Annotated in this window: 102 protein-coding genes, 1 tRNA gene, 3 pseudogenes and 1 riboswitch (2 of these 107 only partly in view); of the genes and pseudogenes, 55 read left to right on the forward strand and 51 right to left on the reverse strand. The window is 70.6% G+C overall.

The features are described from left to right. The 7 genes from ACWY4P_RS31150 to ACWY4P_RS31180 all read left to right on the forward strand — a co-directional run. Positions 1-1,016 carry the 3' portion of an amidohydrolase gene (locus ACWY4P_RS31150; RefSeq protein ID WP_456213118.1) on the forward strand. Its footprint begins 265 nt before the window's first position, so only the last 1,016 of its 1,281 coding nucleotides appear in the window; its start codon lies off the left edge, out of view; the stop codon is at positions 1,014-1,016. A 143-nt stretch (positions 1,017-1,159) separates the two neighbouring features. Next, positions 1,160-2,197 (forward strand): BMP family lipoprotein, encoded by a 1,038-nt coding sequence (locus ACWY4P_RS31155; RefSeq protein ID WP_456203792.1) that lies wholly within the window; start codon positions 1,160-1,162, stop codon positions 2,195-2,197. A 24-nt stretch (positions 2,198-2,221) separates the two neighbouring features. Then, entirely contained in the window at positions 2,222-3,916 is a 1,695-nt protein-coding gene (locus ACWY4P_RS31160) for an ABC transporter ATP-binding protein (protein WP_456203793.1), read from the forward strand. Then, entirely contained in the window at positions 3,913-5,076 is a 1,164-nt protein-coding gene (locus tag ACWY4P_RS31165) for an ABC transporter permease (RefSeq protein ID WP_456203795.1), read from the forward strand. The genes ACWY4P_RS31160 and ACWY4P_RS31165 overlap by 4 nt, the downstream gene beginning before the upstream one ends. After that, on the forward strand, positions 5,073-6,323 hold the full coding sequence (locus ACWY4P_RS31170; RefSeq protein WP_456203797.1) for an ABC transporter permease: 1,251 nt from the start codon (positions 5,073-5,075) through the stop codon (positions 6,321-6,323). Before ACWY4P_RS31165 ends, ACWY4P_RS31170 begins: the two co-directional genes overlap by 4 nt. Continuing rightward, positions 6,323-6,742 (forward strand): cytidine deaminase, encoded by a 420-nt coding sequence (locus ACWY4P_RS31175; protein WP_456213119.1) that lies wholly within the window; start codon positions 6,323-6,325, stop codon positions 6,740-6,742. The genes ACWY4P_RS31170 and ACWY4P_RS31175 overlap by 1 nt, the downstream gene beginning before the upstream one ends. A gap of 60 nt (positions 6,743-6,802) precedes the next feature. Further along, positions 6,803-8,083 (forward strand): thymidine phosphorylase, encoded by a 1,281-nt coding sequence (locus tag ACWY4P_RS31180; protein ID WP_456203799.1) that lies wholly within the window; start codon positions 6,803-6,805, stop codon positions 8,081-8,083. A 99-nt stretch (positions 8,084-8,182) separates the two neighbouring features. Here ACWY4P_RS31180 and ACWY4P_RS31185 read toward each other — a convergent pair whose 3' ends face one another. After that, positions 8,183-9,559, reverse strand: a complete 1,377-nt coding sequence (locus tag ACWY4P_RS31185; RefSeq protein ID WP_456203800.1) for an MFS transporter — start codon at positions 9,557-9,559, stop codon at positions 8,183-8,185. A 159-nt stretch (positions 9,560-9,718) separates the two neighbouring features. Here ACWY4P_RS31185 and ACWY4P_RS31190 point away from each other — a divergent pair, with 159 nt between their 5' ends. Continuing rightward, the gene (locus tag ACWY4P_RS31190) at positions 9,719-10,639 is read left to right on the forward strand and encodes a LysR family transcriptional regulator (protein ID WP_456213120.1); all 921 of its coding nucleotides are present in this window, start codon (positions 9,719-9,721) and stop codon (positions 10,637-10,639) included. 33 nt (positions 10,640-10,672) lie between these two features. On the opposite strand, the gene ACWY4P_RS31195 is transcribed toward ACWY4P_RS31190, so the two are convergent. Then, entirely contained in the window at positions 10,673-11,437 is a 765-nt protein-coding gene (locus tag ACWY4P_RS31195) for an alpha/beta hydrolase (protein ID WP_456203802.1), read from the reverse strand. Between the two features lie 102 nt (positions 11,438-11,539). On the opposite strand from ACWY4P_RS31195, the gene ACWY4P_RS31200 reads away from it, so the two are divergent. Beyond that, positions 11,540-12,706 (forward strand): adenosine deaminase, encoded by a 1,167-nt coding sequence (locus ACWY4P_RS31200; RefSeq protein WP_456203803.1) that lies wholly within the window; start codon positions 11,540-11,542, stop codon positions 12,704-12,706. Between the two features lie 137 nt (positions 12,707-12,843). Next, a complete protein-coding gene (locus ACWY4P_RS31205; RefSeq protein ID WP_456203804.1) occupies positions 12,844-13,131 on the forward strand; it encodes an ATP-binding protein in 288 nt (95 codons plus the stop codon). A gap of 110 nt (positions 13,132-13,241) precedes the next feature. Here ACWY4P_RS31205 and ACWY4P_RS31210 read toward each other — a convergent pair whose 3' ends face one another. The 4 genes from ACWY4P_RS31210 to afsQ1 form a co-directional block, all read right to left on the reverse strand. Next, complete coding sequence (locus ACWY4P_RS31210) at positions 13,242-13,835, reverse strand: VanZ family protein (protein WP_456203805.1); 594 nt, start codon at positions 13,833-13,835, stop codon at positions 13,242-13,244. Positions 13,836-13,962: 127 nt separating this feature from the next. Next, positions 13,963-14,565, reverse strand: a complete 603-nt coding sequence (locus ACWY4P_RS31215; RefSeq protein ID WP_456203806.1) for a hypothetical protein — start codon at positions 14,563-14,565, stop codon at positions 13,963-13,965. Beyond that, positions 14,562-16,151, reverse strand: a complete 1,590-nt coding sequence (locus tag ACWY4P_RS31220; RefSeq protein ID WP_456203807.1) for an ATP-binding protein — start codon at positions 16,149-16,151, stop codon at positions 14,562-14,564. The genes ACWY4P_RS31215 and ACWY4P_RS31220 overlap by 4 nt, the downstream gene beginning before the upstream one ends. Continuing rightward, positions 16,148-16,825, reverse strand: a complete 678-nt coding sequence (afsQ1, locus tag ACWY4P_RS31225; RefSeq protein WP_014177233.1) for a two-component system response regulator AfsQ1 — start codon at positions 16,823-16,825, stop codon at positions 16,148-16,150. The genes ACWY4P_RS31220 and afsQ1 overlap by 4 nt, the downstream gene beginning before the upstream one ends. Positions 16,826-17,029: 204 nt before the next feature. Here afsQ1 and ACWY4P_RS31230 point away from each other — a divergent pair, with 204 nt between their 5' ends. Continuing rightward, entirely contained in the window at positions 17,030-17,806 is a 777-nt protein-coding gene (locus ACWY4P_RS31230) for a SigE family RNA polymerase sigma factor (protein ID WP_456203809.1), read from the forward strand. 242 nt (positions 17,807-18,048) lie between these two features. On the opposite strand, the gene ACWY4P_RS31235 is transcribed toward ACWY4P_RS31230, so the two are convergent. The 4 genes from ACWY4P_RS31235 to deoC form a co-directional block, all read right to left on the reverse strand. Beyond that, a complete protein-coding gene (locus tag ACWY4P_RS31235; RefSeq protein WP_456203810.1) occupies positions 18,049-18,711 on the reverse strand; it encodes an ATP-binding protein in 663 nt (220 codons plus the stop codon). 90 nt (positions 18,712-18,801) lie between these two features. Next, the gene (locus tag ACWY4P_RS31240; protein WP_456203811.1) at positions 18,802-19,674 is read right to left on the reverse strand and encodes an aldehyde dehydrogenase family protein; all 873 of its coding nucleotides are present in this window, start codon (positions 19,672-19,674) and stop codon (positions 18,802-18,804) included. Then, positions 19,667-21,103: an aldehyde dehydrogenase family protein gene (locus ACWY4P_RS31245; protein WP_456203812.1), complete on the reverse strand. Its 1,437-nt coding sequence runs from the start codon at positions 21,101-21,103 to the stop codon at positions 19,667-19,669. Before ACWY4P_RS31245 ends, ACWY4P_RS31240 begins: the two co-directional genes overlap by 8 nt. A gap of 36 nt (positions 21,104-21,139) precedes the next feature. Further along, positions 21,140-22,150, reverse strand: a complete 1,011-nt coding sequence (gene deoC / locus ACWY4P_RS31250) for a deoxyribose-phosphate aldolase (protein ID WP_456203813.1) — start codon at positions 22,148-22,150, stop codon at positions 21,140-21,142. Between the two features lie 171 nt (positions 22,151-22,321). Between deoC and ACWY4P_RS31255 the strand changes: the two genes are divergently transcribed. After that, positions 22,322-23,002, forward strand: a complete 681-nt coding sequence (locus ACWY4P_RS31255) for a PH domain-containing protein (RefSeq protein ID WP_456203814.1) — start codon at positions 22,322-22,324, stop codon at positions 23,000-23,002. 384 nt (positions 23,003-23,386) lie between these two features. On the opposite strand, the gene ACWY4P_RS31260 is transcribed toward ACWY4P_RS31255, so the two are convergent. Next, positions 23,387-23,812: a DUF4267 domain-containing protein gene (locus ACWY4P_RS31260; protein WP_456203815.1), complete on the reverse strand. Its 426-nt coding sequence runs from the start codon at positions 23,810-23,812 to the stop codon at positions 23,387-23,389. 325 nt (positions 23,813-24,137) lie between these two features. Next, entirely contained in the window at positions 24,138-24,584 is a 447-nt protein-coding gene (locus ACWY4P_RS31265; protein WP_456203816.1) for an anthrone oxygenase family protein, read from the reverse strand. A 91-nt stretch (positions 24,585-24,675) separates the two neighbouring features. Between ACWY4P_RS31265 and ACWY4P_RS31270 the strand changes: the two genes are divergently transcribed. Further along, a complete protein-coding gene (locus ACWY4P_RS31270) occupies positions 24,676-25,254 on the forward strand; it encodes a TetR/AcrR family transcriptional regulator (protein WP_456203817.1) in 579 nt (192 codons plus the stop codon). A gap of 71 nt (positions 25,255-25,325) precedes the next feature. Here the strand turns inward: ACWY4P_RS31270 and ACWY4P_RS31275 are convergent. Beyond that, positions 25,326-28,214: pseudogene (locus tag ACWY4P_RS31275) on the reverse strand (Tn3 family transposase); the annotation flags it as partial. 113 nt (positions 28,215-28,327) lie between these two features. Between ACWY4P_RS31275 and ACWY4P_RS31280 the strand changes: the two are divergent. After that, complete coding sequence (locus ACWY4P_RS31280) at positions 28,328-28,918, forward strand: signal peptidase II (protein ID WP_456213121.1); 591 nt, start codon at positions 28,328-28,330, stop codon at positions 28,916-28,918. Between the two features lie 33 nt (positions 28,919-28,951). On the opposite strand, the gene ACWY4P_RS31285 is transcribed toward ACWY4P_RS31280, so the two are convergent. Continuing rightward, positions 28,952-31,075, reverse strand: a complete 2,124-nt coding sequence (locus ACWY4P_RS31285) for a tetratricopeptide repeat protein (RefSeq protein WP_456203818.1) — start codon at positions 31,073-31,075, stop codon at positions 28,952-28,954. A 323-nt stretch (positions 31,076-31,398) separates the two neighbouring features. Between ACWY4P_RS31285 and ACWY4P_RS31290 the strand changes: the two genes are divergently transcribed. Genes ACWY4P_RS31290 through ACWY4P_RS31300 form a run of 3 tightly spaced genes read left to right on the forward strand, consistent with a single transcriptional unit; the run spans position 31,399 to position 32,838 of the window. Then, positions 31,399-31,668, forward strand: coding sequence for a hypothetical protein (locus ACWY4P_RS31290; protein ID WP_078610493.1), 270 nt, complete (start codon positions 31,399-31,401; stop codon positions 31,666-31,668). Next, positions 31,661-32,269, forward strand: a complete 609-nt coding sequence (locus tag ACWY4P_RS31295) for a DUF6879 family protein (RefSeq protein ID WP_456203819.1) — start codon at positions 31,661-31,663, stop codon at positions 32,267-32,269. Before ACWY4P_RS31290 ends, ACWY4P_RS31295 begins: the two co-directional genes overlap by 8 nt. A 38-nt stretch (positions 32,270-32,307) precedes the next feature. Beyond that, positions 32,308-32,838, forward strand: coding sequence for an SUKH-4 family immunity protein (locus ACWY4P_RS31300; RefSeq protein ID WP_456213122.1), 531 nt, complete (start codon positions 32,308-32,310; stop codon positions 32,836-32,838). Between the two features lie 172 nt (positions 32,839-33,010). Here ACWY4P_RS31300 and ACWY4P_RS31305 read toward each other — a convergent pair whose 3' ends face one another. Both ACWY4P_RS31305 and ACWY4P_RS31310 read right to left on the reverse strand, forming a co-directional pair. Next, positions 33,011-33,556 carry a hypothetical protein gene (locus ACWY4P_RS31305; protein ID WP_456203820.1) on the reverse strand — a complete coding sequence of 182 codons (546 nt, stop codon included), beginning with the start codon at positions 33,554-33,556 and terminating at the stop codon, positions 33,011-33,013. Then, positions 33,553-33,870 carry a hypothetical protein gene (locus ACWY4P_RS31310; RefSeq protein ID WP_456203821.1) on the reverse strand — a complete coding sequence of 106 codons (318 nt, stop codon included), beginning with the start codon at positions 33,868-33,870 and terminating at the stop codon, positions 33,553-33,555. The genes ACWY4P_RS31305 and ACWY4P_RS31310 overlap by 4 nt, the downstream gene beginning before the upstream one ends. Positions 33,871-34,112: 242 nt before the next feature. Between ACWY4P_RS31310 and ACWY4P_RS31315 the strand changes: the two genes are divergently transcribed. From ACWY4P_RS31315 to ACWY4P_RS31330, 4 genes are all read left to right on the forward strand, one after another. Continuing rightward, positions 34,113-34,943, forward strand: a complete 831-nt coding sequence (locus ACWY4P_RS31315) for a helix-turn-helix domain-containing protein (protein WP_456203823.1) — start codon at positions 34,113-34,115, stop codon at positions 34,941-34,943. Next, the gene (locus ACWY4P_RS31320; protein ID WP_456203824.1) at positions 34,940-35,161 is read left to right on the forward strand and encodes a DUF397 domain-containing protein; all 222 of its coding nucleotides are present in this window, start codon (positions 34,940-34,942) and stop codon (positions 35,159-35,161) included. Before ACWY4P_RS31315 ends, ACWY4P_RS31320 begins: the two co-directional genes overlap by 4 nt. 105 nt (positions 35,162-35,266) lie before the next feature. Then, complete coding sequence (locus tag ACWY4P_RS31325; protein ID WP_456203825.1) at positions 35,267-36,949, forward strand: protein kinase domain-containing protein; 1,683 nt, start codon at positions 35,267-35,269, stop codon at positions 36,947-36,949. A gap of 77 nt (positions 36,950-37,026) precedes the next feature. After that, a complete protein-coding gene (locus tag ACWY4P_RS31330; RefSeq protein WP_456203826.1) occupies positions 37,027-38,895 on the forward strand; it encodes a HEAT repeat domain-containing protein in 1,869 nt (622 codons plus the stop codon). A gap of 113 nt (positions 38,896-39,008) precedes the next feature. Here ACWY4P_RS31330 and ACWY4P_RS31335 read toward each other — a convergent pair whose 3' ends face one another. Further along, the gene (locus ACWY4P_RS31335) at positions 39,009-40,340 is read right to left on the reverse strand and encodes an ankyrin repeat domain-containing protein (protein WP_456203827.1); all 1,332 of its coding nucleotides are present in this window, start codon (positions 40,338-40,340) and stop codon (positions 39,009-39,011) included. A gap of 21 nt (positions 40,341-40,361) precedes the next feature. Next, entirely contained in the window at positions 40,362-41,078 is a 717-nt protein-coding gene (locus ACWY4P_RS31340) for a TetR/AcrR family transcriptional regulator (RefSeq protein ID WP_456203828.1), read from the reverse strand. Positions 41,079-41,196: 118 nt separating this feature from the next. Between ACWY4P_RS31340 and ACWY4P_RS31345 the strand changes: the two genes are divergently transcribed. Further along, complete coding sequence (locus ACWY4P_RS31345) at positions 41,197-42,402, forward strand: FAD-dependent monooxygenase (RefSeq protein ID WP_456203829.1); 1,206 nt, start codon at positions 41,197-41,199, stop codon at positions 42,400-42,402. Here the strand turns inward: ACWY4P_RS31345 and ACWY4P_RS31350 are convergent. Beyond that, a complete protein-coding gene (locus ACWY4P_RS31350; protein ID WP_456203830.1) occupies positions 42,396-43,427 on the reverse strand; it encodes a saccharopine dehydrogenase family protein in 1,032 nt (343 codons plus the stop codon). The two genes, ACWY4P_RS31345 and ACWY4P_RS31350, sit on opposite strands and share 7 nt — an antisense overlap. 110 nt (positions 43,428-43,537) lie before the next feature. Between ACWY4P_RS31350 and ACWY4P_RS31355 the strand changes: the two genes are divergently transcribed. Further along, a complete protein-coding gene (locus ACWY4P_RS31355; protein ID WP_456203831.1) occupies positions 43,538-44,488 on the forward strand; it encodes a helix-turn-helix domain-containing protein in 951 nt (316 codons plus the stop codon). A gap of 80 nt (positions 44,489-44,568) precedes the next feature. Here ACWY4P_RS31355 and ACWY4P_RS31360 read toward each other — a convergent pair whose 3' ends face one another. From ACWY4P_RS31360 to ACWY4P_RS31370, 3 genes are all read right to left on the reverse strand, one after another. Next, the gene (locus ACWY4P_RS31360) at positions 44,569-46,320 is read right to left on the reverse strand and encodes a phospho-sugar mutase (RefSeq protein WP_456203832.1); all 1,752 of its coding nucleotides are present in this window, start codon (positions 46,318-46,320) and stop codon (positions 44,569-44,571) included. Positions 46,321-46,807: 487 nt separating this feature from the next. Next, the gene (locus tag ACWY4P_RS31365) at positions 46,808-47,629 is read right to left on the reverse strand and encodes a purine-nucleoside phosphorylase (RefSeq protein WP_456203833.1); all 822 of its coding nucleotides are present in this window, start codon (positions 47,627-47,629) and stop codon (positions 46,808-46,810) included. 216 nt (positions 47,630-47,845) lie between these two features. After that, positions 47,846-48,283 carry a gamma-glutamylcyclotransferase gene (locus ACWY4P_RS31370; protein WP_353588174.1) on the reverse strand — a complete coding sequence of 146 codons (438 nt, stop codon included), beginning with the start codon at positions 48,281-48,283 and terminating at the stop codon, positions 47,846-47,848. A gap of 85 nt (positions 48,284-48,368) precedes the next feature. On the opposite strand from ACWY4P_RS31370, the gene ACWY4P_RS31375 reads away from it, so the two are divergent. Further along, a complete protein-coding gene (locus tag ACWY4P_RS31375; protein WP_456203835.1) occupies positions 48,369-49,817 on the forward strand; it encodes an NAD(P)H-quinone dehydrogenase in 1,449 nt (482 codons plus the stop codon). Between the two features lie 147 nt (positions 49,818-49,964). Continuing rightward, on the forward strand, positions 49,965-50,945 hold the full coding sequence (locus tag ACWY4P_RS31380; protein WP_456203836.1) for a DeoR/GlpR family DNA-binding transcription regulator: 981 nt from the start codon (positions 49,965-49,967) through the stop codon (positions 50,943-50,945). A 40-nt stretch (positions 50,946-50,985) separates the two neighbouring features. Here the strand turns inward: ACWY4P_RS31380 and ACWY4P_RS31385 are convergent, their stop codons facing one another. The 4 genes from ACWY4P_RS31385 to ACWY4P_RS31400 all read right to left on the reverse strand — a co-directional run bounded on the left by ACWY4P_RS31385 (position 50,986) and on the right by ACWY4P_RS31400 (position 55,051). Continuing rightward, entirely contained in the window at positions 50,986-51,579 is a 594-nt protein-coding gene (locus ACWY4P_RS31385) for a TetR/AcrR family transcriptional regulator (RefSeq protein WP_456203837.1), read from the reverse strand. Positions 51,580-51,640: 61 nt separating this feature from the next. Then, positions 51,641-52,714 carry a hypothetical protein gene (locus ACWY4P_RS31390; protein ID WP_456203838.1) on the reverse strand — a complete coding sequence of 358 codons (1,074 nt, stop codon included), beginning with the start codon at positions 52,712-52,714 and terminating at the stop codon, positions 51,641-51,643. Between the two features lie 39 nt (positions 52,715-52,753). Beyond that, positions 52,754-53,170 (reverse strand): hypothetical protein, encoded by a 417-nt coding sequence (locus ACWY4P_RS31395; protein ID WP_456203839.1) that lies wholly within the window; start codon positions 53,168-53,170, stop codon positions 52,754-52,756. Between the two features lie 123 nt (positions 53,171-53,293). After that, on the reverse strand, positions 53,294-55,051 hold the full coding sequence (locus ACWY4P_RS31400) for an acetyl/propionyl/methylcrotonyl-CoA carboxylase subunit alpha (protein WP_456203840.1): 1,758 nt from the start codon (positions 55,049-55,051) through the stop codon (positions 53,294-53,296). Positions 55,052-55,437: 386 nt separating this feature from the next. Between ACWY4P_RS31400 and ACWY4P_RS31405 the strand changes: the two genes are divergently transcribed. Beyond that, on the forward strand, positions 55,438-55,920 hold the full coding sequence (locus ACWY4P_RS31405; protein ID WP_456203842.1) for a hypothetical protein: 483 nt from the start codon (positions 55,438-55,440) through the stop codon (positions 55,918-55,920). Positions 55,921-55,990: 70 nt separating this feature from the next. Here ACWY4P_RS31405 and ACWY4P_RS31410 read toward each other — a convergent pair whose 3' ends face one another. The 4 genes from ACWY4P_RS31410 to ACWY4P_RS31425 form a co-directional block, all read right to left on the reverse strand. Beyond that, complete coding sequence (locus tag ACWY4P_RS31410; RefSeq protein WP_456203843.1) at positions 55,991-56,608, reverse strand: Maf family protein; 618 nt, start codon at positions 56,606-56,608, stop codon at positions 55,991-55,993. Between the two features lie 324 nt (positions 56,609-56,932). Continuing rightward, positions 56,933-57,064: a morphogenic membrane protein MmpB gene (gene mmpB / locus ACWY4P_RS31415; RefSeq protein ID WP_456213123.1), complete on the reverse strand. Its 132-nt coding sequence runs from the start codon at positions 57,062-57,064 to the stop codon at positions 56,933-56,935. 139 nt (positions 57,065-57,203) lie between these two features. Next, positions 57,204-57,410: an acyl-CoA carboxylase epsilon subunit gene (locus ACWY4P_RS31420; protein ID WP_456203844.1), complete on the reverse strand. Its 207-nt coding sequence runs from the start codon at positions 57,408-57,410 to the stop codon at positions 57,204-57,206. A 39-nt stretch (positions 57,411-57,449) separates the two neighbouring features. Further along, entirely contained in the window at positions 57,450-59,045 is a 1,596-nt protein-coding gene (locus ACWY4P_RS31425; protein WP_456203845.1) for an acyl-CoA carboxylase subunit beta, read from the reverse strand. Positions 59,046-59,219: 174 nt separating this feature from the next. Here ACWY4P_RS31425 and ACWY4P_RS31430 point away from each other — a divergent pair, with 174 nt between their 5' ends. The 6 genes from ACWY4P_RS31430 to hutH all read left to right on the forward strand — a co-directional run bounded on the left by ACWY4P_RS31430 (position 59,220) and on the right by hutH (position 67,154). Beyond that, on the forward strand, positions 59,220-60,107 hold the full coding sequence (locus ACWY4P_RS31430) for a biotin--[acetyl-CoA-carboxylase] ligase (protein WP_456203846.1): 888 nt from the start codon (positions 59,220-59,222) through the stop codon (positions 60,105-60,107). Positions 60,108-60,454: 347 nt separating this feature from the next. Further along, positions 60,455-61,543, forward strand: coding sequence for an adenylate/guanylate cyclase domain-containing protein (locus ACWY4P_RS31435; protein ID WP_456213124.1), 1,089 nt, complete (start codon positions 60,455-60,457; stop codon positions 61,541-61,543). A gap of 270 nt (positions 61,544-61,813) precedes the next feature. Continuing rightward, positions 61,814-63,322, forward strand: a complete 1,509-nt coding sequence (locus ACWY4P_RS31440) for a cytochrome P450 (protein WP_456203847.1) — start codon at positions 61,814-61,816, stop codon at positions 63,320-63,322. A 109-nt stretch (positions 63,323-63,431) separates the two neighbouring features. Next, positions 63,432-64,226 carry an enoyl-CoA hydratase/isomerase family protein gene (locus ACWY4P_RS31445; RefSeq protein ID WP_456203848.1) on the forward strand — a complete coding sequence of 265 codons (795 nt, stop codon included), beginning with the start codon at positions 63,432-63,434 and terminating at the stop codon, positions 64,224-64,226. Positions 64,227-64,296: 70 nt separating this feature from the next. Continuing rightward, positions 64,297-65,520, forward strand: coding sequence for a diguanylate cyclase domain-containing protein (locus tag ACWY4P_RS31450; protein WP_456213125.1), 1,224 nt, complete (start codon positions 64,297-64,299; stop codon positions 65,518-65,520). 89 nt (positions 65,521-65,609) lie between these two features. After that, positions 65,610-67,154 carry a histidine ammonia-lyase gene (hutH, locus tag ACWY4P_RS31455; protein ID WP_456203849.1) on the forward strand — a complete coding sequence of 515 codons (1,545 nt, stop codon included), beginning with the start codon at positions 65,610-65,612 and terminating at the stop codon, positions 67,152-67,154. Between the two features lie 79 nt (positions 67,155-67,233). Here hutH and ACWY4P_RS31460 read toward each other — a convergent pair whose 3' ends face one another. Next, entirely contained in the window at positions 67,234-67,503 is a 270-nt protein-coding gene (locus ACWY4P_RS31460; RefSeq protein ID WP_456203850.1) for a hypothetical protein, read from the reverse strand. 404 nt (positions 67,504-67,907) lie between these two features. Between ACWY4P_RS31460 and ACWY4P_RS31465 the strand changes: the two genes are divergently transcribed. The 3 genes from ACWY4P_RS31465 (at position 67,908) to ACWY4P_RS31475 (ending at position 71,551) form a co-directional block, all read left to right on the forward strand. Next, complete coding sequence (locus ACWY4P_RS31465; RefSeq protein ID WP_456203851.1) at positions 67,908-69,194, forward strand: L,D-transpeptidase; 1,287 nt, start codon at positions 67,908-67,910, stop codon at positions 69,192-69,194. 130 nt (positions 69,195-69,324) lie between these two features. After that, the gene (locus ACWY4P_RS31470) at positions 69,325-70,812 is read left to right on the forward strand and encodes an ABC transporter permease (RefSeq protein ID WP_456203852.1); all 1,488 of its coding nucleotides are present in this window, start codon (positions 69,325-69,327) and stop codon (positions 70,810-70,812) included. A 58-nt stretch (positions 70,813-70,870) separates the two neighbouring features. After that, positions 70,871-71,551 carry an ABC transporter ATP-binding protein gene (locus tag ACWY4P_RS31475; protein ID WP_456203853.1) on the forward strand — a complete coding sequence of 227 codons (681 nt, stop codon included), beginning with the start codon at positions 70,871-70,873 and terminating at the stop codon, positions 71,549-71,551. A gap of 36 nt (positions 71,552-71,587) precedes the next feature. Here ACWY4P_RS31475 and ACWY4P_RS31480 read toward each other — a convergent pair whose 3' ends face one another. Next, entirely contained in the window at positions 71,588-72,115 is a 528-nt protein-coding gene (locus ACWY4P_RS31480; RefSeq protein ID WP_456203854.1) for an RDD family protein, read from the reverse strand. Between the two features lie 201 nt (positions 72,116-72,316). On the opposite strand from ACWY4P_RS31480, the gene ACWY4P_RS31485 reads away from it, so the two are divergent. Next, positions 72,317-73,114: a VOC family protein gene (locus tag ACWY4P_RS31485; RefSeq protein WP_456203855.1), complete on the forward strand. Its 798-nt coding sequence runs from the start codon at positions 72,317-72,319 to the stop codon at positions 73,112-73,114. A gap of 27 nt (positions 73,115-73,141) precedes the next feature. Here ACWY4P_RS31485 and ACWY4P_RS31490 read toward each other — a convergent pair whose 3' ends face one another. Next, positions 73,142-74,608, reverse strand: coding sequence for a DUF2079 domain-containing protein (locus ACWY4P_RS31490; protein ID WP_456203856.1), 1,467 nt, complete (start codon positions 74,606-74,608; stop codon positions 73,142-73,144). Positions 74,609-74,667: 59 nt separating this feature from the next. Here ACWY4P_RS31490 and ACWY4P_RS31495 point away from each other — a divergent pair, with 59 nt between their 5' ends. Both ACWY4P_RS31495 and ACWY4P_RS31500 read left to right on the forward strand, forming a co-directional pair. Further along, on the forward strand, positions 74,668-75,120 hold the full coding sequence (locus ACWY4P_RS31495) for a hypothetical protein (RefSeq protein WP_456203857.1): 453 nt from the start codon (positions 74,668-74,670) through the stop codon (positions 75,118-75,120). A 49-nt stretch (positions 75,121-75,169) separates the two neighbouring features. After that, positions 75,170-75,901, forward strand: coding sequence for an HNH endonuclease family protein (locus ACWY4P_RS31500; protein ID WP_456213126.1), 732 nt, complete (start codon positions 75,170-75,172; stop codon positions 75,899-75,901). A 14-nt stretch (positions 75,902-75,915) separates the two neighbouring features. Here ACWY4P_RS31500 and ACWY4P_RS31505 read toward each other — a convergent pair whose 3' ends face one another. The 6 genes and pseudogenes from ACWY4P_RS31505 to ACWY4P_RS31530 form a co-directional block, all read right to left on the reverse strand. Continuing rightward, positions 75,916-76,713: an alpha/beta fold hydrolase gene (locus ACWY4P_RS31505; RefSeq protein WP_456203859.1), complete on the reverse strand. Its 798-nt coding sequence runs from the start codon at positions 76,711-76,713 to the stop codon at positions 75,916-75,918. Between the two features lie 74 nt (positions 76,714-76,787). Then, entirely contained in the window at positions 76,788-77,426 is a 639-nt protein-coding gene (locus ACWY4P_RS31510; protein ID WP_456203860.1) for a DUF6262 family protein, read from the reverse strand. 241 nt (positions 77,427-77,667) lie between these two features. Continuing rightward, the gene (locus ACWY4P_RS31515) at positions 77,668-77,868 is read right to left on the reverse strand and encodes a hypothetical protein (protein ID WP_456203861.1); all 201 of its coding nucleotides are present in this window, start codon (positions 77,866-77,868) and stop codon (positions 77,668-77,670) included. A gap of 90 nt (positions 77,869-77,958) precedes the next feature. Beyond that, a pseudogene (locus ACWY4P_RS31520) lies at positions 77,959-78,692 on the reverse strand (Scr1 family TA system antitoxin-like transcriptional regulator). Beyond that, positions 78,682-79,203, reverse strand: a complete 522-nt coding sequence (locus tag ACWY4P_RS31525) for a DUF6879 family protein (protein ID WP_456203862.1) — start codon at positions 79,201-79,203, stop codon at positions 78,682-78,684. Before ACWY4P_RS31525 ends, ACWY4P_RS31520 begins: the two are co-directional and overlap by 11 nt. Then, positions 79,187-79,396: a hypothetical protein gene (locus tag ACWY4P_RS31530; protein ID WP_456203863.1), complete on the reverse strand. Its 210-nt coding sequence runs from the start codon at positions 79,394-79,396 to the stop codon at positions 79,187-79,189. The genes ACWY4P_RS31525 and ACWY4P_RS31530 overlap by 17 nt, the downstream gene beginning before the upstream one ends. Before the next feature lie 107 nt (positions 79,397-79,503). On the opposite strand from ACWY4P_RS31530, the gene ACWY4P_RS31535 reads away from it, so the two are divergent. Beyond that, positions 79,504-79,812: a hypothetical protein gene (locus ACWY4P_RS31535; protein ID WP_456203864.1), complete on the forward strand. Its 309-nt coding sequence runs from the start codon at positions 79,504-79,506 to the stop codon at positions 79,810-79,812. A gap of 393 nt (positions 79,813-80,205) precedes the next feature. Here ACWY4P_RS31535 and ACWY4P_RS31540 read toward each other — a convergent pair. From ACWY4P_RS31540 to ACWY4P_RS31550, 3 genes and pseudogenes are all read right to left on the reverse strand, one after another. Continuing rightward, positions 80,206-80,292 (reverse strand): annotated as a pseudogene (locus tag ACWY4P_RS31540) (DNA mismatch repair protein MutT); the annotation flags it as partial. 1,359 nt (positions 80,293-81,651) lie between these two features. Further along, positions 81,652-82,434: a hypothetical protein gene (locus tag ACWY4P_RS31545; RefSeq protein WP_456203865.1), complete on the reverse strand. Its 783-nt coding sequence runs from the start codon at positions 82,432-82,434 to the stop codon at positions 81,652-81,654. Continuing rightward, positions 82,434-83,159, reverse strand: coding sequence for a hypothetical protein (locus tag ACWY4P_RS31550; protein ID WP_456203866.1), 726 nt, complete (start codon positions 83,157-83,159; stop codon positions 82,434-82,436). Before ACWY4P_RS31550 ends, ACWY4P_RS31545 begins: the two co-directional genes overlap by 1 nt. Before the next feature lie 156 nt (positions 83,160-83,315). On the opposite strand from ACWY4P_RS31550, the gene ACWY4P_RS31555 reads away from it, so the two are divergent. The 5 genes from ACWY4P_RS31555 to ACWY4P_RS31575 all read left to right on the forward strand — a co-directional run bounded on the left by ACWY4P_RS31555 (position 83,316) and on the right by ACWY4P_RS31575 (position 89,863). Then, the gene (locus ACWY4P_RS31555; RefSeq protein WP_456203867.1) at positions 83,316-85,697 is read left to right on the forward strand and encodes an HsdM family class I SAM-dependent methyltransferase; all 2,382 of its coding nucleotides are present in this window, start codon (positions 83,316-83,318) and stop codon (positions 85,695-85,697) included. A gap of 132 nt (positions 85,698-85,829) precedes the next feature. After that, positions 85,830-86,450, forward strand: a complete 621-nt coding sequence (locus ACWY4P_RS31560; RefSeq protein WP_456203868.1) for a hypothetical protein — start codon at positions 85,830-85,832, stop codon at positions 86,448-86,450. A 56-nt stretch (positions 86,451-86,506) separates the two neighbouring features. Continuing rightward, positions 86,507-87,997: a protein kinase domain-containing protein gene (locus ACWY4P_RS31565; protein ID WP_456213127.1), complete on the forward strand. Its 1,491-nt coding sequence runs from the start codon at positions 86,507-86,509 to the stop codon at positions 87,995-87,997. A 103-nt stretch (positions 87,998-88,100) separates the two neighbouring features. After that, a complete protein-coding gene (locus ACWY4P_RS31570) occupies positions 88,101-88,838 on the forward strand; it encodes a SurA N-terminal domain-containing protein (RefSeq protein ID WP_456203869.1) in 738 nt (245 codons plus the stop codon). Positions 88,839-88,852: 14 nt separating this feature from the next. Then, complete coding sequence (locus ACWY4P_RS31575; protein WP_456203870.1) at positions 88,853-89,863, forward strand: nucleoside triphosphate pyrophosphohydrolase; 1,011 nt, start codon at positions 88,853-88,855, stop codon at positions 89,861-89,863. 189 nt (positions 89,864-90,052) lie between these two features. Here ACWY4P_RS31575 and ACWY4P_RS31580 read toward each other — a convergent pair whose 3' ends face one another. The 7 genes from ACWY4P_RS31580 to ACWY4P_RS31610 all read right to left on the reverse strand — a co-directional run bounded on the left by ACWY4P_RS31580 (position 90,053) and on the right by ACWY4P_RS31610 (position 96,074). Next, positions 90,053-90,847, reverse strand: coding sequence for an enoyl-CoA hydratase/isomerase family protein (locus tag ACWY4P_RS31580; RefSeq protein ID WP_456203871.1), 795 nt, complete (start codon positions 90,845-90,847; stop codon positions 90,053-90,055). Beyond that, complete coding sequence (locus tag ACWY4P_RS31585) at positions 90,831-91,967, reverse strand: cytochrome P450 (protein ID WP_456203872.1); 1,137 nt, start codon at positions 91,965-91,967, stop codon at positions 90,831-90,833. Before ACWY4P_RS31585 ends, ACWY4P_RS31580 begins: the two co-directional genes overlap by 17 nt. A gap of 269 nt (positions 91,968-92,236) precedes the next feature. Continuing rightward, positions 92,237-93,616, reverse strand: a complete 1,380-nt coding sequence (locus ACWY4P_RS31590) for a cytochrome P450 (RefSeq protein ID WP_456203873.1) — start codon at positions 93,614-93,616, stop codon at positions 92,237-92,239. 8 nt (positions 93,617-93,624) lie between these two features. After that, positions 93,625-94,215 carry a GTP-binding protein gene (locus tag ACWY4P_RS31595; protein WP_456203874.1) on the reverse strand — a complete coding sequence of 197 codons (591 nt, stop codon included), beginning with the start codon at positions 94,213-94,215 and terminating at the stop codon, positions 93,625-93,627. Then, on the reverse strand, positions 94,190-94,561 hold the full coding sequence (locus ACWY4P_RS31600) for a DUF742 domain-containing protein (RefSeq protein WP_319695934.1): 372 nt from the start codon (positions 94,559-94,561) through the stop codon (positions 94,190-94,192). Before ACWY4P_RS31600 ends, ACWY4P_RS31595 begins: the two co-directional genes overlap by 26 nt. Next, positions 94,558-94,959 carry a roadblock/LC7 domain-containing protein gene (locus tag ACWY4P_RS31605; protein WP_456203875.1) on the reverse strand — a complete coding sequence of 134 codons (402 nt, stop codon included), beginning with the start codon at positions 94,957-94,959 and terminating at the stop codon, positions 94,558-94,560. Before ACWY4P_RS31605 ends, ACWY4P_RS31600 begins: the two co-directional genes overlap by 4 nt. Next, positions 94,956-96,074, reverse strand: a complete 1,119-nt coding sequence (locus tag ACWY4P_RS31610; protein WP_456203877.1) for a sensor histidine kinase — start codon at positions 96,072-96,074, stop codon at positions 94,956-94,958. Before ACWY4P_RS31610 ends, ACWY4P_RS31605 begins: the two co-directional genes overlap by 4 nt. 585 nt (positions 96,075-96,659) lie before the next feature. Between ACWY4P_RS31610 and ACWY4P_RS31615 the strand changes: the two genes are divergently transcribed. The 9 genes from ACWY4P_RS31615 (at position 96,660) to ACWY4P_RS31655 (ending at position 107,226) form a co-directional block, all read left to right on the forward strand. After that, entirely contained in the window at positions 96,660-97,955 is a 1,296-nt protein-coding gene (locus tag ACWY4P_RS31615; RefSeq protein ID WP_456203878.1) for a cytochrome P450 family protein, read from the forward strand. A 192-nt stretch (positions 97,956-98,147) separates the two neighbouring features. Beyond that, complete coding sequence (locus ACWY4P_RS31620; protein ID WP_456203879.1) at positions 98,148-99,113, forward strand: transglycosylase family protein; 966 nt, start codon at positions 98,148-98,150, stop codon at positions 99,111-99,113. A 261-nt stretch (positions 99,114-99,374) separates the two neighbouring features. Continuing rightward, positions 99,375-99,547, forward strand: a riboswitch (cyclic di-AMP (ydaO/yuaA leader). A 1-nt stretch (position 99,548) separates the two neighbouring features. After that, positions 99,549-100,235 (forward strand): transglycosylase family protein, encoded by a 687-nt coding sequence (locus tag ACWY4P_RS31625; RefSeq protein ID WP_456203880.1) that lies wholly within the window; start codon positions 99,549-99,551, stop codon positions 100,233-100,235. Positions 100,236-100,417: 182 nt separating this feature from the next. After that, positions 100,418-101,698: a phosphopyruvate hydratase gene (gene eno / locus ACWY4P_RS31630; RefSeq protein ID WP_456203881.1), complete on the forward strand. Its 1,281-nt coding sequence runs from the start codon at positions 100,418-100,420 to the stop codon at positions 101,696-101,698. Positions 101,699-101,835: 137 nt separating this feature from the next. After that, on the forward strand, positions 101,836-102,330 hold the full coding sequence (locus ACWY4P_RS31635; protein WP_456203882.1) for an FtsB family cell division protein: 495 nt from the start codon (positions 101,836-101,838) through the stop codon (positions 102,328-102,330). A 60-nt stretch (positions 102,331-102,390) separates the two neighbouring features. Next, the gene (locus ACWY4P_RS31640) at positions 102,391-102,984 is read left to right on the forward strand and encodes a DUF501 domain-containing protein (RefSeq protein ID WP_456203883.1); all 594 of its coding nucleotides are present in this window, start codon (positions 102,391-102,393) and stop codon (positions 102,982-102,984) included. Beyond that, positions 102,981-103,922 carry a Ppx/GppA phosphatase family protein gene (locus ACWY4P_RS31645; RefSeq protein ID WP_456203884.1) on the forward strand — a complete coding sequence of 314 codons (942 nt, stop codon included), beginning with the start codon at positions 102,981-102,983 and terminating at the stop codon, positions 103,920-103,922. The genes ACWY4P_RS31640 and ACWY4P_RS31645 overlap by 4 nt, the downstream gene beginning before the upstream one ends. Before the next feature lie 397 nt (positions 103,923-104,319). After that, the gene (locus ACWY4P_RS31650) at positions 104,320-105,690 is read left to right on the forward strand and encodes an NAD(P)/FAD-dependent oxidoreductase (protein ID WP_456203885.1); all 1,371 of its coding nucleotides are present in this window, start codon (positions 104,320-104,322) and stop codon (positions 105,688-105,690) included. 207 nt (positions 105,691-105,897) lie between these two features. Next, on the forward strand, positions 105,898-107,226 hold the full coding sequence (locus ACWY4P_RS31655) for a class I SAM-dependent methyltransferase (protein WP_456213128.1): 1,329 nt from the start codon (positions 105,898-105,900) through the stop codon (positions 107,224-107,226). Positions 107,227-107,304: 78 nt separating this feature from the next. On the opposite strand, the gene ACWY4P_RS31660 is transcribed toward ACWY4P_RS31655, so the two are convergent. Further along, on the reverse strand, positions 107,305-109,848 hold the full coding sequence (locus ACWY4P_RS31660; protein WP_456203886.1) for an ABC transporter permease: 2,544 nt from the start codon (positions 109,846-109,848) through the stop codon (positions 107,305-107,307). An 82-nt stretch (positions 109,849-109,930) separates the two neighbouring features. Next, entirely contained in the window at positions 109,931-110,710 is a 780-nt protein-coding gene (locus tag ACWY4P_RS31665) for an ABC transporter ATP-binding protein (protein WP_456203887.1), read from the reverse strand. A gap of 397 nt (positions 110,711-111,107) precedes the next feature. Here ACWY4P_RS31665 and ACWY4P_RS31670 point away from each other — a divergent pair. Both ACWY4P_RS31670 and ACWY4P_RS31675 read left to right on the forward strand, forming a co-directional pair. Continuing rightward, positions 111,108-111,190 (forward strand) — tRNA-Leu (locus ACWY4P_RS31670). A gap of 186 nt (positions 111,191-111,376) precedes the next feature. Next, positions 111,377-111,587, forward strand: partial view of a Bax inhibitor-1/YccA family protein gene (locus tag ACWY4P_RS31675; protein WP_456203888.1) — the start only. It continues 686 nt past the right edge of the window; only the first 211 of its 897 coding nucleotides appear in the window; the start codon lies at positions 111,377-111,379; its stop codon lies beyond the right edge, outside the window.

Genomic DNA, 111,587 nt, shown 5'->3' on the forward strand with positions numbered 1-111,587 from the left:
ACATCGGTCCGGGAGGTGGTACGGGCGCCGGCGCGGGCGACGCCGTGACCCTGCCCATGCTGGCGCTGCGCGCCGACATCGACGCGCTGCCCATCCCGGACACCAAGTCCGTGCCCTACCGCTCGACCGTCCCCGACCGCGCCCACGCCTGCGGCCACGATGTGCACACCACCGTCGTCCTCGGCGCCGGTCTGGTGCTGGCGGAGCTGGCCCGCGAGGGTCGGCTGCCGCGCCCCGTACGGCTGCTGTTCCAGCCCGCGGAAGAGGTGCTGCCGGGCGGCGCGCCCGACGCCGTCGAGGCGGGGGTGCTGGACGGGGTCGGCCGGATCCTGGCGCTGCACTGCGACCCCAGGGTCGACGTGGGCCGCATCGGGCTGCGCACCGGCGCGATCACCTCCGCCTGCGACCGCCTGGAGGTCTCCCTCGACGGCGCGGGCGGCCACACCGCGCGCCCCCACCTCACCACCGACCTGGTGACGGCCGCCGCGAAGGTGATCACGGAGGTGCCCGCGCTGCTGTCCCGCCGGGTCGACACGCGCTCGGGCCTGGCCGTCACCTGGGGCCGGGTGGAGTCGGGCCACGCCTGCAACGTGATCCCGCAGCACGCCGAGCTGTCGGGTACGGTCCGCTGCCTGGACCTGCCCGCCTGGCAGGAAGCGCCCGACCTGGTGCACGCCGCGGTCGACGAGATCGCGACCCTGCACGGCGCCAAGTCGGAGATCAACTACGTCCGCGGGGTGCCGCCCGTGGTGAACGAGGGCAGCTCGGTCGAGCTGCTGCGCCGCGCGATGGAAACCCGCCGCGGATCGTATGCGGTGGAGGGTACGGAGCAGAGCCTAGGCGGCGAGGACTTCTCCTGGTATCTGGAGCGCGTGCCCGGCGCGATGGCGCGGCTGGGCGTCCGCAGGGTCGGTGACACGGCCCGGCGTGATCTGCATTGTGGTGATTTCGACGTGGATGAAGGGGCGATCGAGGTTGGCGTGGAGCTGTTCACCGCCGCGGCTTTGCTTGATTGACATGTTCCGGAGGCGCCCGGGACAAGTCAGATTCGCGACGATCCGATAACGGCTTCCGGGTGCCCCTTTATCTGCCATCTACGCGCGTTACGATGCGGCGAAACCAGCGCCGAAGGAGGCGCTCAAGCCGAAGGGGAACCCTTGTGCGCCGGGTATCCAGCATCGCCGTCGCGGGCATAGGCATCGCGGCCCTCGCGTTCACCACCACGGCCTGTGGTGGCAGCTCATCCGACTCCAAGAAGGACAAGGGCGTCGCGATCGCCTATGACGTGGGCGGCCGTGGCGACCAGTCCTTCAACGACGCCGCGTATGCCGGCTACGCCAGGGCCAAGAAGGAACTGGGCGTCAAGGGCGACGACATCGAGCCGTCCGAGGGCGAGTCCGACGCCGACAAGGTGCAGCGCCTGACCGAGCTGGCCCGCGAGGGGCACAACCCGGTCATCGCCGTCGGGTTCGTCTACGCCGGGGCGGTGAAGGAGGTGGCCAAGAAGTACCCGAAGGTCACCTTCGGTCTCATCGACGACGACACCGTCCACGCCAAGAACGTGGTGAACATGGTGTTCAACGAGGAGCAGGGCTCCTACCTGGCGGGCGTGGCGGCCGCCCTGACCACCAAGTCCAAGACGGTGGGCTTCGTCGGCGGCGTGGAGAACCCGCTGATCAAGAAGTTCGAGGCGGGTTACGTCCAGGGCGTGCACGACACTGACAAGTCGGTCAAGGTGAAGGTCCAGTACCTGACCCAGCCGCCGGACTACAGCGGCTTCAAGAAGCCCGACTCCGGCAAGGACACCGCCAACGGCCAGCTGGACGCGGGCGCGGACGTCATCTACCAGGCCGCGGGCGACTCGGGCAGCGGCGTCATCGAGGCCGCTGCCACGCGCGGCAAGTGGGCCATCGGCGTCGACAGCGACCAGTACCAGCAGAAGGGCCTGGCCAAGTTCAAGGCCAAGATCCTGGCCTCGGCGACCAAGGGCGTCGACGACGCCGTCTTCAACCTGGTCAAGTCCGTCAAGGACGGCAAGCCGGAGGCCGGTACGGTGCGCTACGGCCTCAAGACGGGCGGCGTCGGCCTGGCCGACTCCAACCCCGCGTACAAGAAGATGACCAAGGTGGTCGCGGCGGTCGAGACAGCGAAGAAGAAGATCATCAGCGGCGAGATCAAGGTCAAGACGACGCCGTAGGGTGGCATTCGATCTGCTGAGCACATGAGCGGGGCCTGGGGAGGGAGCTTTGGGCACACCACCTCAGGTCCCGCTCGCTGTGCGGCCCGTCGCCCCGCGAAACTCCTCCAGCTACCGCCGAGACTCCTTCTTCGAGGAGAGTGCGCCATCAACGCGTCCAGCAGTCCGCCCGCAGTAGAACTCAGCGGGATCACCAAACGCTTCCCCGGTGTCGTCGCCAACCACGACATCCACATCGCCGTCCGCAAGGGGACCGTGCACGCCATCGTCGGCGAGAACGGCGCGGGCAAGTCCACCCTGATGAAGACCCTCTACGGCATGCACAAGCCGGACGAGGGGACCATCGCGGTCGACGGCGAAGAGGTCTCCTTCCACAGCCCCGCCGACGCCATCGCCCGCGGCCTGGGCATGGTGCACCAGCACTTCATGCTCGCCGACAACCTCACCGTCCTCGAGAACGTCGTGCTCGGCGCCGAGAAGCTGTACGGCATCGGCGCCAAGGCCCGCGAGAAGATCAAGGAGATCTCGGACGCGTACGCCCTCGGGGTGCGCCCCGACGTCCTCATCGAGGACCTGGGCGTGGCCGACCGTCAGCGCGTGGAGATCCTGAAGGTCCTCTACCGGGGTGCGCGGACGCTGATCCTGGACGAGCCGACCGCCGTGCTGGTCCCGCAGGAGGTCGACGCGCTCTTCGACAACCTCCGCGAGCTCAAGGCGGAGGGACTGACCGTCATCTTCATCTCGCACAAGCTCGGCGAGGTGCTGTCCGTCGCGGACGACATCACCGTCATCCGGCGCGGCACCACGGTCGGCTCCGTCGTCCCCTCCGAGGTCACCGCCCGGCAGCTGGCCGAGATGATGGTCGGCAGCGAACTGCCCTCGCCCGAGACGCGCGAGTCCACCGTCACCGAGGTGCCGCTGCTCCAGGTCGAGGGGGTGAGTCTGACCGCGCAGGACGCCGAGCACGGTGCCCGCACCGTGCTGGACGACATCACCTTCACCATCCGCAAGGGCGAGGTGCTGGGTCTGGCCGGGGTCGAGGGCAACGGCCAGACCGAGCTGATCGACGCGCTGGTCGGCACCCGCAAGCCCGACAGCGGCACCATCCTCCTCGGCGACGAGGACATCACCGGCTGGCCCACCCGGCGGCGCCGCGAGGGCGGCGTCGGCTACATCCCCGAGGACCGGCACCGCCACGGCCTGCTGCTGGAAGCGCCGCTGTGGGAGAACCGCATCCTCGGGCACGTCACCGAGCGGCCCAACACCAAGGGCAAGGGCTTCTGGCTCGACCTCCGGGGCGCGCGGGCGGACACCGAGCGGATCGTGGCCGAGTACGACGTGCGCACCCCCGGCATCGAGGTCACCGCGGCCTCGCTGTCCGGCGGCAACCAGCAGAAGCTCATCGTGGGGCGGGAGATGAGCCACCATCCGCGGCTGCTCATCGCCGCGCATCCCACCCGCGGCGTGGACGTCGGCGCGCAGGCGCAGATCTGGGACCAGATCCGCGAGGCGCGCCGGGAGGGCCTGGCCGTCCTGCTGATCTCCGCGGACCTGGACGAGCTGATCGGCCTGTCCGACACCCTGCGGGTCATCTACCGCGGCCGGCTGGTCGCGGACGCGGACCCGGCGACCATCACCCCCGAGGAGTTGGGCTCGGCCATGACCGGCGCGGCCACGGGCCATCTGGAGCACCCCGCCGAGGAGGGGGCGGCGCGATGACGAAGACCGACAAGACGAAGCCCATCAGCGGCACCGCGGGCAAGAGGTTCAGCCGCGACCAGCTGCTGCTGGCCGTGGCCGGCCCGGTGCTGGCGCTGGTCGTGGCGGTGGTGCTGACCTCGGTGGTGCTGCTCGCCTCGGGCAAGAGCCCGTTCGAGCCGTACACGCTGATGTTCCAGTACGCGGCCAACGCCGATATCCAGGTGCTGATCATCAACCAGGCGAGCTCCTACTACCTGGCGGCCCTCGCGGTGGCGGTCGGCTTCCGGATGAACCTGTTCAACATCGGCGTGGACGGCCAGTACCGGCTCGCGGCGATGGCCGCCGCCCTGGTCGGCGCCAACGTCGATCTCCCTGGCCCGCTGAGCATCGCGCTGATCCTGATCGTCGCCATGCTGGTGGGAGCCTTCTGGGCGGGCATCGCGGGCATCCTCAAGACCACCCGCGGCGTGAGCGAGGTCGTCTCCACGATCATGCTCAACGCGATCGCCACCAGCCTGATCGCGTATCTCATCCTGCCCGAGCAGTTCGGTGTGCAGCCCAAGGGCAGCAACAACCTCACCACCGGCGACCTGCCCGAGTCCTCCTGGTTCCCGGGCATCCACGTCAGCGATGTGGCCGGTGACATCTACGGCTTCGTGTTCGTCGCCATCGCCTGCGGCCTGGCGTACTGGCTGGTGCTGGGCCGCACCCGATTCGGCTTCGACCTGCGCGCCACCGGCGCCAGCGAGAGCGCGGCGGCGGCCAGCGGCGTCGACGCCAAGCGCATGGTGCTCACCAGCATGCTGATCTCCGGCGCGGTGGCGGGCCTGGCGGGCATGCCGGTGCTGCTCGGCGACTCGCACACCTACAGCCTGAACTTCCAGACCGGCATCGGCTTCACGGGCATCACCATCGCCCTCCTCGGCCGCAACAACGCGGTCGGCATCGCCTTCGGCGCGCTGCTGATCGCCTTCCTCGACAAGGCGTCCCAGACGCTGGACTACAACGGCTACGAGAAGGAGATCGCCACGATCATGCAGGGCCTGATCGTGATCTCCGTGGTCGTCTCCTACGAAACCGTCCGCCGGTACGGCCTGCGCCGCCAGCAGCGGAAGGTCGGCGAGGAACTCGCCGCCGCGGCCCGTACGACGACGACCCGTAAGGAGGTGCCGGCATGACCACCACCACTACGGAGAAGCCGCAGCCGCGGAAGCCGGTGCGCCAGAAGCTGTCCCTGCCCGTGGTCCTGCTGATCGTCGCGGGCGCCATCGTCCTGGTCTCGGCGGTCCGGATGATCACCGGTGCCGATGACATCACCTCGGTGGGCCAGGTCTCGGGCGCGCTGGAGCTCGCCATCCCCATCGGCCTGGCCGGGCTCGGCGGGCTGTGGGCCGAGCGGGCCGGCGTGGTCAACATCGGCCTCGAGGGCATGATGATCCTCGGTACCTGGCTCGGCGCCTGGGCCGGATACCAGTGGGGGCCGTGGAACGGTGTGCTGTTCGGCATCGTCGGCGGCGCGCTCGGCGGGCTGCTGCACGCCGTCATCACCGTGACGTTCGGCGTCAACCACATCGTGTCCGGCGTGGCGATCAACATCCTCGCCGTCGGCGCCACCCGCTATCTGTCCAACTTCACCTTCCTCGAGTCGTCGGGGTCCGCCCGGAAGTCGCCGTCCATCGACCCGATCACCCAGATCACCGTGCCCGGGCTGTCCGACGCGATGAAGACCCTCAACGGCAAACACTGGTTCCTGGTCTCCGATCTCGCGGGGCTCGTCGGCGGTGTGGTGACGGAGCTGTCGCTGCTCACCGTCGTGGCGCTGCTGCTGATCCCGGCCACGTGGTGGGTGCTGTGGCGCACCGGGTTCGGGCTGCGGCTGCGGTCCTGTGGCGAGAACCCGGTGGCCGCGGAGTCGCTGGGCGTCAACGTCTACCGGTACAAGTACCTGGCCGTGATCATCTCCGGCGGGTTCGCCGGGCTCGGCGGCGTCTTCCTCGCCGAGGTGGCCTCCAACCTCTACCAGGAGGGCCAGACCGGAAACCGCGGTTACATCGGCCTGGCCGCGATGATCTTCGGTAACTGGATGCCCGGCGGGCTGGCCATGGGCGCGGGCCTGTTCGGCTACACCGACAGCCTCAACCTGCGCTCCGGCGGCACGAACGTGCACGCGCTGCTGCTGTTCCTGGTGGTCGTGCTCGCGCTGGTCGCGCTGTGGCAGCTGTACCGGAAGAAGTACGTGGCCGCGGCCATCGGCGCGGCGGCATCGGCGCTGCTGCTGGTCTGGTATTCGCTGACCGAGGAGGTGCCGAGCCAGTTCGTGACCGCGGCACCGTACATCGCCACGCTGCTGGTGCTGGCGCTGTCCGCACAGCGGCTGCGCGCGCCCAAGGCGGTGGGGCTGCCCTACCACAAGGGAGGCGGATGATGACCACCGCCGCGACCCCGGCCCCGACCGCGCCGGTCGACTGGGAAGCGCTGCGCGCGCAGGCCCGGGGCGTCATGTCCCGGGCCTACGCCCCGTACTCCAGCTATCCCGTGGGCGCCGCCGCGCTGGTCGACGACGGCCGCACGGTGACCGGCTGCAATGTGGAGAACGCGGCGTACGGCGTCGCGCTGTGCGCCGAGTGCGGCCTGGTCTCCGCCCTGTTCGCCTCGGGCGGCGGCCGCCTGACCGCGTTCACCTGCTGCGACCGCCACGGCGCGGTGCTGATGCCCTGCGGCCGCTGCCGTCAGCTGCTGTGGGAGCACGGCGGCCCGGGGCTCCAGGTGGACACCGCCTCGGGCATCCGCCCGCTCGCCGAGCTCCTCCCGGACGCGTTCGGGCGCAACGACCTGGAACGCTGAGCCGCTACGAGCGTTGCGGCGCTCGATCGCCCGATTCCCCCGAAAGGCCCGCACCCCACCATGGACGCCATCACCGTCATCCGCGCCAAACGCGACGGCGGCCGCCTCACCGACGCCCAGATCGACTGGATCATCGACGCCTATACGCGCGGTGAGGTCGCCCACGAGCAGATGTCCGCGCTCGCGATGGCGATCTTCCTCAACGGCATGGACCGCGCGGAGATCGCCCGTTGGACCGCCGCGATGATCGCGTCCGGCGAGCGCATGGACTTCTCGTCCCTTCCGCGCCCGACCGCCGACAAGCACTCGACCGGCGGCGTGGGCGACAAGATCACGCTGCCGCTGGCCCCGCTGGTGGCCGCCTGCGGCGCGGCCGTGCCGCAGCTGTCCGGGCGCGGCCTCGGCCACACCGGCGGCACGCTCGACAAGCTGGAGTCCATCCCGGGCTGGCGGGCGCGGCTCTCCAACGAGGAGATGCTGCGGGTGCTCGAAGACGTCGGCTCCGTCATCTGCGCGGCGGGCGAGGGGCTGGCGCCCGCGGACCGGAAGCTGTACGCGCTGCGCGATGTGACCGGGACCGTGGAGTCGATTCCGCTCATCGCGAGCAGCATCATGTCGAAGAAGATCGCCGAGGGCACGGGCTCGCTGGTGCTGGACGTGAAGGTCGGCTCCGGCGCCTTCATGAAGGACCTGGCCTCGGCGCGGGAGCTGGCCGCCACGATGGTGGGCCTGGGAACCGACCACGGGGTCCGTACGGTCGCCCTGCTCACCGGCATGGCCACCCCGCTCGGCCGCACCGCGGGCAACGCCCTGGAGGTCCGCGAGTCCGTGGAGGTCCTGGCGGGCGGCGGCCCGGCCGACGTCGTCGAGCTCACCCTCGCCCTCGCCCGCGAGATGCTGGACGCGGCGGGCCTGCCGGACGCCGATCCGGCCAAGGCCCTCGCGGACGGCTCCGCCATGGACCACTGGCGCCGCATGATCGCCGCGCAGGGCGGGGACCCGGACGCGCCGCTGCCCGTCGCCCGCGAACAGCACGTGGTGACGGCCGAGTCGACCGGCGTGCTGACCGGCCTGGACGCGTACGCGGTCGGCGTCGCCGCCTGGCGGCTGGGCGCGGGCCGCGCCCGCAAGGAGGACCCGGTGCAGGCGGGGGCGGGCGTGGAGATCCACGCCAAGCCGGGGGACGCGGTCCGGGCGGGCGAGCCGCTGCTGACGCTGCACACGGACACGCCGGAGAAGTTCGACTACGCGCTGGAGGCGCTGGCGGGGGCGGTGCGATACGCCCCGCCGGGGACGGAGTTCACGGCCGAGCCGATCGTCCTGGACCGCATCGCGCCGTAGGAGAACGCGGCAGGACAGGATGGGCGAAGGGGCCGCTCCGCCGGGACAGTGGCGGAACGGCCCCTTCGGGCTCTGTGGTTCTTCTCGGGCGCCGGGCCGTTACGCCTGTGCGGCCAGCCGACGCAGGCCCTGCGTGGTCTCGTTGGTCTTGGTCTGGTGGGACGGCGCACACCGCTCGGGCTGCCGCGCCGACCGGGCCACGATCTCCGCACGCCGCTCGGCCAGCGCCTTCCGCGTCGCGTAGAGCGTGATCGCCGCCGCGCCGGCCACGGCCACCAGGCCGAGCACGACCGTGCCGGTCCAGCCCGCCGTGTGGAAGGCGAGCGCGCCGAGGGTGCCGCCCACGCTGCTGCCGATGTAGTACGCGGTCTGGTAGAGCGCCGAGGCCTGGGCGCGCCCGGTCTTGGCGGCCCGGCTGACCGAGGAGGAGGCCACGGCGTGCCCCGCGAAGAAGCCCGCGGTGATCAGCACCAGGCCCAGCAGCACCGCCGTGAGCGAGTCGCCGAGGCTCAGCAGCAGCCCGGCCGCCGTGGTGGTGACCGCCACGTACAGCGCGCCGCGCCGGCCGAGCCGGCCGACCAGCTTTCCGGCCGCCGCGGAGGAGGCCGTACCGACCAGGTAGATCAGGAAGATCGAGCCGACCAGGGACTGCGAGAGGTTGAAGGGCTCGGCGACCAGGCGGTAGCCGATGACCGTGTAGACGCCGCCGAAGACGGTCATGAACAGCGCGCCGATCGCGTACAGCCTGCGCAGCAGCGGATCGGACAGGTGCCCGCCGACGGTACGGGCCAGGGCGCGCGGGCTGACCGCGGAGGGGGTGAAGTGGCGCGCCTTGGGCAGCAGCAGCCGGAAGGCGATCGCGCAGAGGAGCGACAGGACGCCGACCGTGCCGAGCGACACGCGCCAGCCCCAGCCGTCCGCGATCCAGCCGGTGAGCAGCCGGCCGGTCATGCCGCCGAAGCTGTTGCCCGCCACGAACAGGCCGATGGCGCCGATGAGGGAGGCGGGGCGCACCTCCTCCGAGAGGTAGGCCATCGCGGAGGCGGGGATGCCGGCGATCGCGGCGCCCTGGACGGCGCGCAGCGCGATCAGCCAGCCCAGGTCCGGGGCGAAGGGCACCGCGAGGCCGACCGCGACGGCGACGGCGAGCGAGCCGGTCATCATCGCGCGGCGGCCGAACCGCTCGGACAGGGCGCTGAGCGGGAGCACCGCCAGGGCCAGCGCGAGAGTGGCGGCGGACACCGTCCAGCTCGCCTGGTCCGGCTGGACATGGAGATCGGCGGAGATCGCGGGCAGCAGTGCCTGGGTGGAGAAGAGAAGGGCGAACGTCGCGAGACCGGCGGCGAAGAGAGCGAGCCTCATCCGGCCGAAGCCGGGGTCTCCGGGGCTCATCCGGCCGGGGGTCGGGGTCGACGATGTATCGGCGGAGGCGTCCACAGGGGTTCCGGTGGACGCCTCGGTATCAGCAGGAGACATGCCTCGACCGTATGTGTCCCTCTTTTGATGCGTCCAATGCACGGAATTGCCATAATCGATGCTGTGGAGCATCAGCCAAGGTCAGCGCGATCACTGTCACGCCTCAGCAATGAAAAAGACATTCCCGTGACAACCGGGCCCCCGGCTGTCGACCAGGTGATGGCCGAGTTCGAGGCCGACTCCTGGGCCGCGTCCCTCACGCCCCGCCTCGTGCAGTTCGCGGCGGTGGCCCGCCACGAGCACGTCACCCGGGCCGCGCAGTGGCTCGGCGTACCCCAGTCGACGCTCAGCCGGGCGATGGTACGCCTCGAAGCGGACCTGGACGTCGCCCTGTTCGCCCGCCGCGGCCGCACCGTCGCGCTCACCCCCGCCGGCCGCACGTTCCTGCGTGCGGTGGAACGGGCGCTGGCCGAGGTCGAGCGCGCCGCCGAGTCCGTACGGGCCGACGCCGACCCGGCCGCGGGCAAGGTCGCCTTCGGGTTTCTGCACACCCTCGGCCCGGAGACGGTACCGGGTCTGATCCGGGCCTTCCGGGTCGACCATCCGCGCGTGCGCTTCCAGCTCGTCCAGAGCTACGGCGAGGCGATGATCGAGCGGCTGCGCGCGGGCGACCTCGACCTCTGCCTCACCTCACCCATCCCCGACGCCCCGGACCTGGTCGCGCGCCGCCTCGACGAGCAGCGGCTGCGCCTGGTGGTGCCCGGCGACCACCGGCTCGCCGGCCGCAAGCGGATCCGGCTGGCCGAGGCCGCCGCGGAGCTCTTCGTCACCCTGGAACCGGGCTACGGGCTGCGGCGCATCACCGACGCGCTGTGCGCCGAGGCGGGCTTCAAGCCGAAGATCGCCTTCGAGGGGGAGGAGGCCGAGACGCTGCGCGGCCTGGTGGCCGCGGGGTTCGGGGTGGCGCTGCTGCCGCCCCCGGCGGTGCCGCGCCCCGGGGTGGCCGAGCTGACGGTGACGGCTCCGCGGGCGGTCCGCGAGATCGGCGTCGCCTGGCTCGACGGCCACCCGGACACCGCGCCGGTCGCGGCGTTCAAGCGATTTCTGCTGGGCCGCCGCGGGCAACTGCTGCCGAGGTGAGCCCTGTCCAGGTGAGCCCTACCCCGGCTCGGCTCACCGCGGCAGCGAGGAGCCGAACCCCGCCGCCAGCGGCATGCGCAGCCCCAGCGGCGGCGGGGCCGCGAGCGCGTCCGCGACCGGGCGGGAGAAGCCGTGGGCGAACAGCGAGCCGAGCAGGAAGTCGGCGGCCAGCGCCTGGACTTCGGAGCGGTGGTGGTGCAGGCTGTGCCCGTCCGTGTGGACCTCGAAGCGGCACACGTCCCGGTTGGCCTTCTTGGCCCGCTCCGCGAGCCGGTACGACAACTCGGGGTCGGTCCGCTGGTCGTTCGTCCCGTGGGCGATGAGCACCTGCCGCCCGACGAGCTGCTTCACCGGCTCAGGTTCCAGCGCGGACTCGGACGCCGGCAGCCACGGGGCCAGCGCGACCACCGAGACGACGGCGTCGTGCCCGGCGGCCCGCAGAGCGGCGCGGGCGCCCATGCCGTGGCCGACGAGGCACACCGGCACATCGCCGTAGCGCCGTATCACCTCATCCGCCGCCCACTCGGCGTCCGCCGCGGGGTCGGCCGCGGCGTCGTTCCAGCCGCGGTGGCGGTAGTGGACGACATGGGAGGTCAGCCCTTCGGCGCGGCCCGCCCTGACCAGCCGCCGGGCCAGGGGCAGCACCGATGCCGCCGACAGCGGCGAGGGCCGCCCGGTGCCGGTCTCCGGCCCTCCCGGGAGCAGCAACACCACACCGTGGACGGTGTCTTGCGCGGCGGCCGCGCCTCTCGGCCGCCCCAGCCGGGCGCCCCGCTCGGGCAACGCTTGCTGAGCCATGTCGACACGATCGCAGAAGGAGCGGTGTACTCCACCACTCGTGCGGGTCACTGTTGCATATCTATCGGAAGCCATCTACGCGCGTAGGGGTATGGTGCGCAGATGACGAGCGAGTACCACGACCGACCCACCCCCGAGCAGATCCGCCGCGCCCCGAAGGTGCTGCTGCACGACCATCTGGACGGCGGGCTGCGCCCCGCCACCGTCGTCGACCTCGCCCGCGAGACGGGCTACGACGCGCTGCCGGAGAGCGACCCGGCGGCGCTCGGCCGCTGGTTCCGGGAGGCCGCCGACTCCGGTTCGCTCGAGCGCTACCTGGAGACCTTCGCGCACACCTGCGCCGTCATGCAGACCCGCGACGCGCTGTTCCGGGTCGCCGCCGAGTGCGCCGAGGACCTGGCCGAGGACGGGGTCGTCTACGCGGAGGTGCGCTACGCCCCCGAGCAGCACCTGACCCGGGGGCTGACCCTGGAGCAGGTCGTCGAGGCGGTCAACGAGGGCTTCCGCGAGGGGGAGCGGCGGGCCCGGGAGAAGGGCCTGCGCATCCGCGTCGGCGCCCTGCTCACCGCGATGCGCCACGCCGCCCGCGCGCTGGAGATCGCCGAACTCGCCAACAGCTACCGCGACCGCGGCGTCGTCGGCTTCGACATCGCGGGCGCCGAGGCGGGCTACCCGCCCACCCGCCACCTCGACGCCTTCGAGTATCTGAAGCGGGAGAACAACCACTTCACGATCCACGCGGGCGAGGCCTTCGGGCTGCCCTCCATCTGGCAGGCGCTCCAGTGGTGCGGCGCCGACCGGCTCGGCCACGGCGTCCGCATCATCGACGACATCCAGGTGGCCGACGACGGGAGCGTGACCCTCGGCCGGCTCGCCTCGTACGTCCGCGACAAGCGCATCCCGCTGGAGCTGTGCCCGACCTCGAACCTCCAGACGGGCGCGGCCCGTTCGTACGTCGAGCACCCCATCGGGCTGCTGCGCCGACTGCAATTCCGGGCGACCGTGAATACTGATAATCGTCTGATGAGCGGTACGAGCATGAGTGCCGAATTCGAGCACCTCGTTTCGACGTTCCACTACACGCTCGACGACATGCAATGGTTTACGGTCAATGCAATGAAATCGGCGTTCATTCCTTTTGGTGAACGTCTGGCGATGATCAATGACGTGATCAAGCCCGGATATGCCGAATTGAAGTCCGAATGGCTGTTCCGCCAGATGGCCTCAGCATCGCCCCTGGCCAGGGGGTATGGCGGCGAAGGAAGCTGATCGTACGGGCGGGGAAGCGGGCGGGGATAAACCGCCGGAAGGCAAGCGGCAGTCGTTTTTCCGGGTTTGCGGGAAGCCGAAATCCATCGCTACGTTGCCGTACCGGTCAAGCCCCCGTCTCAAGGACAAGATTTCTGATGAAGCAGGGAACCATCAAGACTCTCGGCGCCATTGCCCTCGGTGCGGTCGCCGTCATTGCCGGAGGCGGCACCGCGGCTGCGGTCGGCAACGCCCCGGCCGGGCCCGCGAGCCCCGCCATGGGAGCCGGGCAGGCGAAGGCGGTCGCCGGGCAGGGGCCCGCACCCCAGGGCCCGGCCCCGCGGCCGGGCCAGCCCGCCGCCAACAACAAGACCCTGTTGGACAACCTTCCCCTCCACACCAACTCCCTGAAGGCCGGCGGTCTGCCGGGCGGTCTGCTGGGCTGACCCCCGTACGCCCCCAGCTACCGCTGGGAGGTGCCCCCTGGCAGTGGGGCCCGCACACCCGGACCGGGCGTGCGGGCCCCACTGTGTGCCGCCTGTTGTGCCGTCTCGCCCTACGGCGCGACCCCGACGCTGTGGATGGAACGGGCCATGGCCTGGACGCCCCCGTCCCGTTCCCCTTCCCAGCCCTCGTCGCCCTCGCCCTGGGGGAGGGCCGCGGCCCGCCTCCGGTCGGCCCGCCGGCGGAGCCAGGCCCGTACGGCGGGGACCACCGCGAGGTGCGCGAGCGCGACGCCCGCCGTGTTGAGCAGCACCGTGTCGACGTTCATGATCTGGCCGGTGAGCTCGCTGTGCACCAGCGCCATCGTCAGGGAGATCATCGCGCCGGTGAAGACCGTCCGGACGAACGAGGCGAGCGGGTACACCGTCACCCGGCCCCCCGCCAGCGGCAGCAGCACCCCCAGCGGCGCGAGCAGCAGCAGCCCCCCGCCGATGCTGCGGGTGGCCTCCCAGGGGCCGAGCGCCAGGTCGGCGCGGATGGTGGCCAGCGGCTCGAGGGACACGGCGGTCACCCAGGGCGCGGACAGGGGGCGCAGAGTCAGCCAGCACACGTACGAGAGGTGTGCGGCGAGAAGGACGAATCCCGCGGCGCGGAAGCGGAAGGCGGCCCTGCGGCGGCCGGAACCATGACCCTGCACGCCTCTCATGACGCCTGGTGCGGGGGTCGCGGTTCCGCCGGAGCCGCGCTGGTGAGAAACGGGTTACCGGTGAGTCGGGCCGGCAGCCGGGAGCAAGGCGGGAGCGCGGGGGGACGCGGCGGACTCAGCGGCGGACTCAGGAGACGAGCACGCCGGAATTCACCGCGATCTCGGGGTGGCGGCGCATCTCCTGCGTGCACTCGTACCGCCTGAGCGGATCCTGGCCGGCGTCCGGGCCGCCGAGCACCACCCGGTGCCTGGAGTCCGCCACGGTGGTCTCCGCGTAGGTGCAGACGATCTGCGCGAGCGCGTAGGACTGCAGCTCCTCCGGCAGCCGGTTCAGCCGCAGCGCGTGATCCGGGTCGCCCTTGGCCGGCCCGGAGATCCGTACCCAGTCCTCCACCGCGGTGGAGAACCCCGCCCCCTCCTCGGCCACCGACGGCGGCTCCCGCAACTGGTCCAGCAGTGCGCGGGCGACCTGGAGCGGCTCGGGGGGCGTCTTCTCGGCCGTCAGCCGCGTGGAGCGGCTCACCGAGAGGATCCGCGAGGTGCAGAGCAGATAGACCCGTACGGTGACCCGGCCCGCCCCCTCGGCCGACCGCCCGGGCTCGGGCGCCTGACACGAGGCGCGCGAGGGGGCGGGGCCCGCGTCCACCGGCACCGACGTACCGCGGATGCCGCATCCCGAGGCCAGCAGCGCCACCGCCCCGAGCAGGGCGCCCGCCGCTCGCCGCCTCATCGCTCGCTCCCCTCGTCCGGGCCGTCCTGACGGGCGTCCCGGCTGCCGTGCTGAGTGTTGTCCTTGCCGCCGCCCTGGCCGCCGCCCTCGTCCGGCTCGCTCAGCCGCGAGGCGTCCATGGGCAGGCGCAGCGTGAAGACGGCTCCGCCGTCGGGGGAGTTGTCCGCGGTGATCTCGCCGCCGTGAATGTGCGCGTTCTCCAGCGCGATCGACAGGCCGAGGCCGCTGCCCTCCGACCGGGGCCGGGAGGCGCTGGCCTTGTAGAAGCGGTCGAAGACATGCGGAAGCACGTCCTCGGGGATGCCCGGACCGTGGTCCCGGACCCGGATCAGCAGATCGTCGTCCTCGGGCCGCACCGAGACCCGGACCGGCGAGCCGCCGTGCTTGAGGGCGTTCCCGATCAGGTTGGCGAGGATGACGTCGAGCCGCCGGGGGTCCAGCCGGGCCACGATGCCGCGCTCCGCGTCGAGCTCGACCGCGTCCAGCCAGGCCCGGGCGTCGATGCAGGCCGTCACCTGGTCCGCGACATCGACGTCGTCGAGGACCAGCCGCGCCGTGCCCGCGTCGAAGCGGGTCACCTCCATCAGGTTCTCCACCAGGTCGTTCAGCCGCCGCGTCTCGCTCACCACCAGCTGCACCGCCGGGGCGATCATGGGGTCGAGCGCGTCGGTCTCCTCTTCCAGCACCTCCGTCACCGCCGTGATCGCGGTGAGCGGGGTGCGCAGCTCATGGGACATGTCCGCGACGAAGCGGCGGCTGGCCGCCTCCCGCGCGCTCAGCTCCTCCACCCGCTTCTCCAACCGCTCCGCGGCCCGGTTGAAGGTACGGGAGAGATTGGCGAGCTCGTCGGTGCCGGAGACCTCGAGCCGGGTGTCGAGGTGCCCCTCGCCCAGCCGGTGCGCCGCCTCCCCCAGCCGCTGCACCGGCCGCAGCACGGTGGTCGCGGCGGCCTGCGCGAGCAGCGCGGAGCCGATCAGCGCCAGGGCGGTGGCGATGCCCAGTGACCAGGCCAGGGAGTTGAGGTCCTGGCGCTCGGTCTCCAGGGACTTGAGCATGTAGCCGGTCGGCCCGCCGCCGTTCACCCGGGCGCCGCCGATCAGGTACGGGGTGCCCTTCAGCGTGATCCGCTGCCAGTAGAGGTGATACGGGGAGGTGTTGGAGCCCGCGACGGCGCGTTTCTTGTCCACCGCGCTCCGCAGCGCCGCCGGAACCGTCTTCAGCGTCAGCAGATCGTCCGCGGAGGCCGCGGTGCACGGGCCGCCGCCCCCGGTCCGGGCGATCAGCAGCACCTCGTACTTCTGGGTGTTGTCCGCCATCCGATCCGCGGCATCTTGCAGTTCGGGACAGGTCGGCAGGGCGGGCAGCGGGTCGGTGACCTCCTTCAGCGACTTGCGGAAGTCGTCGAGCGCGGCGTCCTGGGTGCGGGTGAGCACCGCGTCACGGTTCAGCCAGTACGCGATCGCCGACGCGGACACGGCGGCGGCCAGCGCCACCAGACCGAATACGAGCATCAGCCGCAGCCGCAGGCTGAGCCACCGCAAGAGCCCCGCGGCCCAGCCGCGCGCCCGGCTGGGCTTCTCGCTCACTGTGGCGCGTCCAGCCGGTATCCGACCCCGCGCACCGTGCGGATCAGCGTCGGGGACGACGGCACGTCCTCCACCTTCGCGCGCAGTCGCTGTACGCACGCGTCCACGAGCCGGGAGTCACCCAGATAGTCGTGCTCCCACACCAGCCGCAGCAGCTGCTGGCGGGACAGCGCCTGCCCCGGTCTGCGGCTCAGCTCCAGCAGCAGCCGCAGCTCGGTGGGGGTGAGCTGCAGGTCCTGGCCGTTCTTGGTCACGGTCATGGCCGCGCGGTCGATGACCAGACTGCCGAACGACGCGGAGTCATTGGCCTCCCGCTCGCCGCGGCGCAGCACCGCGCGGATCCGGGCGTCAAGCACCCGGCCCTGCACGGGCTTGACCACATAGTCGTCCGCGCCCGACTCCAGCCCGACCACGACGTCGATGTCATCGCTCCGCGCGGTCAGCAAGATGATCGGCAGCTGGTCGGTGCGCCGGATACGGCGGCACACCTCGAAGCCGTCGATGCCGGGCAGCATCACATCCAGCACGATCAGATCCGGCCGCTGCTCGCGCAGCAGTTTCAGGCCGTCCTCGCCGGTCGCCGCCGTCGCCACGCGGTGGCCCTGGCGGGACAGGGAGAGTTCGAGGGCCGTGCGGATGGCGTCGTCGTCCTCGATCAGCAGAAGGAAAGGCACGTTGGTCATTCTGGCCTACAAGGGGCCTGTAGTTCGACCGTCAGGCGGTCAGGAGGTTCATTCACCCCCTACCCCTGTGACGAGGCTGTGACAGTCGGCAGACAGGGCCATGAAACTGGCCCGGCAGTCTTTTGGTCACCGGGAGGGACGACGGCCCGGGAAGCACAGCGAAACCGAGCAAGCTCTACCGACGGGGGGCGCGAGATGAACACACTGCACTTCAACAACGCCAGCGCAGTCATTCGCACGCGCCTCCACGACGCCGGCCGGAGCAATGAGAAGTCCGGTGCCGTGAGCGGGCGGGGGTGCGCTCGCGGCACCGGGCGTCAGCGGCCTTCTTACATGGTGGCCATTGACGCGACCGAGCAGGGGGGCTCCGCGGACCAGGGGGGACGCGGAGGAAGCGGGGGGAGCGGGGGAAGCTCGTACAGGGAGGCATCGGGGGAGCGGTGCGGGGCGTCGGAGGTGGAGTTCACCGCCTACGTCCAAGAGCGCCGCGCCTCCCTGTACGCCACCGCCTACCACCTGACCGGCGACCGGTTCGAGGCCGAGGACCTGCTGCAGAGCGCGCTGTTCTCGACCTACCGCGCCTGGGACCGGATCAGTGACAAGGCGGCGGTCGGCGGCTATCTGCGCCGCACCATGACCAATCTGCACATCAGCGCCTGGCGTCGGCGCAAGCTCAACGAGTACCCGACGGAGGAGCTGCCGGAGACGGCGGGCGACCACGACGCGATGCGCGGCACCGAGCTGCGCGCCGTGCTGTGGCAGGCCCTGGCCCGGCTGCCCGAACTACAGCGCACGATGCTGGTGCTGCGCTACTACGAGGGTCGGACAGACCCGGAGATCGCGGACATTCTCAACATCAGTGTCGGAACGGTCAAGAGCAGCATCTGGCGCTCGCTGCGCCGGCTGCGCGAGGACGAGGTCCTCAGCTTCGGCCGGGACGAGGAGGAGTCCTTCGGCGAGCTTGTCGCCTGAGGATGAACGGGGGATACGGGGGAAAGCGGGGGGACCACGGGGGCCGGCGTTCGGGGGAGCGTCGGTAATACGGGGGAAGCACGGGGGATCACGGGGGAAACGAGCGGGTCCGGACGACCGGGGGGGTCTGTCCGGGCCCGCCTTTCCGTGTGTCAGGAGGTCCTGCGCCGGGAGGTCCTGCGCTGGGAGGTTCTGCCCCGGGAGGTCCTGCGCTGGGAGGTTCTGCCCCGGGAGGTCCTGCGTCAGGAGGTTCTGCTCGGCGCCGTCGGCTCCGCGGTCCTCGCGCCGGGGAAGGCCCGCCCGGAGGCCGCCGCGGCCGCGATCCGGCCCATCGCCACGCCCTTCCCGCACGGGTACGCCCCCAGCGCCGTCTGCCGCGCCACGATCCCGCGCTCCGCGCGCATCAGCCGCCAGCCCCGCCGCAGCAGATAGGGCGCGGACTTGCGCCCCTCCCGCAGATCGCGCACCAGCCGTCGGCGGAAGGTGGTGGAGGGGCGCCCGCGCAGGCAGAGGGCGTCGGCGAGGACGCCGAGGGCGCGGCAGCGCTCGATGATGTCGGCGGCGAAGATCCCCTCGGCGACGAACAGCGGCGTGCGGCCGATGTCCAGCGGCTCGGCGCCGACGCGGGCGCTGGTGGCGATGTCGTACACCGGCACCGTCGTACGGGACGTACGGCACAGCGCCTCGATCGCCGCGACCGCCGCGTCCGCGTCCCATGACAGCGATGAGTCCCAGTCGGCGCCCGCCCCGCCCGGGAGCTGTGGCAGCGAGGGGTCGTCGCCCTCCTTGTAGAAGTCGTCCAGATTGAGCACGGGCAGGCCGGTGCGGGCCGCCAGGGACGACTTCCCGGAGCCGGAGGGGCCGGACAGCAGGACGACGCGGGCAGGTATGGGAGGAATGGTCACGGGACACCAGTGTGAGGCATGGCGCTGCCGGAGGGACCCCTCAGGTGGTGTGGTGTTCCCCCGGCGGTCGCGTGGCGTTCCCCCGGCGCGTCATACCCCCATCGGGTGCCACACCGTCTTCGTCTCCAGGAAGGCCAGCAGCCGGGCCGTGCCCGGGTCGGCCGACCAATCCACAGGCTGTGGACGGACGACGCGCTTGAGGTTGTCCGCGGCCGCCTCCTCCAGCGAGCGGGCCAACTCCGCGTCCGCGCCCGCGAGGTCGATCGCGTTGACGTCCTGGTGGGCGGCGAGCGGGGTGGCGATCTCGGCGGTGCGGCCGGAGAGCACGTTGACCACGCCGCCGGGGAGGTCGGAGGTGGCCAGGACCTCGCCGAGGGAGAGGGCCGGGAGCGGGGCCCGCTCGCTCGCCACGACCACGGCCGTGTTGCCGGTCACGATCGCCGGGGCGATCACGGAGACCAGGCCCAGGAACGGCGACTCCTGGGGCGCCAGAACGGCCACCACGCCGGTCGGCTCGGGCGTGGAGAGGTTGAAGTACGGGCCCGCGACCGGGTTGGCGGCCCCGGCGATCTGGGCGACCTTGTCGGACCAGCCCGCGTACCAGACCCAGCGGTCGATCGCGGCGTCCACGACGGCGGCGGCCTTGGACTTGCCAAGACCCTCCGCGTCGCCGACCTCCCGCGCGAACTGCGCGCGGCGGCCCTCCAGCATCTCCGCGACGCGGTAGAGGACCTGGCCGCGGTTGTAGGCCGTGGCCCCCGACCAGCCGCCGAACGCCTTGCGGGCGGCGACGACCGCGTCGCGGGCGTCCTTGCGGGAGGAGAGCGGCGCGTTGGCGAGCCAGCGGTCCTTAGGGTCGGTCACCTCGTACACCCGCCCGCTCTCGGACCGGGGGAACTTGCCCCCGACGAACAGCTTGTAGGTCTTGAGAACGCTCAGCCGGTCAACCGTGTTGTCAGACATCGAGGTACGCCTCCAGGCCGTGGCGGCCGCCCTCGCGACCGTATCCGGACTCCTTGTAGCCGCCGAAGGGAGAGGCCGGGTCGAACTTGTTGAAGGTGTTGGACCACACCACGCCCGCGCGGAGCTTGCTCGCCATCCACAGGATGCGCGAGCCCTTCTCGGTCCAGATGCCGGCGGACAGGCCGTACGGGGTGTTGTTCGCCTTCGCGACCGCCTCTTCCGGGGTGCGGAAGGTGAGGACGGAGAGCACCGGGCCGAAGATCTCCTCGCGCGCGATGCGGTGCGCCTGGGTGACGCCGGTGAACAGGGTGGGGGCGAACCAGTAGCCGGAGGTGGGCAGCGCGCACTCCGGGGCCCAGCGCTCGGCACCCTCCGCCTCGCCCGCGTCCGCGAGGGTACGGATCCGGGCCAGCTGCTCGGCCGAGTTGATCGCGCCGATGTCGGTGTTCTTGTCCAGCGGGTCGCCGACCCGGAGCGTGCGCATCCGGCGCTTGAGCGCGTCCAGCAGCTCGTCCTGGATCGACTCCTGGACGAGGAGGCGGGAACCCGCGCAGCAGACGTGGCCCTGGTTGAAGAAGATGCCGCCCACGATGCCCTCGACGGCCTGGTCGATCGGCGCGTCGTCGAAGACGATGTTGGCCGCCTTGCCGCCCAGTTCGAGGGTGACCTTCTTGTCCGTACCGGCGACCGTACGGGCGATCGCCTTGCCGACCTCGGTGGAGCCGGTGAAGGCGACCTTGTTGATCCCCGGGTGGGCCACCAGCTCCGCGCCCGTGGAGCCGTCGCCGGTGATGATGTTGACGACGCCCTTGGGGAGCCCGGCTTGGCGGCAGACGTCCGCGAAGAAGAGGGCGGACAGGGGGGTGGTCTCGGCCGGCTTGAGGACGACCGTGTTGCCCGCGGCGAGGGCGGGGGCGATCTTCCACGCGAGCATCAGGAGCGGGAAGTTCCAGGGGATGACCTGGCCCGCGACGCCCAGCGGGCGGGGGTCCTTGCCGTATCCGGCATAGTCGAGCTTGTCGGCCCAGCCCGCGTAGTAGAAGAAGTGCGCCGCGACCAGGGGGAGGTCGACGTCGCGCGACTCACGGATCGGCTTGCCGTTGTCCAGCGACTCCAGGACCGCGAGCTCGCGCGAGCGCTCCTGGACGATGCGGGCGATGCGGAAGAGGTACTTGGCGCGCTCGGCGCCGGGCAGCGCGGACCACTTGCCGAAGGCCTTGCGGGCCGCCTTGACCGCGCGGTCCACATCCTCGGCGCCCGCGTGGGCCACCTCGGACAGCGTCTCCTCGGAGGAGGGGGAGACGGTCTTGAAGACCTTGCCGTCGGCGGCCTCGGCGAACTCGCCGTCGATGAAGAGCCCGTAGGACGGGGCGATCTCGACGACGGAGCGGGACTCCGGCGCGGGCGCGTACTCGAATGCGTTGGTCATGGCTGGGTTTGTGTCAGCTGGGTTTGTCATGGCGCCTCAGTCCACCGTCACATAGTCGGGACCGGAGTACCGTCCGGTGCTCAGCTTCTGGCGCTGCATCAGCAGGTCGTTGAGGAGGCTGGAGGCGCCGAAGCGGAACCAGTCGGCCGTCAGCCAGTCCGCGCCCAGCGTCTCGTTGACCAGCACCAGGTACTTGATCGCGTCCTTGGAGGTGCGGATGCCGCCCGCGGGCTTCACTCCGACCTGCACCCCGGTCGTGTCCCGGAAGTCGCGCACCGCCTCCAGCATGAGGAGGGTGACGGGGGGCGTCGCGTTGACCGCGACCTTGCCGGTGGAGGTCTTGATGAAGTCGGCGCCCGCGAGCATCGCCAGCCAGGAGGCGCGGCGCACATTGTCGTAGGTCTGAAGCTCGCCGGTCTCGAAGATGACCTTGAGGTGGGCGGCCGTGCCGCTGCCGTCCACGCGCCGGCACGCCTCCTTGACCTGCCTGATCTCCTCGAAGACCTGGAGATAGCGCCCGGACAGGAACGCGCCGCGGTCGATCACCATGTCGATCTCGTCGGCACCGGCGGCCACGGCCTCCCGGGTGTCGGCGAGCTTGACGGCGAGCGCCGCCCGGCCGGAGGGGAAGGCGGTCGCGACGGAGGCCACATGGACCTCCGACCCGCCGGCCTCGGCCAGGGCCTGCTTGGCGGTGGCCACCATGTCGGAGTAGACGCAGATCGCCGCGACCTTGGGGACGGAGCGGTCGGTCGGGTCGGGGCTGACCCCCTTGGCGCACAGCGCCCGGACCTTGCCCGGGGTGTCCGCCCCCTCCAGGGTCGTCAGGTCGATCATGGAGATGGCCAGGTCGATGGCGTACGCCTTCGCCGTGGTCTTGATCGAGCGGGTGCCGAGCGCGGCGGCACGGGCCTGAAGGCCGACCGCGTCGACGCCCGGCAGGCCGTGCAGAAAGCGGCGCAGCGCGCCGTCGGTGGCGGTCACATCCGCCATCGACGCCAGTCGCTCGGCCGCCTCCGCGCCGTATGCGGGAACTGTGGTGGGCATGGTCACCAGGGGAGCATATCTACGCGCGTAGCCGAATGTCACCCCCCGGCCCGTTCCCGTGGGCGCTCCCCGGGCCGGGGACACCCGGCGGTCCCGCGCCGTACCGGCCGGGAGGCGGGCGGGGCACGGGCCGAGCGCGCGGGCCCGCGCCTGTGCGGCAGAATCGGCCACATGACGAGCCCGGACGACTCCTCGCACGACTCCTCGGCCCCGCGCGGGCCCGACCCGGAGACCGCCGCCCCGGAGACCGAGTACGCGGACCGCGTCTACCGCTCACCGGGCGGCATCGCGGGCGGCGTGCTGCTGCTCGCGATCGGCGTCTGGCTGGGGATCGACGCGCTGATCCGGGGTGAGGGGCGGACGCCGTGGGTGGCGCTTGCCGGGCTGCTGTTCGCGGTGCCGCTGGTGATCGCCTTCACGGTGCGGCCCGCGGTGCACGCCGGTCAGGACCGGCTGCGGGTACGCAACCCCTTCCGCACGATCACCCTGCCGTGGAGCTCGGTGGAGGCGGTGCGCGCGGGCTACTCCAGCGAGGTGCTCGCGGGCGGCGCGAAGTACCAGATGTGGGCCATCCCGGTGTCGCTGCGGCAGCGCAAGCGGTCCGCGCGGCGGCAGGCGCGGGCGGCGACCGAGGACCCATTCCGGCGTACGTCCGTCCAGGCCGCGGCGGACGCGGACGAGCAGCGGCGGGCCCAGGCCGACCGGTCCATCGACGAACTGCGCGGTCTCGCGGAGGCGCACGCCGCGCGGGAGGGCGCGCAGGGCGAGCCCGAGGTGCGCTGGGCGTTCGAGGTCATCGCCCCGGCGGTGGCCGGGGCGGTGCTGCTCGCGGTGGTGCTGGCGATCACCTGAGCGGCCGGAGTGGGACCGGGACGGCGAGGAGACCGAGCGTGACGACGGCCCCGGGGGACAACGGAACAGCGGTTGGCGCTTGCCGGTGGGGATGATCAGGTCGGGCTGGATCTGCTCGACCGACTCGCCGTTCGCGCGGCGCCGCAGCACGGTGGTCTTTGAGTGAGAACGAGTTCTGCGAACCGAACCGGTGCTTCGCGATCGCCGGGCCGCCGTCTTGGATCTTGCTCGGGCAAAGGACCGTTTATGAAAATCGGGGCAGGGGGCCGCGCTGCGCCATCCCGGAGAAACGGGACCAGGCCGCCGCCCACTGGAAGAAGATCGTGCGCCTCGACTTTCCCGGCAGGCGCTGACAGGCGAATACCGACACGCGCCAAGGTGGCGTTAGGCGGGTTGCGGGGCGGGCGTTGCCGGAGCGGCCGCGACCTTGCGGGTCTCGCGCATTATCAGCAGGCCGTTGACCACCATCAGTGTCGCGGTCAGGCCGTGGACGCCGAGCGCGGTGGCCACGGAGCCGTGGTGGGCCAGCACGGTGGTCATGTCGCCGTACGCGGCGAGGGCCTCCACCAGCAGCGCCCAGCCCAGCGCCCGGCGGTGGCCCGTCACCAGCAGGATGCCCAGGACCAGGGCCAAGACGACGTCGCGGATGCCCTTGATGATCAGGAAGCCGTCGCCGTCGCCGGACGGCCAGCTCGGCAGGCCGAAGCCTGGTGCCGTCGTCTCCGGGCGCAGGATGAACTCCGTCCCGAACCAGAGGATGAAGAGGATGAAGGCGGCGGCCAGGACGGTGTTGATCTTCTTCAGCGACATTGTTCTTCTCCTTGCGAGTCTTCGTCGGCTTGGTGAGCTTCGTGGAGCTTGCTGAGTCATGTGGGGCCTGATCAGGCCGCGCGGACGCGGCTGATCGAGGGGCGTGGTTTGTCGGGATCGCCGTTGTGGGATCTGAGCGGCAGCCGCATTCCCGGATGTCGGGATTTCGGTGGCCGGCTGCCGCCCGGGGAGTGGGGATGGTGCGCCACCGGCGCGGTGTCGGCCCGCGGGGTCGGTAATCCGAAGCCCTGTCGGGCTCACCCCGACGGGGCGAAAGCCGTCGACGTAACGGGGCGAATCAGTGCATGTCGGGGCGGCTTTGGTATCAGGTGAGGGCGGCGACCAGCAGGGCGAAGGCGGCGATGATGACGGCGACGCGGACGTAGTGGAAGCGTTCCCAGCGGTTCATCTGCTGCTTCCAGTCGGCGGGCCGGTTGTCAGGGGTCCACGTCTTGTTCCGGTTGTTGATCGGGACGAGCAGCAGAATCGACATGATCACGCTGAGCATCAGCAGCGCGCCGGCGGTGACGACGAGGCCGGTGCCGTGGTGGTGCCATCTGGCGATGGCCCAGACCGCGACGAGGGCGAGCGAGCCGATGTACCAGACCGGCATCACGGCGCCGAGCATCCGGCCCCCGTGGGCATGGCCGAGTTGGCCGCTGTCCTCGGGGAGTGCGTTGAAGATCCGGTTCATGACGAAGGCGACGGAGAACTCCACCCCCACCATCACGCCGACGACCACGGTGGTGACGACCTCAAGTGCATCGAGCATAATGACCCCTTCGGGAATCTAGCGTCGCTAGGTGATGAGGTAACGCTAGTACTACTGCCGCTCGGTTGTCTAGCGGTGATAGGATCGAATCATGTCGGTACAGGAACGCAAGCAGCGCGAACGGGTGGAGCGCGAGCGCCTCATCGTGGCGACGGCCCGCGAACTCGCCGAGCAGCAGGGCTGGGACGCGGTCACTACCCGCCGGCTCGCCGAGCGCATCGAGTACAGCCAGCCCGTCCTCTACAGCCACTTCCGCGGCAAGCGCGAGATCATCGGCGCCGTCGCCCTGGAGGGCGCCGCGGAGATGGCCGTGGCGGTGCGGGCCGCGACCGCCGCCGCGGACGGCCCGCGCGCCCGGGTCGCCGCCCTCGCGCGCGCCTACCTCGACTTCGCCGCACGCAACCCGGCGGTCTACGACGCCTTGTTCCAGCTCGACGGCGGTCTCGCGTACGCGCAGGAGGACACCCCGGAACCTCTCAAGGACGCCTTCGCCGCGCTGCTGGAGAGCCTGGGCGAGGTCGCCGGGGACGGCGTCCACCCGGGGCTGTTCACTGAGGTGTTCTGGGCGTCCCTGCACGGGCTGGCCACCCTGACCCGGGCGGGACGGCTGCTGCCGGAGGACGCCGCGCAGAGGGTGGAGCTGCTGGTGGACCGGCTCGCCGTGGTCTGACACACCGTCCCGGCGGGCACGCAGCCGGGGCCCTCGGGCCCCCGCCGCTGCCTGCGGCAACGCTTCGTCGCCGGGTCACGCAGTGGGCGCAGGCCCTCGCGTGGCGGGCGGGCGGCGAAGCTGTAGCGGCCCAGGCAGTTGAGGTTGGCGTGCTTCAGCGGGGAGACCCGGGCCACGTCCTTGTCCAGGACGTCATGCTCCCGCTCCTCGGGCGGCAGGGCCCGCAGGCGGTCGACGGCGGCGTCGAGGTAGCGCGTTGTCCAGAGCACGGCGGCATTGAGGACCAGGCCGAGCGCGCCGAGTTGGTCCTCCTGCCCCGTCCTGTATGCCTGCATGATCTGTCCGCGCTTGCCGTTGCAGATGTCGCGGGCGAGCTTGTGCCGTGACTCCTGGACGGTGAGTTGCCGGTTCATCTGGCGCCGGTAGGTGTCGTCGACCGGGTCGACGACCCGGAGCAGGTGCAGGGTCTTGGCGATGCGCCCGTACTCGGCGAAGGCCTGGCCCAGCGGGGTCGGCCGCCCCTCGCGGCCGAACATCCGCAGCAGGTCGTACGCGCGGACCTGCCCGGTCACCAGTGAGCCGGTGACCCGCAGCATGTCCGGCCAGTGTGTGGTGACCTTGGTCAGGTTGACCTTGTTGCGGGCCAGGTCCTCCAGCGGCCCGTAGTCACCGGTCTCCACACCGGGCATCTCCGCCCGCCAGAACCGCTGGTCGCCCAGGTCCTTGAAGCGCGGCGAGAAGTTGTAGCCCAGCATCGTGAACAGGCCGAACACCATGTCGGAGTACGAGGTGTTGTTGGTGGCGACCATCTCCGGCTTCACCCCGGAATCCAGGTTCAGCAGCGCGTCCAGGATGTGCAGGGAGTCGCGCGGCGTGCCCGGCACGGGCATCTGCCCAATACCCGCGACCTGGTCATTTACTGCGTTCAGCCAGGTGATGCCGCGCTTGAAGTGGTAGTACTTCGGCGACGGCCCGGCGTGGATGGTCCGCTTCGGGACAACGAACCGCAGCCCGTCGACCGAGGCCAGCAGGCCCTCACCCCAGAACTTCACGATCGGCACCTTCGCCTGCGCCTCGATCAGCTTCGCGTTCGCCGCGGCGATGGTGTCCACCCGCAGGTAGTACTGATCGACGTGGACCAGCCGGGCCCGCGTGAGCGCCTCGTCCTCGGCGTCGATGACCGGCGTGTACCCGATGTTGCACGCCTCGCTCACGAGCAGCGCGACCAGCGAGGTCTTGATGTCCTCCATGCGCGTCCGGCCGTCGCCCAGGTGCACGAAGGCGTCCAGGAACCCGGTCCAGGAGTCGACCTCGAACAGCAGGTCTGGCAGGTCGATCTTCGGGAGCATCTTCGCGGTGGTCTGGCGCAGCCACTTCAATGAGGCGCTCTCGCCGAGTGCGCCGAGCCGGTCCACGTTCAGCTTCAACCTGCCGTTGGGCTGGATCTCGAAGCTGAGCTTCGCGTCCTGCGCGGCCTTCTCCAGGCGCTCCGCCATCAACTGCCAGGCCGCATCTAGCGCCTTAACCCGGCCTTTGAGATGCTCCTCGACCGGCTCGTTCAAGCTCAGGCCCGCCAGGGTGTCCTCGCGCACCGCTTCCCACGCCTTGCCATCCAGCAGCCGCGCCCGCGGGTCGGACCACCGGTTCGACGGTGACGCGAACACGTCCCGACGCTGAAGTGCGCGATAGAGCTGTTCCAGCACGCACACCACGTACGCGTCACGGCCCACCGCCCCGGCCGGGAGGCCCGCGTTGTTGAACACCGCCCGCCGCCAGGCCGGCGGGACCAGCTTGCTGTCGATCTCCCTGGGCAGCAGCGGCTTGTCCTTCACCCGGCGCCTCGACAGTGCGGGCAGCTTCTGCACGGCGGCCAGTACCCGGCGCCCGCCCGACGCGGCCCCGAGCGCTGTCGACTCCCCGAGCAGGGTCAGGAACGGACGCACCGTGTTGTACCGGGAGGCCAGCAGCGCGCGGACCGCCGCCTCGGCCGCGTCGTCCCCGGGCGGTACCAGTTCCTCCACCGTCGCCGCGGCGGCGTGACCTCCTCGCGAGGGGCGACGGACTCCACCGCCCGCCACAGCGCGGCCACGTCCAGATCGGTGCCGTGCTCCTCGACCAGCCCCATCTCCTTGCCGAGCACCCGCCAGACCGCCGTCACCAGCCGCGATGCCTTCTCCAGCCGGGGCAGCGTCGACAGCCGGTTCGGCGGAATCTGCTCGACCTTCACCTTCCCCAGGCGGAAGGCCGCGATCTCGTCGGCCCGCTCCAGCGCACCCTTCATCGCGTTGCCGAGTCGGCGGCCGGCGCATCCGCTCCAGCTCCGAGAGCCGCTTTCCCTCCGGCACCTCCAGCAGCGCGACCAGGTCCCCGGGCAGCGAGGCGTCCGCGCGGCGGGCCGCGTTCGCCACCGTCGCGTACAGCCGCTGCTCGGCGATCCTGCGCACTTCCGCGACCTGCCGGGCCAGCACGCTCACCCCGGGCAGCAGCACCCGGTTCCGGCGCAGCCAGTGCACCGACTGGTTGAACAGCGCCACCGGCCCCTCGGCATTCGTCCACGCCCTGCCGTGCAGGAACGTACGGAACAACCGGCCCCACTCAGGGTCTTCGTACTGGTGGTAGCCGTAGGCGTCGCGGATCTCCCACGCGTGCTCGTACGCCGTCTTCAGCCGCTCGGTGTACTGCTTGATGCACGAGACGTCCTCGATGCCCAGCTCCTGGCCGAGGTGCTCGATGACCGGCCACGGTACCGCGAGCGGGTCCTCCAGGAACAGCCCGACGTAGCGCACTGTGCACATCTGGAGCGCGAACCCAAGCCGGTTCTGATCCCCACGCCGCTTGCCGATCAGCGCACGGTCGACGTCATCGAGGTAGAAGAACCTCTCCAGCTCGGGCCTCGTCGGCTCCTCGGCGAACTTCCCGTACGCCTCGGCCTGCTCATCAGTCAGAAATTCCACCGGCACGGCCGGACCGTAGCCCCGCGGCGACCAGCTCAACCGAGCTTTGCCGAACCTCGGCAGAGCCGTTGGACGCTCTGCTAGACGGCAAGATCAGCCCTCAGCGCCAACCGCTGTCCATTGTTCCCCGGGGCCGGACGACAAGCGATACGCCCAAGAGCGACACACCCGCCGAACCGCGGCGGGTGTGGCTGCTGTGGGTGGTGGCCGGTATCGCGTACGCCATCGACTTGGGGAGCAAGCTGGCGGTGGGCGCGGGGCTGGAGGGGCGTGCCTCTGTCCCGGTGATCGGTGCCTGGATGGAGCTGCGGGTGCAGCGCAACCCTGGCGCGGCGTTCGGCCTCGGTGAGGCGACGACCATCGTGTTCACGCTGATCGCGGCGGCCGTTGCCGTCGCCATCGTCTGGGTGTCACGCCGGTTGACCAGCACGCCGTGGGCGATCGCGCTGGGGCTGCTGCTGGGCGGGGCGCTCGGGAACCTGACGGACCGCCTCTTCCGGTCCCCCGGCGGCATGCAGGGCGCGGTGGTCGACTTCATCGCGGTCCGCGACTTCAGTGTGATGATCCTCGCCGACTGGGCGATCACGTGCGGGGGCGCCCTGGTGGTCCTGCTGTCCTTCCGCGGGGAGGAGCTGGGTCCCATGAGCAGTCCATCCGATGCCGCGGGCGACAGCGGTCCGACTCGGCAGGGAGGGGTCGGCGCTTCATAGGTGACCGCCTTGAAGCACCGTGCCGATTGACCGCTATCGCCTCGCTCTGAACTGCCCCAGGAGTTCACGGCTTGCGACCGTGAAAGGATGGTCGAACCCCAGGCTACGTTCTCGTCTTGCCACGACATCAACCATCAAGTCGACTCCCGATTCTGTATAACCGAGTGCGAACTGGGTCCGGGCGAAGAGCTGTTGCGCTGCCAGTGCCGTCGGGTAGTCGGGGCCAAAGCGATCTTTATAGGCCTGGCAAACCAGCTGTATCGCCTCGTCGGCGGCAGTGAACTGACCCAGCACATACAGTGCCCAAGCGTAATTATGTCGGGCGCCTAGAGTAACTGTGTGCTCGGGGCCGAGATGGAGATCACAGTCCGAAGGCAACGAAAGTAGTGTATCGCTATTGGCAGTCAGCTCATCGGCAGACAACATCGTGAGCAGGCTGGCACGGGAACGCAAAGTCAGTGGGTGCGCCGCCCCGAGTACTGCTTGGCGTCCCGTCACTACTGACTTCAGAAGCGTAAGGGCTTCCTCGCGCCTGCCGAGATTTGCGAGTACGAGTTGGAGGCCGTGACTGGTATCGAGAGTGTCGGCGTCGTCATTCCCGAAAATGCCCTCTTGGGCCGCTCGTACGTTGCGCAGTAGCAGCTCGGCCTCGGTGTATCTACCCAGCCGGAAGAGCGCCCGGCCGGCCCTTGAACGTGTTGCCAGTACCAGCCGATGTTCTGCTCCGAGGGACTGTTCCGTGAGGTTCGTCGCAGCATTGGCCGTCTCCCAGGCGGACATGTAGTCCCCGGTGCGGTGAAGAGCGATGGACAAGCGTTTGGCTACAGTCAACACGTCAGAAATAATCGATGGTTGTGAGGCATGCCCCAGCAGAGCAAGCGTGTGAGGGGCGAGTAGGCGTAACTGCGGATCGTACGGGCCGGCGTCGGGACGGGCGGGGACGGCCGCGTCAAGTAACCGGGCAGCCGTCGTGTCGAGAGTGGGGAGTCTGTCACGAGGTGTGGAAGCGGCGACACTGTCGAGCAGTACACCGTGGCTCTGCGCACAACGAACGCCAACGTCGACCAGTTCGGTCAGTGAATGGTCCAACAGCGCTCTCAACGCTGTTTCACACCGAGCGCGAGGGAGAACACCACTGATTTCAGGCCGGTTCAACAGAGACAGTGGCAACGGCTCGGGAGCGAAGCGAGCCAGCAGCCTGAGAAGGGAAGCCGCCTCCGGAAGGCCGCGGGCTTCGAATGCATCGAGTGACAGCTGCCAGGTTCGACCGACCAGGTGCCGGGGGTCCGCGTCGGACAAGACGTCAGCTCCTTGATCTATGAGCTCGACCCACTCGCCATCGTCCAGGTGGCGCCCGTAGGCGTCCATCGTCCAAGGGTCGAGTACCTGGTGGGACAGGAAGCCACCCGCGAGCGTGAGCGCGAGCGGCAGCCGCCCCAGTCGGTCGGCTATGGCAGCGGCCTGCTCCCTCGTGCCACTCTGCGGAGCAAGGTCGCACAGCACTTGGGCCGCGTCGTCGCGCGGTAGTACGCCGATGTGCTGCAACTCCGCACCGGGCCACCAGCGAGCGGCCGCGCGACGAGTAGTGACCACGGTTGTACCTCGCGAACTGCTACGGAGCCAGCTGCCATCACGAAGGATCTCGGGGTCGTCTGCATTATCGAGCACCAACAGCCAGGACTCAGGGGAACGGTCGAGACAGTGCCACACGAGATCAGCCGCAGGCCGGAGCCCATTTCTGGCAGCCAGTAGTTCGCCGTCGCCGGCACCTCGGTCAGCTGCGACGGCCAGCATGCCGGCACGTAAGCTCGCACGGTCAGCAGCATTCACCCACAGGCCGATCCGCCCGCTCTCCTCAGTGGCGAACTGGAAGAGGACATAAGCCACGGCTGTCTTACCGCAGCCACCCATGCCATGGAGCACGTAGACCTCACCACCGCGCTCCCTTCCGACACTTGCCTGCAAGCGCTCCAACACCTCGGCGCGGTCGCGCAGGACCGTGGGCGCCCGACCAATCGCCGGACGACGAACAGAGTCCGGACCGCCCATTACGGCTCTTTCGGCCCCATAGTAATGATGCTCATTGATGTGTTGGTCGCCTGCGGACTGGTAGACACGACCGTCATCCTCAGCGTGGCCGTCCATGGTTGCGCTCATCGAACTGCAATTTGTCGATACGGCTCGGTTGCGGAAATCCGCGCCCTGTGTGAAATGGATGTCTGCATGACTCCCTCTGTGGCCATCGAACAAAGGTCCGGCTTCGCGCCAATAGATCGGATAGGATGGCTATGCCGTGATTGCGTGATGATGCTTTGTGGCCGCATATCATTTCACTGCTGAGCCCACTCAACAAGGATCACCACTCAGTCGTTTGCCTTTGGCATATGCCTGATGACTTGAACTGTGCGCCATGCGTGGTCAACCCGATGTCGCAGCAGTATGGTTGGCCAAAATCTGGGTACGGTCAGGGAGTGATGGCTATGGCTAGGCCGTGGGAAGCCGACCCGTCGACGACCTTCAAGAGGCGTCTGGGTAAATCACCCCAAGAACTAGGGACGACGACGGATAATCCGGACTGCCCTGATATCTGGGAACTTGGTAATGGTGATGTCGCTATTATCGGAAGGGACCTCACGGACTCACTCGGCAAGTCCCTGCCTCCAGGAGTCTCTGTGGGAGCCGACGAGCGGCTGGTAGTAATCCCCAGGAGCATGATGATCGCAGCGAAGCCGGATATCCCCAGTGTTTGATTCGTTTCCGAGCGGCGCCTCCGAGCGCTTGATGCGTCCGGCGTATCACGAGGATTTTCGCCGCGTTTATGAGGGCGGCATCGGATTTCTGAACAAGCTGGAGCGCGGCCAGAACTTCAAGGAGCGAGGCTTCTCGAGCTGGGAAGCCTTTGCTGCCGGAGAGTGGACTGAAGCGCTATCTCTTATCGAGGAGAAGCGCGAAGTATACGCCAAGCAATTCCGAAAGGCTTCCGAGCTCAACGTCACAGAGCGCCGTCTTCGGGTTGTGGAGTTCCCTGTTACTCCCTACGTGCAGTGGGAGCTGTTCGTGCTCCGTCTGCGCGTCGAGTTGGGTGATCAAATCAAGGTCGTCGATGCCCGTAAGATCGTGGATGTCGAAGAGCGACGTCCTGTCCCCGAAGTTGTGATTCTTGGGGATGTGGCCATGTATGAAGTTGTTTATGATGACGACGGAAATGCGGCAGGGGCCAATCGGTTCACGAATCCAGAGCTGATCAAAGAAACATCGGTCGGCTTCAACGCTCTTTACGATCGCGCCGAGCCGTTTTTTGATTTCTTCGACCGGGAAATCGTCCCTCTATCGCCTCCCGTTGTTAACTAAGACGCCGTTTCTGATGGCGGCACACCGCACAGGACCGACTGTCCGCGGACACCGAGGGCGCCCGTCTCCTGCAGACCGTCGGCGTCCCCACCGGGACGCTCCGGCTGCGTGAGCCCGACGAGGACACCGGCCGGCTGCCCCTCGTCCAGGGCGTCGCCGACGCCGACGACTTCGAGGACGCCTCGGAGGACGCGGGCGAATGGCCTGTCATCGGCTGGCTGCTCAACGCCCATCTCGCCCTCGACCCCGGTTCCGGCAAGGTGCACGCCTTCGACGCCGACGAGGAGACCGTGCAGGAACTCCACACGGACGTCTCCTCCCTCGTCCAGGTCACCCTCCGGTTCCAGTGCCTGCTCGAGGAGTTGACCTTCAGCGGCGACGACGGCGACGAGGAAGCCGACTTCGAGCGCCTGGAGCGCGAGGTCGAGCGTATCCGTCAGGAGACGAGCAGCATTGACCTGCTCCCCTTCCAGGACGACGAGACCGTCTGGTCGGTGGTCGGCGAGGAGATCGCCGCGGGCCAGCGCTTCAAGGGCAACAGCCCGGGAGCCCGCTCGCTCTACGGGTGATCGCCGGCCGATGCCGCCCACGCACCGCGCGGTCTGCGCGGTGCGCAGGCCGCCCTTTCTGGGGATATTTGGTGTAGGACCAGTTCGGGCGTACGTCCGTCCAGACCGCGGTGGACGCGGAGCTGGCGATCACCTGAGCGGGCACGGTCCATCGTCTGTCACGCCGGACGGCTCAGTCCTCATCCCCGTCGTCTTCGTTGTCCTCGTCGAAGTCTTCGTCGAGGTAGTCGTCTTCCATCGCGTCCGCCAGGCGCTCATCGACCGGGTTGCCCAACTCGTCCCGGTCCATCAGCACGCGGCGCAGCACGTTCAGCGGGTACAGGCCCTTCTCCGGGCCGTCGGTGGAGAGGCTGACGCAGGGGGTGTCGAGGACGCCGGGCCGGTCGGCCGGGTCGAACAGCGGGGGAGTTGTCCGGGTGTCGATGTCCGGCTCGTACTTCCACACCGTGCCCCGGGTGCGGCAGATCGCCTCGCCCAGATACCAGACGGCGCCCTGGACGAACGGCTCGCGCCGCCGTGCGGCGAGCTCCGCATCGGTGTCGAACGTCTCCTTCAGCAGAATTTCGAGGACGTCGAGGGAAGCGGGCGTGAAGTCGAACCGGTCCGCCGGGCCGTTGCTCTGCGCCCAGGAGGGGAACGCGGCCTGGCGTTCGGCCAGCCATGTCAGGAGTTCCGGGTGCCGAGTCGGGTCGGTGCCGTGGTCCGCGTGATCGGTCATGGCCGCTCACCGTAGTCGTGGTCCTCGTCGTGCGCAGGCAGGCGACTGCCCCTGCTCTCGGCCACGCGCAGCACATCGCACAGCGCCTCACACAGGCGGTTCGCCAGGAACCGGAGCTCCCCGGCGTCCGCTTTGCGGTCGCCGAGCAGCAGGCGGGCGTGGCCGAGAAGCTGCGTCCCCATGGACAGCTGGAGGGCTTCGATCTCGTCCGCGCGTCGGCTCAAGAGGCTGTCGCCGTGGTCCGCTGCCAGATAGCACGGTTTACCGTCCGGGCTGGTCCAGGGCAGAAGGCGCAGGCCGGTCGTGGCGTTCATGCGGTCGCCTCCGCGCGGGAGGCCAAAAGGGCCCTGACCCATGTGGGTGCGCACCGGTTAGGGTCGATCACGTCATCAGCTCCTCTGTCGTTGGTGGCCACGCCCCCGGGCGGTCGCGCGTCGCGGGGGTCCTGCATGTGGCTGGGCCTGTTGACTCTTTGTAGTGCAAGGGTGACTCTCGGCGCGTACGCTCGGCAGTGGTTGGACTCCCAACCGCACCTTGGGAGGCAGGAGTTGCGTACATGGCCGCGCGGAAACGCGAACTGACACCCGAACGAAGCGTCCGCCATCTCTTCGGCGCCGAGCTGCGCCGGCACCGCGAAGAGGCGGGGATGAGCCTGGATCAGCTCGCCGAAGTGGTGTCCTCGAGCCGCAGTCACCTGGGTCGGATCGAGCTCGCGGAGTACATGATCCCTCCCGAACTCCCCGCTCAGCTGGACGCTGCGTTCGGCACGGACGGGATCTTCGTGAAGCTGTACGCGCTGGCCCGGCGCGAGGTGCACCCGGACAAGTACCGGCGACGCATGGAACTGGAGACGCGTGCGCAGGCCATCGCCTGCTACGCCGGGCAGCTCGTGCCCGGTCTGTTGCAGACGGAGGACTACGCACGGGAGCTTTTCCGGGTCAGCAATCCCGAGGCGACGGCAGAGGAAATAGAGGAGAAGGTGGCGGCTCGGATGAGTCGGCAGGCTCTGCTGCGAGGCGCCCCAGCGCCTCATCTGTCGGTGGTCCTGGACGAGGCGTCCGTGCGGCGGCCGATCGGCGAGCCGGTGGTCATGCGCGCCCAACTGGCCCGCCTCGCCGAGCTGGTGGACACTCCCACCAGCGTGATTCAGCTGCTGCCGTTCGAGCACGGTGGGCATGCGCTGATGGGCGGCACGCTGAATCTGCTGACGCTGGACGACGGTACGACCATCGCCTATGAGGAGAGCATCGCTACGGGTGAACTCCTGGAGGACAGGGAGAGGGTGGTGAGGCGTATGCGGTCGTACGATCTGCTCAGGGCATACGCCTTGTCGCCGACCCAGACGGCGGCATTCATCCGTTCCGTCATGGAGGCATTGACGCCATGAGTAGCACCCCTGATCTCTCCCGCGCGGAGTGGGTCAAGTCCAGCTACAGCAACGGTGATGGCGGTGATTGCGTCGAGTGGGCGCCCGCGTGCGCGTCCACCGGTCGGGTCCCCGTCCGCGACAGCAAGGACCCGCACGGCCCCGCCCTGGTCTTCCCGGCGGCGGCCTGGTCGTCCTTTGTCTCGGCCGTCAAGGGGGGAGAGTTCCCCGCCGCCTGATACGCCCAACGGCACCAGAGCACGGCCCCCGTCGTCCGGCGGGGGCCGTTGCGCCGCATCGTTCGTATCCTGGCTGTCGTATGCCCGAGTCGACGGGGGTGGGCGTTGGAACGCGGGGAGTTGATCGCGGGCCGGTACGAGCTGATCAAGCGGCTCGGCCGCGGCGGCATGGGCGAAGTGTGGGCCGGAAGAGACCGGAGCCTGCGCCGCGATGTCGCGGTCAAGCTGCTCGTCCTCCAGGATGCGCCCGACTCGGAGCTGGCCCTGCGGTTCGAGCGCGAGGCCGTGGCTGCTGCGCAGGTCAACCATCCCAACGCCGTCGCCCTCCACGACCGCGGTGTTCACGAGGACGCGCTGTTCCTGATCATGGAGAAGGTCGAGGGCGCCACGCTTGCCGAACACATCCGTGACAAAGGGCCGATGCCCCCTGCCCGAGCGCTGGAGATCGCGTACGGGATCTGTGCGGCACTCGTCGCCGCGCATCAGGCCGGTGTCATCCACTACGACATCAAGCCGCACAACGTGATGATCACCCCCGACGGGCACGTGAAGGTCGTCGACTTCGGCATCGCGGGGTTCATCCAGACCATGTTCACCGTGGCGGGTTCCTCCCAGCTGACTCCTGCAGGCACCCCTGAGTACGGCGCGCCGGAGCAGTTCCTCACCGAACGCGGCGATGTGCGTTCGGACCTCTACGCCTTCGGCGGGGTGCTGTTCGCCCTGCTCACTGGCCGGCCACCCTTCACCGGGCACAACGCCTTGGCGCTCGTACGCCGCAAACTGGACGAAGACGCACCCCCGCTCGCCTCACTTCGCCCGGACTTGCCGCCCGCGCTGACGGCGCTGGTCGCCGAACTCCTGGCCCGTGATCCCCAGCGACGCCCCGAGTCGGCACGGCACGTCCTAGAACGCCTCAGCCGCCTCCGGGCCGCGCCCGCGTACGGTCCCGCGGACAGTTCGGCAGAGGCTCGTAAAGCGCTGCTGGCCAGCACGGCCGGGGCGATGAAGGCGGTGCTTGCCAAGGCAAGGCTCGCCCGGGCCCCGCTCACGCAAGGAGTCCTTTGGGCACTGGTGTCGTCCACGGAGACGGCAGTGCAGACGCGGCGCCTGCCCAGCTCCGCCAAACCGTTCGACGCGGCCTGGACCGGCGAGGAGCGGCTGTCCACCTACGCGGGCAGACCGGGCCGCTTCCGTGCCTGGTTCTGGGCCGTGGGCTTGTCGATGGCGGCGACAGGAATGATCTACTTCCCGATCGGTACGGGGCGCTTCCAGAGGGGACCTGAGGCCGATGACAACCCGTGGGCGCTTCTCTTCGTATTGGGGGGCCTTGTTGCGGTCATCGCGGCCCTCGCGGTCGTCTGGGCAGTCGTGATCACCTTCTGGGAAGTGCAACACGCGCTCCTGCGCAAAAAGAGAGCCGGATGGGCGCTGCACGTCGGCCCCCAGGGCATCGTGACCCACAGCGGCGCAGGAAGACACGAGTTCCCCTGGGACCGGGTCGAGCGTGTCGCCATCGAAGAGATCCAGGGCTCACCGTCGTACCGTTACACCGGAGTTCACCTCGACCTTGCACCCGGCGCTACGCGGCCGACGATGATGCGGCCGGCAGGATGGATCTATCCCGAGCCAGGCACGGTCAAAGTCCGCCCGAGCGGGCGGATCCCCATCTGTGTCCTCGGCCCGATGACGGAGCGGCAGCGGACCGACCTGATGGAAGCCCTTGCCGCGTACGGCGGTCAGCGGTGGGTGTCGTCGGCCTCCTTTGCAACGCTGCCCGTCGATCTCTGATCAGGGTTGCCTCGGGCGGTAACTCCGCTGTGTCCAACCATCGTTGCGATGTCTGACCCGGATGTTTGGATGTCGACGTGAACATCGAAGACGTGGACTGGGCATCGCTGAAGCACGCGTACGGCGCGGCCACCGACGTTCCCGGGCTTCTGGGTGCGCTGCGGTCGGCCGATGCCGAAGACCGTAACGGTGCTTTTTATGACATGTACGGGAGCCTGTGCCATCAGGGGTCGGTGTACGAGGCGACAGCCGCGGCGGTTCCGTTCCTGGTCGATATCCTCCTGGAGCCCGGATATCCGGATCGTCAGGATCTGCTGTCGTTCCTGGGCGATGTGTGCCACGGCGGCGACACAGGGCACGCCGCTGCGCTGGCGGTGATGGCCGTGCAGGTGCCTCGGCTGACGCCCCTGCTGCGGGACGGCGACGCGGGGGTGCGTTTTCGGGTGCTGTGGGCCCTGTCGTCGGCCGAACTCCGTGAGGCTGCCGACGATGTGGCGCGGCTGACAGCCGATCCGGAGCCGTCCGTGCGTGCGGGCGCCTGGCTGGCGTTGGGCGAGATGGACGCAGGGCGGCTGTCGGCCGACTGCGGCGAGGCGGACGGCGGCGAGGCGGACGGCGCGGTGCGGCTGGCATGGGCGCTGGCCCGCGCGCCGCGCGGTGGGGCGGAAGTGGCGGACACGCTCACCGGCCTGCTGTGCGACGGGGAGAGCCTGACGCGGCTGCACGAGTGGACCCGCGCGCTGACCCGGGACAGTCCGTTGGCCCGCTGCGAGTCTCTGCTGGCTTCCGGCGAGGCGTCCCCGGAACTGCTCGACGCGGTGTGCGCCCTCCTGGTCTCGGAGACGGACGAGGACCGGGCGATGTCGCTGTACGAGATGCTGCTGGCGGCGACGTTCGGGCCGCGGGCCCGGGAGTCCTTGCCGACTCCCTTCACGCGCGACGACCTCGATCCGCGGCAGCGCCGGGTATTGGCGGCCATCGCCGCCGGCGACGCGGCCTGGGCACTGGGCAATGTGTGGGTGACCTTGAGCGAACACGGCATCGAGCCTGCCTTCGATCGGGAGGAGTTCGCCGACGCCTTCGGCGACGCTGCCGACGGGGACAATAGGGCGCTCATTCTGCGTCCCCGGCAGGTGCCGGCCGCGGTGGAGGCGGCGCATGCGGTGGATCGGGAAGAGTGGCTGGACACTCCGTTCGTCTTCCTCAACCGGTGCGTCAAGGAGATTGAATCCGCGATTCCGGAGGACCCGGACGACTTCCCGCCCGAGGTCATGTCCGCTGCCACAGAGATCGCCCGGCCGCTGATGGCCCTGGTGGTGGGGCACCAGCTTGTGGGGAGCTACTCGTGGGCCTTCTACCCGCAACTGGACGGTGCGGCAGCTGCCGAGACGGTGTTCGCGGAGCTGGGCTATACCCTCCTTCCGCCTGATCTGACGCGCATCGATGACGAACCCGCGCCGGTGGCGTCGGGCGGGGACGACCAGCGGGAGGCGGGGGAGGAAGAGGATGCCGGGGCGCGGCAGCGGGCGTGTGTCCCCTCCATCGAGCTGCCCCCGGCCCTGCGGGCCGACCTGGACGCGTTCGTCGAGTGTCTGGCGGAGGGCGGCTGGTCCGAAGTCCGCCAGTCGTACGCGTTCGCCAAGAGCAGGGTGGACGGGGGCGGTTCGGTGGGCGTGACTCCGCTCGCGCTCGGTCGCCGTTTCGGAACTGCCCTCCGTGCCCAGGTTGGTTTCCATGTGGAACGCGCCGTCGACGGCGATGACGGCGGCCTGGTGGCGTATCTCGGCCTGGTTTTGGACGAGCAGGGTGGAGAAACCTACGGGGCGAGGCTGGTCTGGCATGACGCCAGGCCGTTGTTCGTCGCGCTCGCGGGCATCGATATGAGCGGTTCGGCCGTGGACGCGTTGGAACCGCTGACCGACCTGGCCTGTTTCTCCCGCCTGTGAGCAATGCCGGCGTGTTTGTGGTGAGAATAGGACGGCGACACGCCGACATCACGGCGTGTCGCCGTCCTATTCCCACCACAAAGCCAAAGCTCCGCCGGGCCGTTTGCCCTCGGTCAGAGGTCGTCCTCGGCGGCGGCCTCGCGCAGCCTTCGCACCACCGGCTCGTAATTGGCGTGACCGTTTTTCACCCACTCCTCGGCACACTCCAGCGCGGTGCTGCCTTGGTACGACGTGTCGCGGACACCGTGGCGGAGGAGTTCGTCGACGAGTGCGAGAAGTATCTCGCCGGGCACCTCGCGCTCGTAGTACCCGGTGAAGTGGAGCAGCGCGTGCAAGGCCGGGCCGTCCTGATCCCGTAGCCACGGCCGCTGGGCGGCCACCTCGGCGTCCTCGGGACGGGCTCCCGACTCCAGGAGGAACCGCACTTCGCTGACGCGTGTTTCGAGGGCTTGTCGGCCGCCGCGGTACGGCAGGTCGGCCAGGAGGCGGCCGAAATCCGGATCCGTGAGCCGGACACTGCGTGCGCCCTTGCCGACGAGGAAACGGATCGTCTCCTCGGAGTAGGGCTGGGTGGCGATCGCCAGGTCGAGCAGCGTCGAGCCGTCGCGGTTCTGCGCGTTGATGGGGGCTCCGGCCTCGATGAGTGTGCGCAGGATGTCCAGGTGGTCGGCGTCCTCGATCCGCTCCGTGCCGGCCGCGACCCGCTCGATGTCGTCGAGTGCCGCGAATTGGGGGGCGTTGTTGTAGGCGGCCTGGAGTCCGGGATCGGCTCCTGCCGCGAGCAGCGCCGTCACGGCGGACGGCCGGCGGTGGGCCACGGCGATGTGGAGTGCGCTCATGCCACGCTCGTCCAGCGCGTCGATGTGGGCGCCCTCGCTCAGGGCCTCGGAGATGGCGTCGGCGTCACCGGCCTCGGCGGCGTCCATGAGCGCGCGGTCGGCGTCCGTGGGCTCGCCGGTGGGCTGGAGTTCGAGGATGCCGTAGTCGGCTTCCTGGTTGGGCGGGACCGCTGTGCTGAGGAAGACGATGCGGGCACCGGCGAACCAGCCCGCGCCTGCGCTCGTGTCCACGTCGATGGCGCCGTCGTAGCCCATGAGCAGGCACGCGAGAGCGCGGTGCGCCGGTGAGTGGATGCCGTCCAGCCGCTGGAGGTCCGCCTCCCTCATGTCGTCCTCGCCGGGCGGATCCCCCACCTCGTCCAGCACGGCGGACGCCAGGATGTCCAACGCGTCGTACACGGATGTGGCCTCGCCCAACGCGGCGAGGGTCTCGCATTCCTCGCCCTCCTCGTCGTCGATCCCGTCGAAGAGGTCGAGGGGCAGCGAGGAGGCGTCGTCATGGGAGTAGCGGTTGGCCACGGACACATAGCGCCTGCCGGAGAGTTCGGGCCGACGCCGGTCGGTCTCGGCCTCCTTGAGGCAGCGCAGTACGTCGTTCAAATCCATGGTCGCGATTGTGTACGACGGTCAGTGCCCGCGCTGGTCGATGAGTACGGCCAGACCGTCCAGGATGCGCTGGAGGCCGAACTCCCACGCCTGGTCCTGCCCGCCGGGCTGCTCCGCCGAGGCGAGGGCGGCAGCCAGGGCGGGGAAACGCTCACCCTGTGCCCGCATCAGGTCGGCGAGGATGCCGCTCAGCTCCGCCTCGGGGGTGCCCGCCGGGCCCGCTGCCCGGGCCTGCTGGGTGATGCCGCGTACATGGCCGACCAGCAGGACGACCGCGTCCATCCGCTCGGCGCCGCTGAGCCCCGTACCGTCCAGTGCGGAGACGGCACGCTCCATCCAGGTCAGCTCCGCGGGCCCCATGACCCGCGGTCCGATGGTGGCGTCCAGCGTCCATGGGTGTTGCTGAAAGACGGAGAGCAGACAGCGGGCCCAGTCCGCCAATTGCCCCCGCCAGCCCGGCGGCTGTGAGTCCGCCGCCGGGTACGGGCCGATCGCGGCATCGACCATCAGCGCGACCAGCTCGGCCTTGCCCGGGACGTAGCGGTACAGCGCCATTTTGGTGACGCCCAGTTGCGCGGCGACCCGCTGCATGGAGACGCCGGCCAGGCCCTCCGAGTCGGCGATCTCGATCCCGGCCCGCGCGATGCGGTCCAGGTCGAGGGTCGGCCGGGGGCCGCGCGACGGCTTGGTGTGGGGGCCCCACAGCAGCCGCACGGTCTCGGCGTGGTTGTCGCCCACGTCCGTCGCTCCTCTCACCGCGCGATGCCTTGGCGTCTTGGCGTGCCAAATAACTGCGTCTATGGTACACAGTAATTAATCGTGTCCATCGGACACAGTTCTCAGGGATGGAGGCACCATGAACCGGAACGTCCTCATTTCCGGCGCGAGCATCGCCGGTCCGGCGCTGGCCTATTGGCTGGGGCGCCACGGCTTCAACCCGACGGTCGTCGAGCTGGCCCCGGCCCTGCGCGGCGGCGGCCAGGCCGTCGACTTCCGGGGCGATACGCACCTGACCGTGCTGGAGCGCATGGGCCTGCTGCCCGAACTGCGCGCGATGCAGACCGGCGGCTCCCCGATGAGCTTCGTCGACGAAAGCGGCCGGACCTTGCTGCACCTGCCCGCGGAGTTCGCCGGCGGCGCCATCGAGGTGCTCCGCGGCGACCTGGCCCAACTGCTGTACGAGCGCGGCCTGGACCACACCGAGTACATCTTCGGCGACTCGATCACCGGCCTCACCGAGACCCCCTCCGGCGTGCGGGTCGACTTCCGGCACGCGGCCTCGCGCGAGTTCGACCTGGTGATCGGCGCGGACGGGCTGCACTCCAACGTCCGGCGCCTCGCCTTCGGCCCCGAAGAGGACTACGTGAGCCACCTCGGCTACTACGCCGCCACCTGGCAGCTCGCCAACGAACGGGGGTGGGAGCGGGGCTCGGTCGGCTACAACACGCCGGGGCGGCTCGCGTCCGTCGGGGCCGACCACCGGGACCCGGCGCGGGCCGGGGCGTTCTTCGTCTTCGCCGCGCCCGAGCTGTCGTACGACCGCCACGACCCCGAGCAGCAGAAGCGTCTGATCGCCGACGCCTACTCCGGGCTCGGCTGGGAGGTGCCCCGCCTGCTCGATTCGCTGCGCCGCGCCCCTGAGCTGTACTTCGACTCGATCAGCCGGGCGGACGTGGACACCTGGTCACGGGGCCGGGTGTGCCTGGTGGGCGACGCCGCGTGCGGGGCCACCATCGGGGGGATGGGCACTGGGACCGCCATGGTGGCCGCCTATGTGCTGGCCGGCGAGCTCGCGCGGGCCGGAGGCGACCATCGAGCGGCCTTCACGCGCTACGAGGACAGGCTCCGGAAGTACGCCAAGGGCTGCCAGACCGGCGGCAACCGCACCGGGAAGTTCCTCGCGCCCGGCACCGCGACCGGCCTGCGCTTCCGCAACGGCCTGCTGTCCAAGCCCGTCTTCCTGAACTGGATGCTCAGGCTCGGGGAGAAGGTCAGCAGCGGTGTGGCCCTGCCCGACTACGCCGGCGAGCCGCACCGGCGGGCGGGCGCCGCCCGCTACTGAGACAGTTCGAAGGACATGTACGAGGACAGCGCGCGGAGGAAGCCGGGCGCGTCGAAGATCTCGCCGGCGGAGGCGACACCGACCGTCCTGGTCTGGCCCGTGAGGATGCGGTGAACGGCTTCCACCGCGAGCGGCGCGGTGACGGCGTAGATGTCCTGGCCCCTTGCCACGGCGCGTCGTTCGGTGTCTCCGGAGCGCACGACGACATCGACGAGGAAGGTCTGCGCGGACCGCCCACGCTCGTCGACCGCAGTCGGCGCCGGTGTGTCCGGGGCCGACAGGTCCCTGGCCGCCTCGACCGCCATATAGGTGCGCACCTCGGGGACGGACAGATGGCTAGGGACGGTGACGACGTCGGCCATCGTGAACTCCCCGATGACGGCCCGGGGACCCATCGGGTCGGGGAAGGGCCACTCCAGGGTCGGCAGCTCATCGTTGTGGTGTTCCAGCTGTCCGTTCGTGTAACGGATGCGCTGGCCGCCCCGCCGCTGCTGGGAGACCGCGCCCGCCTCGCGCGTCCCGGCGGTGGGGTGCCAACTGTTCAGCCCGTACGCGATGTGCGCCTCGTCGGCGGCCGTCCAGTCGCCCATCGCGGCGGTGGCCAGCAGGTCGCCGAGGCCGCCGTAGAAGGCCATCGCGGGGACGATCACCGCTCCCGCGGCGCGGGCGCGGTCGGAGAAGTGCGCGAACGTATCGACGTTGGCCTCGATCTCGGCCGCCACATCCACATACGGGATCCCGGCGCGCAGCGCCGCCTCGATCACGGGTGCGGCGGTCGTGGCGAAGGGCCCGGCGCAGTTGATCACGGCCGCGGCACCGGCCAGGGCGCGGTCGAGCGAGGCCGGGTCGTCGACCGACGCTGGGCGGGCGTCCAGGCCGGATTCGGATTCCGCCAGGAGCTTCAGCTTGTCGGCGTCGCGCCCGGAGAGAACGGGCACGAACCCGTGTTCCCGCAGCTGTGCCACCACAAAGCGCCCGGTGTGCCCGTACGCGCCGAACACCGCTACCTTGAGCCCCGATCCCATGGGTTCCCCCTCGTGTTCACATGATCTGCCGTGGTCTGTCACGGACATCCTGACGAAGGCGGGGGTCCCACACGAGTGTCCGGAACGACATGACCCATACAATTCCGGACGTGGACACTGTCGCGCTGGCCGTCACCGACGGAATGCTGAACTTCGAACTGTCCTTGGCGTACGAGGTCTTCGCCGCCGACATGACTGGCGTGGCCGACCCCTGGTACGACGTCGCCGTCTGCGGACCGCGCGCCGTGCGGCTCGGCCGGTTCCGGCTGGAGCCCGACCACGGCCTCGACCGGCTCGCGCGCGCCGACACTGTGATCGTCCCGGGCTGGGCCGACGTCGACGAGGACCCGCCCGCCGACCTGGTCGACGCGGTGCGCGCGGCCCACGAGGCGGGCGCACGCGTGGCCTCCCTGTGCACGGGCGCGTTCGTGCTGGCGGCCGCCGGTCTGCTGGACGGGCGGCGCGCGACCACGCACTGGGCGCACACCGATGTCCTGGCCGCCCGCTACCCCCGGGTGGAGGTGGACCCGGACGTGCTCTACGTGGACGGCGGCAGCGTGCTCACCTCCGCCGGCAAGGCCGCCGCCATGGACCTGTGCCTGCACCTCGTCCGCCTCGACCACGGCTCGTCGATCGCCAACACGGTCGCCCGCCGCCTGGTCGTGCCGCCGCACCGGGACGGCGGCCAGGCCCAGTTCGTCAACACCCCCGTGCCCGCCCCGGACAACCACCCGCTCGCCGATCTGTTCCCCTGGGTGATGGAACGGCTGGACCATCCGCTGACCGTGGAGGACCTGGCCCGCCGAGCGAGCATGAGCTCGCGCAATCTGGGCCGTCACTTCAAGGCGGTGACCGGTACCACCCCGCTGCAGTGGCTGCTGACCCAGCGGATCCGCCACGCCCAGGAGCTGCTGGAGACCACCGACGACAGTGTCGACGTCATCGCGGAAGCCACCGGCATGGGCACCGCCACGACCCTGCGCCGGCACTTCAACCGCACGGTCGGCGTGCCCCCGGACACCTACCGCCGCACCTTCCGCGTCCGGCGGATGGGTGGTTGATACCGGTTTTCCGCCGCCGGCCAGGTGCGGCCCGCCGGGAACCCGGCGGGCCCCTTCAGGCGTCCCGGACGCGGCCTGCCTCAGATACCCGCCGCCGTCGCGAGATCCGCCTTGAGCGCCGACAGGACCTGCTCCGCCGTCGCGCGCGCCGCCGTCAGCGCGTCCGCCCCGGGGACGTCGACCACCACCTCCAGGTAGCACTTCAGCTTCGGCTCGGTGCCGCTCGGGCGGACGATCACCCGGGCCGACTGGATCGTGCTCCCCGGGCTGATGCCGATGCGGCCGGAGAGGCGGTAGCGCAGGCCGTCCGTCGGGGGCAGGGTCGCCGTACCGCGCGAGAGGTCCTCGCAGGAGGACACGGCGAGGCCCGCGAGTTCGGTGGGCGGCTGTTCGCGCAGCCGCTTCATGGCCTGGGCGATCAAGGACAGGTCCTCGACGCGGACCGACAGCTGGTCGGTGGCGTGCAGCCCGTGCTCCAGCGCGATGTCGTCGAGCAGATCGGTGAGGGTACGGCCCTGCTCCTTGAGCTCGGCCGTCAGTTCGGCGACGAGCAGCGCGGCTGTGATGCCGTCCTTGTCACGTACGCCCTCGGGGTCGACGCAGTAGCCGAGCGCCTCCTCGTACGCGTAGCGCAGCCCGTCGACCCGGGCCAGCCACTTGAAGCCGGTCAGCGTCTCGGCGTACGGGAGGCCCGCGGCGTGCGCGATGCGGGACAGGAGGGAGGACGAGACGATCGAGGTCGCGAAGGTGCCGCGGGCGCTCTTGTGGATGAGGTGGGTGGCGAGGAGCGCGCCGACCTCGTCGCCCCGGAGCATGCGCCACTGGGTGGGGGTGGCGGCCGGTACGGCCACCGCGCAGCGGTCGGCGTCCGGGTCGTTCGCGATGATGATGTCGGCGCCCCCCGGGCCGAGGCCGCGAGCGGTGGCGAACGCCAGGTCCATCGCCCCCGGCTCCTCCGGGTTGGGGAACGCTACGGTCGGAAAGGCCGGATCCGGGTCGGCCTGCTCGGCGACCACCGTGGGCGCCGGGAAGCCCGCGCGGGCGAAGGCGGCGGTGACGGTCTCGCCGCCGACGCCGTGCAGGGGCGTGTAGACGACGTGTACGTCCCGCGGGGAGCCCGGGGTGAGGACGGCGTCGGTACGGGTCAGGTAGGCGTCCAGGGCGTCGTCGCCGAGGGTCTCCCAGCCGGAGTCCGGGCGGGGGACGTCGTCGAGGCTGCCGATCGCGGCGATCTCGGCGGCGATGTCGAGGTCGGCGGGCGGCACGATCTGGGAGCCGTCGCCCAGGTAGACCTTGTAGCCGTTGTCGCGGGGCGGGTTGTGGCTGGCGGTGACCTCGACCCCGGCGACCGCGCCGAGGTGGCGGATGGCGAATGCGAGAACGGGGGTGGGGAGGGGGCGCGGGAGCAGAGCGGCCCGGAAGCCCGCGCCGGTCATGACGGCGGCGGTGTCGCGGGCGAAGTCGGCGCTCTTGTAGCGGGCGTCGTAGCCGATGACGACGAGGCCGGGCTGCTGCCCGGTGGGGCCCGCCTGCCTGGTGGAGCCCGCCTGCTTGGTGAGGTACGCCGCGAGGCCGGCGGCGGCGCGGATGACCACGGCGCGGTTCATGCGCATGGGCCCGGCGCCCAGCTCGCCGCGGAGGCCGGCGGTGCCGAACTGCAGGGTGCCCGAGAAGCGCTCGGCGAGCTGGTCGAGGTCCCTGGACGTGCCCGCCTCGCCCGCGTCGGCCGCCTCCAGCAGCTTGGCCAGCTCTTCGCGGGTCTCGGGGTCGGGGTCCTCGGCCATCCAGGCGCTGGCCTTGGAGATGAGTTCGGACTCGGGGGTGGGCGCCATGGGCGGCCTCCTGGGGGTGGCTGTGGGGGTCTCGGGGGGCGTGTGTCGGTTCCGGGGCGGGCCCGAGCCGCGCTGCCGCGCCCCCGCGCCCGCCGGCTCGGCGCTGCCGGGCACGGCCGCCGAGCGTGGCTGACCAGTGAGTACCCCGGCAAACGGCCGTGACGCCCGGGACCGTCCGGGACCGTCCGGGACCGTCCGGGTCCGGCACGGGATGGGTCCGTGCCGAGTGGTGGTCGATAGCTGTCACCCCGTCGCCCGGCCGGCGGTCGCTTGTCCACCGGTCTGGTGGTTGACGAGGTCGGCTGGGCAGGGCAGCAGGGCAGCAGGGCGTTTCGGTAGATCGGATCCGCGGCCCGGGGTCGGCGGGTGGGGACAGTGGCTCGGGGCAGGGGACCGGGGGCGGTGGCTCCAGTCGGCGGCCCGAGGACGACGGCCCTGGGCTGGCGGGTCGGGCCCCGCCGCCCCGGAGCGTCGTCGGTGGCCGGGGTCAGATGCGGTCGAGGACCTGTGCCAGGAGGCTCCCCATGCGCGCGGCGGAGTCGCGGCCCGCCTGGAGGACCTCCTCGTGGTTGAGGGGTTCGCCCGTCATGCCTGCCGCGAGGTTGGTGACCAGGGAGATGCCGAGGACCTCGGCGCCCGCCTCGCGGGCGGCGATCGCCTCCAGGGCGGTGGACATGCCGACGAGGTCCGCCCCGAGGGTGCGGGTCATGGTGATCTCGGCGGGCGTCTCGTAGTGCGGGCCGGGGAACTGCGCGTAGACGCCCTCCTCGAGGGTGGGGTCGATCTGCTTGCAGAGCGCGCGCAGCCGGGGCGAGTAGAGGTCGGTGAGGTCGACGAAGTGCGCACCGGCGATCGGGGAGGCGGCGGTGAGGTTGATGTGGTCGCTGATCAGCACCGGCTGGCCGGGGCGCATGCCCTCGCGGAGGCCGCCGCAGCCATTGGTGAGGACTACGGTCTTGCAGCCGGCGGCGACGGCGGTCCGTACGCCGTGCGCGACGGCGGCGACACCGCGGCCCTCGTAGTAGTGCGTGCGACCGAGGAAGACCAGCGCTCGCTTGTCGTTGATCTTGTACGAGCGGATCTTGCCCGCGTGGCCCTCGACGGCGGGCGGCGGGAAGGAGGGGAGATCGGTGACCGGGAACTCGTGCTCCGGGGCGCCGAGGGCGTCGGTGGCGGGTACCCAGCCGGAGCCGAGGACCAGGGCGACGTCGTGGGTCTCTTCGCCGGTGAGTTCGCGCAGGCGTGCGGCCGCGGCGTCGGCGGCGGCGTGGGGGTCCCCCTGATGGGTAACTGATGCGTTCACGCGCATGAGACTAGCCGGTGATTGCCTACGCGCGTAGAAGTATCGACAGCGGTGTTCGATTCGTTGCCAAGGCGCGATCGAACCGCGCGGAAGAGGTGCACGGACGAGACGCGGAGAGGCGCGCGGAAGAGGCGCGCGGAAGAGGCGCGCGGAAGAGGCGCGCGGAAGAGGTGCGGAGGGGAAGCGGAGAGGAGGCGGAGAAGGCGTCGCCGGGCCGCGGTCTCAGCAGGGGCGCTTGCGCAGTTCCATGACGTAGTCGTGCGGGGCCCCCGCGGATTCGGCCGCGTCCGCGATCTCGCCGAGGTAGCGGGCGGAGGGCAGACCGCCCTCGTAGCCGTTCAGTACGTACAGCCAGGCCGCCTCGTCGCCGTCCAGGGTGTGGACGCGGACCCGCATCCGGCGGTAGACGTCGAGGCCGACCCCCTCCCAGCGGTCCATGGATTCCTCGTCCATGGGGGCGATGTCGTACAGGGCGACGAAGACCTGGGAGCGCGGGGCCTCGACGATGGTGACGAGAGCGCCCTCCCAGCCCATCTGTTCGCCGCCGAAGGTCAGGCGCCAGCCGTTGATCCACCCCGTGCCGCGCAGCGGGGAGTGCGGTGCGCGGCGGGACATCAGCCGCGCGTCGAGGTTGCCGGCGTACGCGGCGTAGAGCGACATGGCTCAGAGGGTACGGGAGTGGGAGGTGAAGGTTTCGGGGGCGCCGGGAACCCCCGGAGGAGTGATCTCGAACGGGTGCGGGACAATGGAGCATGTGACTCGGATCGTGATCATTGGTGGCGGACCCGGCGGCTATGAGGCGGCGCTCGTCGCTGCCCAGCTCGGCGCGGAGGTGACCGTCGTCGACTGCGACGGTCTGGGTGGGGCATCGGTGCTCACCGACTGTGTGCCTTCGAAGACGTTGATCGCCACTGCTGAGGTGATGACGAACTTCGACTCTTCTTACGAGGAGTTGGGGATCATCGTCGCCGATGACACCCCGCCCCTGGAGCAGGCGGCCCGGGTGGTGGGCGTTGACCTGGGCAAAGTCAATCGACGGGTGAAGCGCCTGGCGCTGGCCCAGTCGCATGACATCACCGCTTCGGTCACCCGCGCGGGCGCGCGCGTGATGCGCGGGCGTGGGCGGCTGGAGCCGGCGCAGGCGCCCGACGGGTCACGGAAGGTGATTGTCCGGGCCGCGGACGGTACCGAGCAGACGCTGGTCGCGGACGCCGTGCTGGTGGCGACCGGGGCGCACCCGAGGGAGATCCCGGACGCGCTGCCGGACGGGGAGCGCATTCTGAACTGGACGCAGGTGTACGACCTGGACGAGCTCCCGGAGGAGCTCATCGTGGTCGGCTCCGGTGTCACGGGTGCCGAGTTCGCGGGCGCGTACCAGGCGCTGGGTTCGAAGGTCACCCTCGTCTCGAGCCGGGACCGGGTGCTGCCGGGCGAGGACCCGGACGCGGCGGCGGTGCTGGAGGACGTCTTCCGCCGGCGCGGGATGAACGTGATGGCGCGCTCGCGGGCGCAGGCCGCCAAGCGGGTCGGGGACCGGGTGGAGGTGACCCTCGCGGACGGGCGGGTGATCACGGGCACCCACTGTCTGATGGCCGTCGGCTCGATCGCGAACACGGGCGAGATGGGCCTGGAGGAGGCCGGGGTCCGGCTCAAGGAGTCCGGGCACATCTGGACCGACAAGGTCTCGCGGACCAGCGCGCCGGGCGTGTACGCGGCGGGCGACTGCACCGGGGTGCTGGCGCTGGCGTCGGTGGCGGCCATGCAGGGCCGGATCGCGATGTACCACTTCCTCGGCGACGCGGTCGCTCCGCTGAATCTGAAGACCGTCTCGGCGAACGTCTTCACGGACCCGGAGATCGCCACGGTCGGCTACTCTCAGGCCGATGTGGACGGCGGGAAGATCGACGCCCGGGTGGTGAAACTGCCGCTGCTGCGCAACCCGCGGGCGAAGATGCAGGGCATCCGGGACGGCTTTGTGAAGATCTTCTGCCGTCCGGGTACCGGCATCGTGGTCGGCGGTGTGGTGGTCGCGCCGCGCGCCAGCGAGCTGATCCACCCGATGTCGCTCGCGGTCGACAACAACCTGACGGTGGAGCAGATCGCCAGCGCCTTCACGGTGTACCCGTCGCTGTCCGGCTCGATCGCCGAGGTGGCGCGGCAGCTGCACACGCGCAAGACGCAGGAAGAGGCGTAGTTCGCCCCCTATATCCGCCCTATACCATCTCGTGGGGTCGCAGACGAACAACATCTGTTAATTGGGGCAAGCTGCTGAAACCAGACGGTCGCTGGCGTTACTGTCAGTTTCGTGTTCGCTGCTGAACGTCGCCAATTGATCCTTGAAATGGTGCGTGCGAACGGAGCGGTGTCGCTCCGCGAGCTCGCCCGCGTCGTCCAGACCTCCGAAGTGACCGTACGGCGGGATGTGCGGGCGCTGGAGGCAGAAGGACTGCTCGACCGCCGGCACGGCGGTGCGGTGCTGCCGGGCGGATTCACCAGGGAGTCCGGCTTCCCGCAGAAATCCCATCTAGCGACCGCGGAGAAGACGGCCATCGCCGATCTCGCGGCCGGTCTCGTCGACGAGGGCGAGGCCGTCGTGGTCGGCGCCGGGACGACCACGCAGGAGCTGGCCCGCCGGCTCGCGCGCGTCCCGGGCCTGACCGTGGTCACCAACTCCCTGCTGGTCGCGCAGGCGTTGGCGCATGCCAATCGGGTGGAGGTCGTCATGACCGGCGGCACCCTGCGCGGCTCCAACTACGCGCTGGTCGGCAGCGGTGCCGAGCAGTCCCTCCAAGGGCTGCGGGTCAGCCGGGCCTTCCTGTCCGGCAGCGGGCTGACCGCCGAGCGCGGCCTGTCCACGTCCAACATGCTGTCGGCCAGCGTCGACCGGGCGCTGGTGCAGGCGGCGGCGGAGGTGGTGGTCCTCGCGGACCACACCAAGCTGGGCACCGACACCATGTTCCAGACGGTGCCGACGGATGTGATCACCCGTCTGGTGACGGACGAGCCGCCCCCGCACGACGACCGCGCCCTGACCGAGCTTCAGGCCCTCGCCGACCAGGGCGTGCAGATCGCGGTGGCCGGCCCGGGCGCGGGCTCGGGCCCGGCGGGCGGCGGTGAGGGCGGCCCGGCGGGGCCGGGGCGCCAGCAGCCCCGGCTCGGCGGCCCGCCGCGCGGTACGGAGGAGGGGCTACCGCTCCCCGGACCGCGCCGCAACCACCCGCACCCACCGGGGCCCGGGCCCGGTGCCACGCTGCGCGGCGCGGCGCCGCTGGCGGAGCAGCCGGGAGGCCGGGTCGCGGACCTGGCGCCACGGCGGCGCTGAGGGCGGTGAGGGCGGTGAGGGCGGTGAAGCCTCAGCCGGCTCAGCGGGGCTTGAGGCCGGTGAAGGTCAGGGCCAGTAGCCGGTCGGCCAACTCCGGGTCGTCCGGCGACTGTTCCACGGCCAGCGAGATGGCGTTGGTCAGCTGCATCAGATCGTCTATGCCGACATCCGACCGTACGTTCCCGGACTGCTGGGCGCGGGCGAGCAGGGCGCTGCCCGCCTCGCGCATCGGCAGACCGCACCCCTGGGCCAGCGATGAGCTCTCGTCCCCGGAGGCCGCCATCAGGGCGTGCGAGAGCCCGCGGTAGGTGCTGGCGTAATCGATGATCTCGCGCAACCAGTCGACCAGCGCATGGCACGGCCGCGGCGCCTTGGCCAGCTCGCGGGCGCGCGCCAGCAGCGCGCACACCTCTTTCTGGAAGACGGCGCCCATGAGCGCGGTGCGGTTGGGGAAGTGCCGGTAGAGGGTGCCGATCCCGACGCCCGCGCGGCGCGCGATGTCCTCCAACGACGCGTCGGTGCCGTGCTCGACGAACGCGGTCCTGGCCTCGGTCAGCAGCCGCTCGTAATTGCGGCGCGCGTCGGCGCGCATGGCGCGCGGCGGGGTGTGCGCCGTGGCTGTCTCGGTTGCCATCGCGGTCCTCCCTGCGCCGTCGGTCGTACGGGTGGTACGGGTGCCTGGACCAAGCATGCCATTACGAGCCGGGGCCGGGCGGCGTCGGCGGCGGGGGCTGCGGCCAGACCAGCGGCGGCTGGGGATCGGCGCGGTACGGGTCGAGGGCGGCCGCGCGCTCGTGGTAGGGGAGCCGGGACAGCCGGGAGACCAGCGTCCACATGGTGCGCTCGGCGGCCAGCGCGGGCGGCAGCGCCAGGCCCAGCGACTCGGCCAGCGGCTTGCGGCCCACGTTGACCAGCGCCCGTACGGCGGCGGTCCACTCGTCGGTGGCGGTCACGGCGGACCGGTACCACAGCGGGATCAGCGCGACCAGGACGGCGGCGGTGGTCAGCAGTACGGGGCGGTCCGCGTCCCCGGAGGCCAGGGCGGCCAGCGCGGCCGCAGCCACCGCGGCGTGGCCGTAGAGCAGGGCGATGAAGAAGTCGACGCTGGCACGGGCCAGTTCCTCGTGGCGGCGGACCTGTTCCGGCGCCGTGCCGGTCAGTTCGCCCCACAGCACCTGGGTGTCGAGGCGGAAGCGGTCATAGCCGTACTCCTCGAGACGGCGGATGGCGTTGCCCAGGCGGGTGGGGGCGACCTGGTCGTCGTCGATGGGGTAGCGGATCAACCGCTCCTGCAACAGGGCGCGTTGGGCCGCCGTACGGAGGCGGTCCCTGCGGGCGGCGCGGGCGATACGGGGGTTGGCGCGCAGGCCGGCCAGTTGCCGGGCGGCCTCCGGCGGCAGCCCGCCCTCGCGCTCGCGGCCCTCCAGCCGCAGCAGCGTGAGGCGGTCGCGGAGGTCCCGCTTGGTCTGCCGATGGCGGCGGCAGCGCGCGTCGTAGGCGGTGGCGGGCCACAGGACATAACCCTCCAGGAGGCGGTAGAGGAGGGTCTGCACCGCCGAGACGACGAGGCCGAGGAGGAGGGAGACGGTCAGCAGGAGGAGGGCGGTGTTGACCTTCGACGAGGGCCACAGGCGCTGCGCCAGGTCGATGTGGTGGAGGCTGGGCGCGACGGCGAAGAAGAAGACGGACAGGTTGAGGGCGGTGGGCAGGATCCAGCCGACGAGCAGGGTCCAGGCGCCGCCGAGCACGCCCTTGGCGATGTCACCCACGGGGGCGGGCCTCCCGTGGGTGGGTGTCGGGCGGACGGGTCACGCGTTGTCGTCCGTCTCGTCGTCCCAGTCGTCGTCGCCGAACGGAGGGCCGGGGGGCCGGGCGGCGTGGGCGTCCCCGAACGTGATGCTTTCGTGGAAGTCCCGTCCTTGGATGACAGGGCCGTTGATGTTGATGGATCCGCTGATCTCGTTGTGGACCTCGCCGCTCCCGGCGATCGTGCCGTATCGGCTCGTCCACTCCTGGAAGGCCTGGGCGAACTGTTGGTCCTCGCGGCTGCGTTCCTCGATCAGTACGACGAGTTGGTGCGGAGCCATCACAAGGTCTCCCGGGGCGGCCTCCCGCCGCAGCACCAGCGCGATCAGCGCGTCCCACGCCCGCCGCGCCGCCGGGTCCCCGCTCCGCGCGGCCGCCTGGATCCGCCTGATGAGTGCTTCCAGATTCTCCTGCGCCATGGGCTCCCCCTGCTCGGCCGAGCTCACATCCTGCCGCGCGGGCGGCGCCGGTCGCCACCGTATGCACCTGGGCCCCGGTCGAGGGATCGACCGGGGCCCAGGGTTCGGCTGTCTGCCTGGCTGTCAGTCCTTGATTTCGCAGATGACGGCGCCGGCGGTGAGGGAGGCGCCGACTTCGGCGGACAGGCCCTTGATGGTGCCGGCGCGGTGGGCGTTGAGGGGCTGTTCCATCTTCATCGCTTCCAGGACCACGACCAGGTCACCCTCGGCGACCGTGTCTCCTTCGGCGACGGCGACCTTGACGATGGTGCCCTGCATGGGCGAGGCCAGCGCGTCACCCGAGGCGGCCGAGCCGGACTTCTTCACCGCCTTGCGCTTGGGCTTCTTCGCTCCGGCGCCGCCGCCCGTGGGGGCTGTGGCCATGCCCAGGGATGCGGGGAGGGAGACCTCCAGCCGCTTGCCGCCGACCTCGACGACCACCGTCTCCCGCGCGACGGGCTCCTCTGCCTCGTCGGTGCTGGTGGGGGTGTAGGGGGTGATGGTGTTGGTGAATTCGGTTTCGATCCAGCGGGTGTGGATGGTGAAGGGATCGCTGGTGAAGGCGGGGTCGGTGACGACGGCCTGGTGGAAGGGGATGGCGGTGGCCATGCCTTCGACCTGGAACTCGGCGAGGGCGCGGGCGGCGCGTTGGAGGGCTTGGGTGCGGGTGGCGCCGGTGATGATGAGTTTGGCGAGGAGGGAGTCCCAGGCGGGGCCGATCACGCTGCCGGATTCGACTCCGGCGTCCAGGCGGACGCCGGGGCCGGTGGGGGGTGTGAAGGTGGTGACGGTGCCGGGGGCGGGGAGGAAGCCTCGGCCGGGGTCTTCGCCGTTGATGCGGAACTCGAAGGAGTGGCCTCGGAGTGGGGGGTCGTCGTAGCCGAGGGGTTCGCCGTCGGCGATGCGGAACATTTCGCGGACCAGGTCGATGCCGGTGACTTCTTCGGTGACCGGGTGTTCGACCTGGAGGCGGGTGTTGACCTCGAGGAAGGAGATGGTGCCGTCGGTGCCGACCAGGAATTCGACGGTGCCGGCGCCGACGTATCCGGCTTCTTTGAGGATGGCTTTGGAGGCGCGGTAGAGCTCGGCGTTCTGGGTGTCGGTGAGGAAGGGGGCGGGGGCTTCTTCGACGAGTTTTTGGTGGCGGCGCTGGAGGGAGCAGTCGCGGGTGGAGACGACGACGACGTTGCCGTGGGTGTCGGCGAGGCACTGGGTTTCGACGTGGCGGGGTTTGTCGAGGTAGCGCTCGACGAAGCATTCGCCGCGGCCGAAGGCGGCGACGGCTTCGCGGACGGCGGAGTCGTAGAGTTCGGGGACTTCTTCGAGGGTGCGGGCGACTTTCAGGCCGCGGCCGCCGCCGCCGAAGGCGGCTTTGATGGCGATGGGCAGGCCGTGTTCCTGGGCGAAGGCGAGGACTTCGTCGGCGCCGGAGACGGGGTCGGGGGTGCCGGCGACCAGGGGGGCTCCGGCTCGCTGGGCGATGTGGCGGGCTGCGACTTTGTCGCCGAGGTCGCGGATGGCCGCGGGTGGGGGGCCGATCCAGGTCAGGCCGGCGTCGAGGACGGCCTGGGCGAATTCGGCGTTCTCGGAGAGGAAGCCGTAGCCGGGGTGGATGGCGTCCGCGCCGGACTCGGCGGCGGCGGCCAGGACCTTGGTCTGGTCGAGATAGCTGGCGGCGGGGGTGTCACCGCCCAGCGCGTACGCTTCGTCGGCCGCGCGCACGTGTACCGCGTCCCGGTCCGGATCGGCGTAGACCGCAACACTCGCGATCCCGGCATCCCGACAGGCACGGGCAACGCGGACCGCGATTTCGCCACGATTGGCGATGAGCACCTTGCGCACGATGGCTCCCTCCTCGAAACAAGCCGAGTTTAGGTACTGGCGACACCACACGCCGAGAAGAACTCGGGCGTGAGCTTGACCACACGGAGCGTGAACCCTGCCGAGAAGAGGCAGCCGACTCCCCCGTCGTTCCACGGTACGCCCGGTTTTTCGGGCCGTACGGCGGTTCACGCCGTGGCCAGGATCTCCGGTGACCCGAGCGGCGGTGCTGCATGTTTCTTTGTGGGATCCCTACGAACGGGGGACGGAAACTTTGCCGCGGGGTTCCGGTCGTACAAGTGCGTTCGCGCCCCCTTGTCGGGGGGCTTACTCGTTAGTAGCGTTCACAATGTCGAACCTCCTCGGGGGGACGGCCCCGAGCCGGTGCAGCGGAAGAGGTGGGCGGGGTGGCGCGCAGACCCGTGGCCGTGGTGACGGCCGTGATGCTGATCGTGGAGGCGGCCGGGATAGCGCTGCTCAACTGGGTCCTGGGCCTGGTGGTCGACCGGCAGCAGATGTCCCTGGGCGGCCTCGACACGGACGCGATGTCGATCGGCACCTGGGTCGCGGGCGGGGTCTTCGGCCTCTATCTGCTGCTGTGCGGCCTGGTGCTGCTGCGCACCGCTGTACGGGACCGCGCGCCCGGGCGCCTGGCCCGCATTCTGCTCGTCACCTGCGCGGTGGTGCACGGCCTGGTGGGCGCCTTCTCGGTCGGCCTGGTCGGCTGGTCGGCCTTCGCGCTCATGATGGTGATGCTCGGCCTGATTGTGCTGAGCCTGTTGTCGTACGACGAGCCGGCGGGCGCGGCCGAGGGCGACGCCGCCGCCCCGGGCACCACGGCGGCCCGGGGAGCCTCAGGCGGGGACGCGCCGCATCCGGATCCGGCCTGAGGGCTTGAGGGCCTGAGGGGCGCCGAGCGGTCGGCGCTCTGACTGGCCTCGGCGGGTCACCGCCCGGCGGTCATCGCTCGGCGTCGGCCCACAGGTCGGTGATGCTCACGCCCAGCTCGGCCAGGAGTCGGCGCAGCAGCGGCAGGGACAGCCCGATGACGTTCGCCGCGTCTCCCTCGATGCCGTCGATGAAGGGCGCCGAACGGCCGTCGAGCGTGAACGCGCCCGCCACGTGCAGCGGTTCGCCGCTGGCGACGTACGCCGCGATCTCGGCGTCGGTCGGCTCGCCGAAGTGGACCGTGGTGGAGGCGGTGTCGGAGGTGCGGCGGCCGGTCGCCGTGTCGATCAGGCAGTGCCCGGTCCGCAGTACGCCGGAGCGGCCACGCATGGACTTCCAGCGGGCGGTGGCCTCCTCGGCGTCCGCGGGCTTGCCGAGCGCCTGGCCGTCGAGTTCCAGGACCGAGTCGCAGCCGATGACCAGCGCCCCGGCCGCCTCCGGGAGCGCGGCCACGGCGCCCGCCTTGGCCTCGGCGAGTATGCGCGCCAGCTCGGCGGGGGTGTCGGCGTTCAGCGCGTCCTCGTCCACGCCGCTGACGATCACCTCGAAGGCCAGGCCGGCCTGGCGCAGCAGGGCCCGGCGGGCGGGGGAGGCGGAGGCGAGGATGAGAGCGCGCTGCGTGTCAGTCATGCGCCTAGGTTAGGCGGGCGGCACCACGCGGCGGAGCCGCCCGGTGATACGAGCCCCCGCCTCGCCCTTTGCGCGGTTTCGATGTGCGGCTCCGCCGCGTGGGGGCTGCGCCCTGGGCCCGCGCTCGGGGCTGTGCCCCGGGGGCCCGCCGGGCCTTGCCGCGGGGCCCGGCGCGGGTTGTCGGGGCATGCTGTGGTTTCGGCCCGATGGCCCGAGACAGGGGCCGGGGGCGCGACCCGTCACCACTCGCGTACCGCGTCCGCCGGGGGCAGTCGGGCCGCGCGGTGGGCCGGGAGCCAGGCACCGAGTAGGCCCGGCCGCCGGTCACGGGTGCAGGCTCAGCAGCAGCATCAGGGCCAGGGTCGCGACCGCGAGCACGGTGCCCGCGCGGCGGAGCATGTTCTGGGCCCGCCGCAGCTCGTCGGGCGGCTCATCGGGCGGGTCGGACCACAGCATGCGGTCGATCCTGCGCCGTTCCATGGCCGTGGCGCCTGAGTACCCGTACTCAGGCGCCACGGGCGGAAGGGACTATTTTCGCGCAAACGATGACTTGGGCAAGGCCGTGAACGCCGCTACGACCTGGCCGGTACGCGCCTCAGCTCGGCCAGTACGTCGTACGCCACGCCCTCGGCCCCGGGTGTGGCACCCGGCGGGCGGGGATGGTGCGGGCCGGGTCGGACCACTCCGGTGGCGCGCCCTCGCCCTGCGCGGCGGCCGCTGCGGCCGCCGCGCGCGCTTGGACCACCGCGAGCGCGGCGGCGAGCTCCTCTGGGGTCGGATTGCCCCGTATGATCTTGATCATGGAAACAGCCCTTCCTGGGATGGGGATGGGGGATGTCGCCTACAGCGGGATGTTGCCGTGCTTCTTCGGGGGCAGGCTCTCGCGCTTGTTGCGCAGCGAGCGCAGGCCCCGGACGATGTGGCGGCGGGTGTCGGACGGCATGATCACCGCGTCGACGTAGCCGCGCTCGGCGGCGGTGTACGGGTTGAGGAGCGTGTCCTCGTAGTCGGCGATCAGCTCGGCGCGGGTCGCCTCGGGGTCCTCGGCGGCCGCGATGGTCCGCCGGTGCAGGATGTTGACCGCGCCCTGGGCGCCCATGACCGCGATCTGCGCGGTCGGCCAGGCCAGGTTGAGGTCGGCGCCCAGGTGCTTGGAGCCCATGACGTCGTAGGCGCCGCCGAAGGCCTTGCGGGTGATGACCGTGATCAGCGGGACGGTCGCCTCCGCGTAGGCGTAGATCAGCTTGGCGCCGCGCCGGATGATGCCGTTGTACTCCTGGTCGGTGCCGGGCAGGAAGCCGGGCACGTCCACGAAGGTCAGGACCGGGACGTTGAAGGCGTCGCAGGTGCGGACGAAGCGGGCGGCCTTCTCGGAGGCGTCGATGTCCAGACAGCCCGCGAACTGAAGCGGCTGGTTGGCGACGATGCCCACCGGGTGGCCCTCGACCCGCCCGAAGCCGGTGATGATGTTCGGCGCGAAGAGCGGCTGGGTCTCCAGGAACTCGCCGTCGTCCAGCACATGCTCGATCGCCTTGTGCATGTCGTACGGCTGGTTCGCCGAGTCCGGGATGAGCACGTCCAGCTCCCGGTCCTCGTCGCCGACCTCCAGGTCGGCGTCGTCGGGGAAGGCCGGCGGCTCGGAGAGGTTGTTGGACGGGAGGTAGGACAGCAGCGCCTTGACGTACTCGAAGGCGTCCTTCTCGTCGGCCGCCATGTAGTGGGCCACGCCCGAGGTGGTGTTGTGCGTACGGGCCCCGCCCAGGGCCTCGAAGCCCACGTCCTCGCCGGTGACCGTCTTGATCACGTCCGGTCCCGTGATGAACATGTGCGAGGTCTGGTCGACCATCACCGTGAAGTCGGTGATCGCGGGGGAGTAGACGGCCCCGCCCGCGCACGGCCCGACGATCAGGCTGATCTGCGGGATGACGCCGGAGGCGTGGACATTGCGGCGGAAGATCTCGGCGAACAGACCGAGGGCGACCACGCCCTCCTGGATCCGGGCGCCCCCGCCGTCGTTGATGCCGATGATCGGGCAGCCGGTCTTCAGGGCGAAGTCCATGACCTTGACGATCTTCTCGCCGTAGACCTCGCCGAGCGAGCCGCCGAAGATCGTGAAGTCCTGGGAGTAGACGCAGACCGGACGGCCGTCCACCGTGCCGTAGCCGGTCACCACGCCGTCGCCGTACGGGCGGTTCTTCTCGATGCCGAAGTTGGTCGAGCGGTGCCGCGCGAACTCGTCGAGTTCGGTGAACGAGCCCTCGTCGAGGAGCAGGCCGATGCGCTCGCGCGCGGTCAGCTTGCCCTTGGCGTGCTGCTTCTCCACCGCTCGCGCCGAGCCCGCGTGCGTGGCCTCGTCGATGCGGCGCTGCAGATCCGCGAGCTTGCCCGCGGTGGTGTGACGATCGGGAATCTCGGAGGAGATCTCAGGCTCGGACATCGGGATGCGGCTCCTGCTCGTCCTCGGGGGCTTAAGAATCGGGCCCGGAAGCGGGGGCTGGCGGGCGGGATCAGGGCGCTTGCGCCGGCTGGGCTACTGGCACGTAGCGTATCGGCGGGACAGTATGCGGGCACTGCGTCGTTGGCCACACCTCCTGACCTTAGGCTGGCCCCTGTGACGCCTTCTGACACCCCGGGGAGCCCGGGAACCCCGGGCGGCCCCGGCGGCCGCTGGTCCGACCTGGAACGTCCCCCGCTGGTCGCCGCCGCGCTGCGCCGCGCGCTGGTGCGCCCCGGTCGGCTGTGGACCGAGCTCGACGTGGTGCAGGCGACCGGCTCGACCAACACCGACCTGGTCACCCGGGCGGCCGCGGGGGCCCCGGAGGGCGCGGTGCTCATCGCCGAGGAACAGACCGCCGGGCGCGGCCGGCTGGACCGCACCTGGACTGCCCCGCCCCGCTCCGGGCTGTTCTTCTCGGTGCTGCTGCGGCCGGGCGCCGCCGGGGTGCCCACCGAGCGGTGGGGGTGGCTGCCGCTGCTCGCCGGGGTCGCCACCGCCGGGGCGCTCTCCCGGACGGCGGGCGTGGACACCGGGCTGAAGTGGCCGAACGACCTGCTGGTGACGGTCGGGGAGGAGGAGCGGAAGTTCGGCGGGATCCTGGCCGAGCGGACCGGCGACGCGGTGGTCATCGGCGTCGGCCTGAACATCTCGCTGCGCGCCGACGAGCTGCCCGTGCCCACGGCCGGGTCGCTGGCGCTCGCGGGCGCCGTCTCCACCGACCGCGACCCGCTGCTGCGCGCGGTGCTGCGGTCGATCGAGGAGTGGTACGGGGAGTGGCGCAGGTTCGGGGGCGACCCCGGGCCGTGCGGGTTGCAGGAGACGTACGCGGCGGGGTGCGCCACCCTGGGCCGTAGGGTGCGCGCCGAGCTGCCCGGCGGCGGGGAGCGCGTCGGCGAGGCGGTCGCGATCGACGGCGACGGACGGCTGGTGCTCGCCACCGAGGGGGGCGTGCAGGAGCCGGTCTCCGCCGGGGACATCGTGCATCTGCGCGCCACGCCATAGCTCGCGGGCAGCGGGCAAGCAGAGATCCGCGAGAATTTTTGCGCCCCTGAGCAAAGAGTTTTCCCAGCTTCGCAGGGGAGAGTGAGCTAGGGCACACCTGACGTATCGTTGTGGCGGTCCGCCCAGTTCGGGGCGGCCGTGGGCCGGAACCGAACCGGAAGAGGGAACGGAAGGGCAGTGCGCAGGGATCGGACAGGGGGCCGCCGGTGACCGCCGACGACAGGGATTCCGGCGCGGCTCAGGAGGCCGGAGCCCGGGACGCGGCCGCCGACGAAGGCGCGGTCGGTGACGAGGCGACGGCCGGTGACGAGGTTGCGGCCGACGACGAGGTTGCGGCCGACGACGAGATGGCGGTCGGCGCGGACATCGTGGCGGGTGCCGGCGAGATCGAGCTGGACCCCCTCTCGCTACGGCTCGAGCAGCTGATCCTCGGGGCGGAGCGGCAGTACACCCCCTTCCAGGCGGCCCGCAGCGCAGGGGTCTCCGTGGAGCTGGCCACGCGTTTCTGGCGGGCCATGGGCTTCGCCGACATCGGCCAGGCCAAGGCGCTCACGGAGGCGGACGTGCTGGCGCTGCGGCGGCTGGCCGGCCTGGTGGAAGCGGGGCTGCTGAGCGAGCCGATGGCCATCCAGGTGGCGCGGTCGACGGGACAGACCACGGCCCGGCTGGCCGACTGGCAGATCGACTCCTTCCTGGAGGGGCTCACCGAGCCGCACGAGACCGGCATGACGCGCACCGAGATCGCCTACCCGCTGGTGGAGCTGTTGCTGCCGGAGCTGGAGGAGTTCCTGGTCTACGTCTACCGGCGGCAGCTGGCGGCCGCGACGGGCCGCGTGGTGCAGACGGCGGACGACGCGGAGATGGTCGACCGGCGGCTGGCGGTGGGCTTCGCGGACCTGGTGAGCTTCACCCGGCTGACCCGGCGGCTGGAAGAGGAGGAACTCGGCGAGCTGGTCGAGGCCTTCGAGACCACGGCCGCCGACCTGGTGGCCGCGCACGGCGGGCGGCTGATCAAGACGCTGGGCGACGAGGTGCTGTACGCGGCCGACGACGCGAGCATCGCCGCCGAGATCGGGCTGCGGCTGATCGAGACGCTGACCCACGACGAGACGATGCCCGAGCTGCGGGTCGGGATGGCCTTCGGGACCGTCACGACCAGGATGGGCGATGTCTTCGGCACGACGGTGAACCTGGCCAGTCGGCTGACCTCCATAGCCCCGAAGAACGCGGTCCTAGTGGACGGCGCGTTCGCGGAGGAGCTGGGGCGGCTGCGGGCGGCCCCGGTGTCGGAGGCCGAGGCCGCTGAGGAGGCGGCCGCCGCGGAGAAGGAGGGCGAGGAGCCGCCCTCGTACCGCTTCGCGCTCCAGCCCACCTGGCAGCGGGCGGTGCGTGGGCTGGGGGTCGTGGAGCCCTGGCTGCTGACCCGGCGGGGCTGAGCCCGGCGGCGGCGCGCCGGGTGGCGGGCTGGGGATGGTCGGGCGCCGCCGGGGACGGTCCGGCGCCGCTTATGGTTCTGCGTACTAAGGAACTGCGTACTGGTGTGCGCAGTTCCTGTGCCACTTCGTGGAAGGCCGGGGTGCATCCCCGCCGTCTCGCGCTAGCCTACCTGCGCGCGATGCGAGTGGATCTTGTCGATCCCAGGCGAGCCCTGCGCTCGATGCCCTCGCGCTGTCGGCCCTGTACCGAAGACAGAAGCCAGGAGCACTGTGAGCCAGCCTTACGAATCGGTCCCTCAGCCGACTGCCGTTCCCCCGCCGGGCTGCCCGGCGCACGCGGGCGGCACCGGAGCCGAGCCGCTCTACTCGCCCGAGTTCTCCCAGGATCCGTACGCCGTCTACAAAAGACTGCGCGAGACCCACGGCCCGCTCGCGCCCGTGGAACTGGACCCAGGCGTCACGGCCGTGCTGTGCGTCGGCTACGAGACGGCGCTGGAGATCATGCGGCGGCCCGAGACGTTCTCCAAGGACCCGCGGAACTGGCGGGCGATGACCGAGGGCCGGGTGCCCGAGACCACCCACGCCGCACAGCTGATCAGGCCCCGGGCCCAGGCCGGCTGGGTGGACGGGGAGGCGCACCGGCGGCTGCGCAGCGCCATCGACGACAGCATGAGCCGGATCGACCCGGGGGCGCTGCGCGGCTATGTGGAGCACATAGCCGACTCGCTGATCGACCAGTTCAGCGCGGCGGGCCGGGCCGACGTGATCGCCGAGTACTGCGCGCTGCTGCCGATGCTGGTCATCGGCGAGCTCTTCGGCTGCCCGAAGGACATCGCGGACCGGCTGTTCGCGGCCATGGCGGGGCTGCTGGACGGGCGGGACCCGGTGGCCGCGGCCCAGGCCGTGGACGCGGCGCTGCGGGACCTGATCGGGCGCAAGCGGACCGAGCCGGGGGCGGACGTCACCTCCTGGCTGATCGCCCACTCGGCGCGGCTGGACGACGAGGAACTGGTCGAGCAGCTGCTGCTGCTGATGGGCATGGGCAGCGAGCCGGTGCCCAGCCTGATCAGCAACGCCCTGCGGTTGCTGATGACCGACGAGCGCTTCGCGGGGGACCTCGCGGGCGGGGGCATGCTCGTCGAGGACGCCCTCGACGAGGTGCTGTGGACCGACCCGCCGCTGGCCAATCTGGCGGTGCACTTCCCGCTGCGGGACGTCACGATCAGCGGGACCCGGCTGCGCGCGGGCGAGCCCGTGGTGATCAGCTTCGCCGGGGGCAACCAGGACGCCCTGCACTCCTCCCAGTACAAGCAGGGAAACCGGGCCCACCTGGCCTTCAGCGCCGGGCAGCACACCTGCTCCGGCCGTAGCCAGGCGCGGCTGATCGCGACCGCGGCCATCGAGAAGCTGCTGGACCGCCTCCCGGACATCGAGCTGGCCGTCGACGCCGAGAAGCTCCAGTGGCGGCCCGGGATCTACGGACGCGGGCTGTTCGAGCTCCCCGTTCGGTTCGCACCGGTCGGTGAGCCGCCCAAGAGCGCGGAGTGGGACGCCGTGCCCGAGCCGGCGGCCCCTGCCCCGGCTCCGGCTCCTGCCCCGGCGGCCCCTGCCCCGGCTTCTGCCCCGGGGGTCCTCCCGCCCGCCCCGCCGGCTGTGCCGGGCGCGGAGGGGACGGCCGCGGTGGAGCTCGTCAGCGCTCCGGCGGACGCGGAAGCGGCCAAGCCGAAGCCGACCGGCGTGCTGGCCTTCCTGGCCAGGTGGCGGCGCTCGCGCAAGTGATCGGCGACTGACCGGCGGCTTGTCGCCCCCCGGCCTCCACTGGCCGGGGGCGGCGCGGGCTGCGATGATCCGTCCCGACGTGTTCACGGTCGTTAACCGGGAGGGTCGTGTGAGTGAGCAGCGGTACGGCGAGTGGGTCGCGGTCCGGCGGGAAGGCTTCGTGGCCGAGCTGGTGTTGGACCGGCCGAAGGCCATGAACGCCGTCTCCACGGGGATGGCACGGAGCATCGCCCAGGCGTGCGCCGCCCTGGCCGAGGACGGGTCCGTACGGGCCGTGGTGCTGTCCTCCACGCACGAGCGGGCGTTCTGCGTCGGCGCGGACCTCAAGGAGCGGAACTCCCTGAGCGACGCCGAGCTGGGGCGGCAGCGCCCGCTGGCGCGCGCCGCCTACACCGGGGTGCTGGAGCTGCCGGTGCCGACGGTGGCCGCCGTGCACGGCTACGCGCTGGGGGGCGGCTTCGAGCTGGCCCTGTCCTGTGACCTGATCGTCGCGGACGGCACGGCGGTGGTCGGGCTGCCCGAGGTCTCGGTCGGGGTGATCCCGGGCGGGGGCGGCACTCAGCTGCTGCCCCGCCGGGTGGGGGCCGCGCGCGCCGCCGAGCTGATCTTCACGGCGCGGCGGGTGGCCGCGCAGGAGGCCCGCGAGCTGGGCCTCGTCGACCGGCTGGTGGCAGACGGGGAGGACCGTACCGAGGCGCTTGAGCTGGCCCGGCGGATCGCCGCGAACTCACCGGTCGGGCTGCGGGCGGCCAAGCGGGCGCTGCGGGTCGGCTACGGACTGGATCTGCGGGCAGGGCTCGAGGTCGAGGACGCGGCGTGGCGGTCGGTGGCCTTCTCCGGAGACCGGGCGGAGGGCGTGGCGGCCTTCAACGAAAAGCGCACACCGAACTGGCCCGGCGAATAACCCGGGACGGGACAAGGCGGAATTCGCCGAACATTCCTACGCTGGACTGTGCGGTGTGCGCGGCAGGGGAATGCGAGGCGTGGTGACGGGCGAGGGTGATGCGCGGCTGAAGGCCGTGGTGGGACTGGCGCAGTCGATGGCGGCCGCGCCCACCCCGCGTGGGGCGGTGCGGTCCGCGGCGGAGGCCGCGCGCCGCGCGCTGGGCGGGAGCTTCGCGGCGGTCTCGGTGTGGGAGCGGGAGCTGGGGCGGCTGCGAGTGCTGGTCAACAGCGGGGAACGGGCCGCGGGGGAGGAGGAGTTCCCCGAGGACGAGTTCTATCCGGTGCATGAGTTCCCCGAGATCACCGAGTTTCTGCATGAGCAGTGGGCGCGGGGCGGGGAGCCGCACGCCTGGGTGCAGGTGGCCGCCGGGCCGGACGGAGCCGGCCTGGGCTCGGACCTGGGACCGGCTGCGGCTGCGGGCGCGGCGGGGGCGCTGCGCGGCGTCAGCCCTGGGCGGGTGGCGGCGCTGCGGCGGCGCGGGCGGGGCAGCTGTGTGGTCGCGCCGATCGTGCTGCACGGGCGGGCGTGGGGCGAGCTGTATGTGGCGCGGCGGGCCGGGGAGCCGGTGTTCGGCCGGGCGGACGCGGACTTCGCGACCGTCCTGGCCGCGGTGACCGCCGCCGGGATCGCGCAGACCGAGCGGCTGGAGGAGGCCCGCAGGCTGGCCTTCACCGACCCGCTGACCGGGCTCGGCAACCGCCGGGCGGTGGACATACGGCTGGACGAGGCGCTGGAGGCGCACCGCCGGGACGGCTCGGTGGTGAGCCTGGTGATGTGCGACCTCAACGGGCTCAAGCAGGTCAACGACATGCTGGGACACGCGGTGGGCGACCGGCTGCTGGAACGTTTCGGCTCGGTGCTCTCGCTGTGCGGCGCCATGCTCCCGGGGGCCCTGGCGGCCCGGCTGGGGGGCGATGAGTTCTGTCTCGTGGAGGTCGGTCCTTCGGCGGACGAGGTGGTGCGGGTGGCCGATGAGCTGTGCCGCAGGGCCGCCGAGCTGGAGATGGGCGAGGGGGTCGCGTGCGGGGTCGCCTCGACGGGCGATCCCATCGGCCCCGTACACACCGCCCGCCGGCTGTTCCGGCTGGCGGACGCCGCCCAGTACCGGGCGAAGGCCGCCCGCTCGGCGAAGCCGGTGGTCGCGGGGCGGGAGGGCGGCCCCGAGGACCCGGTGGTGCGGCTGGCCGACAGCGCGGCCTCGGACAGCTCGGCCCGGGCGCCCGAGCGCCGTCGTTTCCGGGGCCGCCTTTAGCGAGAGCCCGGCGCCGCCTCTAACGAGAGCCCCGGGGCCGGTCCGGGGGCGGGTGACAGATGGGGATTCACTATCTAGGGTTCCTGAATATGGATATGCATTCTGTGGTGCTGGGCGCCTCCGGGACGACCGCTGCCGATGTGATCGCCGTCGCGCGCGACGGGGCGCGGATCGAGCTGTCCGAGGAGGCCCTGGCCGCCGTCGCCGCCTCCCGCCGGACCATCGACGACCTCGCTGCCAAGCCCGAGCCCGTCTACGGCGTCTCCACCGGCTTCGGTGCCCTCGCCGTCCGCCACATCAGCCCCGACCTCCGCGTCCAGCTCCAGCGCAACATCGTGCGCTCGCACGCCGCCGGCATGGGGCCGCGGGTCGAGCGCGAGGTGGTGCGCGCGCTGATGTTCCTGCGGCTGAAGACGCTCGCCTCGGGCCGCACCGGCGTGCGCCCGGTGGTCGTACGGACCATGGCCGCCATCCTCAACGCGGGGATCACGCCGGTGGTGCACGAGTACGGCTCACTGGGCTGCTCCGGCGACCTCGCGCCGCTGTCGCACTGTGCGCTGACGCTGATCGGCGAGGGCGAGGCCGAGGGGCCGGACGGAGTGCTGCGCCCGGCCGGCGAGCTGCTGGCCGAGCACGGCATAGAGCCGGTCGAGCTGCGCGAGAAGGAAGGGCTCGCGCTGCTCAACGGCACGGACGGAATGCTGGGCATGCTCCTCATGGCCTGCGAGGACCTGGGGCGGCTGTTCACCGTCGCCGATGTGACGGCCGCGCTGTCGCTGGAGGCGCTGCTGGGCACCGACCGGGTGCTGGCGCCCGAGCTGCACGCCATCCGGCCGCACCCGGGGCAGGCGGCGAGCGCGGACAACATGCTGCGGGTGCTGGCCGGATCGGGCCTCACCGGACACCATCAGGACGACGCGCCGCGGGTCCAGGACGCCTACTCGGTCCGCTGTGCGCCCCAGGTCGCGGGCGCGGGCCGGGACACGCTCGCGCACGCCCGGCTGGTCGCCGACCGCGAGCTGGCCTCCGCCGTGGACAACCCGGTGGTGCTGCCGGACGGCCGGGTGGAGTCCAACGGCAACTTCCACGGGGCGCCCGTCGCCTACGTCCTGGACTTCCTCGCCGTCGCCGTGGCCGACCTCGCCTCGATCGCCGAGCGCCGCACCGACCGGCTGCTGGACAAGAACCGCTCGCACGGCCTGCCGCCGTTCCTGGCCGGGGACGCGGGCGTGGACTCGGGGCTGATGATCGCGCAGTACACCCAGGCGGCGCTGGTGAGCGAGCTGAAGCGGCTGGCGGTGCCCGCCTCCGTCGACTCCATCCCGTCCTCGGCGATGCAGGAGGACCATGTCTCGATGGGCTGGTCGGCGGCGCGCAAGCTGCGGACGGCGGTGGACAACCTGACCCGGGTGCTCGCGGTCGAGCTGGTCGCGGCCACCCGCGCGATCGAGCTGCGGGAGGGGCTGACGCCGGCCCCCGCGAGCCGGGCGGTGCTGGCGGCGGTGCGCCGGGCGGGCGTCGAGGGCCCGGGGGCGGACCGCTATCTGGCGCCGGACCTGGCGGCCGCGGACGCGTTCGTACGGTCGGGGCAGCTGGCGGAGACGGTGCAGCAGGTCACCGGGCCGCTGGCCTGAGGGCCTGCCCTGGTGGGTGTCCTGAAGGGTGTCCTGGTACCGCCTGGGCGGGCGTAAGCGCTGGTGCGCCTCCGGCGCCCTAGTACGCCTCCGGCCGCGTGCGGCGGACTGAGGCGGTCACCATGGCGACCCCGAGCCCCAGGAAGGCGGTGCCGCCGACCAGGTAGGGGGTGACATCCACGCTGCCGGTGTCGGCCAGGTTCTCGCCGGAGGCGGGCTGGGCCCTCGTCTGTCCGGCGGGGGCCTGCCCGTCGTGCTCGACGGTGGCCTTCGCGGACGGGACGAACCACAGGGCGCACAGCAGCGAGCCGGCGGCGGCGGCGGTCAGCAGCGGTCGGCGTGCGGACAACGGCATCCTCCTTGAGGCTGCGGTGAATTGGCCCCGTGCGTCCGATCGTAGTGACAACTGCGGGTCGCGCGGAAGCGAGAGCGCCCAGAGGCATACCCTCCGTCGTATGGGCAGTCCTGAGACGTCATATTTTGTAATGCTTTGCACAGTTTTGGTCCCGGCAGTTCCGGGAGATCCGCGAGCCCGACGCGCCGGAGTGGAACGGAGTTCGGGGCGCCAGCGTCCTGGAGGATAAGAGGGGACGAGACGACTGCGCCGCATGGGTGCTGGGTACCCCGGTCGGGCCAGGGGCTTGACCGGCGCCTTTGCTAAGTGGCCTTCCGCACAGTTTTACTGTGCGAGGAACCGGCCAAAAGGTACAGGCGTTCTTGTCGGATAGGTCCGGGGTTTCTTGGTCCAGATCAATGGAGAAGCGTGTGATGACGGACGGCAAGCGCCGTAGGGGGCTGGTGGCCGCGGCCGCTGTGCTCAGCGGAGTACTGACCCTCGCGGCGTGTGGTGGGGACGACAAGGGCGGCAGCGACGGCGACAAGAACAACGCCGGCGGCGACAAGTCCCAGTCGCAGGTGGACGAGGCGGCCGCCAAGGACGCGTCGGAAGCCCACATCAAGATCACGCCCAAGGCCGGGGCGACCAACGCGGGCATCAACAGCGACACCAAGGTCACCGTCAGCGGCGGCAAGCTCAAGGACGTGACCATGACCGCGGCGGCGACCGGCACCAAGGTGCCCGGCTCCATATCGCCCGACATGAAGTCCTGGAAGCCGAGCGGGCAGCTGGAGCGGTCCACCCAGTACAAGATCGCCGCGACGGCCGAGGACTCCAAGGGCCGCAAGGCGACCGAGAACTCCTCCTTCACCACCGTCTCGCCGACCAACAGCTTCATCGGCAACTTCACGCCGGAGAGCGGCTCGACGGTCGGCGTCGGCATGCCCGTGTCGATCAACTTCGACAAGGCGATCAGCGACAAGAAGGCCGTCCAGTCGCACATCACCGTGAGCTCCAGCAGCGGTCAGCAGGTGGTCGGCCACTGGTTCGGCGGCCAGCGCCTGGACTTCCGGCCACAGGACTACTGGAAGGCCAACTCGACCGTCACCCTGAAGCTGGACCTCGACGGCGTCGAGGGCTCGCCCGGGGTGAAGGGCGTCCAGGAGAAGACCGTCACCTTCAAGATCGGCCGCTCCCAGGTCTCCACGGTCGACGCCGAGGCCAAGACCATGAAGGTCGTGCGCGACGGCAAGCTGTTCAAGACCATCAAGATCTCGGCCGGCAGCCCGGACAACACGACGTACAACGGTCAGATGGTGATCTCCGAGAAGTTCAAGGAGACCCGGATGAACGGGGCGACGGTCGGCTTCACGGACAGTGACGGCAAGGGCGAGTACGACATCAAGGACGTGCCGCACGCCATGCGCCTGACCACCTCGGGCACCTTCATCCACGGCAACTACTGGGGCGCCAAGTCCATCTTCGGCGCCGTCAACACCAGCCACGGCTGTGTGGGTCTGTCGGACACCAAGGGCGGGAACGACCAGGGCACCGACGGCTCCTGGTTCTACAACGAGTCGCAGATCGGTGACGTCGTCATCGTGAAGAACTCGAAGGACAAGACCGTCTCGCCGGACAACGGCCTGAACGGATGGAACATGAGCTGGAACGAGTGGGTCGCGGGCAGCGCCACCGGCGCCTGACGCACCCTCTGACTCCCGCCCCCGGGCGGCGGTCGGCCCTCTCCCGGCCGGCCGCCGCCCGTCGGCTTTCTTAAGGCCGCTCTCATGCTGTCCTTATCCGCTCATCACACGGCGCCCCTACCTTCGCGCCATGTTCTTCACCTACCTCCGGCGCGAGTTGCGCCGCCGTAGAAAGGCGGCGCTCGTCGTCGCCTCGGGTCTGGCACTGGGCATCGCGCTCGTCATCGTCGTCACCTCGGTGTCCTCCGGCATGGAGCGCGCCCAGGGCAAGGTGCTGGAGTCGCTGTACGGCCTGGGCACCGACATGACCGTCACCAAGGCCCGCCAGGCGCCCTCCGGCAACGACCAGAACTCGCGCCCCCGCTTCGAATTCGACGCCCGCGACAGCGACGACGACAAGGAGCAGAGCAGCGACCGGGTGATGGTGCAGGGCTTCCAGACCCTGTCCGCCGCGACCGTGACCAAGATCGGGAAGCAGGGCGGGGTCGCCGACGCGGTCGGCGGGCTGAATCTGCAGGTCCTGAAGGTCAGCGGGCAGTTCCAGCGGGGCCAGTTCAAGCAGGACCCGAACGCCGGAGGCAACCGGCAGGGCGGCCCCGGCGGCGAGGGCGGCGGCGGGCCGCAGGGGCAGGTCGAGGGCGGCGGCGCCCAGTTCGACGTCAACTCCTTCTCCGTCTACGGGGTCGACGTGGCCCACCTCGGCCTCGGCCCGCTGACCTCCTCCAAGATCAGCAAGGGCAAGGGCTTCACCAGCGCGCAGAGCGATGCCAAGGTCGCGGTCGTCGACAGCTCGTACGCCAAGGAGAAGAAGCTGGCGCTGGGCGACAACGTCACCATCTCCGGCACCAAGTTCGAGGTCATCGGGGTCGCGACCGCCGACAGCGGTTCGGCCGCCGCCAACGTCTACATCCCCCTCAAGCGGGCGCAGACCCTCTCCGACTCCAAGAACAAGGTCACCACCGTCTACGTCAAGGTGTCCGACTCCCAGCGGATCGACAACGTCAAGTCGGCCATCCAGAAGAACGTCTCCGGCACCACGGTCACCACCTCGGCCGACCTCGCCGACACCGTCTCCGGCTCCCTCTCCACCGCCTCCGACCTCGCCTCCAACGTCGGCAAGTGGCTGTCCATCGCCGTCCTGGCAGCCGCCTTCCTGGTCGCCGGGCTGCTCACCTCCTCGGCGGTCAGCCGCCGGGTGCGGGAGTTCGGCACGCTCAAGGCGCTGGGCTGGAAGAGCGGCCGGGTCACCCGCCAGGTCGTGGGCGAGGCCCTCGTCAACGGTCTGCTCGGCGGCGCGCTCGGGATCGCGCTCGGCCTCGCCGGCGCCTACGCGGTGACCGCGATCAGCCCCAGCCTCACCGCCCAGCTGGGCTCCTCCGGCAGCGGCCCGGGCATGGGCGGCGGGCCGGGCGGCGGTGGCCCCGGCGGCGGCATGGGCGGCGGGATGCGCCAGGCCGCGGCCAAGACCCTGGACGTGGCGCTCACCGCCCCCGTCAGCGCGGCCACCATCGCGCTCGCGGTCGGCCTCGCCGTCGCGGGCGGGCTCGTGGCGGGCGGCTTCGGCGGCTGGCGCGCCTCGCGGCTGCGCCCGGCGGACGCGCTGCGCCGCGTCGAGTAGCCCGGCATCCGCCACACCCGGCCCTCCCGGGCCGCCCAACAACTTACGGAGTCACCCCATGTACCAGCTCAGCGGCGTCACCAAGCGCTACCGGCGCGGCAAGGACACCGTCGACGCCCTCGCCGACGTGGACCTGACCATCGAGGACGGCGGCCGCCTGGTGATCCAGGGCCCCACCGGCGGCGGCAAGACCACCCTGCTGCAGATGCTCGGCGGCCTGGACCGCCCCACCTCCGGCACGGTCGAACTCGACGGCGTCGATCTGGCCTCGCTCAGCGAGGCCAGACTGACCAGGGTCAGATCCGAGAACATCGGCTTCGTCTTCCAGAGTTTCAATCTGATCCCCACGCTCACCGCGCAGGAGAACGTGGAGACCGCCCTGGTCCCCCTGGGCGTCAAGGCCGCCGAGCGGCGTGGGCGCGCCGCCGAGGCGCTGGAGTCGGTCGGGCTCGGCGAGCGGCTCGGGCATCTGCCCGGCGAGATGTCCGGGGGCCAGCAGCAGCGCGTGGCGATCGCCCGCGCGCTGGTCAAGCGCCCCAAGGTGCTGCTCGCCGACGAGCCGACCGGCAACCTGGACGAGTCGATGCGCGACGAGATCATGACCCTGCTCGAGGGGCTGTGGGAGAAGCACGGCCTGACGTTTGTGATGGTCACCCACGACAGCGCCCTCGCCCGCCGCGCCCCGCGCCTGGCCACGATCGAGAAGGGGAAGGTGAAGATCACCGAGCGGGCCGTCTGAGGGCCCGGCTCAGGCTGCCGGAGACCGGTGGGGCCGTCAGTGCCGCAGGTCCTTGGCGCGTACGTAGCGCAGCCCGCAGGCGTCCTCGTACGGGTCGCCGTCCGCCCCGATCAGACTCCGCAGCGGCTGCATCGGAAGCCAGGTCAGCCCGTACGCCCAGCGCGCGACGGCCTGCCAGAAGCGCGGCCGTCCGCCGTCCGCTTCGCGCACCACCCGGGCGAGGAACAGGAATTTGCCGATCGTCGTCCGGAAGACCCAGGGCCCCAGCACATGGTGGAGCAACGACAGCCCGAACACGCCGGCGAGGACGGTGCCCCAGAACGGCTTCGGCCCGCCGAGGGCGGGAACGAGCCGCACGGCGAGGGCCAGGCCGCCGATGAGCGCGACCATGCTGTCGACGGCCGCCGAGAACCACCGGCGGAACTCGCCGATGGGCTCGGGAACGGCGGGTGGCTGGGGCTGCGGCGGCTGGGGCTGCGGCGGGTGTGGCTGTGGCTGGGGCTGCGGATGCGGCGGGTGCGCGTACGGGTGTGCGTAGGGCTGCTGCCCCTGGGAGTCGATCATGCCGGGCATCCTGCCGCACGCTTGTGACCGTCGTTTCTCAAGTTGGTGCGCGGGCGGTATCGATGAAGTGAGAGGTCAGGGGTGAGGTGACAGGCGTGTGGTGCGGCGTCGAGTGGCGGCGCGGCCGCACCACGGGACAATGGGCCGAGGGGGTGTTCCGTCCGGCCGCCGCGACGGCCTGGGCCCGACCCGGAGGCGCCGATGCCCGAAGTCACCGAGCCCTACCAGCCCGGTACCCCCTGTTGGATCGACGTGGTGGCCCCCGACCAGGCGGCCGCCCTCGACTTCTATGCCAAGGTCTTCGGCTGGGAGGGCCGCGCCGGCCCGCCCGAGACCGGCGGATACGCGCTGTGCACCCTCAAGGGCAAACCCGTGGCCGGCATCATGTCGGCCGAGGCGATGGGCGACCAGCCCGCCCCGCCGCCCGTGTGGACCACGTATTTCTCCTCCGCCGACGCGGATGCCACGCTTCAGGCGATCACCCGCAACGGGGGCACCGCGTTCACCCCGGCCGTGGAGGTGATGAACCTGGGGCGGATGCTGGTGGCCGCCGATCCGACCGGGGCCGTCTTCGGCGTCTGGGAGCCGCGGGAGTTCCCCGGCGCGGGCATCGTCAACGAGCCGGGCGCCCTGATCTGGAACGAGCTCAACACCACCGACCGCGAGGCGGCGGCCGCCTTCTACGCGGCGGCGCTGGGGTTCGAGACCGCCCCGATGGAGGGCGCCGAGGACTACTTCTCGCTGTCCGTGAAGGGCCGTCCGGTGGGCGGGATGCAGCCGCTGGGCGAACCGGGCGAAGCTGCCTCGCCCGAGGCGGCCGCGCACTGGCTGGTCTACTTCGCGGTCGCGGACACCGACGAGACCGTGGCGAAGGTGACCGAGGCCGGCGGGACGGTGTGCCGGGAGCCCTTCGACATGGTGGCGGGCCGGATGGCCGTGGCCCAGGACTCGCAGGGGGCGCCGTTCGCGCTGATCGCCCCGAAGCCGATGACGGGGTGAAGGTGCCAGGGTGAAGGTGTCCGGGGTTCAGGCCGCGTCGGCCCGCTTGAGCACGAAGTAGCCCCCGCTGGAGCCGAGATACGCGTACCGGGCGTCCGGGTGCAGCTGCTTCGCGTACTCGACGAGGTCCTGGGGCGTGCGCTCCGGCTCCTGGAGGGCTATGTAGTCCGGCACGACATCGCGCGTGTTGCCGACCCACAGCACCCGGCAGCGGCTGGTGAGCCGGCTGATCGGCCCCACATTGGCCTCGACCGACGCCCCGTCCGGTATCCGGTCCAGCAGCCGCTCGACCGCGGTGACCTCCTTCGGCTTGTCGTAGAAGTCCGGGTCGGTGAGGTTCTCCAGGGGCAGTGAGGCGGTCAGCGCCAGCGCCGCGGCGGCGACCATGCCGGGCAGCTGCCGGGCGTAGGAGGCGAGCCAGGGGCGGTGGCTGTCGCGGGTGCGGTCGACGGCGTCGACGAGGGCGAGCGCGACGATCGGCATCAGCACCGCGCTGTAGTGCCAGTCCGTGCCCCAGTAGTGGTCGTCGTGGGAGACGAGGCGCCAGCCGAGGGTGGGCACGGCGGCCAGCAGCAGCGGGGAGCGCAGCGCGAGCAGGCCGCTGGTGGGCAGCAGCACCCACAGCAGGGTGCGCACCGCGGTCTCGAAGGGGATGGTTCCGGTCTGCTCGCCGCCGCTGCCGACCTTGTTCCAGTAGTCGTACGAGCCGGAGCCGTTGAAGCTCGGGATGATCACGCCGAGCGCGAGGGCGGAGGCGAGCACGCCGTAGCCGATGAGGCCGACCGCGAGCGGGACGATCCGCGGCGGGCGCTCCCGCCAGGTGCGGATCAGGATCACGGCGCCGATCGCGGCCACCGTGGCCCCCATGTCCTCCTTGACGAAGGCCAGCGGGGCGGCCCACAGCATCGCCGCGTACCAGCGCCTGCGCACCACCGCCTCCAGGGAGAAGGCGAGCAGCGGCATGGCGAAGGCGATCTCGTGGAAGTCGAAGTCGACGGCCCGCTGGACGCCCCAGGACAGCCCGTACGCGACGCCGATCGCCAGCCCCCGGCCCCGGCCCAGCAGATGGGCCGCGACGCGTGTGACGGGGATGGTGGAGACGGCGAAGAGGGCGGCCTGGGCGACGAGCAGGGTGACGGGGGTGGGGAAGACCCGGTAGAACGGGGCGAGCAGGGCGGTGACGGGGCTGAAGTGGTCGCCGAGGATGTTGAAGCCGGGGCCCTTGAGATCGGCGACGGGGGTCTGGAAGTGGGCGTAGGAGCGTATCGCCTGCTCGAAGATGCCCAGGTCCCAGGACATGCTGGCCATCCGCCGGAAGCGGGTGATCGACACGGCCGCGAAGGCCACGAAGAAGGCCGCGGCCAGCCAGTACGGGTCCAGACGGGGGTGGCGCAGCGTGGCTGCCGGGGTGTCGTCCGGCCGGGCGCGGTCCAAGGTGGCGGCGGTCGCCCCCTCGGCGGTGGTGCCGGGCGGGCTTGCGGCAGCCGTGTCCATCCAGGGTCCTTATCGTGTGGGCGGTCTGTGCGAAAAGATACGCGAAGGAGGCCGGAGGGTTGCAGAGACGGTTTGGGCAGGTTCTGATTCCGGGCGTTGTCGTGCTGCTGGCCGTCGCCGGGTGCTCGTCCGGGGGCGGGGACGGCGGCGGGCGGGACCGCGGCGGGCGGGACGGCGGCGGGCAGGCCGAGGGCGGACAGCGGAGCGCGGCGCCGGACGGGCGGGCGGTGGGTCCGCTGCAGAACCCGGACGGTACGAAGCCGGGCCTGGGGCCCGTGACGACCGCCGCGGACAAGGCCGCGGCCCGGCGGATCATCGACCAGCTGCTCACCAAGGGGCGGGGGCCGAGGACCGGCTACGAGCGGGACAAGTTCGGTTACGCCTGGATGGACACGGCCGACGGGGTGCCGCTGGCGAGGAACGGGTGTGACACCCGGATTATCTCTATCATTCACCGGGTGAATGAGGCATTTGCGCAGCTCACGCAGGGGGTGGTGGGTTGTGCTTACTGAGAGGCACATGAGTCACGAGGGAGCAGGGGGCGCGCGCTTCTTTCGCGCGATGGCGGTGGCGGCGGCTGCCGTCTTCCTCGTTTCGGGGTGTGAGGGCCTCAGCGAAGACGAGTCTTCCACGGGATCGGGATCGGCTGCTTCGGACGGACGGACGGTCAGCCCGCTCAAGAACCCGGACGGCACGAAGTCCGGGCTGGCGCCCGTGACAACTGAGACGGATAAGGCTACGGCTCGCCGGCTCATCGAGGAGTTGTTCACGAAGGGGCGGGGGCCGAAGACGGGCTACGACCGCGATGAGTTCGGCTACGCGTGGATGGACACGGCGGATGGGGTGCCGTTGGCGAGGAACGGTTGTGACACGCGGAACGACTTGCTGAAACTCCATGGCCAGAACGTCCGGTTCCGTTCTGGTTCCGACTGCGTAGTCGTCTCGATGGACCTGTACGACCCGTACACCGGCAAGGACATAGCCTGGAAGAAGGCGAAGGCCACCGAGGTGCAGATCGACCATGTGGTGCCCTTGTCGTACGCCTGGCAGATGGGCGCCGCCCGCTGGAGCGAGGAGAAGCGGCGGCGGCTGGCCAACGACGTGCTGAACCTATTGCCGGTCTCGGGCCCCACGAACTCCGCCAAGCGCGACTCCGGCCCGGCGTCCTGGCTGCCGCCGAACAAGGCGATCCGTTGCTCGTACGCGGTGCGGTTCGCGCAAGTAGCGGAGAAGTACCAGCTCCCGGTGACGGCCTCGGACAAGATGGTGATGCTCGCCCAGTGCGGCGGCTGACACCGGTATCCCGGCTACTGCACTGCTTCTCCGGCGACCTGCCGGGAGCTACCTGGATCGGATAGAAAGCTCTCGACAGCGTTGGCGAACCGGGCCGGAGCGTCGTGGTGCACGACATGGCCGGCGGGCAGCTCGACGAAGAGCGCCTTGCCGGCACGGCGGGTGATCATTTCGCGAGCGTGGGAAGCTGACAGCTCATCGCTGTGCGTTCCACGGATCAGAAGAGTGGGGCAGGTTACGGCCGTCCAGTCCTGCCAGTGGTCACCGTTGAGTGCCTTCTGGGACGCCACCGTGTGCTCGATGTCGAACGAGAACCTCCAGCCGTCCGCCGACCGGCGGAAGGCGCATTCCAGATAGGGAGCCGTCGAGCCCAGCGCGGCCGCTAGCTCCTGGCGTGAGGGTGCATGCCTGGGCAAGCGCAGGGTGAACAGCCAGTCGCTGTCCACGACCGCACCGATGTCCTCGACGATCAGCGCATAGACCTGATCAGGTTGCCGGGCGGCGTACTGGTAGGCGTTCACCCCGCCCAGAGAGTGCCCCAGCACCGCCACCGGCCCGATGCCCAGATGCCGGTGGAAGGCGGCGACATCAGCGATGTAGTCGGCCCGTTCGTAACACGAAGCACGATCGGACGCGCCGTGCCCGCGTTGATCGAGCGCGATCACCCTCCACTGCGGCGACAGCGCCTCGGCCAGAGGCGCGAACGCCGACGCCTCGTTGTAGTGCCCGTGCAGGGCCAGAAGCGGAGTACCCGGACCGCCGAAGTCCAGATACGACAGTCTTCGCCCACCAACCATGAAGAACTCGCGCATGGCGTAGATGCTATGCAGCAGCACTGACGTTCCACCGACTGCCCAAACGTACGAGAGGAGCCGGTGGCGGGTCATCAGCGACTTGGGACTGCCCGCATCGCCTTGCGGAGACTCGCGCGCGCGGCCGTGAGATCGTCCTCGGTCTCCTGGAGGCTGTGCTCCAGCGCGCTCTGGATGCCCTGCGACTCTGCCAGCTCAGCACGTAGGGCGGAATTCTCCCGTTCCAACTTGTCGATTCGATCGATTAGTTGAGTTCGTCCTGTCGCTTCCAGTTCCGCGCCCAGTGAGAGGCGTACGCGTTCACGGAGGCGGTCGCGTTCCTTCTTGAGGTCCTTGATCTCTTCGCGGGCCAGCGCGAGATCCGTCCGCAGCCCGGCAGGGGACACCTGCGGTGCCTCCGGGACCGGGGAGTTCTGGCGTCCCCGCTCTCGCCGGGCGGTGATGCCGTCCTGCACGGCCTGGTGCACCTGAGGCTGGTTGTAGACGAACCAGGTGGACACCGCTGCTTCCCGCGCCACCTGAGCGACGGTGATACGCCGTCCCGAGCGGAGAAGACCGTCCACTGCGTCGAGCGCACGCCTGGTCTTGTCCTTGCTGTCCTTGGCGCGGCTCGCCCGCAGGCGTTCGACCCATGCGCTGCGGTCATTGGCGCCGGGAGCGGTAAAGAACGAGAAGACCGGCCAAGCCACTCGCCCGAGGAACTGCCTCACCATCTGATCGGCTCCAACGTTCCGCCCACGCATTGGGGGCACGGCACTTTGAACATGTTGTGGCATGTCTGGCAGCCGAAGAAGCCGAAGCATTCGGGGCACCAAATCGACCGGTGCCCAATGCAGGTTCGGCAGTAGGTCTTGGGGACCTCCGGCTGTGCCTCCGCTGCCTTTGGAGGGCGCTTCTGCCGTGTGGGCTTGCCAGCTCGCTTGCGGGTGGCTTCGGTGCGGGTCATCCGCTTTTTCAATCACCTGCCCTGCGATGCGGGTGATTTTCCATCTCGTCGTTGCAGTCCTGGACCGTGGTCCCGCTGCCGTTCTGGCGCGCAGCCTCACGCTGCTTCGCCAGTGCAGCACAGACACCGCACCCTTTTGCAGGCTTCGGAACATCGGAGGCGAACGACAGATAGACTGGTGGTTTGATCGTCGTCTTTGTGTGACTCATCGCCTGCCCCTTCGAGGATCCTTGGTCGCCTATCCAAGATAGAGGCGGGCACTGTGTGAGCCTGTCAATATTTCTGTAGTCGGGTAAAGATCATGAGCGAAACTGGTTGGCCCACTCGGACGGCCGTTCTCTGCAACTCTCCCCGAACGAGGCGAGCCCTTCATATGCTGCGAACTCATCCAGGTATGCCGACACATCCCGATGGTCCCGGAAAACCATTGCACCCGTCTGTGTCTCGACTGTCGCAATTCGCGTGTCATAAATGGTAAAGGTGTTCAGCGGGCCGACCGGGATATGACCGCAGAGGGGGATGACTCCGAGGCGAATGTTTGGCAGCAGGCTAATAGATGCCAGCCGGTCAATCGTTCCAGCTTCCTGGCAATCGCCTTACCGTGGTCTCCGGGGATGTGGGCGAGACTCGCCCTCACGTATTCGGGGGTAGCCAGTAGGCCGGTCACCATGGACAGGAGGAAGTACCGAAACTCCGTGGAAGAACGTTCGAAGCCGGCCAGCTCATTTTGTTTCTTCTCCAGGCCGGTGCGGCGCTGCGACCAAACGTCTTGCCATTCGGTGTTTGCGGTACGAGCAAGGGACGCCACCTGGGAGACGAGATCGGGCGGCGCTTGCAAAGCCCTGAGAATCAGCTCTACGTCAACAAGGCTAGGCGTCAGCTTCGCCCCTTCGATGTTGCTGATCTTCGTCTGAGACATATTGCAACGCTGAGCGAGCCGGGTCTGAGTGATCCCGGCCCGCTTGCGAAGTTTCTTGAGCGTGTCGGCCAAGTCCGCTCTGGACTGTCCTAGCTCTTCCGGCTCAAACGTCAAGACCCTTCACGTACTCCTCAAAGGGCACCGACTCGGCCAGAGCGATGCGCTGGTATTCGAGGTACGGCGTCACATCGCCCTCGTACACTTCACGGCTGATCTGTGTGCCGTCCGGCTGGTAGTGCATGAGGACGACTTCCTTTTTGTCGAACATCCAGAAGTCCTGGACGCCGTCCAAGGGGTTTTCTCCGTCGGTCACGTCCATGATCCGGATGTCCTCGCCGGCCCATACGTGTGGCCGGTAGTACATGAACTCGTAGCGGAGATACGTGGCGAGCGGGCGAGTAACGATGTGCACGCGACCCTTGCTCTTACCTTCACGTCGTACCCGCTTCAGATCCTCCGTGTACGCGTTGGAGTGCGTGCGAGGATCGATACGGTCACCCGCCAGATAGGCCCGGATCTCTTCCTCTTCCTGCGGGACCTTGTAGGAAGGCAGAGTCTCAAGCCTCCACGCCTCGCTCTGGAAATCCCGGAATTTGGCCTGCCACACTTCACCCTCCAAGAGCACGGACGGCCTCCCTCAGGACGTGCTCGGGGATCTTCACCAGCGCCTCACCGGCCGGAGGCTGGAACGCTTCACACACGTCGCCCTGCACGACGATTCCGCCGTCAGTTTCGTCCCGGTAGATGTTGGGACAGTCGTTCTGATTGCACTCCCCATTACCGCTGCCGGTGAGTCGGGTCAGTTCCTCCCGTGCCATACTTGCTCGCGGACCTGGTTGGGCCGACTGGCCATACCGTACGAGGGCGGTCACTAGCCGTCCATGTGGTATTGCCAATATTCGCGTTGTCGGGTAAGGATCTTGCTGTGTGCCCCCATGCGGTGTTCACGGGTCGCTGGGCCGGTCGCAAGGCCGGGGGCCGTCCGCCCCCGCACCCTCGGATCCAGCAGGCCACCGGGCGCCACATCCAGGTGGGTCGTGACGACCTCCATGGCCGCGACGCCGACGCGCGCGAGGCGAACTTCCTCGGCCTGCGCATCGGCTCGCCCATCCTCGCGGGCGCTCACCGGCTGTGGGATGACGAGGGTGTGATCGAGTACGGAGAGTGGTGCCTGCCATACCGGCTGGTTGTCGGCTACGAGTACAGCTTTGAGGCGGCGTCGGACGCTTCCTGACGCCGAAGACGACGCGTGGAAGCTCGCCCAACTGCGACGGGAAGCAGGCGACAGGGGCCGATTCGGCCAGCCGCAGGGGCGGCCAAGGGTTTATGCCGTCGCCTCCCTGCGGGGCGAGGGCGCGCGGGGCCTCGGGAGGCATCGGTCCTCCGTCGTGCTCTCCCCCGTCTGCCTGCGCGATCTGCGCTGTCACCAGGTCACGCGGGTGCCGGAACCGGACTCCGCGCCAGCCTTCCGCGTCGGGCGTGCGCGTCTCGTACCTGTCGACGGGCGGGTCGGCGACGGCTGGTCCCAGGTGTGGTGGGGCCAGCCGCCGCCGTGGAGTGTGGTGCATGGGCAGATCGGCAAGTTCCTCCGGCGGGAGCGTAGTCCCGGGCTCGTCGGAGATCGCGAGTCGTCGGTGACGACGGCGGATGCGGCGACGACCAGGCTGTTCGGCTCGGGGGCGTCCGGTTCGTCGTGGTACTCGGTCCGAGCTATGGTCACCCCTTGTGTGCGGGCGTCGCTCCTCGATCAGCTGGTCCATGCCCGCCGTGACCCGTGAGGAGTTCCCGCCCCGCCGCCGGCATGGTCCGGTCGCCGAGAGCGGGCATCGTCTCGCGCCTTCGGCGCAAAGCGGCCGGCAGCGGGGAGGGGAGAGGCGTCGGAGGCATCGTCGCCGTCCAGTGGTCCGTCACCGGTTGGTGGACGGCGGAGCGACGGATGGTCGCCCAGAGCGGTGGATGCCGGTCCGGTTTGGGGGCCTCCACCCACCCCCTCTTAAAAAAGTGCTTGATGCAGAGCAAGCGATTTTTTGACAGGGGGTGGGTGGAGAGCCGGTCCCGCCCCGTAGTGCTCGCCTGTCCGTCGCGCTCCCAGGCCCCGGTCCAGCGCACCGCTGGGCTGATCGGTCGGCTACCGCGCGGCAGCAGTCGCAGCGGAGCCTGTCTTGAGCTCAGCCGCCCGCCGGGCCGAGCAACCGGGACACCGGGCCAGTCGCCCCCTTCCCTCTTCTCGCTGGCGCTTTGGACCCGGAGGGTCCGAGACGAAAGCCGCACTCGCGTAAGCCGAATGCCGCGAGGGGGCGCATGGGCGGCACGCAGCACAGCCAACGCGCAGCGCAGCGCAGCACACCCACCCGCAAAGCGCACCTGCACCCGCGAAGCCAACGACGAGACGAGCCGCGATGCCGAACCTGCCGCGGTACGGGGTGAGTTCGAAGCACAGGAGCTTTCCGCTGCTGCCCAGCAGCTGCCCGGCGGTCTCAGGGCCGACACCGAACAGCTCCAGCAGCGCGGGGCGGTCTGCTCGACCAGCGGGCCGATCTCGGCGTCCAGCTCGGCGATCTCGGCGTCCATCGCCTGGTGGCGGTGGGCCAGACGGTGCAGGGCCGCCTCGTGGCCGCCAGCGGCCGGGCGAGGCCGTCACCCGGCCGCACCCGGGCCAGGGTCCGTATCAGCGCGGGCCAGCCGCATGGCCCGCCCGGACAGCACGGCGGTTGCGGCGGCATAGGCATCGATCGGGTCCGACTTGCCCCTCACCCGTCGCGTCTTATGCCCGTCCTTGCGAGTCCGTTCCGAGGGCGGCACGCGCCGGGCGGGCGGGCGGACAAGACAGTGACGGGGCTTCTGGACCAAGCTCCTGACTTGTTCAATCGAGCCCGGACGCACGGTCTGCAGCTGTAGCGTCCAGGGTGCCAGTCGGCACGGGCCCGCAGTGCTCCTATGAGGCCACAAGCGCCCGTCCGGCCGCGTGCGTGGTGACGCCCGGCGGGCCGACAAATCCCGAACAGGACAGTCGAGACGTCAGTCAGCCGAGGGGCAGACCCACCAGCAGCGTCACCACGTCACATCCTCACTGTCAGCCGAGGGCGTCGAGGTCGACGATGTCCCCGGTCGGGGCCTTGGCGTCGACCGGCTTGTCGAAGTCGCCGAACGTCACCGTGCCGGGCTCCTTACCGCCCTTGATGACCATCTTGAGGATGTACGGCTTGCCCTCCGTGGCGACATAGGTGGTGTACGTCTCGTCGCCGTCGGTCTCGGTGAGGGTGATGGCGGGCTTGCCGTCGACCGTGGTGGTCTCGCCCTTGCGGGCGAGGTTGGGGCCGGACTCGAAGCCGGACAGCATCTCGTCGGAGTCGCAGGCGCTGGCGAAGTCCTTGAAGTCGGAGCCGGAGGCCTTGGACTTGGTCCAGCGGTCGCCGATCGAGTCGGCCGCCGCCGCGCCGTCCTCGCCGCCCTGGGACTTCCAGAAGGCGCGGTCGAACTTCATGTAGATCAGGTCGCCGGTCTTGATCAGCTCGACCTTGCCCTCGGTGCCGAAGGCCATGTTGCCCACGCACTCGCCCTTGCTGTTCGAGGACATGTGGTACTTCATGGGGCCGCCGTCGACCGTGCCGTCCAGGTCCGTGGTCAGGGACGTCGCCGACTTCATCGCCTTCATGGCCTTGTTGGCTATCTGCGGGCCGGTCAGCTTCTCCAGCTCGGAGCCGGGGGCCTTGCTGGAGGGGGAGCCCTTCGAGCTCGCCGAGACCGTCTGCCCGGACTTGCCGGCGTTGCCGTTCTTGTCGTCGTCGGTGCCGCAGGCGGTCAGGGCGAGTGCGGTCACGGCGCACAGCGCCGCCAGGGTTGTGGTGGAGCGCATCAGCTCGTCTTCTTCCAGTTCTTACAGCCGTTGGTCTTGAAGTATCCGTCTCCGCTGCCGATGGTCACGATGGAGTTTCCGGAGACGTTGTCGTTGGCGATGATCGAGTCGATGCCGTGCAGGGCGTCCTTGCTGCGTTCCCAGTAGCAGGTCGCGTCGTTGGCGTTGCCGGTCGACTTGTACGTACCGGGGGCGATGTCGGCGCCGATCCGGTACATGCCGCCGTTCCCGGACAGCTCGGACTTGGGGGTGCCGGAGGCCTTGGCGGGGACCGCTTCCCAGCCCTTGCAGCCGTTCGACTTGAAGATCTTGTCGCTCGCCTTGATCGTCACATAGGCGCTGCCCATGACGTTGTCGTTGGCGATGAGCGAGTCGGTTTCGCCACTGGAGTCCTTGGCCCGCTCCCAGTAGCACATGCCGTCGGTGTTGTCGGTGGATCTGTAGGTGCCGGGCTTGACGTCGGAGCCGACCTGGAAGGTGCCCTCGCCGCTGATGGCGGCCTCGGCCTTGGGCTTGTCCTTGCTTTTGTCCTTGCCCTTGTCCTTGTCGGACGTGTCGGACGCGGCCCCCTGGGCCGCGGTGCCCTTGTCCTTGCCCGACTCCTTGCCGTCGTCGCCTCCCCCTCCCGCCAGGGCGCCGCCGATGGCGATCACCACGACGAGCGCCCCCGCCCCCGTCAGGACCTTGTGCCGGGCAAACCAGTTCTGCTTCTGCTGCTGCGACATGCGACAGCCCACCCCTTCTGACGCTTATCCCGGAGCCGGATCGGACTCCGTGAACCGATGCGTCAATAAGAGCAGAGACTGTGAACCGAGTCAACAAGGGTCAGTTGGGGGGTAGAGTTCACAATGTGAACGGATCTCTTGGAGATCCCTCTCGGTATGCTCGACGCCACAGCCGCACCACGGGATGGAGTCAGCCAGGTGCCCGACAACGCAGCAGAGGTCACCGCCGCCGGGATCGCCCGGCTGGCCGGGGTCGGCCGCGCCGCCGTCAGCAACTGGCGGCGCCGCCACACGGATTTCCCCAAGCCGGTCGGCGGCACCGAGACCAGCCCGACCTTCGCCCTCGGCGACGTCGAGCGATGGCTGCGCGCCCAGGGCAAGCTCGCCGAGGTGCCGCTGCGCGAGCGCGTCTGGCAGGCGCTCGCCGGGCATCCGGCCGGGGCCGCCGCCGCGCTCGGCCCCGTCGGCGCCGTACTCCTCCTCGTACGGGACCGGCCCGCCCAGTGGCGCCGGCTGAGCGAGGCCGCCGACCCGCAGCTGGCCGAGCTGCTGCCGCTCGCGCTCGCCCCGGTGCTGACCGCCCGGCTCGGCGAGGACCATCCGGTGCCCGTCGCGGACCCGGCCGGGCTGCTGCCCTTCGTACCGCTGCTGCGCCAGGCCGCCGAGCTGGCCGCCGAGTCGAGCCCGCGCGAGACGTACGAGTTCCTGATCGGGCGCCATCTGGACGCCAACCCGCGGCAGTACACCGTCACCCCGCCCGAACTCGCCGAGCTGATGGCCGCCCTGGCGGGCGTGGTGGGCGAGTCGGCCGAGCTCACCGATCAGACCGATCCCGCCCCCACCGTTCTCGACCCCGCCTCGGGCACCGGCGGGCTGCTGTGGGCCGTTCTGCGTACCCACAGCGCGGCCACGCTGTACGCCCAGGAGCTGGACCGCGACCTGGCCGCGCTCACCGCGCTGCGGCTGGCCCTGGCCCACGACGCCCACGACGCCCATGACGCCCACGACGCCCATGACGCCCACGACGCCCACGGCGCCCACGGCGCCCAGGTGCGGGTGTACGGCGGCGACAGCCTGCGCGCGGACGCCCTGCCGCAGCTCGCCGCCGACGCGGTCGTCTCCCACCCGCCGTTCAACGAGCGCAACTGGGGCCACGACGAGCTCGCCTACGACCCTCGCTGGGAGTACGGCTTCCCGGCCCGCACCGAATCCGAGCTCGCCTGGGTCCAGCACGCCCTCGCGCATCTCCGCGACGGCGGCACCGCCGTGCTGCTCATGCCCCCGGCCGCGGCCTCCCGCCGCTCCGGCCGCCGCATCCGCGCCGACCTGCTGCGGCGCGGCGCGCTGCGGGCCGTGGTCGCGCTGCCCGCCGGGGCCGCCCCGCCGTACGGCATCCCGCTGCACCTGTGGGTGCTGCGCCGCCCCGGGGCCGGGCAGCCGACCGCGCCGCGGCTGCTGCTGGTCGACACCGCGGCGGCCGCGGCCTCGGCGGCGGGCCCGGCCGACGGCCCGGCGGGGGTCCCCGGGTACCCGGCGGCCGCGGCCTCCCCGGGCCGGGACAGGCTGCCCTGGCCGACCGTGCGCGACACCGCCCTCGACGCCTGGCACGCCTTCGACCGCGGCGACGGCGCCCCCGAGCGGCCGGGGGTGTGCCGGGCGCTGCCCGTGATCGAACTCCTCGACGACGACGTCGACCTCGCCCCCGCCCGCCATCTGCCGCCGCCCGCCGCGGGCGGCGGCGCCGAGGAGCTGGCCGCCGTCCGCGACCGGCTCACCGCCACCCTGGCCCGCACGGTCGAACTGACCCCCGTCGCGCCCCCGGACCCGGCCGACCCCGATGACCAGGGGGCGGGCGCGGCGGCCGGCGCGCAGGGCGCGCGCTGGCCCATGACCACCGTCGGCGAACTGGCCCGCGCGGGCGCCCTGGTGCTGCGCACCGGCGGCGCGACGACGGCGCCAGGACCGGGACGGCAGCCGGCGGGCGGGGGGCCGGGGGCGCCACCGGTGCTGACCGAGACCGATGTGCTCGCCGGGACCGGCCCCACCGGCACCCTCCCCGCCCCCGCCGCCCCGTCCCCCGCACCCGGCCCGGCCGCCACCGCGGCCGTCGGCGAGCGGCGCGAGGCGCCCGCCGAGGAGCCGGTGCTGACCGAGCCGGGCGATGTCGTGGTGCCGCTGATCGGCGGCGGCACGGTCGCCCGCGTGGTGGACGAGGCCGCCGCCGGGGCCGCGCTGGCCCGCAACCTGTGCCTGCTGCGGCCCGACCCGGAGGCGCTCGACCCGTGGTTCCTCGCCGGGTATCTGCGCGGCAGCGCCAACCAGCGGCAGGCCAGCAGCTATGCCTCCACCGCCACCCGGCTCGACGTACGCCGACTGCGGCTGCCCCGGCTCCCGCTCCCGGACCAGCGGCGCTACGGCGAGCACTACCGCACCCTCGCCTCCTTCGAGGAGGCGCTGAGGCTCGCGGGGCGGCTGGGGGACCAGTTGGTACGGGGGCTGTACGACGGCCTCGCCGACGGTACGGTCCAGCCCCATTGATCACGATTGTGTGATCAAAGAGACGACGGATCCATACAACCCGGGCCCGGCCCGCCAAGTCGATGTATACGCTCAAGCGCGCGCCCGCACGCGCGCGAGCGCCCCTCGGCACCAGGTCCTCCAGGAGCAGCCATGCACGGCCACGCACCCGCGCCGCCGCCCCGCCCCGCCTCCACCGTGACGGTGGCCGTCCTGCGGGTGGTCTTCGTCGGCCTGACGATGCTGACCTTCGGCCTGCTGTCGTGGGTGACGATGCTGCGTGTGGCCATCCTGCGCCGCCGCGCGCTCGACTGGCTGCTGTTCTGGGGCACCTGTGTGGTGGTGGTGCTGGCGTTCGTGGAGTTCGGGACCGGCCCCGACGAGCCCGACGCGCTGGCGTACACGACCCTGGCGGGCATGTTCCTGCTGTCCTGCGCCGTGGCGACGCACTACCTGATCGTGGACATCAAGCACCACCGCCCGGCGCCGGCCGTGGGGCCGGGCGTCGCGCCGTACGTCCCGCCGGGGTATCCGCCCGTGCCCGCGCCCGGGGCGTACGGCTACCCGGCCCCGCCGCACCAGGCCGTGCCGCCGCAGCAGCCCCTCCAGCCGCACCAGCCCGTCCAGCCCCAGCCGCAGCCCCAACCCCAGCCCCAGCCCCACCCGCAAACCCAGCCCCAGCCGCAGCCGCAGCCCCAGCCGCAGCGCATCCAGCGCGTGCGCGCCGAGCTGGATGAGCTCAGCGACTACCTCCGCAGAGAGCAGGGCCGTTGAACGGACGCGTCGTCGCCGACCGCTATGAGCTGGCCACGCTCCTCGGCCAGGGCGGCATGGGCCAGGTGTGGACCGCGTACGACCGGCGGCTCGACCGCCGGGTCGCGGTCAAGCTGCTGCGCCCCGACCGGATGGCGATACCCAGCGACGGCGGCGACGGCGTCGACGAGCTGCGCCGCCGCTTCGTACGCGAGTGCCGGGTCACCGCGCAGGTCGACCACCGAGGGCTGGTCACCGTGCACGACGCGGGCAGCGACGACGACGACCTGTACCTGATCATGCAGTACGTGGAGGGCGCCGACCTCGCCGACCACCTCGCCGAACACGACCCCTATCCCTGGCAGTGGGCGGTGTGCGTCGTGGCGCAGCTGTGCGCGGTGCTCTCCGCCGTCCACGCGGTACCGATCGTGCACCGCGACCTCAAGCCGCGGAACGTGATGATCCGCCCCGACGGCTCGGTGACCGTGCTCGACCTCGGCGTCGCCGCCGTCCTCGACACCGACACCACCCGCCTCACCCACACCGGATCGCCCATCGGCAGCCCCGCCTATATGGCCCCCGAGCAGGCCATGGGCGGCGCCGTCGGCCCGTACACCGACCTGTACGCGCTGGGCGTGCTGCTGCATGAACTCCTCATCGGCGATGTGCCCTTCGCCGGCTCCACCGCCCTGGGCGTGCTGCACCGCCACCTCTACGAGCCGCCGGTCCCGGTCCGCCAGGCGCGGCCCGAGGTGCCCGAGGCACTGGAGGCGCTGGTGCTGCGGCTGCTCGCCAAGGACGCCCAGCACCGGCCGGCCGACGCCCAGGAGGTCTACCAGGCGCTGGTTCCGCTGCTGCCGTACGCCGCCGCGGCGCCCGGTGTCGCCGCCACCGGCCCCATGGACCCCACCCGCCCCTTCCTGCGCCCGCACGCCCCCTGGCCGGACCGCCCCGCCCCGCCACCCGCCGCTGTTCCGCCGGCGGCTCCCCCCGCCGCCCCCGCCCGGGCGGACGTGGCGGCGGCCGTCGACGAGGTCAAGCGCCTGCTCGACCAGGGGTGGATCACCCAGGCCGTGGACATCCTCGGCGCGATCCTCCCGGCGGCCGCCGCCGAACACGGCGAGCTCTCCCCGGTCGTACGGTCGCTGCGCAAGCAGTACGCGGTGACCCTCATGGACGACGGGCAGTACCGCCGCGCCCTGCCCGAGCTGCGCCGGCTCGCCGACGAGTACGCCGCCGAGTCGGGCCCGGAGGCGCTGCGCACCTCCCTTCAGTTCCGCTACGAGGCGGCCCAGTGCCTCGAACAGCTCGGTGAGGCGGCCCAGGCACTGGTCGAATACCGCACGCTGCTCCCGTACTTCGAGCAGTACGCGGCCACCGACCCGGCCACACCGCTGGAAGTCCGCCGCAGGATCGGGCACTTGCTGCTCTCCCTCGGCGACCGCCCGGCCGCCCACGACATGCTCGCCCGTCTCCTGTACGACGCCGAGCGGCTGCACGGCCCGCACCACCCCTTCCCGGAGGAGATCCGCCGCACGCTGCACTGGCTCGGGCAGGTCCGCGGTTAGGGAGGTGGCCGGAGCTCCGGCGAATCGTTGTCGAATCAGTGGCTTCGGCCGCGCCGACTCCATACCATCGTCAACGCCAGGTCGATCTATGCCGGGAGACTTGATGCTGCATCCCTTTGGGGGGCGTCCCCCATACCGTCGGAAGAACGCGGCTACGCCGCGTGGCCGAGCGGCCCTCGCCGTTCCCGCCGCTTCCGCGCTGCTCGCCGCCCCGCTGCTCACCGCCTGCGGCAATGACGCGCACCCCGGTGCCGCCGCCGTCGTGGACGGCAGCCGGATCACCGTCTCGCAGCTCCAGGCGCGGGTCAACGACGTCCGGGACGCGCAGCGCGGCTCTGCCAAGTCCGAGCAGCTGGTGGCCAACAGCGGTCAGCTGAGCCAGAGCACCCTGATCCGCATGATCCAGTTCCGGGTGATCGAGCGGGCCGGCAAGGACAACGGGGTGCGGGTGACCCCCCGCGATGTGCAGCAGTGCCGCAAGGCCGTCGAGGGGGCGGGCGGCGCCGAGGTGCTGCGCGACCTCCAGATGGGGCAGACGACGAAGTGCCGCCCGACCGCCGGGGCGCAGCCGGGTGGCGCCGCGGCGCTGCGCGACTTCTATCTGGAGCAGGGCATCGCCCCGGACCGCATCGACGACGCGCTGCGCGTGGAACTGATGCGCAACGCCCTGGTGCACAAGCTCGGCACGGCCAAGGTCAACGCGGTCTTCGCCAGCACCTCCAAGAAGCTGGCCATCGACGTCAACCCGCGCTACGGGACATGGGACGACACGCGGGGCACGGCGGTGCTGACCAAGGAGACCTGGCTGCGGACCTCCGAGGACGTGAGCCGGCAGGCGTAAGTTACGTTTCAAGGGTGATCGCCTCCGAAGCCCGCCACACAGTCCCTGCCGCAGGCCCTACCGGCCGTATCGTCCTGCTCACCACCAGCCACCGGGTGGCGCCCGGGCTGCTGTCGTGGCCCGCGTGGCAGGCGCTGCGCGGCGCGGACCGGGTGCTGTGCGCGGACTCGGCCCATCCGCAGCTGCCGTATCTGCGGGAGGCGGGCGTCGAGGTGGAGGAGGCGGCGCCCGATGCGCGCGGGCTGGTCGACTACTGCGTCACCGCGCCGGGCCGCACCGCCGTGGTGATCACCTCGGCGGACGGGGAGTCCGCGCTGACCGACGGGCTGGCCCGGCTCGCCGGGTCCGGGCGGGAGCGGATGCCGGACCTGGAGCTGCTGCCCGGGGCGTACGACCTGCCGGGCGCCCGCCTGCTGGACCTGGTCCAGGTGATGGACCGGATCCGGGTCGAGTGCCCGTGGAGCGGCGCGCGCACCAGCGAGGAGCTGGTGAAGTACGGCATCGAGGAGGCGTACGAGCTCGTCGAGGCCATCGAGCAGGGCGACCGCGAGGCGCTGCGCGAGGAGCTCGGCGATGTGCTGCTACAGGTCGTCTTCCACGCCCGGATCGCGCAGGAGGACCCGGACGAGCCGTTCTCGATCGACGAGGTGGCGGGCGGGATCGTGGACAAGCTGATCCGCCGCCATCCGCATATCTTCGGCGAGGAGGCGGCCGAGACCGCCGAGGACGTCAGGGCGCACTGGCTGCGTACGAAGGCGACCGAGAAGCAGCGCGACTCGGTCACCGACGGTGTGCCGCTGGGCCAGCCCGCGCTTGCGCTGGCCGCCAAGCTGGCGTCCCGCGCCGGTACGGCGGGCCTGGAGGTGCCGGTGCCCGAGCGGGAGGGCGTCGGCTACGAACTGCTCGCCCTGGCGGTGCGGGCGGCCGGGCAGGGCATCGAGCCGGAGACGGCGCTGCGCGCCGCGGCCCGTACGTACCGGGACGCGATCCGGGCGGCCGAAGGCGCGCGGCGCGGCGAGGAGTAGCCCTCGCGAGCGCTGCCGCGAGCCCCTGCCGCCGGGAGTACTGCCTCGGGGGCTGCACGCCGATTGCGCGGCCCGAAGGGTACGCGAGCCGCGGCGCGGACGCGGCGGCGCGGGGAGGCCCGCCACGCTCGGCGCGCCGCGCTGCCCTGCCGTCGCGAGGCCCCTGCCGTCGCGGGGCCCGCAGGCAGGTCAGGCGCCCGCCTCCCGTCCGGCGGCGATCACCGATGCCATGAGCTCGGCGTCCAGCAGGCTGGTGTCGGCGAGCCGGCTGCTGGACGCGTAGGAGTTCAGCAGCGTCTTGGTGACCCGTAGCGCCGCGGCGGAGCGGCGGACGACGGGCCGGGTCCACTCGTCGACCACACGGTCCAGCTCGGCCTCCGGGACGACCCGGTGGAGCACCGACAGCCGCTCTGCCTGGACCGCGTCGAACCCGGCGCCGGTCAGGATCAGTTCGCGGATCCGGGCGGCTCCCGCCTCCTGGAGCAGGCGGGGCAGCGAGCCTCCCCAGGCGGCCGGGAGGCCCAGGGCGAGCTCCGGCAGCCGGAAGCGGCAGTCGTCCGCCCCGACGCGCAGATCGCAGAAGAGCGCCAGGGCCAGCCCGGCGCCGATGACCTGGCCGTGCAGCCGGGCGATGGTGACGGCGCTCGTGGTGGCCAGGGCGTCGCACACCCGGCGGGCCTTGCCGCCGGTGGTCCGCAGCCCGGCGCCGGTGGAATCCGTGGCGAGCTGTTCGGCGTATTCCCTGCGGTCGCCGCCCGCGCAGAAATTGGCGCCGGCCCCGGAGAGGACGACCACGCGGATATCGGGGCGGTCGTGCACGGCGCCGAGCACCGCGAGCAGATCGTCCAGCACGCGGTCCGTGATGGCGTTTCCGTTTTCCGGGGTGTTGAACCGTACCTGCACCACGGGGCCGTCGTGGGTGACGTACAGAGACTTGAGCGACACGGTGTTTCCCTCTTCCCGCTGCTCAGCGTTCGGCGACATGGAGCGCGGTGAGTCGACGGAATGCCATACGGGGTTCCCAGAGGGGCGGTGTGGTGACGCGCAGGGTCGGAAAACGGCGGTTGAGGCCCTGGAGCAGTTCGGTCGCCTCGAGCCGGGCGAGTGCGGCTCCGATGCAGTAATGAATCCCGCCGCCGAAACCGAGGTGGGCGGCCGTGCGTCCGATGTCGAAGCTGTCCGGATCGGCGAATTGGGCCGGGTCATGATTGGCTGCCGCGATCATGACATGTACTACCTCGTCCCGCTCTATTCGAATTCCGGAGAGATAGGTGTCCTCCGTGGCGACGCGGGTGGTCAGATGAATGGGGGGATCGTAACGCAGGACCTCTTCGACGGCGTTCGGGGCGGCCGCGGGGTGGTCCAGCAGCCAAGCCCGCTGCCGTGGATGCTGGTCGAGCAGCCAGACCATGTTCGACAGCAGGGTGGAGGTGGTCTCCAGGGAGGCGATGACGATGAACATCACCAGGTGGTAAAGCGTTTCGTCAGCGACCTCGCGGTCCGGTTCGAGCTCGTCCCAGGTGCGGATCCAGCGCGAGAGGGCGTCGTCGCCGAGGGAGCGCCTGCGCTCGGCGACCACCGCGGTGAAGTACTCGCGCAGACCTTCGGCGGCGATATTGGCCTGGGCCAGCTGGCTCGCCGAGGGGAGTAGTTCCTGGGCATATGCCTGGCCGTGGGTGAGCTCCCTGAGCAGGGCGTGGTCGGCCGCGGGCAGTTTCAGCCAGTGGCTGATGGTGGCCACCGGCAGCTCCTCGCCGACCAGGGTGGCGAAATCGGCCTCACCGGCCGTGCGCAGCCGGTCGGAAAGCCGGTCCAGAAGGTCTTCGACGGTCTGCGCGACAAAGGGCTGCAGACCGGACAGCGTGGAGCGGTCGAATACATTGCCAAGGGCGCGCCGCTGCTGGGTGTGGAACGGCGGATTGAGTCCCTGGAGAGTTTTGCTCAATTGACGTGAGGCGGGCGCGTTCCAGCGATTTCCATCGCCCTGGCGCGCCCGCCACTCGGCGTCGAAGGTGGCCCATGTCTTGCTTCGGAGGACCTGGTCGCACAGTTCGTGAGACAGCAAGAGGTAGCCGTTCCAGGGCGCGGGCACGACGTCGCCCATCGCCCTGAGTTCGGCGTAGATGGGGTAAGGGTTCGCCTGCCCCCGGGAAGCTCGTAGGCGGGATATGAGTGAAACCATAGAACGTCGGTCAACAATGGTGCTGGCGGCGGTAGGTTCCACAACCACTCCTTCTGGGCAGCACCCCGGTTGGGGTCACAGTAAGTCGCGTAATTGACCGGAACGGATCAGTCCGCGCGAATTCGCGATACGTCCTACCCGCACGATTGAACATCCATTCATACGGAAACTGGTTCGAATTGTGGGCAAGATCACGACTTCCACCAGGCGAGGAAGGAGCTCCACGCGCTGCTCTTCTGCGCCTTGCCCCGGGAGCGTGTCTGGGGCGCGGCCGCGGGGGTGACCGCGGGGCCGGCCTGCGGGGCGGGAGTCATCATCGAGGGCTGCTGGGCGCGGACCGGGGCGAAGCGGGCCGGAAGCGAGGTGAGGGCCCGGTGGAAGGGGCCGGGCCGCCAGGCCAGGCTCTCAACGGGCACGGCCAGTTCGACATCCGGCAGCTGGTTGAGCAGGTTCTCGATGGCCGACACCGCGATGAGCTGGGCAGGGTCCTTGGCCGGGCATGCGTGCGGACCGGCGCTCCAGGCCAGGTGGGCACGCTTGCTGAGGACCTGCCGCGAGGAGGACAGCGCGGGGTCGGTGTTCGCGGCGGCGAAGCTGATCACTACGAGGTCGCCCGCCTTGAGCAGGTTGCCGCCGAGCTCGACGTCGTACACCGGGTAATGCGGGGCGTAGTTGGCCATGGGCGGGCTGTTCCACAGGACGTCGTCGATGACGTCCTGGACCAGGAGCCCGCCGGCCTGCGAACCGCCGGCGTGCTTCTCGTCGCACAGCAGCAGGTACAGACCGTTGGCGATCAGGTTCCGCTGGGGTTCCGTACCGGCGCTGATGAGCATGACCAGCTGATGGATCATCTCCTCGTCGGTCAGCTTGGCCGGGTGGGCCATCAGCCGCGAGGTGACGTCGTCGCCCGGCTGCCGCCGCTTGAGGGCGACCAGCTCGATCAGGGCCTGGGTGAGCTCCTCGTTCGCCTTCTCGGCGTCCATGCTGGCGTCGAAGATGCCGGAGGTGCCGATGACCAGCCGGTCACCGATCGACGGCGAGCAGCCGAAGAGCTCGTTGAACACCAGCAGCGGCAGCATCTTGGCGTAGTCGTTCAGCAGGTCGGCCTCGCCGAGGGCGCTGAACTGGCTGATGAGATACGAGGAGACGCGCTCGACCTGACGGCTGAGCCAGTGGGCGTCCACACCGGCGAGGCTGTCCGTCACCGCCTGGCGCAGCCGCAGATGCTCCGCGCCATCGGTGAACAGCGCGTTCGGCCGGTAGGCCAGCATGGGCAGCACCGGGTTGTTCGGCGCCACCTTGCCCTCGTTCAGGTCGCGCCAGCGGCGCGAGTCCTTCCGGAAGGTGTCGGGGTTCTGCAGCAGCTGCAGCGCCGCCGCGTAGTCCGTGACGAGGGTGGCGTCCACGCCGGGGGCGAGCTCGACCGGCGCGGTCGGCCCGTACTGGCGCATATGGGTGTAGAACGCCTGGGGATCGGCCGCGAACTCGGGCCCGTACATGGGCACTCGCCGACCGCTGTTGTGTGCGGGGCAGCCGGGTGGTGGTTCGGAGAAGGCCGATTGGTTGTTCATTGTTGCTCCTAGCGGGCACGGTCCTGCAGATAGCGCACGAGCGTGATCAGTGCGTTGGCCGATGACTTCGTGTCGCGTGCGTCACAGGTGACGACCGGGGTCTCCGGCAGCAGGTCGAGAGCCTCACGCAGCTCGTCGTCGGAGCGGGCCGGCGTGCCGTCGAAGTGGTTGACGGATATCGCGTAGGGGAGCCCGTACTGTTCGACCAGGTCGATGACGTCGAAGGACTCCTTGAGACGCTCGGGGTCGACCAGCACCAACGCCCCGAGGGCGCCGCGGGTCATGTCCTCCCAGACCTGGACGAAGCGCTGCTGTCCGGGGGTTCCGAACAGATACAGGACAAGTCGGTCGCTGAGGGTGAGCCGACCGAAGTCCATGGCCACGGTGGTCGTGGTCTTGCCCTGGACACCGCGCAGGTCGTCGACGTGAGCCGCCGCCTGCGTCATGGTTTCCTCGGTACGCAGCGGGGGAATCTCCGACATGGTGCCGATGAAGGTCGTCTTGCCCACGGCGAAATGCCCCACCACCAGGATCTTGGCGGCTATCTGCACATTGTTGCGCAGATAGACGTCCTCATCCGAAGCGGGCCTGGAGACCATCCAGTACCTCCTGAAGGACCGATACGTCGACGAGTTGGGCGGGAGGTGCCGGGGCGCGTGTGACGAGATAGCCGTCCGAGGAGAGATCGGACAGCAAAACCTTCACGATGCCGATGGGAAGTCCCAGGTGGCCCGCGATTTCGGCAACCGAGAGGTAGCCTCCGCCACACAGGTCCAACAGGCGGCGCTTCTCCGGGTCGTAATGGCTGGGCGGCCGTTGTTCGGAGGCGGTGACCAGCGTGATCAGATTGAACTGGTCATTGTCCGGCAATCCGCGACCGTTGGTGATGACGTACGGTCGCACTAAGGGTGCGGCCTCTGGCTCTTGCTCACCCGGTGTAATCATGCCTGAATACTTGTGCTCTCTCGAGGCGGTGTGCTGAGGGCCTTGCCGAGCTGGCCGACAAGCTGCTGCATCCGGAAGGTGATGTCCGCCATGTCGACGTCGGGGGCGGACGAGACGGCCAGATAGGCGCCTTCTCCGGCGGAGATCAGAAAGACCCAGCCGCCGTCGAACTCCACCAGCGTCTGACGCCAGCTCATCCGGGGGTCGCCGCAGAAGCTGGACATCGTGCGGCTCAGCGACTGAATGCCGCTCATCGCCGCGGCGATCGAGTCGGCCTCGTCCTTCTCGACATCTTTGGAGCGGGCCATCAGCAGACCGTCGGCGGAGACCAGGAGCGCATGACGGGCGCCCGGTACCTCCAGGGCGCTCTCAAGCATCCATGACAGATCGTTGTTCACGAAAGATCGTGCCCTTCCCTGCTCGGGTTTGCGGAGCGGCCGGACTGAGTGCCGCGCTGGAAGGCGCCCATGATCGAGGCGGTCTCCTCGCTGGACCGGGCCCCGCCGGGTGTGAAGTCCGCTTTCGGCACGATGGAGATCGAGCCCTTGCGCCGGCGTTTGGGCAGGCCCCCGGTTGTGGAGGGCTCGGCGGGAGCCTCCTCGGCGTGCCTGCCGGCGGGCGAGGCGGTCGCCGGAGGCTCCTCCGGCTCGGGCATGTTGGTGAGAAGGTCCTCGGGCAGAAGTACCACCGCGCGCACACCACCGTAGGGAGAGGCCGAATCCACGGAGACAGTGAAGCCGTATCGGGCCGCGAGCACGCCGATGACCGCGAAACCGAACTGCGGGGGGTTCCCCAGGCCCGTGACACCCGACGCGCGCTTGGAAGCCAGCAGCTCGTCGGCTCTGTTCTTCTCTTCCTCGTTCATACCGACACCGGCGTCATCGATGATGATGCAGACGCCCTTGGGCACGGTGCGGATCGTGATGTCGATCGGGGAGTCCGGCGCCGAGTAGCTGGTCGCGTTGTCCAGCAGTTCGGCCAGCGCCAGCGCGACCGGTTCGACGGCGCGGCTGACCACCGCGAAATTGGACTGGGAACGGATCTCGACGCGCGTGTAGTGGCGGATACGGCCCTTCGCGCTGCGGACCACGTCGTACACCGAGGCGACGGAGCGCTGACGGCCGAGCCAGCCGTCACAGAGCACCGCGATGGACTGGGCACGCCGACCGAACTGTGAGTTCATGTGGTCGATCTCGAGGAGGTCCTGGAGCATGTAGTGCTCCCCGTACTTCTCCTGCGTCTTGGAGATCGCCAGCTGCTGCTCGTTGGCGAGACCCTGGAGCGTGCGCATCGCGGACTTCAGCGCGCTCTTCGTGGCCTCTTCCGCGCGGGTATGGGCTTCCTGTACCGCTGCCGAATAATTGCTTTCGAGCTCGGTATAGCGATTCTGGAGCTCGGTCTTCTCGTTGACGAGCTTTGTGCGCGCCTTTCGCCCGCGGAATATGGCGGTTGCGGCGAGAGGAGTACCAACGATCAGAGCCCAGAGCGCTGGATCCTGTATGTATTGCGTCATGAGACTCTCTTTAAACGACTAGACCGCCAGGGACTGAAAAGGTTTCGTACGATGCGTTCCGAATTCTCATCTGGGCGGCGGCGAGTCAGTGCCCGGACGGTGCCCGCTCGGCCCGAGGGCAGCGCGCCCGTCTGCACGGCGCCAGTGCGGGGGCGTCGGTCTGCCGGATCGGCTCCACATGCCCGACTGGCGGCATAATGCTCCTCAGAGTGATGACCCTTTTCGGCTTTTTGCCGGATCGCCGCGTGTGTACGCGCCCATGGCTCGCCTGGCAAGCGCGGTGATCGTATCACCAGGGTCAGGGGCCGACGTGCATGTGCCTCCGTCCCATTCGCATACCTGACGCTGATTCAGCCACGTGCTCTTCGCTCCCCGTTCACCGGGGTGGCCGAGCGCGGCAGGACATCGCGGGGCGGTGCGCGCCGAGGCCGCCGCCGGACGTGCGGTGGCGGTCTGATATCGGCCAAATCGCGCTGTGCTGGAGCGGGTGGCCGGGCATTCGTACACGCATCGGATAAACGCCCGGTGTTTATGCCCTTTTTCTACGGAATCAGGGATTCCGGTGCCTTGCCGTATTGTCGGGGGGTGTCAGACCAGCCCCACCCCGCCTGCTCCCCCGCCCTTTTCAGCTGGGAGTTCGCCGCCGATCCGTATCCCGCGTACGCCTGGCTGCGGGAACACGCCCCCGTCCACCGGACCACTCTGCCCAGCGGCGTCGACGCATGGCTGGTGACCCGTTACGCCGACGCGCGGGCCACGCTCGCCGATCCCCGGCTGTCGAAGAATCCGATTCACCACAGCGAGGCCGCGCACGCCAAGGGCAAGGTCGGCATCCCGGGCGAGCGCAGCGCGGACCTCATGACACATCTGCTCAATATCGACCCGCCCGACCACACCCGGCTGCGGCGGCTGGTGTCCAAGGCGTTCACCCCCCGCCGCGTGGCGGCTTTCGCCCCGCGCGTCCAGGAGCTGACCGACCGCCTCATCGACGGCTTCCGGATAAGAGGAGAGGCGGACCTGATCCATGAGTTCGCCTTCCCGCTGCCCATCTACGCCATCTGCGATCTGCTGGGCGTCCCCCGCGAGGACCAGGACGACTTCCGGGACTGGGCCGGGATGATGATCCGGCACGGCGGCGGGCCGCGCGGCGGGGTGGCCCGGGCGGTGAAGCGGATCCGCGCCTATCTCTCCGACCTCATCCACCGCAAGCGGGAGTCGCTGCGCGCGGCTGACGGGGGTAAGGCCGACGACCTGATCTCCGGGCTGATCCGGGCCAGCGACCACGGCGAGCAGCTCACCGAGAACGAGGCCGCGGCCATGTGCTTCGTGCTGTTGTTCGCGGGTTTCGAAACGACCGTCAACCTCATCGGCAATGGCACCTATGCGCTGCTGCGCGACCCCGCCCAGTGTGACCGGCTGCGGCGGGCCGCCTATGAAGGGGACGAGGGGCTGTTGGCGACCGGCGTCGAGGAACTGCTCCGCTATGACGGGCCGGTGGAGATCGCGACCTGGCGGTTCGCCACCGAGCCCGTGGTGATCGGTGGGCAGCGGATCGCCGCGGGCGAGCCGGTGCTGGTGGTGCTCGCCGCCGCCAACCGCGACCCCGAGCGCTTCGACTCACCCGATGTGCTCGACCTCTCCCGCACCGACAACCAGCACCTCGGTTACGGTCACGGCATCCATTACTGCCTGGGCGCACCACTGGCCCGGCTGGAGGCCCGGACCGCCATCGGCACCCTGCTGCGCCGCCTGCCCGACCTGCGGCTCGCGGTGGACCCGGAGGAGGTCCGCCGACGCGGCGGCCTGATCATGCGCGGGCTGCGCGAACTGCCCGTGACCTGGGGCCCGACGGACCGGGGTGGTGCCCCGTTCGAGGCCTAACAACGCCTTTAGGGCCCGGCATATGTGACATAACCTCAGCCGCGTGATCACTGCGTGACCTGGGATACATCTGCTTGTGATGATCAGATGGCGTCGCTATGTTCAACCGACGACTCAGCCGCCACACGAGAGGCAGAACCCATGCGCTCCGGGAACGGTCGACACCGCCGCCCCCGCCAGGCCCCGGCAATCGTGGTCGCCGCGGGGGTGACGGGCGCGGGCATCGCCATGCCCCTCTTCGGCGCCGTCAGCGCCCAGGCCGCGGACACCCACACCTGGGACCGCGTCGCCGAGTGCGAGAGCGGAGGGATGTGGAGCGCCAACGGAGGCAATGGCTTCTATGGCGGTCTTCAGATCACCTTGGACATGTGGAAGAAGTACGGCGGCCAGCAGTACGCCCCACGCCCCGACCTCGCCAGCCGCTCCCAGCAGATAGCCATCGCCCAGGCGATCCTCGGCGACCGCGGCCCGGACGCCTGGCCGAGCTGTGCGCTGGGCGCCGGGCTCGCCGGCCTCGGCGACGTGCTGGAGGTGGACCCCGGCGGGAAGGGCGCGCCGGGGGCCAAGGGGTCGAAGGAGCCCACGGGGATCGACGACTCGACGACGGGTGAATCGTCCGATAACTCCGATCGGGGCGATCAGTCCGATAGTTCTGATAGTCCTGGTAACTCCGGTAGTTCTGGAGAATCCGATACGTCCGACAAGGCCGGTAAGCCGGATCCCTCCGCGACCGCCGACGGCAAGTCCGGCGAGAAGGACGGGAAGTCCGGCGACGCCGCCGACGAGACATCCCGCGAGGAGGGCGGCTCCGCGTCCGACGAGGGCGACGCGAAGGGCGAGGACTCCTCCACCTCCACCGGCCGCCACCGCGGTGCGCCCGACGCCCGGGAGCAGGAGTCCGGAGACGCGGTGGACGACGACGCCCGGTCCTCGGGGCGCCACGCTTCGCGCGACGGTGCGGAGCGCACCGAGACGCCCCTTCCGCCCCTCGGGCGCGCGGACAACGCCGTGCGCGGCGGTGACAACCTGTCAGACATCGCGGACGACCAGGAGGCGGATGGAGGGTGGGCCGAGCTCTACGGGGCCGATGAAACCCTCCTCGGAACCGACCCGGACCTCGTTCACCCTGGTCAGCGTCTCGATCTCAGCGCCAGATAGCGGCAGTTCGGGGTGAATTGCCCGATCTGGCGGCGGTGAGACATACATCTCGTCACATCGCCCGGCGTGTGTCAGCTGTCCGATCTTTCCGCACCCGGCCTCACCTGCGTAGATGTGGGACGGCTGGGTGCGGATACCGCCTCATTCGCTGGGATGTCGGGGTTTGAACCTCGTCGGAAGGTGTGTTTAACGTCTTTCCGCTCGCCACCGCGGGCACCGTCGATCGTCACGCCGAGTCCTGCCGGCGGTCGGGGGGAACCCGACGCGTCAGCGCCGAAGGCAGGAGCGGGGGAACCAAGGTAGGCGCCGTAGCGGCCCGGAGACGGGCTCGTTCGGCTCGGGGTGAAGCCAAGGTGCGGTCAGCCGCACCCGGCCGGGCAACTCACATGGCCCGAACCCGACAGCTCACCTCGTAGGCGTCGGTGAGGAACGAACATGCGTAACGACAAGGGTAAGCACCGCCGTCCCTCCAAGGTCACCCGCATCGCCGCGCTCGCCGGCATCGCAGGTGCGGCCGTCGCCGCACCGCTCCTGGGGGCCACCTCCGCATCGGCCGCGACCACCGCTCAGTGGGACACGGTCGCGCAGTGCGAGTCCGGCGGCAACTGGTCGATCAACACGGGTAACGGCTTCTACGGCGGCCTCCAGTTCACCAACTCCACCTGGGCCGCGTACGGCGGCACGGCCTTCGCGCCCCGCGCCGACCTGGCCACCAAGGACCAGCAGATCCAGATAGCCGAGAAGGTCCTGGCCGGGCAGGGCAAGGGCGCCTGGCCGGTCTGCGGCACGGGCCTGACCACCACGGGCACCCCGACCCCCGCCACCACCACGACCCAGCCCGCGAAGCCGGCCCAGCCCGCCAAGCCGGCTGCCAAGCCCGCGCAGCCGGCCGCGCCGAAGGCGCAGCCCCGCGGCGAGGACGAGCACGCCGGGCGCGGGCAGGCCCGCCACGCGGTCAAGAAGGGCGACGGCGAGTACAAGGTCAAGTCCGGTGACACCCTCTCCAAGATCGCCGATGCGCGCCACGTCGAGGGCGGCTGGAAGAAGCTCTTCGAGCTGAACAAGGACATCGTCGAGGACGCCAACCTGATCTACCCGGGCCAGCAGCTCCACCTTTCCTGACCCTCCCCGCCGGGCCTCCCCCACCCCGGCCCCCCTCGACCCCGACACCCCCGAAGACGGCCCCGGCCGGGTGCGCCGCCCCCCCCACGCGAGGCGCGCCCCGCCGGGGCTTCGTCGGGTGGGCCCCCCGGGCCCGTTAGGCTCGTGCTGCAGAACCACAGACCCATACGAAGGAGATCCTCGTGCCGTCCATCGACGTCGTCGTAGCTCGCGAGATCCTCGACTCGCGAGGCAACCCCACGGTCGAGGTCGAGGTCGGCCTCGACGACGGCAGCACCGGCCGTGCCGCCGTGCCCTCCGGTGCCTCCACCGGTGCCTTCGAGGCCCTTGAACTCCGCGACGGCGACAAGAACCGTTACGGCGGCAAGGGCGTCGAGAAGGCCGTCCTCGCCGTCATCGAGCAGATCGGTCCGGAGCTCGTCGGCTACGACGCCACCGAGCAGCGCCTGATCGACCAGGCGATGTTCGACCTGGACGCCACCCCGGACAAGTCCTCGCTCGGCGCCAACGCCATCCTCGGTGTCTCGCTCGCGGTCGCGCACGCCGCCTCCGAGGCCTCCGACCTCCCGCTCTTCCGGTACCTGGGCGGCCCGAACGCCCACCTCCTGCCGGTCCCGATGATGAACATCCTCAACGGCGGCTCGCACGCCGACTCCAACGTGGACATCCAGGAGTTCATGATCGCGCCGATCGGCGCCGAGTCCTTCTCCGAGGCGCTGCGCTGGGGCACCGAGGTCTACCACACCCTGAAGTCCGTGCTGAAGGAGCGGGGCCTGTCCACCGGCCTCGGCGACGAGGGCGGCTTCGCCCCGAACCTGAACTCCAACCGCGACGCCCTGGACCTGATCGTCGAGGCGATCAAGAAGGCCGGCTACCAGCCGGGCCAGGACATCGCGCTGGCGCTCGACGTCGCCGCCTCCGAGTTCTACAAGGACGGCTCCTACACCTTCGAGGGCCAGTCGCGCAGCGCCGCCGAGATGACCGCGTACTACGCGGAGCTGGTCGACGCGTACCCGCTGGTCTCCATCGAGGACCCGCTGAACGAGGAGGACTGGGACGGCTGGAAGACGATCACCGACCAGCTCGGTGACCGGGTCCAGCTGGTCGGCGACGACCTGTTCGTCACCAACCCGGAGCGGCTGGCCCGCGGCATCGAGAGCGGCACCGCGAACTCGCTGCTGGTCAAGGTCAACCAGATCGGCTCGCTGACCGAGACCCTGGACGCCGTCGAGCTGGCCCAGCGCAACGGCTTCAAGTGCATGATGTCGCACCGCTCCGGTGAGACCGAGGACGTCACCATCGCGGACCTGGCCGTCGCCACCAACTGCGGCCAGATCAAGACCGGCGCCCCCGCCCGCTCCGAGCGCGTGGCCAAGTACAACCAGCTGCTGCGCATCGAGGAGATCCTCGACGACGCGGCGGTGTACGCGGGCCGCTCCGCCTTCCCGCGCTTCAAGGGCTGAACCGCCCCGACCTGGCAGTCGCGTCGCCTGACAGCCGCACCTGACTGGCAGGCGCCGCCTGACGCACGTCCCCGGCCCCGGTCCCGTACCGTGGCCGGGGACGGCGTACGTAGCGAAGTCACAACCGGGGAGGCGACGTGCCGGCGGATCGGGATCGGTTCTCCACCGCGACCAGGCTCAGGGCGCTCGGCGAGCAGGCCGCCGCCCGTGTCTACCGCGCCCGCATCCGACGCCGCCGCAGCCGGCTCACCGGCCGGGCCGCGCTGCTCGCGCTGGTCGTCTGCTCGCTCGTGGTGGCCCTCGCCTACCCGATGCGGCAGTACATCTCGCAGCGCTCGGACATCTCCGACCAGCGGCGCCAGGCCCAGAACGAGCGCGAGGCCGTCAAGCAGCTGCGCGAGGAGAAGGCCAGGCTCCAGGACCCCGCGTATATCGAGCAGCAGGCCCGCGAGCGGCTGCACTTCACGCTGCCGGGGGAGACCGGCTACAGCGTGGTCGACGGCAGCGGCAAGGCCGAGCGCTCGTCCGACCAGAGCGCGGCCGGCCGCCCCTGGTACAGCAACATGTGGGAAAGCGTCGACGCCGCAGACAACGCAGACGCCACAGACGCCGCGGGCCGCGCGAAGCGCTGACCGAAGAACCGGCCGCCGGAGGCGACCGGCCCCGAACCGATCGAAGAGAACTTCCGAGCCATGGACACGCCCCCTCCGCAGACGGAACCCACCGCGCCCACCGACGCGGACATCGCCGCCGTCAAGGAGCAGCTGAACCGCCTCCCGCGCGGGCTGCGCGCCGTCGCGCACCGCTGCCCCTGCGGCAATCCGGACGTCGTCGAGACCGCGCCGCGGCTCGAGGACGGCTCGCCCTTCCCGACCGTCTACTACCTGACCTGCCCGCGCGCCGCTTCCGCGATCGGCACGCTGGAGGCCGAGGGCGTGATGAAGGAGATGACGGCCCGGCTGGCGACCGACCCCGAACTGGCCGACGCCTACCGGGCGGCCCACGAGGACTACCTCGCGCGCCGTGACGCGATCGAGGTGCTGGAGGGCTTTCCGAGCGCGGGCGGGATGCCGGACCGGGTCAAGTGTCTGCATGTCCTCGTCGCCCACTCCCTCGCCGCGGGCCCGGGGGTCAACCCGCTCGGGGACGAGGCCCTCGCCATGCTGCCCACGTGGTGGGCGAAGGGGCCGTGCGTGGCACCGTGCGGCGGGGCGGCGGATGCGGAAAAGAGCGCGGAAAAGAGCGGGGAGAAGAGCGGGGAGAAGAGCGCGGGGGAGAGAGCATGACCCGCGTCGCGGCCGTGGACTGCGGCACCAACTCGATCCGGCTGCTGGTGGCCGACGCCGACCCGGCCACCGGCCGGATCACCGAGCTCGACCGCCGGATGCGGATCGTCCGGCTCGGCCAGGGCGTGGACCGCACCGGGCGGCTGGCCCCCGAGGCCCTGGAGCGCACCTTCGCGGCCTGCCGTGAGTACGCGGAGGTGATCGGCGGGCTCGGCGTGGAGCGGGTCCGCTTCGTCGCCACCTCCGCCTCCCGCGACGCCGAGAACCGCGACGAGTTCGTGCGCGGAGTCGTGGAGATCCTGGGCGTGGAGCCCGAGGTGATCAGCGGCGACCAGGAGGCGGAGTTCTCCTTCACGGGCGCCACCAAGGAGCTGACCGACCGTGAGGGGTTCGCGCGGCCGTATCTGGTGGTGGACATCGGCGGCGGCTCGACCGAGTTCGTGGTCGGCGACGACCATGTGCGGGCCGCGCGCAGCGTGGACATCGGCTGTGTGCGGATGACCGAGCGCCATCTGGTCGTGGACGGACGGATCACCGATCCGCCGACGGTCCATCAGATCACCGCCATACGGGCCGACATCGAGCGGGCCCTGGATCTCGTCGAGGAGACGGTGCCGATCCGGGAGGCGGGCAGTCTGGTCGGGCTGGCGGGCTCGGTCACCACCGTCGCCGGCATCGCGCTGGAGCTGCCGGAGTACGACTCCGCCGCCATCCACCACTCGCGCGTCTCCCTCGACCAGGTCCGCGAGATCACGGACAAGCTGATCGGCTCCACACACGCCGAGCGGGCGGCCATCCCCGTGATGCACGAGGGCCGGGTGGATGTGATCGCCTCAGGTGCGCTCGTACTGCTGGCGATCATGGAGCGGTGCGGGGCCCGGGAGGTCGTGGTGAGCGAGCACGACATCCTCGACGGCATCGCCTGGAGCGTCGCCTGACGGGGTCGGGAGGGGGTGTGGACCCCCTGTGAGGGGCCCGTGGAGACCCGCCCGCAGAAAACTTCGTGAAAAGCTTCACATGAAAAAGGTGCCTGGTGGCCGCATGGTGCGACCGCCGGGGCCGGTTCGGGGGCCGTTTCGGGGGGCGTGCCCGCCCGACGGTCCCGCCGGCGCTCGTGGCGGTCGTGTGGCGACCCCTCCGAAAACGCCGGTGGTCTACTGCCGCGTTCAGTCGCAAGCGCAGATCAGCGGGGTTGTCAACGCGCCGTCGGACCTGGTGGTTCCCCTGTACGGGTATGGCGTGTGTCACGGGGGCGGCGGAGTGTAGCAGACCCTCCCACCTTGCTTGTGAAGGGGCTCACGAGGCACCCCCCAGGGGGTGCTGGATACTCGAAACATGAGCACCACGGAGCGTCCCAGGATCCTCGTTGTAGGCGGTGGATACGTAGGTCTGTACGCGGCGCGCCGCATCCTGAAGAAGATGCGGTACGGCGAGGCGACCGTCACGGTCGTCGACCCCCGCTCGTACATGACGTATCAGCCCTTCCTCCCAGAAGCTGCGGCCGGCAGCATCTCTCCGCGCCACGTCGTGGTCCCGCTGCGGCGTGTGCTCCCCAAGGCGGAGGTCCTCACCGGCCGTGTGACGACCATCGACCAGGACCGCAAGGTAGCCAACATCCAGCCGCTCGTCGGCGAGGCGTACGAGCTGCCCTTCGACTACCTGGTCATCGCTCTCGGCGCCGTCTCCCGCACCTTCCCGATCCCCGGCCTCGCCGAGAACGGCATCGGTATGAAGGGCATCGAGGAGGCCATCGGCCTGCGCAACCACGTCCTCGAGCAGCTCGACAAGGCCGACTCCACCACCGATGAGGAGATCCGCCGCAAGGCGCTGACCTTCGTCTTCGTCGGCGGTGGCTTCGCGGGCGCGGAGACCATCGGCGAGGTCGAGGACATGGCGCGGGACGCCGCCAAGTACTACCCGAACGTGAAGCGCGAGGACATGCGCTTCGTCCTCGTCGACGCCGCTGACAAGATCCTTCCCGAGGTCGGCCCGAAGCTCGGCCAGTGGGGCCTGGAGCACCTCCAGAAGCGCGGTATCGAGGTCTACCTCGGCACCTCGATGGACTCCTGCATCGACGGCCACGTCGTGCTGAAGAACGGCCTCGAGGTCGACTCCAACACCATCGTGTGGACCGCCGGCGTCAAGCCGAACCCGGCGCTCGCCCGCTTCGGCCTCCCGCTCGGCCCCCGCGGCCACGTGGACACCGCGCCGACGCTTCAGGTGCGGGGCACCGAGTACATCTGGGCCGCGGGCGACAACGCCCAGGTGCCGGACCTCGCCGCCGGCGAGGGCGCCTGGTGCCCGCCGAACGCCCAGCACGCGCTGCGCCAGGCCAAGGTGCTCGGCGACAACGTGATCTCGGGCATGCGGGGCTTCCCGCAGCGCGAGTACAAGCACGCCAACAAGGGTGCGGTCGCGGGGCTCGGTCTGCACAAGGGCGTCGCGATGATCGTCTTCGGCAAGACCAAGATCAAGCTCAAGGGCCGGCTGGCCTGGTACATGCACCGTGGCTACCACGGCATGGCCATGCCGACCTTCAACCGCAAGATCCGGGTCGTCGCCGACTGGACGCTGGGCATGTTCCTCAAGCGCGAGGTCGTCTCCCTCGGCGCCATGGAGAACCCCCGCGAGGAGTTCTACGAGGCGGCCGCCCCGGTCTCCGCGGCAGCCGCCGCGAAGCAGGCCGAGAAGGCCAAGGCCTCCTGAGGTCTCTGCACAGCTGAACGCCGAAGGGCGTCCGCCATCCGTGGGGCGGACGCCCTTCGGCGTTTCCCGCGCGCCCGCCCCCGCACGCGTGCGAGCGGATGGTCTTTGCCGATTCCAGACGTGTCGGCGGGACTGTACGGTGGGCCTCATGGTGTTTACGTGGTGAGTGAATCTTCTTCCTGACTCACCATCACGGAGGTGTCTGACATGCCCGACGCCGCCCAGCGGCTCGCCGCACTGGCCGAGGAGGTGCTGGGAGCCCCGCTCCCCATCCGGATCCGCGCCTGGGACCACAGCGAGACAGGCCCCCCGCACGCCCCCGTCCTGGTCGTACGGCGCCGCAGGGCGCTGCGCAGGCTGCTGTGGAAACCGGGCGAGCTGGGCCTGGCCCGCGCCTGGGTGGCCGGCGACCTCGACATCGAGGGTGATCTCTACGCGGGGCTGGACCTGCTGGCCGGACTGCTGTGGGAGCGCGCCGGCGCCTCCTCCGGGCGGCAGTCGAAGGCGGCCGCCGCCCTCAAGGCGCTGCGCGACCCCGTGCTGCGCTCCGCCGCCCGCACCCTGGCCGGCCTCGCCGGGCCCGGGCTGCCGCCGGCCCCGCCCCGCGAGGAGGCGCGCCGGGCGTGGCGCGGGCCGCTGCACACGCTGCGCCGTGACAAGGAGGCCATCAGCCACCACTACGACGTCGGCAACGACTTCTACGAGCTGGTACTCGGCCCCTCCATGGTCTACTCGTGCGCCTACTGGGAGGGCACCGAGGCCGACGGCGCCACGCTCGAGGACGCCCAGCGCGCCAAGCTCGACCTCGTCTGCCGCAAGCTGGCGCTCCGACCCGGCCAGCGGCTGCTGGACGTGGGCTGCGGCTGGGGCTCGATGGTGCTGCACGCGGCGCGCGAGTACGGCGTGCGGGCCGTCGGCATCACGCTCTCGCAGGAGCAGGCGGCGTACGCCCGTAAGCGCGTCGCCGACGCCGGGCTCACCGACCAGGTCGAGATCCGGGTCCAGGACTACCGGGAGGTCACCGACGGCCCCTACGACGCGATCTCCTCGATCGGCATGGCCGAACACGTCGGCTCCGCGCGCTACGCCGAGTACGCCGCCGACCTCCACGCCCTGCTGAAGCCCGGCGGCCGGCTGCTGAACCACCAGATCGCGCGGCGCCCGGAGCCCGACGAGGAGGCGTACCACGTCGACGAGTTCATCGACCGCTACGTCTTCCCCGACGGCGAACTCGCCCCGGTCGGGCGGACCGTCGCCCAACTGGAAGAGGCGGGCTTCGAGGTGCGCGACGTGGAGGCGATCCGCGAGCACTACGCCCTCACGCTGCGCCGCTGGGTCGCCAACCTGGAGGCCCACTGGAAGCGGGCCGTACGGCTCACCTCGCCGGGCCGGGCCCGGGTGTGGCGGCTGTACATGGCGGCCTCGGCGCTGTCCTTCGAGCGCAACCGGATCGGGGTGAACCAGGTCCTGGCGGTCCGGACGCCGGAGGACGGGGCGTCCGGCATGCCGCTGCGCGCCCGCGACTGGCGGGGCTGAAACGAGGGGCTGACAAGCGCGGGCGCCGGACGGGTTCGGCCCGTCCGGCGCCCGAGGGGTGGGGCGCGGGGTGGGTCGCTACTCCGCCTTGATGGCGGCCAGCATGTTGAGCTTCGCCGCCCGCCGGGCCGGCCACAGCGCGGCCAGGATGCCGACGAGCGCGGCCAGCACCAGGAAGACGGTCATCCGCCCCCACGGCAGGACCAGTTCGTAGGTGGGCAGCCCGTTCGAGATCAGCTCACCGGCCGCCCAGCCGAAGAAGACGCCGAGGCCGATGCCGAGGACCCCGCCGAAGAGCGAGATCACCAGCGACTCCAGGCGCACCATGCGCTTGATGCCGCGCCGGTCCAGACCGATGGCCCGCAACATGCCGATCTCCTGGGACCGCTCGAAGACCGACATCGCGAGGGTGTTGATGACCCCCAGCACCGCGACGATGACGGCCATGGCCAGCAGCCCGTAGAGCATGTTCAGCATCAGGGTGAAGAACTGCGCGATGCCGTTGGAGATGTCCTGCTTGTCCTGGACCTGGATCGCGGGGTTGTCGCCGAGCGCCTTCTCGATGGCGTTCTTGGTGGCGTCGGAGGCCCCGTCCTTGGTCTTCAGCATGACCTGCATATCGGTCACGGTGCGCATATGCGGGGTGAGGGTGGTGTTGTCGAGCATGATGCCGCGGATCATCTGGTTGCCCTCGTAGACGCCCACGACGTTCAGCCGGCCCTTGCGGCCGTCCTCGTAGGTGACCGTGAAGGCCGAGCCGCGCTTCCAGCCGTTGCGGTCGGCGGTCTTGTCGTCGACCACGACCTTGTCGCCGCCGAGCCCGGCGAAGGAGCCTTCCTTGAAGTCGACGCCGACCAGGTCCTGGATCGCCTTGCCGTTGACGCCGGTCAGGTATTCGGTGTCGCCGTTGATCCGGGACGCGGAGTTGCGCAGCGGGCTGAGGGTGGTCACCTGGTCGAGCTTGCCCAGGGTCCGCTCCACGTCGGGCGACAGCGGGCGGACGCCGTCGAAGCCGCCCAGGCTGACCACGTAGTCCGACTTCAGGGCGCCGGTGGCCAGGTTGTCGATGCCCTTCTGCACGCTGCCCGCGATCACGGTCATGCCCGTGATCAGGGTCAGCCCCACCATCAGCGCGGAGGCGGTGGCGGCGGTACGGCGCGGATTGCGCACCGCGTTCTGCCGGGCGAGCTTGCCGGAGACCCCGAAGGCGCGCAGCGCGGGGGCGGCGGCCGCGATGAGCGGCCGGGACAGCAGCGGGGTGAGCACGAACACCCCGACCACCAGGACGGCCGCGCCCAGCCCCATGGGGAGCTTGCCGTCGCTGCCCATGCCGCTTCCGGCCAGCACGCCCGCCGCGCCCGCCCCGGCGAGGACGGCGCCGATGGTGTTCCGTACCACCAGGCCGCGGGTGGTCGGCGCGGCGTGCACGCTGTTCATCGCGGCGACCGGCGGGATCTTCGCGGCGCGGCGGCCCGGCAGCCAGGCGGCGAGCACCGTCACCACGACGCCGACCAGCAGCGAGACCGCGATGGCGGTCGGGGAGACGACCAGCGGGCCGTCGGGGACGGTGGCCCCGGTGGAGTTCAGCAGCGAGCGCAGCCCAGCGCCGATGCCGATGCCGGCCGCCAGGCCGGTGACGGCCGCGACCGCGCCCACGGCGGTGGCCTCGATCAGCACCGAGCGCGTCACCTGGCGGCGGGACGCGCCGACCGCGCGCATCAGGGCCAGTTCGCGGGTGCGCTGGGCGACCAGCATGGTGAAGGTGTTGGCGATGATGAAGACGCCGACGAAGAGCGAGATTCCGGCGAAGACCAGCATGCCGGTCTGCATGCCGCTCATCTGCTGCTTGATCAGGGCGGCCTGGTCGTCGGCGAGCTTCTGACCGGTGGTGGCCTCGGCCTCCTTCGGCAGGATCTTGTCGACGCCCGACTTCAGGGTGGCCTGCGAGGTGCCCGCGGCGGCGTTCAGGTCGATCTCGTCGAACTCACCCGGCTTGGCGAACAGCCGCTGTGCGGTGGGGGTGTCGAACAGCACCAGGCTGCCGCCCGCGGCGACATTGCCGTCGTCGGTGGTGAAGACGCCGACGACCTTCTCCCGGCGCACCGGGCCGTCCACGGACAGCCGGACGGTGTCGCCCACCTTGTAGTGGCCGCGGTCGGCGGTCTTGGAGTCGAGCGCGACCTCGCCCGCGGACTTGGGGGCGCGGCCGTCGGTCAGCGTGTAGCGGAGGTCCTTGCCGCCGGTGCCCGGGTAGTAGTTGGCGCCGGTGTTGGCGAAGCCGTTGCCGAGCAGGTCGCCCTTCTTGTCGGCGATGGCGGTGTAGCCGGAGACGGCGCCGGTGGCCGAGGCGGCGCCGGGCACCCGGCCGGCCTGGTCGAGCAGGCGCTGGGTCAGCCGGGGCGCGGCGCCGGGGTTTCCGGAGTCCTCGTCGGACTTGTCCGGCTTTATGGCGACGTCGACGCCCGCGAAGCCCTTCTCGGAGCTCTTCTGGTAGGCGCTGGAAATGGTGTCGGTGAAGACCAGGGTGCCGGAGACGAAGGCCACGCCGAGCAGAACGGCGAGCACGGTCATCATCAGCCGGGCCTTGTGCGCGAGCACGTTGCGCAAGGCGGTACGGAGCATGGTCAGTCCAAGTGAGGAGAGCGGCTTGAGGAGCGTCGAGGGGGCGGGTACGGACCTGGTCCGGGCGGTCGGCGCGCCCGGCTCAGCTGGTACGGCCCTTGGCGTCGAAGCGCTTCATCCGGTCCAGGACCGCCTCGGCGGTCGGGTCGCGCAGCTCGTCGACGATCTGGCCGTCGGCGAGGAAGACCACCCGATCGGCGTACGCGGCGGCGACGGGGTCGTGGGTGACGATGACCACGGTCTGGCCCAGCTCGCGCACCGAGTTGCGCAGAAAGCCCAGGACCTCCGCGCCGGCGCGCGAGTCCAGGTTGCCGGTCGGCTCGTCCGCGAAGATGATGTCGGGCTTGCCGGCCAGTGCGCGGGCCACCGCGACGCGCTGCTGCTGGCCACCGGAGAGCTGGGCGGGGCGGTGCTTGAGCCGATCGGACAGGCCCACGGTGTCCACCACCTGGTCCAGCCACGCCTTGTCCGGCTTGCGGCCGGCGATGTCCATCGGCAGCGTGATGTTCTCCAGCGCGTTGAGCGTGGGCAGCAGGTTGAACGCCTGGAAGACGAATCCGATCTTGTCGCGGCGCAGTTGGGTGAGCTTCTTGTCCTTGAGCGAGGTCAGCTCGACGTCGCCGATGCGGGCCGAGCCGCCGGAGACCGTGTCCAGGCCCGCCATGCAGTGCATGAGGGTCGACTTGCCCGAGCCCGACGGGCCCATGATGGCGGTGAACTCGGCCTGCCGGAACTCGACGGAGACGCCGTCGAGGGCGACGACCTGAGTCTCGCCCTGCCCGTAGACCTTGGTGAGGTCCGTGGCGCGCGCCGCCGCGGTGGCGCGGGCGGCGGCCTGGACGCCGGAGGGGGTCGTGGTCACGGTGAGGGCTCCTGTCGTGCGGTCGGGACATCAGGGCGTTCCTCCCATGGTCCTCGACCGGGGGAGCGCCGGTATCAGTCCGCGCTCCGGTTTCCGTACGGGACTCGGGACGTATGCCCGGGCCCCCGGGTCCTCCTTGGGGAGGAGAAGGACCCCCGTCCGGGGGCGTCGAGATTGCGTCAATCCCGGTCGTGGGGGTGGCGCGGCATATGGCCAGGTCCGATGGGCGCGGGTGTGTGCGGTTGCCCCACCCCGATGCTGATGGACCCTCAGTTGCCAATAAAATAAGACAACCTCGGTTCGTCGATCCGCTGTTCGGGGGCGTGCCCCCGGATAGGCTCGTGGTTGCTCTCCTATGGGGAGGGACGTACGCGCTCGTACGGCCCAGGGAGCCGCTGCCCGGATGGTGGAATGCAGACACGGCGAGCTTAAACCTCGCTGCCCCTCGCGGGCGTACCGGTTCAAGTCCGGTTCCGGGCACACCCAGACCTTGTTGCCGCACGCTGCGTGCGCATCCGGTCGCCCAACGTCTATCGCGCGGGGCCCGCATGGGCCTCGCGCCGCACGCGCGCGCGTGAAAAGATCCTCCTTGGGCACTAGGGTGCTTTTTTTGCTTACCCATTACTCTGGAGTGAAGGTCGCGCAGGGCGGCCATGGAGGAGTGAGATGAGGAGCAGCAACCCGGTCTTCTCGCGACGGGGGTTCAGCCGCGACGGCGGCTACGCGGGCTTCGGCGCGGCACCGCAGGCCGGGGGCCCCGCCGCAGCCCAGGGCAACCCGTACGCCGGTGGTAATCCGTACGCGCAGACGCAAGCACCGACCAACCCTTACGCGGCCGGTGACCAGCAGAATCTGACGCCCGACCAGCTGCAGCAGA

The organism is Streptomyces sp. LZ34 (assembly GCF_053890475.1).

Coding starts and splice junctions, on each gene's coding strand:
- ACWY4P_RS31160 (WP_456203793.1), top strand. CDS start 2,222: ATGAGCGGGGCCTGGGGAGGGAGCTTTGGGCACACCACCTCAGGTCCC.
- ACWY4P_RS31165 (WP_456203795.1), top strand. CDS start 3,913: ATGACGAAGACCGACAAGACGAAGCCCATCAGCGGCACCGCGGGCAAG.
- ACWY4P_RS31170 (WP_456203797.1), top strand. CDS start 5,073: ATGACCACCACCACTACGGAGAAGCCGCAGCCGCGGAAGCCGGTGCGC.
- ACWY4P_RS31175 (WP_456213119.1), top strand. CDS start 6,323: ATGACCACCGCCGCGACCCCGGCCCCGACCGCGCCGGTCGACTGGGAA.
- ACWY4P_RS31180 (WP_456203799.1), top strand. CDS start 6,803: ATGGACGCCATCACCGTCATCCGCGCCAAACGCGACGGCGGCCGCCTC.
- ACWY4P_RS31185 (WP_456203800.1), bottom strand. CDS start 9,559: ATGTCTCCTGCTGATACCGAGGCGTCCACCGGAACCCCTGTGGACGCC.
- ACWY4P_RS31190 (WP_456213120.1), top strand. CDS start 9,719: ATGGCCGAGTTCGAGGCCGACTCCTGGGCCGCGTCCCTCACGCCCCGC.
- ACWY4P_RS31195 (WP_456203802.1), bottom strand. CDS start 11,437: ATGGCTCAGCAAGCGTTGCCCGAGCGGGGCGCCCGGCTGGGGCGGCCG.
- ACWY4P_RS31200 (WP_456203803.1), top strand. CDS start 11,540: ATGACGAGCGAGTACCACGACCGACCCACCCCCGAGCAGATCCGCCGC.
- ACWY4P_RS31205 (WP_456203804.1), top strand. CDS start 12,844: ATGAAGCAGGGAACCATCAAGACTCTCGGCGCCATTGCCCTCGGTGCG.
- ACWY4P_RS31210 (WP_456203805.1), bottom strand. CDS start 13,835: ATGAGAGGCGTGCAGGGTCATGGTTCCGGCCGCCGCAGGGCCGCCTTC.
- ACWY4P_RS31215 (WP_456203806.1), bottom strand. CDS start 14,565: ATGAGGCGGCGAGCGGCGGGCGCCCTGCTCGGGGCGGTGGCGCTGCTG.
- ACWY4P_RS31230 (WP_456203809.1), top strand. CDS start 17,030: ATGAACACACTGCACTTCAACAACGCCAGCGCAGTCATTCGCACGCGC.
- ACWY4P_RS31240 (WP_456203811.1), bottom strand. CDS start 19,674: ATGTCTGACAACACGGTTGACCGGCTGAGCGTTCTCAAGACCTACAAG.
- ACWY4P_RS31245 (WP_456203812.1), bottom strand. CDS start 21,103: ATGACCAACGCATTCGAGTACGCGCCCGCGCCGGAGTCCCGCTCCGTC.
- deoC (WP_456203813.1), bottom strand. CDS start 22,150: ATGCCCACCACAGTTCCCGCATACGGCGCGGAGGCGGCCGAGCGACTG.
- ACWY4P_RS31255 (WP_456203814.1), top strand. CDS start 22,322: ATGACGAGCCCGGACGACTCCTCGCACGACTCCTCGGCCCCGCGCGGG.
- ACWY4P_RS31260 (WP_456203815.1), bottom strand. CDS start 23,812: ATGTCGCTGAAGAAGATCAACACCGTCCTGGCCGCCGCCTTCATCCTC.
- ACWY4P_RS31265 (WP_456203816.1), bottom strand. CDS start 24,584: ATGCTCGATGCACTTGAGGTCGTCACCACCGTGGTCGTCGGCGTGATG.
- ACWY4P_RS31270 (WP_456203817.1), top strand. CDS start 24,676: ATGTCGGTACAGGAACGCAAGCAGCGCGAACGGGTGGAGCGCGAGCGC.
- ACWY4P_RS31285 (WP_456203818.1), bottom strand. CDS start 31,075: ATGAGCGCAACCATGGACGGCCACGCTGAGGATGACGGTCGTGTCTAC.
- ACWY4P_RS31290 (WP_078610493.1), top strand. CDS start 31,399: ATGGCTAGGCCGTGGGAAGCCGACCCGTCGACGACCTTCAAGAGGCGT.
- ACWY4P_RS31305 (WP_456203820.1), bottom strand. CDS start 33,556: ATGACCGATCACGCGGACCACGGCACCGACCCGACTCGGCACCCGGAA.
- ACWY4P_RS31310 (WP_456203821.1), bottom strand. CDS start 33,870: ATGAACGCCACGACCGGCCTGCGCCTTCTGCCCTGGACCAGCCCGGAC.
- ACWY4P_RS31315 (WP_456203823.1), top strand. CDS start 34,113: ATGGCCGCGCGGAAACGCGAACTGACACCCGAACGAAGCGTCCGCCAT.
- ACWY4P_RS31320 (WP_456203824.1), top strand. CDS start 34,940: ATGAGTAGCACCCCTGATCTCTCCCGCGCGGAGTGGGTCAAGTCCAGC.
- ACWY4P_RS31335 (WP_456203827.1), bottom strand. CDS start 40,340: ATGGATTTGAACGACGTACTGCGCTGCCTCAAGGAGGCCGAGACCGAC.
- ACWY4P_RS31345 (WP_456203829.1), top strand. CDS start 41,197: ATGAACCGGAACGTCCTCATTTCCGGCGCGAGCATCGCCGGTCCGGCG.
- ACWY4P_RS31350 (WP_456203830.1), bottom strand. CDS start 43,427: ATGGGATCGGGGCTCAAGGTAGCGGTGTTCGGCGCGTACGGGCACACC.
- ACWY4P_RS31360 (WP_456203832.1), bottom strand. CDS start 46,320: ATGGCGCCCACCCCCGAGTCCGAACTCATCTCCAAGGCCAGCGCCTGG.
- ACWY4P_RS31365 (WP_456203833.1), bottom strand. CDS start 47,629: ATGCGCGTGAACGCATCAGTTACCCATCAGGGGGACCCCCACGCCGCC.
- ACWY4P_RS31370 (WP_353588174.1), bottom strand. CDS start 48,283: ATGTCGCTCTACGCCGCGTACGCCGGCAACCTCGACGCGCGGCTGATG.
- ACWY4P_RS31375 (WP_456203835.1), top strand. CDS start 48,369: ATGGAGCATGTGACTCGGATCGTGATCATTGGTGGCGGACCCGGCGGC.
- ACWY4P_RS31380 (WP_456203836.1), top strand. CDS start 49,965: ATGGTGCGTGCGAACGGAGCGGTGTCGCTCCGCGAGCTCGCCCGCGTC.
- ACWY4P_RS31385 (WP_456203837.1), bottom strand. CDS start 51,579: ATGGCAACCGAGACAGCCACGGCGCACACCCCGCCGCGCGCCATGCGC.
- ACWY4P_RS31395 (WP_456203839.1), bottom strand. CDS start 53,170: ATGGCGCAGGAGAATCTGGAAGCACTCATCAGGCGGATCCAGGCGGCC.
- ACWY4P_RS31410 (WP_456203843.1), bottom strand. CDS start 56,608: ATGACTGACACGCAGCGCGCTCTCATCCTCGCCTCCGCCTCCCCCGCC.
- mmpB (WP_456213123.1), bottom strand. CDS start 57,064: ATGCTGTGGTCCGACCCGCCCGATGAGCCGCCCGACGAGCTGCGGCGG.
- ACWY4P_RS31420 (WP_456203844.1), bottom strand. CDS start 57,410: ATGATCAAGATCATACGGGGCAATCCGACCCCAGAGGAGCTCGCCGCC.
- ACWY4P_RS31425 (WP_456203845.1), bottom strand. CDS start 59,045: ATGTCCGAGCCTGAGATCTCCTCCGAGATTCCCGATCGTCACACCACC.
- ACWY4P_RS31435 (WP_456213124.1), top strand. CDS start 60,455: ATGGCGGTCGGCGCGGACATCGTGGCGGGTGCCGGCGAGATCGAGCTG.
- ACWY4P_RS31450 (WP_456213125.1), top strand. CDS start 64,297: ATGCGAGGCGTGGTGACGGGCGAGGGTGATGCGCGGCTGAAGGCCGTG.
- hutH (WP_456203849.1), top strand. CDS start 65,610: ATGGATATGCATTCTGTGGTGCTGGGCGCCTCCGGGACGACCGCTGCC.
- ACWY4P_RS31465 (WP_456203851.1), top strand. CDS start 67,908: ATGGAGAAGCGTGTGATGACGGACGGCAAGCGCCGTAGGGGGCTGGTG.
- ACWY4P_RS31470 (WP_456203852.1), top strand. CDS start 69,325: ATGTTCTTCACCTACCTCCGGCGCGAGTTGCGCCGCCGTAGAAAGGCG.
- ACWY4P_RS31475 (WP_456203853.1), top strand. CDS start 70,871: ATGTACCAGCTCAGCGGCGTCACCAAGCGCTACCGGCGCGGCAAGGAC.
- ACWY4P_RS31480 (WP_456203854.1), bottom strand. CDS start 72,115: ATGATCGACTCCCAGGGGCAGCAGCCCTACGCACACCCGTACGCGCAC.
- ACWY4P_RS31485 (WP_456203855.1), top strand. CDS start 72,317: ATGCCCGAAGTCACCGAGCCCTACCAGCCCGGTACCCCCTGTTGGATC.
- ACWY4P_RS31490 (WP_456203856.1), bottom strand. CDS start 74,608: ATGGACACGGCTGCCGCAAGCCCGCCCGGCACCACCGCCGAGGGGGCG.
- ACWY4P_RS31500 (WP_456213126.1), top strand. CDS start 75,170: ATGGCGGTGGCGGCGGCTGCCGTCTTCCTCGTTTCGGGGTGTGAGGGC.
- ACWY4P_RS31505 (WP_456203859.1), bottom strand. CDS start 76,713: ATGCGCGAGTTCTTCATGGTTGGTGGGCGAAGACTGTCGTATCTGGAC.
- ACWY4P_RS31510 (WP_456203860.1), bottom strand. CDS start 77,426: ATGGTGAGGCAGTTCCTCGGGCGAGTGGCTTGGCCGGTCTTCTCGTTC.
- ACWY4P_RS31515 (WP_456203861.1), bottom strand. CDS start 77,868: ATGAGTCACACAAAGACGACGATCAAACCACCAGTCTATCTGTCGTTC.
- ACWY4P_RS31530 (WP_456203863.1), bottom strand. CDS start 79,396: ATGGCACGGGAGGAACTGACCCGACTCACCGGCAGCGGTAATGGGGAG.
- ACWY4P_RS31545 (WP_456203865.1), bottom strand. CDS start 82,434: ATGCGCTCCACCACAACCCTGGCGGCGCTGTGCGCCGTGACCGCACTC.
- ACWY4P_RS31550 (WP_456203866.1), bottom strand. CDS start 83,159: ATGTCGCAGCAGCAGAAGCAGAACTGGTTTGCCCGGCACAAGGTCCTG.
- ACWY4P_RS31555 (WP_456203867.1), top strand. CDS start 83,316: ATGCTCGACGCCACAGCCGCACCACGGGATGGAGTCAGCCAGGTGCCC.
- ACWY4P_RS31560 (WP_456203868.1), top strand. CDS start 85,830: ATGCACGGCCACGCACCCGCGCCGCCGCCCCGCCCCGCCTCCACCGTG.
- ACWY4P_RS31565 (WP_456213127.1), top strand. CDS start 86,507: ATGGGCCAGGTGTGGACCGCGTACGACCGGCGGCTCGACCGCCGGGTC.
- ACWY4P_RS31570 (WP_456203869.1), top strand. CDS start 88,101: ATGCTGCATCCCTTTGGGGGGCGTCCCCCATACCGTCGGAAGAACGCG.
- ACWY4P_RS31580 (WP_456203871.1), bottom strand. CDS start 90,847: ATGTCGCCGAACGCTGAGCAGCGGGAAGAGGGAAACACCGTGTCGCTC.
- ACWY4P_RS31585 (WP_456203872.1), bottom strand. CDS start 91,967: ATGGGCGACGTCGTGCCCGCGCCCTGGAACGGCTACCTCTTGCTGTCT.
- ACWY4P_RS31590 (WP_456203873.1), bottom strand. CDS start 93,616: ATGAACAACCAATCGGCCTTCTCCGAACCACCACCCGGCTGCCCCGCA.
- ACWY4P_RS31595 (WP_456203874.1), bottom strand. CDS start 94,215: ATGGTCTCCAGGCCCGCTTCGGATGAGGACGTCTATCTGCGCAACAAT.
- ACWY4P_RS31600 (WP_319695934.1), bottom strand. CDS start 94,561: ATGATTACACCGGGTGAGCAAGAGCCAGAGGCCGCACCCTTAGTGCGA.
- ACWY4P_RS31610 (WP_456203877.1), bottom strand. CDS start 96,074: ATGACGCAATACATACAGGATCCAGCGCTCTGGGCTCTGATCGTTGGT.
- ACWY4P_RS31625 (WP_456203880.1), top strand. CDS start 99,549: ATGCGTAACGACAAGGGTAAGCACCGCCGTCCCTCCAAGGTCACCCGC.
- ACWY4P_RS31640 (WP_456203883.1), top strand. CDS start 102,391: ATGGACACGCCCCCTCCGCAGACGGAACCCACCGCGCCCACCGACGCG.
- ACWY4P_RS31645 (WP_456203884.1), top strand. CDS start 102,981: ATGACCCGCGTCGCGGCCGTGGACTGCGGCACCAACTCGATCCGGCTG.
- ACWY4P_RS31650 (WP_456203885.1), top strand. CDS start 104,320: ATGAGCACCACGGAGCGTCCCAGGATCCTCGTTGTAGGCGGTGGATAC.
- ACWY4P_RS31655 (WP_456213128.1), top strand. CDS start 105,898: ATGCCCGACGCCGCCCAGCGGCTCGCCGCACTGGCCGAGGAGGTGCTG.
- ACWY4P_RS31660 (WP_456203886.1), bottom strand. CDS start 109,848: ATGCTCCGTACCGCCTTGCGCAACGTGCTCGCGCACAAGGCCCGGCTG.